General features: G+C 67.0%; 90 protein-coding genes and 1 pseudogene. 50 read left to right on the top strand and 41 right to left on the bottom strand.

The genetic code is table 11. The annotated features are described in order from the left end of the window. Positions 1-52 precede the first annotated feature (52 nt). On the top strand, positions 53-886 hold the full coding sequence (locus tag J2W68_RS02890; protein ID WP_310232643.1) for a DUF6159 family protein: 834 nt from the start codon (positions 53-55) through the stop codon (positions 884-886). A 117-nt stretch (positions 887-1,003) separates the two neighbouring features. On the opposite strand, the gene J2W68_RS02885 is transcribed toward J2W68_RS02890, so the two are convergent. Continuing rightward, positions 1,004-1,741 carry a pteridine reductase gene (locus tag J2W68_RS02885; RefSeq protein ID WP_310232641.1) on the bottom strand — a complete coding sequence of 246 codons (738 nt, stop codon included), beginning with the start codon at positions 1,739-1,741 and terminating at the stop codon, positions 1,004-1,006. A 154-nt stretch (positions 1,742-1,895) separates the two neighbouring features. Between J2W68_RS02885 and J2W68_RS02880 the strand changes: the two genes are divergently transcribed. The 8 genes from J2W68_RS02880 (at position 1,896) to J2W68_RS02845 (ending at position 6,972) form a co-directional block, all read left to right on the top strand. Next, entirely contained in the window at positions 1,896-2,153 is a 258-nt protein-coding gene (locus J2W68_RS02880) for a hypothetical protein (RefSeq protein ID WP_310232639.1), read from the top strand. Between the two features lie 58 nt (positions 2,154-2,211). Beyond that, positions 2,212-3,396 carry a class I SAM-dependent methyltransferase gene (locus J2W68_RS02875; protein WP_310232638.1) on the top strand — a complete coding sequence of 395 codons (1,185 nt, stop codon included), beginning with the start codon at positions 2,212-2,214 and terminating at the stop codon, positions 3,394-3,396. Then, a complete protein-coding gene (locus J2W68_RS02870) occupies positions 3,393-3,815 on the top strand; it encodes a VanZ family protein (RefSeq protein WP_310232636.1) in 423 nt (140 codons plus the stop codon). Before J2W68_RS02875 ends, J2W68_RS02870 begins: the two co-directional genes overlap by 4 nt. Before the next feature lie 44 nt (positions 3,816-3,859). After that, complete coding sequence (locus J2W68_RS02865) at positions 3,860-4,888, top strand: aminoglycoside phosphotransferase family protein (protein WP_310232634.1); 1,029 nt, start codon at positions 3,860-3,862, stop codon at positions 4,886-4,888. 18 nt (positions 4,889-4,906) lie between these two features. Then, on the top strand, positions 4,907-5,260 hold the full coding sequence (locus tag J2W68_RS02860; protein ID WP_310232631.1) for a bleomycin resistance protein: 354 nt from the start codon (positions 4,907-4,909) through the stop codon (positions 5,258-5,260). Positions 5,261-5,288: 28 nt separating this feature from the next. Next, a complete protein-coding gene (locus tag J2W68_RS02855; protein WP_310232629.1) occupies positions 5,289-6,137 on the top strand; it encodes a DUF72 domain-containing protein in 849 nt (282 codons plus the stop codon). Between the two features lie 77 nt (positions 6,138-6,214). Then, positions 6,215-6,799: a peroxiredoxin family protein gene (locus J2W68_RS02850; RefSeq protein WP_310232627.1), complete on the top strand. Its 585-nt coding sequence runs from the start codon at positions 6,215-6,217 to the stop codon at positions 6,797-6,799. Then, positions 6,799-6,972 (top strand): hypothetical protein, encoded by a 174-nt coding sequence (locus J2W68_RS02845; RefSeq protein ID WP_310232625.1) that lies wholly within the window; start codon positions 6,799-6,801, stop codon positions 6,970-6,972. The genes J2W68_RS02850 and J2W68_RS02845 overlap by 1 nt, the downstream gene beginning before the upstream one ends. 39 nt (positions 6,973-7,011) lie before the next feature. On the opposite strand, the gene J2W68_RS02840 is transcribed toward J2W68_RS02845, so the two are convergent. Both J2W68_RS02840 and J2W68_RS02835 read right to left on the bottom strand, forming a co-directional pair. After that, a complete protein-coding gene (locus J2W68_RS02840; RefSeq protein WP_310232991.1) occupies positions 7,012-8,229 on the bottom strand; it encodes a multifunctional CCA addition/repair protein in 1,218 nt (405 codons plus the stop codon). A gap of 48 nt (positions 8,230-8,277) precedes the next feature. After that, a complete protein-coding gene (locus J2W68_RS02835) occupies positions 8,278-9,975 on the bottom strand; it encodes a hypothetical protein (protein WP_310232624.1) in 1,698 nt (565 codons plus the stop codon). Between the two features lie 215 nt (positions 9,976-10,190). On the opposite strand from J2W68_RS02835, the gene J2W68_RS02830 reads away from it, so the two are divergent. Next, positions 10,191-11,381, top strand: a complete 1,191-nt coding sequence (locus J2W68_RS02830; protein WP_310232621.1) for a hemolysin family protein — start codon at positions 10,191-10,193, stop codon at positions 11,379-11,381. Positions 11,382-11,402: 21 nt separating this feature from the next. Here J2W68_RS02830 and J2W68_RS02825 read toward each other — a convergent pair whose 3' ends face one another. Then, positions 11,403-12,989 (bottom strand): hypothetical protein, encoded by a 1,587-nt coding sequence (locus J2W68_RS02825; RefSeq protein ID WP_310232620.1) that lies wholly within the window; start codon positions 12,987-12,989, stop codon positions 11,403-11,405. Between the two features lie 80 nt (positions 12,990-13,069). Continuing rightward, entirely contained in the window at positions 13,070-15,001 is a 1,932-nt protein-coding gene (locus J2W68_RS02820) for a lytic transglycosylase domain-containing protein (protein WP_310232989.1), read from the bottom strand. Positions 15,002-15,223: 222 nt separating this feature from the next. On the opposite strand from J2W68_RS02820, the gene purT reads away from it, so the two are divergent. From purT to J2W68_RS02795, 5 genes are all read left to right on the top strand, one after another. Beyond that, positions 15,224-16,417 (top strand): formate-dependent phosphoribosylglycinamide formyltransferase, encoded by a 1,194-nt coding sequence (gene purT, locus J2W68_RS02815; RefSeq protein ID WP_310232619.1) that lies wholly within the window; start codon positions 15,224-15,226, stop codon positions 16,415-16,417. A gap of 332 nt (positions 16,418-16,749) precedes the next feature. Further along, positions 16,750-17,547 carry a sulfite exporter TauE/SafE family protein gene (locus J2W68_RS02810; protein ID WP_310232617.1) on the top strand — a complete coding sequence of 266 codons (798 nt, stop codon included), beginning with the start codon at positions 16,750-16,752 and terminating at the stop codon, positions 17,545-17,547. 28 nt (positions 17,548-17,575) lie between these two features. Further along, the gene (locus J2W68_RS02805) at positions 17,576-18,754 is read left to right on the top strand and encodes an amidohydrolase (protein ID WP_310232616.1); all 1,179 of its coding nucleotides are present in this window, start codon (positions 17,576-17,578) and stop codon (positions 18,752-18,754) included. A gap of 160 nt (positions 18,755-18,914) precedes the next feature. Then, on the top strand, positions 18,915-20,030 hold the full coding sequence (locus tag J2W68_RS02800; protein ID WP_310232613.1) for a PLP-dependent cysteine synthase family protein: 1,116 nt from the start codon (positions 18,915-18,917) through the stop codon (positions 20,028-20,030). 116 nt (positions 20,031-20,146) lie between these two features. Further along, the gene (locus tag J2W68_RS02795) at positions 20,147-23,023 is read left to right on the top strand and encodes a TonB-dependent receptor plug domain-containing protein (RefSeq protein ID WP_310232611.1); all 2,877 of its coding nucleotides are present in this window, start codon (positions 20,147-20,149) and stop codon (positions 23,021-23,023) included. Between the two features lie 293 nt (positions 23,024-23,316). On the opposite strand, the gene J2W68_RS02790 is transcribed toward J2W68_RS02795, so the two are convergent. The 4 genes from J2W68_RS02790 to J2W68_RS02775 all read right to left on the bottom strand — a co-directional run bounded on the left by J2W68_RS02790 (position 23,317) and on the right by J2W68_RS02775 (position 26,680). Then, positions 23,317-24,102: an endonuclease/exonuclease/phosphatase family protein gene (locus tag J2W68_RS02790; RefSeq protein WP_310232609.1), complete on the bottom strand. Its 786-nt coding sequence runs from the start codon at positions 24,100-24,102 to the stop codon at positions 23,317-23,319. A gap of 12 nt (positions 24,103-24,114) precedes the next feature. Then, positions 24,115-24,909 (bottom strand): thiol:disulfide interchange protein DsbA/DsbL, encoded by a 795-nt coding sequence (locus J2W68_RS02785; RefSeq protein WP_310232607.1) that lies wholly within the window; start codon positions 24,907-24,909, stop codon positions 24,115-24,117. A 41-nt stretch (positions 24,910-24,950) separates the two neighbouring features. Continuing rightward, positions 24,951-25,604, bottom strand: a complete 654-nt coding sequence (locus J2W68_RS02780) for a thiol:disulfide interchange protein DsbA/DsbL (RefSeq protein WP_310232605.1) — start codon at positions 25,602-25,604, stop codon at positions 24,951-24,953. A 143-nt stretch (positions 25,605-25,747) separates the two neighbouring features. Continuing rightward, complete coding sequence (locus J2W68_RS02775) at positions 25,748-26,680, bottom strand: c-type cytochrome (RefSeq protein WP_310232604.1); 933 nt, start codon at positions 26,678-26,680, stop codon at positions 25,748-25,750. A 129-nt stretch (positions 26,681-26,809) separates the two neighbouring features. Here J2W68_RS02775 and yihA point away from each other — a divergent pair, with 129 nt between their 5' ends. The 10 genes from yihA (at position 26,810) to fghA (ending at position 36,243) form a co-directional block, all read left to right on the top strand. After that, complete coding sequence (yihA, locus tag J2W68_RS02770; RefSeq protein WP_310232602.1) at positions 26,810-27,442, top strand: ribosome biogenesis GTP-binding protein YihA/YsxC; 633 nt, start codon at positions 26,810-26,812, stop codon at positions 27,440-27,442. A gap of 129 nt (positions 27,443-27,571) precedes the next feature. Beyond that, positions 27,572-28,936, top strand: a complete 1,365-nt coding sequence (locus tag J2W68_RS02765) for a glutamate--cysteine ligase (protein WP_310232600.1) — start codon at positions 27,572-27,574, stop codon at positions 28,934-28,936. Between the two features lie 47 nt (positions 28,937-28,983). Beyond that, positions 28,984-31,707, top strand: a complete 2,724-nt coding sequence (ppc, locus tag J2W68_RS02760; protein WP_310232598.1) for a phosphoenolpyruvate carboxylase — start codon at positions 28,984-28,986, stop codon at positions 31,705-31,707. 73 nt (positions 31,708-31,780) lie between these two features. After that, positions 31,781-32,329 (top strand): NUDIX domain-containing protein, encoded by a 549-nt coding sequence (locus J2W68_RS02755; protein ID WP_310232596.1) that lies wholly within the window; start codon positions 31,781-31,783, stop codon positions 32,327-32,329. A 59-nt stretch (positions 32,330-32,388) separates the two neighbouring features. Beyond that, entirely contained in the window at positions 32,389-33,021 is a 633-nt protein-coding gene (locus tag J2W68_RS02750) for a glutathione S-transferase family protein (protein ID WP_310232593.1), read from the top strand. 347 nt (positions 33,022-33,368) lie between these two features. Next, entirely contained in the window at positions 33,369-33,593 is a 225-nt protein-coding gene (locus J2W68_RS02745) for a hypothetical protein (protein ID WP_310232590.1), read from the top strand. A gap of 61 nt (positions 33,594-33,654) precedes the next feature. Beyond that, positions 33,655-33,930 (top strand): formaldehyde-responsive transcriptional repressor FrmR, encoded by a 276-nt coding sequence (gene frmR / locus J2W68_RS02740; protein WP_310232588.1) that lies wholly within the window; start codon positions 33,655-33,657, stop codon positions 33,928-33,930. Positions 33,931-33,951: 21 nt separating this feature from the next. Then, positions 33,952-35,061 carry an S-(hydroxymethyl)glutathione dehydrogenase/class III alcohol dehydrogenase gene (locus tag J2W68_RS02735; protein ID WP_310232587.1) on the top strand — a complete coding sequence of 370 codons (1,110 nt, stop codon included), beginning with the start codon at positions 33,952-33,954 and terminating at the stop codon, positions 35,059-35,061. Continuing rightward, entirely contained in the window at positions 35,061-35,399 is a 339-nt protein-coding gene (locus J2W68_RS02730; protein ID WP_310232586.1) for a DUF3658 domain-containing protein, read from the top strand. The genes J2W68_RS02735 and J2W68_RS02730 overlap by 1 nt, the downstream gene beginning before the upstream one ends. A 1-nt stretch (position 35,400) precedes the next feature. Further along, positions 35,401-36,243, top strand: coding sequence for an S-formylglutathione hydrolase (gene fghA, locus J2W68_RS02725; protein WP_310232584.1), 843 nt, complete (start codon positions 35,401-35,403; stop codon positions 36,241-36,243). Between the two features lie 257 nt (positions 36,244-36,500). Here fghA and J2W68_RS02720 read toward each other — a convergent pair whose 3' ends face one another. The 6 genes from J2W68_RS02720 to grxD all read right to left on the bottom strand — a co-directional run bounded on the left by J2W68_RS02720 (position 36,501) and on the right by grxD (position 45,346). Beyond that, positions 36,501-37,187 (bottom strand): ATP-binding protein, encoded by a 687-nt coding sequence (locus J2W68_RS02720; protein WP_310232581.1) that lies wholly within the window; start codon positions 37,185-37,187, stop codon positions 36,501-36,503. Between the two features lies 1 nt (position 37,188). Continuing rightward, the gene (locus J2W68_RS02715; RefSeq protein WP_310232579.1) at positions 37,189-37,530 is read right to left on the bottom strand and encodes a hypothetical protein; all 342 of its coding nucleotides are present in this window, start codon (positions 37,528-37,530) and stop codon (positions 37,189-37,191) included. Positions 37,531-37,891: 361 nt separating this feature from the next. After that, entirely contained in the window at positions 37,892-38,830 is a 939-nt protein-coding gene (locus J2W68_RS02710; RefSeq protein ID WP_310232578.1) for a DegV family protein, read from the bottom strand. 171 nt (positions 38,831-39,001) lie between these two features. Next, positions 39,002-42,460 (bottom strand): hybrid sensor histidine kinase/response regulator, encoded by a 3,459-nt coding sequence (locus J2W68_RS02705; protein ID WP_310232576.1) that lies wholly within the window; start codon positions 42,458-42,460, stop codon positions 39,002-39,004. Positions 42,461-42,545: 85 nt separating this feature from the next. Then, positions 42,546-43,961, bottom strand: a complete 1,416-nt coding sequence (locus tag J2W68_RS02700) for a GGDEF domain-containing protein (protein ID WP_310232574.1) — start codon at positions 43,959-43,961, stop codon at positions 42,546-42,548. A gap of 455 nt (positions 43,962-44,416) precedes the next feature. Next, complete coding sequence (grxD, locus tag J2W68_RS02695; protein WP_310232572.1) at positions 44,417-45,346, bottom strand: Grx4 family monothiol glutaredoxin; 930 nt, start codon at positions 45,344-45,346, stop codon at positions 44,417-44,419. Positions 45,347-45,463: 117 nt separating this feature from the next. Here grxD and J2W68_RS02690 point away from each other — a divergent pair, with 117 nt between their 5' ends. Further along, on the top strand, positions 45,464-46,237 hold the full coding sequence (locus J2W68_RS02690; protein WP_310232571.1) for a polysaccharide deacetylase family protein: 774 nt from the start codon (positions 45,464-45,466) through the stop codon (positions 46,235-46,237). 226 nt (positions 46,238-46,463) lie between these two features. On the opposite strand, the gene J2W68_RS02685 is transcribed toward J2W68_RS02690, so the two are convergent. Genes J2W68_RS02685 through J2W68_RS02670 form a run of 4 tightly spaced genes read right to left on the bottom strand, consistent with a single transcriptional unit; the run spans position 46,464 to position 49,595 of the window. Then, positions 46,464-47,000 carry a hypothetical protein gene (locus J2W68_RS02685; protein WP_310232570.1) on the bottom strand — a complete coding sequence of 179 codons (537 nt, stop codon included), beginning with the start codon at positions 46,998-47,000 and terminating at the stop codon, positions 46,464-46,466. Next, complete coding sequence (locus tag J2W68_RS02680) at positions 46,997-47,713, bottom strand: class I SAM-dependent methyltransferase (RefSeq protein ID WP_310232569.1); 717 nt, start codon at positions 47,711-47,713, stop codon at positions 46,997-46,999. Before J2W68_RS02680 ends, J2W68_RS02685 begins: the two co-directional genes overlap by 4 nt. Beyond that, on the bottom strand, positions 47,710-48,330 hold the full coding sequence (locus tag J2W68_RS02675; protein ID WP_310232567.1) for an SGNH/GDSL hydrolase family protein: 621 nt from the start codon (positions 48,328-48,330) through the stop codon (positions 47,710-47,712). Before J2W68_RS02675 ends, J2W68_RS02680 begins: the two co-directional genes overlap by 4 nt. Continuing rightward, entirely contained in the window at positions 48,327-49,595 is a 1,269-nt protein-coding gene (locus J2W68_RS02670; RefSeq protein ID WP_310232566.1) for an aminotransferase class I/II-fold pyridoxal phosphate-dependent enzyme, read from the bottom strand. The genes J2W68_RS02675 and J2W68_RS02670 overlap by 4 nt, the downstream gene beginning before the upstream one ends. Before the next feature lie 150 nt (positions 49,596-49,745). Here J2W68_RS02670 and rsgA point away from each other — a divergent pair, with 150 nt between their 5' ends. Both rsgA and J2W68_RS02660 read left to right on the top strand, forming a co-directional pair. Further along, complete coding sequence (gene rsgA / locus J2W68_RS02665) at positions 49,746-50,900, top strand: ribosome small subunit-dependent GTPase A (protein ID WP_310232565.1); 1,155 nt, start codon at positions 49,746-49,748, stop codon at positions 50,898-50,900. 268 nt (positions 50,901-51,168) lie between these two features. Continuing rightward, the gene (locus tag J2W68_RS02660) at positions 51,169-52,395 is read left to right on the top strand and encodes a flavohemoglobin expression-modulating QEGLA motif protein (protein ID WP_310232564.1); all 1,227 of its coding nucleotides are present in this window, start codon (positions 51,169-51,171) and stop codon (positions 52,393-52,395) included. Between the two features lie 134 nt (positions 52,396-52,529). Here the strand turns inward: J2W68_RS02660 and J2W68_RS02655 are convergent, their stop codons facing one another. Beyond that, on the bottom strand, positions 52,530-55,709 hold the full coding sequence (locus J2W68_RS02655) for a diguanylate cyclase domain-containing protein (protein ID WP_310232563.1): 3,180 nt from the start codon (positions 55,707-55,709) through the stop codon (positions 52,530-52,532). 88 nt (positions 55,710-55,797) lie between these two features. Here J2W68_RS02655 and J2W68_RS02650 point away from each other — a divergent pair, with 88 nt between their 5' ends. The 3 genes and pseudogenes from J2W68_RS02650 to J2W68_RS02640 form a co-directional block, all read left to right on the top strand. After that, a complete protein-coding gene (locus J2W68_RS02650) occupies positions 55,798-56,439 on the top strand; it encodes a response regulator transcription factor (protein ID WP_310232560.1) in 642 nt (213 codons plus the stop codon). Between the two features lie 30 nt (positions 56,440-56,469). Continuing rightward, complete coding sequence (locus J2W68_RS02645) at positions 56,470-56,631, top strand: LuxR C-terminal-related transcriptional regulator (protein ID WP_430539659.1); 162 nt, start codon at positions 56,470-56,472, stop codon at positions 56,629-56,631. Positions 56,632-57,125: 494 nt separating this feature from the next. Further along, positions 57,126-57,254: pseudogene (locus J2W68_RS02640) on the top strand (LuxR C-terminal-related transcriptional regulator); the annotation flags it as partial. 225 nt (positions 57,255-57,479) lie between these two features. Here J2W68_RS02640 and J2W68_RS02635 read toward each other — a convergent pair. The 4 genes from J2W68_RS02635 to J2W68_RS02620 all read right to left on the bottom strand — a co-directional run bounded on the left by J2W68_RS02635 (position 57,480) and on the right by J2W68_RS02620 (position 64,888). Next, positions 57,480-60,122: a hybrid sensor histidine kinase/response regulator gene (locus tag J2W68_RS02635; RefSeq protein ID WP_310232559.1), complete on the bottom strand. Its 2,643-nt coding sequence runs from the start codon at positions 60,120-60,122 to the stop codon at positions 57,480-57,482. Positions 60,123-60,156: 34 nt separating this feature from the next. Then, positions 60,157-61,320, bottom strand: a complete 1,164-nt coding sequence (locus J2W68_RS02630; protein ID WP_310232557.1) for an OprO/OprP family phosphate-selective porin — start codon at positions 61,318-61,320, stop codon at positions 60,157-60,159. Between the two features lie 32 nt (positions 61,321-61,352). Next, complete coding sequence (locus tag J2W68_RS02625) at positions 61,353-63,491, bottom strand: methyl-accepting chemotaxis protein (protein ID WP_310232555.1); 2,139 nt, start codon at positions 63,489-63,491, stop codon at positions 61,353-61,355. Positions 63,492-63,712: 221 nt separating this feature from the next. Next, positions 63,713-64,888 carry an OprO/OprP family phosphate-selective porin gene (locus J2W68_RS02620; RefSeq protein ID WP_310232553.1) on the bottom strand — a complete coding sequence of 392 codons (1,176 nt, stop codon included), beginning with the start codon at positions 64,886-64,888 and terminating at the stop codon, positions 63,713-63,715. Between the two features lie 244 nt (positions 64,889-65,132). On the opposite strand from J2W68_RS02620, the gene J2W68_RS02615 reads away from it, so the two are divergent. The 4 genes from J2W68_RS02615 (at position 65,133) to J2W68_RS02600 (ending at position 71,804) form a co-directional block, all read left to right on the top strand. Next, positions 65,133-66,488 (top strand): dicarboxylate/amino acid:cation symporter, encoded by a 1,356-nt coding sequence (locus J2W68_RS02615; protein WP_310232550.1) that lies wholly within the window; start codon positions 65,133-65,135, stop codon positions 66,486-66,488. A gap of 54 nt (positions 66,489-66,542) precedes the next feature. Next, entirely contained in the window at positions 66,543-67,562 is a 1,020-nt protein-coding gene (locus J2W68_RS02610; RefSeq protein ID WP_310232547.1) for an alpha/beta hydrolase, read from the top strand. A gap of 43 nt (positions 67,563-67,605) precedes the next feature. Continuing rightward, on the top strand, positions 67,606-69,084 hold the full coding sequence (locus J2W68_RS02605) for an OprO/OprP family phosphate-selective porin (protein WP_310232544.1): 1,479 nt from the start codon (positions 67,606-67,608) through the stop codon (positions 69,082-69,084). Between the two features lie 428 nt (positions 69,085-69,512). Further along, positions 69,513-71,804, top strand: a complete 2,292-nt coding sequence (locus tag J2W68_RS02600) for an NADP-dependent malic enzyme (RefSeq protein WP_310232542.1) — start codon at positions 69,513-69,515, stop codon at positions 71,802-71,804. A 249-nt stretch (positions 71,805-72,053) separates the two neighbouring features. On the opposite strand, the gene J2W68_RS02595 is transcribed toward J2W68_RS02600, so the two are convergent. The 3 genes from J2W68_RS02595 to J2W68_RS02585 are packed head-to-tail and all read right to left on the bottom strand — an operon-like array spanning position 72,054 to position 74,685. Continuing rightward, entirely contained in the window at positions 72,054-72,398 is a 345-nt protein-coding gene (locus J2W68_RS02595) for a response regulator (RefSeq protein ID WP_310232539.1), read from the bottom strand. Between the two features lie 26 nt (positions 72,399-72,424). Further along, a complete protein-coding gene (locus tag J2W68_RS02590) occupies positions 72,425-72,865 on the bottom strand; it encodes a response regulator (protein ID WP_310232537.1) in 441 nt (146 codons plus the stop codon). Further along, positions 72,862-74,685 (bottom strand): sensor histidine kinase, encoded by a 1,824-nt coding sequence (locus J2W68_RS02585; RefSeq protein WP_310232534.1) that lies wholly within the window; start codon positions 74,683-74,685, stop codon positions 72,862-72,864. The genes J2W68_RS02590 and J2W68_RS02585 overlap by 4 nt, the downstream gene beginning before the upstream one ends. Before the next feature lie 201 nt (positions 74,686-74,886). Between J2W68_RS02585 and aceE the strand changes: the two genes are divergently transcribed. Then, positions 74,887-77,577: a pyruvate dehydrogenase (acetyl-transferring), homodimeric type gene (aceE, locus tag J2W68_RS02580; protein ID WP_310232531.1), complete on the top strand. Its 2,691-nt coding sequence runs from the start codon at positions 74,887-74,889 to the stop codon at positions 77,575-77,577. Between the two features lie 55 nt (positions 77,578-77,632). Here aceE and J2W68_RS02575 read toward each other — a convergent pair whose 3' ends face one another. From J2W68_RS02575 to J2W68_RS02550, 6 genes are all read right to left on the bottom strand, one after another. Continuing rightward, on the bottom strand, positions 77,633-79,573 hold the full coding sequence (locus tag J2W68_RS02575) for an AAA family ATPase (RefSeq protein WP_310232529.1): 1,941 nt from the start codon (positions 79,571-79,573) through the stop codon (positions 77,633-77,635). 514 nt (positions 79,574-80,087) lie between these two features. Then, positions 80,088-81,311, bottom strand: coding sequence for a hypothetical protein (locus J2W68_RS02570; protein ID WP_310232526.1), 1,224 nt, complete (start codon positions 81,309-81,311; stop codon positions 80,088-80,090). A 163-nt stretch (positions 81,312-81,474) separates the two neighbouring features. Beyond that, complete coding sequence (locus J2W68_RS02565; protein WP_310232524.1) at positions 81,475-82,095, bottom strand: hypothetical protein; 621 nt, start codon at positions 82,093-82,095, stop codon at positions 81,475-81,477. 33 nt (positions 82,096-82,128) lie between these two features. Continuing rightward, entirely contained in the window at positions 82,129-83,004 is an 876-nt protein-coding gene (locus J2W68_RS02560) for a DUF3883 domain-containing protein (protein ID WP_310232523.1), read from the bottom strand. 413 nt (positions 83,005-83,417) lie between these two features. Beyond that, positions 83,418-83,660, bottom strand: a complete 243-nt coding sequence (locus J2W68_RS02555; protein WP_310232520.1) for a helix-turn-helix domain-containing protein — start codon at positions 83,658-83,660, stop codon at positions 83,418-83,420. A 109-nt stretch (positions 83,661-83,769) separates the two neighbouring features. Then, entirely contained in the window at positions 83,770-83,970 is a 201-nt protein-coding gene (locus tag J2W68_RS02550; RefSeq protein ID WP_310232518.1) for a helix-turn-helix domain-containing protein, read from the bottom strand. Between the two features lie 294 nt (positions 83,971-84,264). Between J2W68_RS02550 and J2W68_RS02545 the strand changes: the two genes are divergently transcribed. Then, complete coding sequence (locus J2W68_RS02545) at positions 84,265-86,967, top strand: TonB-dependent receptor (protein WP_310232516.1); 2,703 nt, start codon at positions 84,265-84,267, stop codon at positions 86,965-86,967. A gap of 13 nt (positions 86,968-86,980) precedes the next feature. Then, complete coding sequence (locus J2W68_RS02540; RefSeq protein ID WP_430539656.1) at positions 86,981-89,113, top strand: Atxe2 family lasso peptide isopeptidase; 2,133 nt, start codon at positions 86,981-86,983, stop codon at positions 89,111-89,113. 8 nt (positions 89,114-89,121) lie between these two features. Here the strand turns inward: J2W68_RS02540 and J2W68_RS02535 are convergent, their stop codons facing one another. The 4 genes from J2W68_RS02535 to J2W68_RS02520 form a co-directional block, all read right to left on the bottom strand. Then, the gene (locus tag J2W68_RS02535; RefSeq protein WP_310232512.1) at positions 89,122-90,843 is read right to left on the bottom strand and encodes an asparagine synthase-related protein; all 1,722 of its coding nucleotides are present in this window, start codon (positions 90,841-90,843) and stop codon (positions 89,122-89,124) included. After that, positions 90,843-91,577: a lasso peptide biosynthesis B2 protein gene (locus J2W68_RS02530; RefSeq protein ID WP_310232510.1), complete on the bottom strand. Its 735-nt coding sequence runs from the start codon at positions 91,575-91,577 to the stop codon at positions 90,843-90,845. Before J2W68_RS02530 ends, J2W68_RS02535 begins: the two co-directional genes overlap by 1 nt. Continuing rightward, positions 91,574-91,714 carry a benenodin family lasso peptide gene (locus J2W68_RS02525; protein ID WP_310232508.1) on the bottom strand — a complete coding sequence of 47 codons (141 nt, stop codon included), beginning with the start codon at positions 91,712-91,714 and terminating at the stop codon, positions 91,574-91,576. Before J2W68_RS02525 ends, J2W68_RS02530 begins: the two co-directional genes overlap by 4 nt. A gap of 170 nt (positions 91,715-91,884) precedes the next feature. Next, the gene (locus J2W68_RS02520; protein ID WP_310232505.1) at positions 91,885-92,514 is read right to left on the bottom strand and encodes a GntR family transcriptional regulator; all 630 of its coding nucleotides are present in this window, start codon (positions 92,512-92,514) and stop codon (positions 91,885-91,887) included. Between the two features lie 255 nt (positions 92,515-92,769). Here J2W68_RS02520 and J2W68_RS02515 point away from each other — a divergent pair, with 255 nt between their 5' ends. From J2W68_RS02515 to J2W68_RS02505, 3 genes are read left to right on the top strand one after another with little or no spacing between them, the layout of a single operon-like run. Continuing rightward, positions 92,770-92,973 (top strand): hypothetical protein, encoded by a 204-nt coding sequence (locus J2W68_RS02515; protein WP_310232503.1) that lies wholly within the window; start codon positions 92,770-92,772, stop codon positions 92,971-92,973. A 4-nt stretch (positions 92,974-92,977) separates the two neighbouring features. Beyond that, entirely contained in the window at positions 92,978-93,424 is a 447-nt protein-coding gene (locus J2W68_RS02510) for a hypothetical protein (protein WP_310232501.1), read from the top strand. Between the two features lie 31 nt (positions 93,425-93,455). Then, positions 93,456-93,935 carry a hypothetical protein gene (locus J2W68_RS02505; RefSeq protein WP_310232499.1) on the top strand — a complete coding sequence of 160 codons (480 nt, stop codon included), beginning with the start codon at positions 93,456-93,458 and terminating at the stop codon, positions 93,933-93,935. 285 nt (positions 93,936-94,220) lie between these two features. Here J2W68_RS02505 and J2W68_RS02500 read toward each other — a convergent pair whose 3' ends face one another. Then, on the bottom strand, positions 94,221-95,561 hold the full coding sequence (locus tag J2W68_RS02500) for a putative bifunctional diguanylate cyclase/phosphodiesterase (protein WP_310232496.1): 1,341 nt from the start codon (positions 95,559-95,561) through the stop codon (positions 94,221-94,223). Between the two features lie 405 nt (positions 95,562-95,966). Here J2W68_RS02500 and J2W68_RS02495 point away from each other — a divergent pair, with 405 nt between their 5' ends. The 4 genes from J2W68_RS02495 (at position 95,967) to J2W68_RS02480 (ending at position 100,532) form a co-directional block, all read left to right on the top strand. Next, on the top strand, positions 95,967-97,508 hold the full coding sequence (locus J2W68_RS02495; protein ID WP_310232493.1) for a serine hydrolase domain-containing protein: 1,542 nt from the start codon (positions 95,967-95,969) through the stop codon (positions 97,506-97,508). Between the two features lie 104 nt (positions 97,509-97,612). Continuing rightward, entirely contained in the window at positions 97,613-98,950 is a 1,338-nt protein-coding gene (locus J2W68_RS02490; RefSeq protein WP_310232490.1) for a Fic family protein, read from the top strand. A gap of 466 nt (positions 98,951-99,416) precedes the next feature. After that, the gene (locus tag J2W68_RS02485; RefSeq protein WP_310232488.1) at positions 99,417-99,827 is read left to right on the top strand and encodes a hypothetical protein; all 411 of its coding nucleotides are present in this window, start codon (positions 99,417-99,419) and stop codon (positions 99,825-99,827) included. Between the two features lie 540 nt (positions 99,828-100,367). Beyond that, entirely contained in the window at positions 100,368-100,532 is a 165-nt protein-coding gene (locus J2W68_RS02480) for a hypothetical protein (protein ID WP_310232487.1), read from the top strand. A gap of 127 nt (positions 100,533-100,659) precedes the next feature. Here the strand turns inward: J2W68_RS02480 and J2W68_RS02475 are convergent, their stop codons facing one another. Beyond that, the gene (locus tag J2W68_RS02475; RefSeq protein WP_310232484.1) at positions 100,660-101,550 is read right to left on the bottom strand and encodes a LysR family transcriptional regulator; all 891 of its coding nucleotides are present in this window, start codon (positions 101,548-101,550) and stop codon (positions 100,660-100,662) included. 112 nt (positions 101,551-101,662) lie between these two features. Here J2W68_RS02475 and J2W68_RS02470 point away from each other — a divergent pair, with 112 nt between their 5' ends. Together J2W68_RS02470 and J2W68_RS02465 are read left to right on the top strand one after the other, a co-directional pair. Then, positions 101,663-102,772: an aldo/keto reductase gene (locus J2W68_RS02470; RefSeq protein WP_310232482.1), complete on the top strand. Its 1,110-nt coding sequence runs from the start codon at positions 101,663-101,665 to the stop codon at positions 102,770-102,772. A 184-nt stretch (positions 102,773-102,956) separates the two neighbouring features. Further along, positions 102,957-104,063, top strand: coding sequence for an LBF_2804 family protein (locus J2W68_RS02465; protein WP_310232480.1), 1,107 nt, complete (start codon positions 102,957-102,959; stop codon positions 104,061-104,063). Between the two features lie 86 nt (positions 104,064-104,149). Here J2W68_RS02465 and J2W68_RS02460 read toward each other — a convergent pair whose 3' ends face one another. Further along, complete coding sequence (locus J2W68_RS02460) at positions 104,150-104,848, bottom strand: class I SAM-dependent methyltransferase (RefSeq protein WP_310232477.1); 699 nt, start codon at positions 104,846-104,848, stop codon at positions 104,150-104,152. Positions 104,849-105,467: 619 nt separating this feature from the next. Between J2W68_RS02460 and J2W68_RS02455 the strand changes: the two genes are divergently transcribed. Then, positions 105,468-107,687 (top strand): TonB-dependent receptor domain-containing protein, encoded by a 2,220-nt coding sequence (locus J2W68_RS02455; protein ID WP_310232474.1) that lies wholly within the window; start codon positions 105,468-105,470, stop codon positions 107,685-107,687. Between the two features lie 286 nt (positions 107,688-107,973). Here the strand turns inward: J2W68_RS02455 and J2W68_RS02450 are convergent, their stop codons facing one another. Continuing rightward, positions 107,974-109,239, bottom strand: coding sequence for an alpha/beta fold hydrolase (locus J2W68_RS02450; RefSeq protein WP_310232472.1), 1,266 nt, complete (start codon positions 109,237-109,239; stop codon positions 107,974-107,976). A 365-nt stretch (positions 109,240-109,604) separates the two neighbouring features. On the opposite strand from J2W68_RS02450, the gene J2W68_RS02445 reads away from it, so the two are divergent. Together J2W68_RS02445 and J2W68_RS02440 are read left to right on the top strand one after the other, a co-directional pair. Then, positions 109,605-110,303, top strand: coding sequence for a response regulator transcription factor (locus J2W68_RS02445; RefSeq protein ID WP_310232470.1), 699 nt, complete (start codon positions 109,605-109,607; stop codon positions 110,301-110,303). A 404-nt stretch (positions 110,304-110,707) separates the two neighbouring features. Then, positions 110,708-115,343 (top strand): DUF7507 domain-containing protein (locus J2W68_RS02440; protein ID WP_310232467.1); only part of this gene is annotated, 4,636 nt, incomplete at its 3' end.

Genomic DNA, 115,343 nt, shown 5'->3' with positions numbered 1-115,343 from the left:
ATCCAGTCGACGCCCGTGTGCCGGGCGTCGCGTATCGAAAGGGGAGAAGATCATGTTCGACAAGCTGTCGCGAAGCTGGGGTCTGGTGAAGGCGAGTGCGGCCGTGCTGCGCTCGGACAAGGAACTGATGTTGTTCCCGGTGCTGTCGGGCCTGGCCACGCTGGCAGTGCTGGCGACCTTCGTGCTGCCGCTGTTCGCGCTGCGCGTCTTCGAGCACGGCATCGGCCTGGCCGGCCTGCTGCTCGCATTCGTCTTCTACTTCTGCCAGTACACGGTGATCGTGTTCTTCAACTGCGCGCTGGTCGGCGCGGCGATGATCCGCCTGGGCGGCGGCGATCCGACGCTGTCCGACGGACTGGCCGCGGCGAAGCGCCGCTTGCCGGCGATTCTCGGCTATGCGGCCATCGCCGCGACCGTCGGCGTGCTGCTGCAGTCGCTCAAGCACAAGGAGAACAATTTCCTGGTGCGGCTGCTCGGCAGCGGTCTCGGTGCAGCCTGGACACTGGCGACCTTCCTCGTCGTGCCGGTGCTGGTCAGCCGCGATGTCGGGCCGATCGATGCGCTCAAGCAGAGTGTCACCCTGCTCAAGCGCACCTGGGGCGAGAACGCGATCGGCAATGTCGGCATCGGTGCGGCCTTCGGCCTGTTGACGACGCTGGTCGCGATGATCGGCGTCGGCCTGACGTTCATCGCGCTGCAGAGCTCGGTCGTGCTCGGCATCGCCGTCGGCGTGGTCTGCGCGCTGGGCGTGCTGTTGCTGGCTGTCTACCAGGCCGCGTTGACCGGCATCTACTCGGCTGCGCTGTACCGCTACGCGGTGTCGCACGACGTGCCGGACGGATTCTCCGGTGCGCAGCTCGCGCATGCGTTCGAGCCGAAGCGCTAGACGCATGCCGCAGCCGACCTGTAGGAGCGCGCTTGCGCGCGATGGGCGTCGCGGGAGAGCCTGTTCGCGCGCAAGCGCGCTCCTACAGGAGGCGCCCACGACGCAGATCGGGCGGGCCTACAGCGAACGCCCGCCGTCGAGCCGCAGCACTTCGCCGGTGATGAAGCCGCCGCGCAGCAGCCAGGCGACGGCATTGGCGATCTCCTCGGCGCTGCCGAGCCGGGCCAGCGGCGTCGCATCGAGAATGCGCGTCTGCTGCGCGGCATCCGCGCCGTCTTCCGGCCACAGAATCGCGCCGGGCGACACCGCGTTGACCCGCACCTCCGGTGCCAGCGCGACCGCGAGGCCACGGGTCAGGCCGAGCAGGGCGGCCTTCGACGCCGCATAGGCGACCAGATCGGCGCGTGGGCGTTCGGCGTACAGATCGCCGATGTTGACGATCGCCCCGCGCGCCGCGCGCAGATGCGGCGCCGCGGCCTGCGCCAGCAGGAACGGCGCACGTGCATTGGTCGCCATCAGCGCATCGAAGGCGGCGGCACCGGTGGCGTCAAACGCGGTCGGTGCGAATGCCGCGGCGTTGTTGACCAGCGCATCGAGCCTGCCGAAACGCGCGACGGTGTGCTCGACCAATGCCGGCAGCACGGCGGCGTCGACCAGATCACCTTGCAGCACGCATGTACTGCCCGGTCGCTGTGCATCGAGTTCGGCGGCCAGTGCATCGGCGTCGTCGCGCGAGCGATGGCAATGCAACGCGACCGCGAACCCATCGGCATGCAGGCGACGCACGATCGCCGCGCCGATGCGACGGGCAGCGCCGGTGACCAAGACAACGGGAGCGGGTGCGGACGCGGACATGCCGTAACGTGATGTGGCGGTGGGACGCCACCTTACGCCACCTGCCAGGAACCGTCGTGCGGATGGCCAGACCGGCTCTTCATCAGTGCGGCCGGGTCGTAGACCACGCGTGCAGCGGTCCGAGCAGGTGAGCCCCTCTCCTCGAGGGAGAGGGGTGAGGGCAGGCCGTCCGCGACCCATCGTCATCGCGCATCCACGGCGCCGCAGGAAGTCTTCCACGCCACTCCCACGTGGACCACGTCTGCCTGCTTATCGCCCGCTCGACGAGGCCGCGCTGGTCGCCCATCTCACCGCACACGGCGTCGCGCCGCATGGACCGGTCGAATCCAACTTGGGCGCGCAGGGCGATGGCGATTCACTGTGTTTCACCGATGTCGAAGGCAACGTCGTGGAGCTGAAAGCACGCGTGTGACGGCAGGCCGTCAGGTGGGCTCGCGTATCCTGATACACGCCTGTTCCGGAACCCCCATATGTCGAGCCAGATCCCTACACCGAGCGACGATGCGCTCGCCCACAGCGAGCGCCTGCGTGCCCTGATCCACGCCCAGATCGCCGAGGCCGGCGGGGCGATTCCGTTCTGGAAGTTCATGGAACTGGCGCTGTATGCGCCGGGCCTGGGCTACTACAGCGCGGGTGCGGCGAAGTTCGGTGCGGCCGGGGATTTCGTCACTGCGCCCGAGCTGGGGCCGCTGTTCGCCGAGTGTGTGGCCGAGGCGTTCGCGCCGGTGCTGCGCGAGCTCGGCGCGGAGGCGCAGTTCTTCGAGATCGGCGGCGGCAGCGGCGTCTTCGCAGGCGATGCGCTGGCCCATCTGGCGGCCCTCGACGCGACGCCGGCGCGCTACGCGATCCTCGAACCCAGTGCGGATCTGCGCGAGCGCCAGCGCCAGCATCTGCAGCAGCGCCTGTCGACGGATCTGTTCGCGCGCGTCGACTGGGTCGACGGCCCGATGCCCGGCGACTGGCAGGGCGTGCTGTTCGCCAACGAAGTCGTCGATGCGTTGCCCACACCGCGTTTCGTGATCGGCGAAGGCGAGGTGTTCGAGGAATACGTGACCCGCGACGGCGATGGCTTCGGCCGCACCGTACATCCGGCTGATGCGTTGCTCGGTTCGGCGGTACGCCACGTCGAGCGTCAACGTGGTGGACCGTTGCCGGATGGCTACCGCTCCGAATTGCTGCCGCAGCTGCCGTATTGGGTGCAGGCGGTCGCCGGCGGTCTGACCCGCGGCGCGATGCTGTTCGTCGACTACGGCTACGCGCGGCGCGAGTTCTACCGTGACGATCGCGACGCCGGCACGCTGCGCGCGTTCCATCGCCACCAGGTCACCGGCGACGTGTTCGCGCTGCCGGGCCTGCAGGATCTGACTGCGTCGGTCGATTTCACCGCGCTGGCCGAGGCCGGCACGCATGCCGGGTTCGAGTTCGCCGGTTACTGCAACCAGACCTCGCTACTGCTCGGCAACCGTCTCGAGCAGCGCCTGGCCGCGCACGAGGCATTGGCGCCCGACGAGGCCGCGCGCTACGCGCTGCGTCAGCAGGCCAAACGGCTCACATTGCCGGGCGAGATGGGCGAGGCCTTCCAGGCGATCGGCTTCGCGAAGGACGCCGACTTCGAACACGCCTTCTTGATCGGCGACATGAGCCACCGTCTGTGAGCCGGCGCCCGCGTTTCGGACGCGCGTTCAAGCCGCTGCGCCGCCCGGTGTTGTGGGGCGGGCTGTGGATCGCGGCGATCGCAATCGTCGTCGTGCTGTCGCTGGCGCCGTCGGTGCCTGTGCCGGACGTCCCCAACAGCGACAAGCTGCACCACTTTCTCGCCTACTTCGCGCTGGCCGCCGCCGCAGTGCAGCTCTACGCGCGCTGGCCTGCACTGTTGGGAGCGGGGATCGGCCTGGTGCTGCTGGGCATCGGCCTCGAGTACGCACAGGGCGCGTTGACGGACACCCGCATGCAAGATCCCGCCGACGCGCTCGCGAACACGCTGGGCGTGATCGTGGGCCTGTCCACGCGGCTCACGCCCTTCCGCGATCTGCTGCTGTGGTTCGACACGCGGCCCGATCGACCCCGGCGCTGAGCCGCTTGCCCGATACTCCTTCCATTCCCGACCCGGTCCACCGCATGTCCGCCGTCCTGCCTTCCCACCTGTCCACCGCACCTGCCGACGATGCAGTCCGCGCCGACGCGCGCCTGGCCTGGGCCCGCGAAGCGAGCGGCGATGCCACGCTGACGCTCGTGCGCGCGTCGATGGATGCGGGCTTCCGCAGCTACTGGCGCGGCGAGGCGCATGGCCTGTCGCGCATCGTCATGGATTCGCCGCCGGGCCTGGAGGACGTGCGCCCGTGGCTGCGCATCCGCGATCTGCTGGAAATGCACGGCGTGCGCGTGCCGCACGTGCGGGCGCGCGATGTCGAATTGGGCTTCCTGCTGCTCGAGGATCTTGGTGGCGCGACCTGCCTGCAGACCTTGGAAACGCTCGATGCCGACGCGCTGATGGACGCGGCCTTCGAACAGCTGCTGCGTCTGCAGGCGATCGCGCCACCGGACGATCTGCCGGCCTTCGATAGCGCCATGCTGCTGCGCGAACTCGCCCTGTTCGACGACTGGTTCCTCGGCCGCCACCTCGGCGTCACGCTGTCGTTTGATGAGCGCGCCGGTTGGGAATCGGTGCAGGCGCATCTGATCGACGCGATGCTCGCGCAGCACCAGGTACTGGTGCATCGCGACTACATGCTGCGCAATCTGATGCCGGTCGAAGGCGGCGTTGCGGTGCTGGACTTCCAGGACGCTGTCACCGGGCCGATTGCCTACGACGTGGCCTGCCTGCTGCGCGATGCCTTCCACAGCTGGCCCGCCGCGCAGGCCGACGCCTGGCTGGCGCGCTACCACGCCCGTGCGCAGGCGGTCGGCCTGCCGGCGCCGGCGCTCGCGCAGTTCTTCCGCGATGTCGCGCTGACCGGCGTGCAGCGGCATCTCAAGGTCATGGGCATCTTCGCGCGTCTGCATCACCGCGACAGCAAGCCCAAGTATCTCGCCGATGCGCCGCGGTTCCTCGCCTATCTCGATGCGGTCGTGCCGCTCGATCCCGCGCTCGCGCCGCTGGGCGTGCTGCTCGACCGCCATGTGCGCCCGCGGTTCACCGCGGACTGATCCGAAGGACGCATCGCCATGCAGACCGTGATCCCGCAGCTGCGCATGACCCACGCCGAACGGAGCCTGGCGTTCTATGCCGCGCTCGGCTTCGTCGTCGACTGGGAGCATCGTTTCGATACCGGCATGCCGCTGTTCGCGCAGCTCACCCGCGACGGGCAGACGCTGTTCCTGACCGCCCACGCCGGCGACTGTGCGCCGGGCGGCGCGGTGTATTTCAAGGTGTGCGACGTCGATGCCTGCGCGCGTGCGTTCGCCGCCGCCGGTGTGCCGATCGTGCAGCCGCCATGGGATACGGACTGGGGCACGCGTGAGATGGTGCTCGTCGATCCCGACCACAATCGCCTGCGGTTCGCGCAGCACCCTGACTGATCGCGCCGCACGGCCCGAGGAGATTCCGATGGACGACCTGTTCGCAGACGCACCCGTGCCCGTCCACGGCATCCGTACCGGCATCGGTGGCTGGACGTATCCGGAGTGGCGCGACAACTTCTATCCCAAGGGCCTGGTGCAGAAGCGCGAGCTCGAATACGCCAGCCGCCGGCTGACCGCGATCGAGATCAACGGCACCTTCTACGGCGCGCAGAAGCCGGCGACCTATGCGAAGTGGGGCAGCGAGACACCGGACGGCTTCGTGTTCTCCCTGAAAGCGCCGCGTCACATCGTCGGCGCCCGCGCGCTGGCGGGTACCTCGAAGCAGATCGCGGGCTTCGTAGAAGGCGGCATCGCCGAGCTCGGCGACCATCTCGGCCCATTGCTGTGGCAGTTCGCGCCGCAGCGGCGTTTCGATGCCGAGGATGTCGAAGCCTTCCTCGACCTGCTGCCCGATGCCGTCGATGGCCTGCCGTTGCGCCACGCCATCGAAGTGCGGCATCCCTCGTTCCAGAGCGAGGCCTGGCTGCGCCTCGCGCGTGCGCGCGGCGTGGCGACGGTGTTCACCGATTCCACCGACTACCCGTCCTTTGCCGACATCACCGGCGGTTTCGTCTACGCCAGGCTGATGGCCAGTCGTGAGACCAGTACCACCGGCTATCCCGGCCTGCAGCTCGACGCCTGGGCCAAGCGCGCGCTGCAATGGGCAGCGGGCGAAGCGCCGACCGACCTGCCGTATGCAGGTGCCCGCGATGCCGCAGCGGTCACCCCGCGCGACACGTTCGTGTTTTTCATCTCGTCGGCGAAAGCCCGCAATCCGGCCGCGGCGATGGCGCTGCAGCAGCGCTTGGAGGTCACACAGAACGCTATCCGCTAGGTTGCGACGCGGATCACGGACGATCAGGATGAGGAGGCGCAGACTCGGCTGCAACTCGCGCAAGTTGGGTGCCAAGGATGGGCGCAAGAATTGTCTGCTTCCTGTTCGCTGCGGCCTGCGGCGTGACTCTGCTTCTTACATTCAAGAATCGGGAGTTGTCGGCTGAGAACGCTGAACTGCATCAGCGTCTCGTCACTCCGGTTCTGGGCAGCTGGCTGCCCGATACGACATTGCGCGACATTGACGATTTGACGATCGACCTGCATGGGGATGTCAGGGCACATCGGGTGATCCATGTCATGGATCCCGCATGCGGGGTCTGCGAGGCTTCGCTGCCGGGCGTCAGGTCGCTGCAGAATGAGCTGAAGGCAGAGTCTCAAGGCGCGCTGCTCATAGTCTCTGCAAGCCCTGAAGAGGCCTTACGCACATATCGCGATGATCACGAACTGGGCGGCGTCCGGTTTGTCCAATCGGATTCCAAGCTGCATAGCCAGATGGGCGTGCGTGTTGTTCCCACGACGATGGTTTCGGATTCCGATGGGCGCGTTCTAGCGGCGCACGTTGGCCTACTCGATACCAATGCCGTCAATCGAATCCTGACCGAGACTCGCTCCGAACGTCGGCGCGGGGCGGTCGAGATGCCAAGAGAGGAGGGGTTATGATGAAAACTGCAAAGAAGCTGGGGCTCGGCGTCTGTCTGGTTCTGTCGCTCGCCATCATGGGAGCCGGTGCAGCACAGGCGCTGACTTCCAACAGTCCATCGCGGGTCGCCTGTCCGGACTATCCCGGCTGTGATTTTGGCGGCACCCAGTACTACTGCTGTAATCCGGTTTGACCGGAAAGGGGTGCGTCGACTCCGGCGCACCTCTTACTGTTATCTGCTCTGCGCAATCGCCGCGATCCGCGCCTTGCGCAGCGCCTCCCCGACGGCCGGCCCGGTGATCCCCTCGGCGGCGATGTCGCGTGCATTGACCGCGAGCGCGGCGGCATGCGTGCGGCGGAGGGTGTCGCCCTGCGGATAGGCGTCCTCGGCGCTGCCCAGGCGGCCGCGCTTGTCGCACTCGCACACCAGCGCCAGCTGGGCGATGCGTTCGGGCTTGCGGAAGCCGTCGCAGCGCGCGATCAGGTCGTGCAGGGTCTCGTCGCGCAGCTCGGCGATCCGGTGCACGTTGAGATGCTCGCGACAGGCAACGACTGCGAGTTCGCGATGCGCCGCCGGCACCTTCAGCCGCGCGCACAGCCCCTCCAGTGGTTTCAGGCCGGCATGCTCGTGGCCGATGTGGCGGGGCAGCTTGTCTTTCGGCGTCAGTGCCTTGCCGAGGTCGTGGGTCAATGCGGCGAAGCCGATCAGCGCATCGCCGGGTGCAAGCCGCGCGGCCATGTCGCTGACCAGCTCCTGGTGCACGCCGGTGTCGACCTCGGGATGGTATTCGGCGCGCTGCGGCACGCCGTAGAGCGCGTCGACCTCGGGCAGCACGACCGCCAACGCACCGCAGTCATGCAGCGTGCGCAGGAACGCCGACGGCTGCTTCGATGCCAGCGCGCGCGACAGTTCCTGCCACACACGTTCGGGCGTCAGCGCCTCGAGTTCGCCGGCCGCGACCATGCCGCGCATCAGCGCCATCGTCTCGTCGGCGACGGTGAAACCGAACGGGGCGAAGCGGGCCATGAAGCGCGCGGCCCGGAGCACACGTAGCGGGTCTTCGGAGAATGCGTCACCGACATGACGCAGCACGCGCGCCTCGATGTCGCGCACGCCGCCGTAGGGATCGATGAGGGTGCCGTCCGGCGCTTCGGCAATCGCGTTGATGGTGAAGTCGCGACGGCCGAGGTCCTGCTCCAGCGTCACCGACGGATCGGCGTCGACGACGAAGCCACGATAGCCGCGCCCGGATTTGCGCTCGGTCCGCGCGAGCGCGTGCTCGTCCTGCGTTTCGGGATGCAGGAACACCGGGAAATCCAGGCCGATCGCACGGAAACCGACCGCTTCCATCGAGGCCTGGGTCTCACCGACAACGACGTAATCGCGGTCGCCGGGTGTCAGGCCCAGCAGCCGGTCGCGGACCGCGCCGCCGACGAGATAGATGCGCATGGACATGGGACCGAGGCCTGATAACGAGAGAAACGACGCCGCTCTAGCCTAACGGGCTGTGGCCCCGGACGGGCCGAACTCGCGTTCGTATGTCGCGCGATCGGCATCGTTCATTCGCGAGCGGACGTCGTGGAAGGTCCAGGTCCGGGGTTCGGTGTGCCAGCGGTAATGGCGCAGGCGCAGCCCTGCAATCGGCTCGGCCGTCGCGATCTCCAGCCGATGCGGCACGCGGCCGGCTTCAAGGACCAGCGCAGGTATCGCAGCAGGCGTGCGCCAGTCGCCGGGGATGTCGAGCGAACGCCAGACCATGACCAGCGCGGACGGGATCTCGCGGCCGGCCGCGTCGACCGGCACCGCCGTCGTCCAGCGGCCCTGTCGATCCGCCGGCTGCGAATAGGGCTGGATGAGCGCCGCCCGGTGGGGTGATGTCCATTCGATCCGCGTGTCGCCTGCGTGCATCGTCTGCGCCGTGCGGGCGACGGTTTCCGCGCGGTCCCAGCGGTAGACGTTCCCGTCGCCCGTCATCCGGATCGTGTGCGCCGCCACGAGGGTCTCTGCCGCCACATCATGCGGCAGGTGGAACGGGAACATCAGTTGGGTCTCGTCGACGCGCTGGCGGTCCTGCATCGACACGGTCGGCTGCACCAGCGTGGCCTCGGCGCCGGTCAGCGGACGCCCGGCGTGGTCGAGCAACGCGACGTCGCGCACGCGCAGGGTGGAGAATTCGGACAGCGCCGGGCCGGCCTTGCCGATCGCACGTCCATCGGCTCCGATCGTGATGATGAGGCGGGGATTGTGCGGCTGGCGTTTGAGGCCGAAGACCAGCATCGCGTCGGTTGCGGGCACCTGCCCGGCCGGCATCCAGGGTTCGAGTGCACCCTCGGGCGTGGGGTGCAGTTTGAAAAGTGCTGGATCGTCGGTTCTGGCAGAGAACGGCGGATTAGCCAGCGTTGCCTCGACGGATTCGACATACGCCTGCGCCTGCCCTGGGTCGAGTTCGAGATCGAGCGTGGGCTCGGTCGCCATGTCCACCACGTGCAGCCGATGCACTTGTGGCGCATCGGCGCCCGCGGGGGTGCGCTCGAGATAGAGGCGCGCCTCGAGCGGCTGACCGTCGTGGAGGCGGACCGCCTGCCGGCCGTGGCCCCGCAGGCCGGCGCCGCTGAACTCGAGATCCAGCACCGCGATCGCGTGGTCGATCGTGCGCACCTGCATGCGGGTCTCGAGGGCGGCGAAGTCGCCGGTGCGGTCATGGCGGACGATGGCGTGCCCCGCCTGCGGCGCGGTCGGCAGCATGACCGGGCGCAGTGCGAGCGCCGCAAGGCGGGTGGAGACCAGCAGGCGCTCGTCCGGTTGCGACGCGGCCAGCGTTTGCCAGGCCTTGGCGTCGACCGGTCGCACCACAGCGCCATCGGGCCGCGCCTGCACATCGAAGCCGCTGGCGAGCACTGCCCGCATGGCCCGGTCCTCGGCGTGCCGATCGTCGAGCGAGAGCGAGTCGATACCGGGCATGTCGGGCGCGCGCGCCCACACCGGGCGCAGACGCAGCTGCAGGCCGTCTCCGGTGTCCGCGGAGGATGAGACGGTGGCATAGGTCCACTGCCGCAGGGGCAGTGCGGTCGATACGTCGCGGGTGACCGCATGGGCGATGAAGACCACCCGGGCGCCGGCGTCACCCGCTGCCTGCGCCAGGCCGGCCAACATCCACAGGCATGCGCCTGTCATCACACCACGCCACCACATCATCGATCGATTCCCTTCCTGTAGGCGACGTCGACCGGCGCGGGGTGCGCGGTTCGTCACGGGCAGCTGCACATTGTTCCAGACATGTCCATTGCCGAACAGCGCGCGCCGTCTGTCGCCTACGTGCGCGCGTCACGCGTCGGGAGATCGCAGCGAACCCGGTTGCGCACGGTCTGTACGGCGCGCGCATTAGACTGGCCCGCCCTCGGAGCGCTGCTGTGCCACGTCTTACGATCCCGCGCATCGGTCTTGCGTTGCTGACAAGTCTGCCCGTCATCGCATTCGCCGCGCCGGTGTCGGTTCCAGGCAGCGGGGATGCCGGCGACATCACGCTGATGCTGGTCTACCTCGGGCTGGCGATCGTGCTGTCGTTCCTGTGCTCGGTCGCCGAGTCGGTGCTGCTGAGCATCACGCCCTCGTTCATCGCCGGCCTGAAGGCTGAGCGTCCCGGGCTCGCCGCGCGGCTGCAGCGGCTCCGCCACGACAGCATCGACCAGTCGCTCGCCGGTATCCTCACGCTCAATACGATCGCCCATACCGCCGGTGCAGTCGGCGCAGGCGCGAAGGCCTCCGATGCGTTCGGCAGCGCATGGGTGGGGGTGTTCTCGGCAGTGGCGACGCTGCTGATCCTGTTTCTGTCGGAGATCGTGCCCAAGACGCTGGGCGCGCAGTACTGGCGCCAGCTGGCCGCGCCGACCGCGGTCTTCGTGCGCATGCTGATCGTCGTGCTCTATCCGCTGATCCGCGTGTCCGAAATGCTGACCAGGCTGATCTCGGGCGGCAAACAGGCGCATGTGTTCAACCGCGAGGAATTCATCGCAATGGCCAGCGTCGGCGAGGAAAGTGGCGGCATCCTGCCGCGCGAGTCGCACATCCTGCGCAACCTGTTCCGCATGTCGGAATTGCGCGCGCACGACGTGATGACGCCGCGCACCGTGGTCGCCGCGCTGCGCGACACCACGCCGGTGTCCCAGGCACTGCAGGACGCGCGCACGGCTCCGTTCTCGCGGGTGCCGATCTATACCGACGACATCGACGATGCGACGACATTCGTACTGCGCTCGGAAATGCTGCAGGCCGAAGCCCGCGGCCAGGGTGACGTGGCGCTGCGCACGCTGGCCCGCCCGATGCGCAGCGTGCCCGAAAGCATGCCGCTGACCGGCCTGCTGGAGTTCCTGCTCAACCGCCGCCAGCAGATCGCCCTGGTCGTCGACGAGTACGGCTCGACCAGTGGCGTGGTGACGATGGAGGACGTTGTCGAGACGCTGCTGGGCCAGGAGATCATCGACGAGAGCGATCGCGTTTCCGACATGCAGCGGCTGGCGCGCCGGCGCTGGAAAGAACGCGCAGCGGCGCACGGTCTGCCTGTCGATGCGCGCGACGAGCGCGGCGGGCCAGCCGCCCGCTGAATCGCGCGCCGGCGTGAGCGGTCACTCGATGGATTCGATCCGTTTGAACGACAGGACGTGCGGCAGCATGCGCCAGCGGTAGCGTCGCAGCTCCACGGCCGCGATCGGCGCCGACGTGGCGATCTCGGTGCGCTGCGGCGTGTGCCGCCATTCCCAATCGAGTGCCTCTGCGTTACGCCCACGGCGCATCAGCGAGGCCTGCGGCAGCGGACGGCCGTCGGCGTCCAGCGGCACCGCGATGCTCCACAGCGCGTCCGTTTCGTCGGGGCGGGCGCGTGCCTGCTCGAAGCCGATGTGACGCGGTGAGCGCCAGTCGAAGCGCGCACCGGGCTGCGATTGCGGCTGTTCGCCATAGGCAACGGTTTCCACGCCGTCCCAGGCGTAGGTTTCGACCTCCATCTCGAGGTCGATCGTCGCCAGCGCGGCGAGCGCCTCGTCGCGCACGCCCGGCGGCAGACGGAACGGGAAGTCGGCCTCGCCCTCGTCACTGTGCCACTGACCCACCAGCGCGAGCATCGGCCGCACCGGCACCGCCTCCAGGCCGGACAGCGGCCGGTCGGCGGCATCGCGCAGCGTGACCGAGCGCAGACGCCCGAACAGCGGCGGCGGGCCGTCGTCTGTGCCGCTGGCGTCGGACTTGATCTCGGCGCCCATCACCAGGCGCGCACGTCCCATCCTGCGCGGTTCGACGCCGAACGCCAGCTGCGCTGCGATCGTCTCCAGGCGCTCCGGAGCGAGCATGTCCTGCAGCAGCACGCCGCGTGGCGGCGGATCGTTGCGATACAGCGTCGGGTCGTCCGATGGCCCGGAGAACGGCGGCGCCGCCAGCCGTTCGGCTTCGTAACCGGCCATTGCGGTGTTCGAATCGGACAGGTCGAGCGTGGGAATCGTGTCGAGCGCGACCATGCGCAGGCGTTGCTCGGTGACCGGTAGCCCGTCGGCGGCGTCCATGTCCAGACGCAGGGACACATCGAGCGGCATGCCGTCGGCCAGGCGCACCGCCTGCCGGCCGCTGCCGGTCAGCGTGTCGCCCTCGATGTGCATCGCCAGCACCGCGACCGCGTCGTCGACCGCGACGACCTCGAGGCGCGTGTCGATCCGGCCGATCGCCGGCGAGCGGGCGTGCTGGCGGATGATCTGGCCCGCCTTCAGCCCGTCGGGCAGCGCGCGGACCTGCAGGCCGAGCGTCTGCGGTGCATCCACCAGCGCCTGGGCCGCGCGCGGGCGTTGCTTCAACACCCGGGCCCAAGCGATCTCGTCGACGGCGCGCATCGGACCGGGCTTGCCATCGGCCGAAATCCGCACCTCGAACCCGGCATCGAGCAGCTGGATCAGCGCCGCGTCGATGGCGTCGTCGGGATCGAGATCGTCGGTGGACCGCCACTGCCCGCCGCCGCGCAGTTGCGACCACAGGGGCTGCGTGTGCAGCCGTTGCTCGCCGGCCGAACCGGCCTCGAGCGCGAGCCGGTTGAAGCCCAGGGTGCGCATCGTGCCGGCATGGCCGGGGGCGCGGATCGTGTGGTCGACGAAGTACACGGCCGGTTCGGCCTGTACGCCCGTACAGAGCGACAGGCCCAGAGCGAGCATCAAGGTGCGCAGTGCGCGCATGGCAGCCTCCATGGCAGTTGGGACGCGAGTGCACGACGCCCGCTGTCGGCGCGGCGCGGCTACAGGGCGAGGGACCGGGCTCAGCCGGTCGGGCAGGCGAAGCGTTTGTTGCGCTGGGCGGGCGCGCCGCGCATCCGGGGTTCCAGCGGCGCGGCCTGACCGTACATGCGCCAGTCGTAGAGCACGCTGAAGGCCAGCACGCGCGCGACGTACTCGCGCGTCTCGCGATAGCTGATCGTCTCGATCCAGATGTCGGGATCCAGGTCCGGGCGCTGCGCCAGCCAGCGACCGGTCGGCGTCGGGCCGGCGTTGTACGCCGCGATCGCCACATAGGGCAGCGTGTACATGTCCTTCTTCTCGCGCAGGTACGCGGTGCCGATGGCGACGTTGGTCGCCGGATCGAACAGGCTGTCGGGGCCGCTCCAGCCCAGGCCCAGACGTCGCGCGACGGCGGCGCCGGTGGCCGGCATGACCTGCATCAGGCCGCGCGCATCGGCCGGCGAACGCGCATTCGGATTGAACGTGCTCTCGGCGCGGATCTCGGCCGCGACCCAGGCCGGATCGAGGCCGTGGCGCTGCGATTCGCGCTCGATCAGCGCCTGCTGGGTCAGCGGGAAGCGCAGCGTGTACAGCCGCGTCTCTTCCGGCTGGCGGCCGAGGCCGAACACGCCGCGGTCGTACCAGCCGTTCTCCTGCGCGACCTGCACCGCGATGCGGCGCTGGGTGTCGTCGAAGTTGCGCAGCGCGGCGGTCCATTCGCGCGTGGCCCAGCCCGGACGGTCGATGCGGTACAGCGCCAGCGCGCGCGTCAGACCCGGATCGGCGGCGACCTTTGCGCGTGCATCGGTCGACGGCGAGAAATCGAGCGGGCATAGCGCGTAGGGCTGGTCGACGCGGTCGGCGGCGAGAAAGCCGTGGAAATCGGGGTTCTTCGCCGCTGCGCGGAACAGCGGCTGCGCGGCGTTGCGATCGCCGGCGAGTTCGGTCGTGCGCGCCTGGAACCAGGTCCAGCGTGACTGGCTGCGCTGGCTGTCGCCCATTTTGCGGATCGCGGTCAGCGCGGCGCTCCAGTCCTTGCGCGCGAGTGCTTCGCGCACACGCCATTCGTGCAGACGCTCGTCGTAGGCGCTCTCGGGCACGCGGCCCAGCAGGCGCGCCGAATCGGGCAGGTAGGACGCCACCGTCCACAGCGCGGCCTGGTACAGCACGCGGCCGTTTTCGGTCTCGCCGAAGCCGAGCGCATCGGCCAGCGCCGGCAACTGGCGCTCGGCAGCCAGCGGATCGGCCTTGGCGAACTTCGCCAGGCCATGCGAAGCGACGAGGCGGCTGCGCGCGGTCTTCGGCCATTGCAGCGCGCGCGCATGCGGCGCGGTCATGTAGGCGGCGTAGTCTTCGGCGAGCGCTTGCTGGCCGGCCGACAGACCGCGCGCGATGGTGCGCATCACGCCGACGTCCTGCTCGGCGACCGCGAGATCGAAACGTTCCCAGCGCAGGTCGTCGCCGAGGCTGCCGCGCGCGGCCAGTGTGGCGAACGGCGCATCGCATTCGTTCGGCAACGAGCTGCCGCTGCTGCGCCACAATGCCTGCGCGTCGCGGGTCCACTGCGCATCGGTGGCGCCGGTGCGGGCACGGGCGTCGAGTTCGATGCAGCGCAGCGTGGCGTTGGTGATGCCCGGCGCCCAGGCCTCGCGCACCGCCGCCCACTCCTGGCGTTTGGCCAGTGCGCGCAGCCAGCCTTCGCGGAACACCTCGGCGACCGGCTGGCCCTGGTGACGGGTGATGAAGTCGCGACCCTGCGTCACCGGCAACGTGTCCAGATTGCGGCGCAGCGCGGCCAGTTCCAGCCACGCGCTCGCGGGATGCGACTGCATCGCCGGTGCAACCGGCTGGCCGCGTTCGGCAGCCTGCATCGCAACGCGGAATGCCGAATCGTCGAGGGCCTGCGCAAGGGCCGCGCCGGGCAGTGCCAAAGCGAGCGCGGGCAGCAGGACGCGCAGTGCGCGGGCGCGCATCGGACGGCGGGCGGGCGGGGTGTCGCGGCAGGTCTGCGGCATCGGCATGGGCATGTCGAGAGCGGCGGTCGACTATAGCGGAGGCGGGCTGAAGCGCCCCTCGCAGGCGTGCTGCGCGGGGCCACTGACCGCCGTCATCCCGGCCTGCGCCGGCATGGCGCGCCGGAGGCGTCGGCGCCGACGCTTTAGAATTGGCGTCCCCATCGCTCACGGTCCGCGCACATGATCACTCTCGGCACGCCGCTGTCTCCCTCCGCCACCCGCGTGCTGCTGCTCGGCTCGGGCGAACTGGGCAAGGAAGTGGCGATCGAGTTGCAGCGCTTCGGCGTCGAGGTGATCGCCGCCGACCGTTACGCCGATGCGCCGGCGATGCAGGTCGCGCATCGCAGCCACGTGCTCGACATGCTCGACCCGGCCGCGCTGCGCGCGCTGATCGCGCAGGAGCAGCCGCATCTGGTCGTGCCCGAGATCGAGGCGATCCACACCGACACCCTGGTCGCGCTCGAACAGGAAGGCCTCAAGGTCGTGCCGACCGCGCGCGCGACGCGCCTGACGATGGACCGCGAAGGCATCCGCCGCCTCGCCGCCGAGACGCTGGGCCTGCCGACCTCGCCGTACCGCTTCGTCGATACGCGCGAGGCGTACCGCGAAGCGATCACTGCCGTCGGCCTGCCGTGCGTGGTCAAGCCGGTGATGTCGTCGTCGGGCAAGGGCCAGAGCACGGTGCGCTCCGATGCCGACATCGACGCCGCGTGGGATTACGCGCAGACCGGCGGCCGCGCCGGTGCGGGCCGCTGCATCGTGGAAGGCTTCATCGACTTCGATTACGAGATCACCCTGCTGACCGTGCGCCACGCCGGCGGCACCGCGTTCTGCGCGCCGATCGGCCATGTGCAGATCGCCGGCGACTACCGCGAAAGCTGGCAGCCGCAGCCGATGTCGCCGGCCGCGCTGCAGCGTGCGCGCGACGTGGCGCGTGCGGTGACCGACGATCTCGGCGGCCGCGGCGTGTTCGGCGTCGAACTGTTCGTCAAGGGCGACGACGTCTGGTTCAGCGAAGTCTCGCCGCGTCCGCACGACACCGGTCTGGTGACACTGGCCTCGCAGGATCTGAGCGAGTTCGCGCTGCATGCGCGCGCGATTCTCGGCCTGCCGATTCCGGTCGACGCGGACGATGTCGTGCAGCACGGTGTTGCCGCATCCTGCGCGCTGCTGGCGCAGGGCACGGGCGTGCCGGTGTTCTCGAACATTGATGGCGCGTTGCAGTCGCCCGACAGCGCGCTGCGCCTGTTCGGCAAGCCGAGCGTCGAAGGCCAGCGCCGCGTTGGCGTGACGCTGGCGCGTGGCGCCGATGTGGCGTCGGCGCGGGCGACGGCGCGTGAGGCGGCGGCTGCGATTGCGATCGAGTGGACTTGATCGGATTCGTGGCGTTTTATTCACCACTACGACCGAGCGAAGCTCAGCGCCTTCCCCCGTATACGGGGGAAGGTTGGGATGGGGGCGAACGGTCTGTGTGCAGAGATGCGTGATTCCCGGAGCGTCATTCCGCTCAAGTCGAACGTTCCATTCGACCTGACGGTTTGCCCCCACCCGACCCGTCCGGCCCGGCGCAGCGCGCCGGTCGCTCGCTCGATCCGCGCGGCAGTGCCGCGCAAGCGGATCGCGCTCACCCTCCGCGCGCGGGGGAGGGATTCAGTTCGCTGCGTGCGTCGCACACCGCGTTCCGCTGCACAACGCGTCTTCGAAACATGCTGACCTGGTCGATGCTCTGTTTCCCGCTGCTCGGTGCGGTCGCCGGCGTGCTCGCCGGTCTGCTCGGCATCGGCGGTGGGCTGGTGCTGGTGACGGCGCTGGTCTGGTTGCTGCCGCTCTACGGCGTGCCGCAGGACGGGGCGATGCACACCGCGCTCGCGACGGCGCTGGCGAGCATCATCCTGACCGGGCTGTCGTCGGCGCGTGCGCATCACCTGCGGCGCAGCGTGTTGTGGCCCACGGTCGCGTGGATGGTGCCGGGCGTATTGCTCGGTGGTTGGATCGGCAGCTGGCTCGCCGTGCGGCTCGACGGCGACGTGCTGCGCTACTGCGTGGTGGCGTATTGCGCCGTCGTCGGCACCCAGTTGCTGCTGTCGCGCACGCCGCCGGCCGGTGGCGATGCGGTGGCGCCGGCCGGCCTCGGGCTGTCGGGCGCAGGTGTCGGCATCGGCGTGCTGTCTTCGATCGTCGGCATCGGAGGTGGCAGCATGACCGTGCCGCTGCTGGTGTGGCGGGGCGTGTCGCCGGTGCGCGCGGTCGGCACCTCGTCGGCCTGCGGCGTCTTCATCGCCTTCGCCGCTGCTGCGGGTTACGCGCTGCAGGCGCCGGCGGATGTGCTTCCGGGCGTGTCCTGGGGGTATGTGTATCTACCGGGCGCGATCGGCATCGCACTCGCCTCGGTGATCGCCGCGCCGTATGGCACGCGGCTGGCGCATGCGATCAGCGGCGCCGCGCTCAAGCGCGTGTTCGCGGTGTTCCTCTACTGCGTCGGTGCGAGCCTGTTGTTGCTGTGATTCTTTCCCTTTTTTCGTTGGACCCTCCATGACCACTGCCGCCCCCGCCATTCCCGATTCCATCGCCGCACTGGCGCCGCACATGACCGCGTGGCGCCACGAGATCCATGCGTGGCCCGAACTCGGCTTCGAGGAAGAAAGGACCTCGGCACTGGTCATCCGCGAGCTGCGCGCGCTCGGTCTCGACGTGCACACGGGCCTCGGCGGCACGGGCGTGGTCGCGGTGATCGACAGCGGCAAACCGGGCCTGTCGATCGGCCTGCGCGCCGACATGGACGCGCTGCCGATGGACGAGGTCGCCGACGAGCGGGGCGAACTGCCGTATCGCTCGCAGCGGCCGGGTGTGGCGCATACCTGCGGGCATGACGGCCACACGTCCGCACTGCTCGGCACCGCGCGGCACTTGGTCGCGCATCCGCCGACCAGCGGCCGCGTGGTGCTGATCTTCCAGCCGGCCGAAGAGGGCGGACGCGGCGCGATCCGCATGATCGAGGACGGCCTGTTCGCGCGCTGGCCCTGCGACGAGGTCTACGCCTTCCACAACATGCCGGCGCTGCCGACCGGCGAGGCCAGCGTGCGCAGCGGCGCCACATTGCAGTCGCTGGCGGTGTTCGAGATCGCGATCGAGGGCGTCGGCGGTCACGCCGCCGCGCCGCATCGCGCGAACGATCCGCTGCAGGTCGCGGCCCGCTTGGCCGTGGATATCGGCGCGATCGTCGGCCGCCACATCGATCCGATGGAAGCGGCACTGATCAACGTCGGCTCACTGCAGGCCGGCACCACGCACAACATCATTCCCTCGACCGCCACGCTCAGCGGCACGATCCGGTCGCTGTCGAAAGACGTGCACGACGAACTGCTCAAGCGCCTGCGCGCGCTGTGCGAGGGGCATGCGCAGATCTCCGGCTGCAGCATCGCGCTCGAGATTCCGCATTCGTGCCCGCCCTGCGTCAATGCGCCCGAGCAAGCGGCGCTGGCCGCGGACGCGATCGCCGACGTGCTCGGCGCCGAGCACGTGAAGACCGACCTGCGCGCGTACCCGTTCTCCGACGATTTCTCCTACATGCTCGAACAGTGGCCCGGCGCCTACCTGTTCCTCGGCATGGACAGCGCGATGTGCCACCACCCGACGTTCCGCTTCGACGACGGCCTGCTGCCGGTCGCGGCCGCCGTGTTCGACCGCATCGTGCGGCGTCGCCTGGGTTGACGGGCGATCTTTCGCATTTTGTAGGAGCGCGCTTGCGCGCGATGGCGCTGTCCCGGCCCGGCCCGGCCCCATCGCGCGCAAGCGCGCTCCTACAGGGCGCAGGGCGTCGTAAGCTGTGCGCCGCCCACCACGGCGCGTCGACGTCTTCCGCGAGTGCCCCATGTCCCAGCGCGACTGGGTGGCCCAGGCCATCCGCAAGATCGAAGCCGATTTCAACCGCTCGGCCGACACCCATCTGATTCCGCTGGCGCTGCCGGGCTTTCCCGGCATCGACGTCTATCTCAAGGACGAATCCAGTCATCCGACCGGCAGCCTCAAGCACCGGCTCGCGCGCTCGCTGTTTCTCTATGCGCTGGCCAATGGCTGGCTGCATGCAGGCAGCACGGTGGTCGAGGCGTCGAGCGGTTCGACCGCGGTGTCGGAAGCGTACTTCGCGCGTCTGCTGGGCCTGCCCTTCGTCGCGGTGATGCCGGCCTCGACCTCACCGGAGAAGATCGCAGCGATCGAGTTCCACGGTGGCCGCTGCCATCTGGTGCCGAGCGCCTGCGGCATCGGCGAGGCCTCGGTGCAGCTGGCGCGCGAGACCGGCGGCCACTTTATGGACCAGTTCACCTACGCCGAGCGCGCGACCGACTGGCGCGCGAACAACAACATCGCCGAGTCGATCTTCAAACAGATGGCGCAGGAAGCGCATCCGGTGCCCCGCTGGATCGTCTGCAGCGCCGGCACCGGCGGCACCAGCGCGACGATCGGCCGTTACGCGAGCTATCGCGGCTATGACACGCGTGTGCTGTGCGCCGATCCTGAGCATTCCGCGTTCTTCGCCCATTACACGCGCTGCATCGATGGCGACACCTCCGGCGATGCCGACGCCGTCGCGCCCTCGTCGCGCATCGAGGGCATCGGTCGACCGCGCGCGGAAGCGAGCTTCATTCCCGGCTGCGTCGACGCGATGCTCAAAGTCCCCGACGCCTTGAGCCTCGCGGCGATGCGCTGGACCAATACGCGCCTGGGCCGGCGCGTCGGCGGGTCCACCGGGACCAATGTCATCGGCGTGCTGCATGTCGCCCACGCGATGCGCGCTGCGGGGCGCAGCGGTTCGATCGTCAGCATCCTGTGCGATGGCGGCGAGCGCTACGCGCACAGTTACTACAACCCGGACTGGTACGCGGCCCAAGGGTTCGACATGGATGCCGCGGACACGCTGGTTCGTGCCGTCGCCGAGCAGGCCACACCGTTGCCCGATCTGCAGATCGCCGGCGACCCGACAGGCTGAGAGGTATCGGTCAAGCTGGGGTTGACCCCAGGTGCGGTCAGGTTAACGATTCGTTACAAGGAAGCGTCGGCGGCACGGGGGCGCCGACAGACCATCCGCATCACTGGAGCTCATACATGACGTCGATCCCCCGCCACCGGCTGGCCGCCGCGGTCCAGCTGTCTCTGCTCTTGGTCCTGCCCGCTGCCGCCAGCGCCCAGACGCCGGGCCCGCAGCCCGAAGCGCGCACGCTCGATACGGTCCAGGTCACCGGCTCGCGCATCCGCAAGGCGGAACTGGAAACCGCGGTGCCGGTGCAGGTGCTCACGCGCGAGGACATCGACCGCAGCGGTTTCACCTCGGTCGCCGACATCGTGCAGAACCTCACCGCCAGCGGCGCGGCGCTCAACACCAAGTTCAATTCCAGCGGCAACTTCGGTTTCCCGCCCGATGGCGGCGGCGTGGGCGCGGGGGCGGCGACGGTCGACCTGCGGCATCTGGGCGCCAAGCGTGTGCTGGTGCTGGTCGACGGCATCCGCTGGGTCAACGAATCCTCGGGATCGGGCGTCGGCTCGGCGGTCGATCTCAATACGATCCCGCTCGCGCTGATCGACCGCATTGAAGTGCTGGAAGATGGCGCCTCGTCGATCTACGGCTCCGACGCGATCGCCGGCGTGGTCAACATCATCACCAAGCGTGATGCGGAGGGCGGCACGCTCGACCTGCACTACGGCGAGTACGACGATCTCGGCGGCGCGACCTGGGGCGCGGACCTGGGCTGGGGCGGCAGTAGCGAACGCGCGCAGTGGTTCTTCGGCGCGTCGTATTACAAGCAGCGCGAGATCGCCTCGACGAAGTTCGCCAATGCCAGCGTGCCGGTGCCTGGTACCGGGCTCGCGAACGGTAGCTCGGCGACGCCCGAGGGCCGCTTCATCTTCCAGGATCCGAACACCGGCGAGACCTTCGACCTGACGCCCAACGACGGCGCCACGTCGCCGGTCTACGACCCGACCCAGATCGACTGCGCGCGCAGCGACGACTTCCATTGTTTCGGCACCGCGGACCGCTACAACTTCGCGCCGAACAACCTGCTGCTGACGCCGTCGGAGCGCAAGTCGGTGTTCGGCCAGGTGCGGTTCGAGTTCACGCCGCAGGTCTCGGCCTATGCGCGCGTGCTCTACAACGAGCGCACGTCGGCCAACCAGGCCGCGCCCGAGCCGATCTTCCTCGGCACCGATGCCGGCGTGTACAACCCCTACGCCGAAAGCACGCTCACGATCTCCGCGCTCAACCCGTTCAATCCGTTCGGCTTCGACCTCACCACCGAGGGCGACAATCCGAACCTGTTCCTGCTCGCGCGCCGTCCGGTCGAAGGCGGCCCGCGTCGCTACCAGCAGGACGTCGAGACCTGGTACGCAGCCGGTGGCCTCGAAGGCACCTTCGGCGTCGGCGTGCGCACCTGGAACTGGGACGTGAATCTGGTGCGCAGCCAGAGCCGCGCCGAGCAGACCAACACGGGCAGCTACAACATCCGCCGCATCAACGAAGCGCTGGGCGATCCGGCCGCGTGCGCGGCGATCGCCGGCTGCACGCCGCTCGATCTGTTCGGTGGCCCGGGCACGATCACGCCGCAGATGCTCGCCTTCATCCAGCCGGTCGTCCGCGACGAGAGCAGCAACACGCTGACCCTGGCCTCGGCCAACGTCACCGGCGATCTGTTCGAGATGTGGGCCGGCCCGCTGGCCTTCGCGGCCGGCGTCGAGTACCGCAAGTACGAAGGCAGCTACACGCCGGATCCGATCACCGTCGCCGGCGAATACAACGGCGTGCCCTCGGGCATCACCCGCGGCGACTACGACGTCAACGAGGCCTACGCGGAGTTTAGCGTGCCGTTGATGCGCGACACCGTGTTCGGCGAGACGCTCGACCTCAGCATCGCCGGTCGGTATTCCGACTATTCGACCTTCGGTGGCGAGACCACCGGCAAGGTCGGCCTGCGCTGGCAGCCGGTCGATGAACTGCTGCTGCGCATGAGCTACGCGGAGGGTTTCCGTGCGCCGTCGATCGGCGAGCTCTACGGCACGCTGAGCCGCTTCGACGCGACCCTGGTCGATCCGTGCTCGGGCGCCGCGGTGCCGTCGCCTGCCTGCGCCGCGGACGGCGTGCCGGCCGGCTACACACAGACCAATTCGCAGATCTCGGTGGTGACCTCGGGCAACGCCGAGCTCGAACCCGAGCGCAGCCGCAGCCTGATGATCGGCTCGGTGTGGAGCCCGTCGTTCGCCGATGAAGTGTGGTGGTCGGACCGCGTCGATCTCGGCGTGACCTTCTACCGCCACCACATCGACGACGCGATCCAGGCGCCCGATGCGCAGGCGATTCTCGAGCGCTGCATCGCCACGCGCGATCCGTTCTCCTGCGATTCCTACGACCGCAGCGACCGCGGCCAGATCATCCGCTTCGACGACATCCTCGCCAACCTCGGCACGATCAAGACCGACGGCTGGGATTTCACCGCCGCCTGGACCCTGCCCGAGCGCGACTGGGGCCGCCTGCGCTTCGACGCCAAGACCACGTGGGTCACGCGCTACGAACTGGCGAACGAGACCGGCGAACTCGAGCCGCGTCGCCCGGGCATCGAGGTCAACAACAGCGCGATTCCCGAGTGGAGCGGCACCCTGGTCACCGACTGGACCCGCGGTCCGTGGTCGCTGGCGTGGACGGTGCGCTACATCGACAGCCTCGTCGAATCCTGCGGCGGCGCCAACGGCTTCCCGATCTGCGACGACAGCGACAACGATCTCAACGGCCTGGGTTCGACGACCTACCACGACCTGCAGCTGTCCTGGCGCAACACCGCCTGGCTCAAGGGCACGCGTCTGGCGCTCGGCGTCAACAACGTCACCGGCAAGGAACCGCCGGTGTGCCTGAGCTGCAGCCTCAACGGCTACGACGCCTCGACCTACGACCTGCCGGGCCGCTTCATCTACGCGCGGCTGGGCATCGATTTCTGATCGGGGTCAGGCATCACTGAAGCCGGCGATTGAAGCGCGATGCAATCTGCCGGTTCGCCCCCACCCAACCCTCCCCCGCAGGCGGGGGAGGGCCTCCTCCGATCAAGCCCTGCGTGGTCTCACCGCGCGGGGCCGCGCTGAGCGGCGTTCCGATGGAAGTATGGAAAGGCCGCAGCACCGTTCGTTGGCAAGCGCGGATTCAAGCCCTTCCCCGCGTGCGGGGGAGGGTTGGGTGGGGGCGTACGATCCGTCTTGCGCATTCCCGTTTCGGGCGGCATCTAAAAAGTATCTGCCTATCGCCGCAGCGCAGCTCCGGGCACCTGCAGCTCCGTCGACAGCGCCAGATGGTCTGAGAACGCGGCCGGCAGCGCCTTCATGTCGGCGCATTTGAGATTGCCGGTGACCAGGATGTGGTCGATCGCGCGCTGCGGGCGCCAGCTGGGGAAGGTGTGCACCGCGCAGGCTGGGGGCTGCAGGCCGGTCTGGCGGTAGAGCACCGACATCTCCGGCCGGTCCGAGGTGCAGTTGAAGTCGCCCATCAGCACCGCGTGCGGGTGATCGGCCAGTACCTCGGCGATGAACGACAGTTGCGACAGCCGCGACTGCGCGCCCAGGGACAGATGCGCCACCGCGACCACCAGCCCCTCGTCGCCCTCGCCGAAACGGCTCAGCAGCACGCCGCGCCCGGAAATACGGCCGGGCAGGGCGTGGTTGACGACTTCGATCGGCTCCAGTCTGCTCAGCAGGCCGTTGGCGCTGGAGGCGACCGCGCCCACGCGCCGGTTTGGCTGGTGGGTCCAGTACTCGAAGCCACCGCGTTCGGCGAGGTAGTGCGTCTGGTTGGTGAAGCCGGAGCGCCAACTGCCCGGGTCGGCTTCCTGCAGCCCCACGATGTCGTGCGTGCCGGCGAGCATGGCGATGGCGTCGAGCGCCGTGCGCTTGCCAGCCGGCAGCACGTGGGACCAGCTGCGCGTCGCGTAGTCGCTGTAGCGACGCGTGCTGGAGCCGGCCTGGATGTTCGCGCTCAGCAGCTTGAGCGTGCGCGACGCCTGGGCGGCCTGCGGATCGGAATGTTTCACAACGTCGGGCGCTTACTGCGCCGCGCGCTCCATCGCAACCAGGTGATCGGTGACGCGCAGGATGTCCTCGAGCGACCGGCCACTGACCACGCGGTACTTGCCGTTGACGATGATCGTCGGTGTGGCGTCGACGCCGCTGCGCGTCGCGAACTGGCGGGCGCGGCCCAGGTTGGCGTTGACCGCGAAGCTCTGCATCGTGCTGGTGAAGCGCTGCTGGTCGATGCCCAGCGTGCCGTAGAAGGCGGCGATCGCGGCGGCATCGGCGTTCGGCCGCAGCTTCTTCTCGATGTGGATGGCGTTGAACGTGGCGTCGTGGGTCCGGGCCAGCGTGCCCATCGTCTCGGACGCGAAGAAAGCGCGCGGGAAGTTGTCCCGCTCGTCGAACACGGCCGGCAGGGCGACGAAGTTCACGTCACCGGGCAGGCGCGCCTTCCATGCATTGATCAGCGGCTCGAACGAGGCGCAGTGGCCGCACCAGTAGGCGAACACCTCGGCGACTTCGATCTGCCCCGATGCGTTGGCGAACGGCTGGCCGCCCTGGATCTCGACGTAGTCGGTGCCGGCGACCGGGGCCGGTCCCTGCGGGGCGACGACAGGATTGCTGTTGGCGGCGGGCGATTCGGCTTGTGGGTCGGTCGGCGCGGCAGCGTCGCCAACCGGCGCGGCATCGGCAGGCGCTGCAGGCGCGGTCTGCGCCGGCGTCGCGGACGCGGCGGCGTCGGGCGCAGCCGCAGGATCGGGCTGCTGGCTGCAGGCCATGAGCAGGACGGGCGCAAGCATCAGGAGCAGGGTGTGGCGGATCTTCATGTTCACTCTCTCGAAGGAAATCGTTCGACGGGCGGCGCGCCTCAACGCTCGGCGCGTTCGCGTGCGATCAGCTGGTCGGCCACCACGAGGAGGTCCTCCAGCCGCCGGCCCATCACCCGGTAACGGCCGTTGATGATGAGCGTGGGCGTGCCTTCCACGCCACTGCGCACCGCGAACGCCCGCGCGGCGTTCAGCTTTTCGTCGGTTGCCGGACTCGCCATCGCCTTGGCGAACCGCGCCTGCGAACGCGCGCCCTGGGTGGCGTAGAACGCCGCGATCGCGTCGATGCTCGCTCCGCTGCGCGGCAGCACGGATGTTTCGTGAACGGCCGAGAACACCGCGTGATGGCTGCGTGCGTCGATCCGCTGGTCCTGGGCGACGAAGAAGCCGCGGGCGAAGTTGTCGCCGGCCGAGAACGCCGCTGGCAGATAGGTGAAGCGCACATCGCGTGGCGCTTTCGCGCGCCAGGTGTCGATCAGCTTCTGGAAGTGGAAGCAGTGCACGCAGCCGTAGGAGAAGACTTCGACGACCTCGATCTTGCCGTCGAGCGGCCGCCACGGCTGGCCGTCGGCGATCACCGCGTAGTCGACACCCTCGACCGGCGCGGCCGTCTGGGCGGCAGCGGGCAGCCAGGCGGAAGCAGCGAGCGCGACGATTGCGAGCAGGCGGCGCCAGGCGCGGGGATGTGGGGGCATTGTCAGGTCACTCCGGAATGCGGACGCCGCGCACGCGTCGGCCACTGCGCGCGGACGCGCGAGGGCCGCCATCGGCACGGCGAAGAACATGGATGTACAGATTCAAGTCGACAGGGTGCCGGACGCCGGCACCGTGGAGCGGGTCACGGCGTTTCGGGCGCCGGGGCGGGCGCGGATTCCGCAGCAGGCGCGGGCTCTGCGGCGTCGAGCGCCTCGTCGGCGGTCGCATCGGTCGCCGGCACGGCCTGTGCTTCTGCCGGCACCGCCGGCGCCGGCATCGATGCGGCCTGAGCCTCGATCGCGGCCAGCATCGTCGGGTCGGGGCGCGCATGCAGGCCCTGCATGTAGCTCGACACCGCTTCGATCTCTTCGTCGGTCAGCGACTTGGCGACTGCGGCCATGACGTTGAACAGGTGCTTGTCGTCCTCGCTGGTCTGGCCTTCGCGGTAGGCGTAGAGCCGGCCGGAGCTGTACCAGGCCTGCTGGCCGCCGACATGCGGATAGGCCGGCCCCGGATTGCCGCTGCCCGCCGGGCCGTGGCAGGCCATGCAGGCCGGGATGCCGCGGTCGGTGTCGCCGCTGCGGAACAGCTTCTGGCCCACCTCGAAGAACTTCATGCCCTCGTAGGGGCCGGCCTCGACCACTGCGTCGTCGGCGATACCGGCGCCGCTGGTCTGCTGCGCGTAGTGCGCGCCGAGGTCGCGCATGTCCTGCGCACTGAGCGGCATCGCGAAGGGCTGCATGATCGCGTTGACGCGCTCGCCGCTCTTGAACAGCGCGAGCTGGCGGGCCATGTAGCGCTCGCTCTGGCCGGCGATGCGCGGATACAGGCTGGGATCGGCGTCGGCATTGCCGTCGAGGCCGTGGCACGCGGCGCAGGCGCCGGCGAGCTGGGCGCCCTTTTGCGGATCCCCGTGCGTCGTCTTGGCGAGCTCGGCGACGGCGTTGTCGTCCAGATCCCGCGTTTCCACTGCCGGCGCGTCCGGCAACGGCTGCACGGTGGACTGCGCGAACGCGACTGCGCCCACGGCAATGACAACAAGACCGGCGATACCAATGACGCGAGCGTGGCGCATTGCTGGGCTCCGAGATCTTTCAACGCCGGTCCGACAGGTGCCGACCGCGAGTCTACGGATTATGTTGGCCCGCACCGGGCGGGTCAAACCGCGCGGGCAAGCCGGCGCGGGTCGTGCCAAGCTATTGCGATGTCCAATCCCTTCGCACGCGCCAAATACCTGTTGGCCGCCCACACCCCGCAGCAGCTTCCGCCCGATGGCGGATTCGAGGTTGCATTCGCGGGTCGCTCCAACGCCGGCAAGTCCAGCGCGCTCAATGCGCTGTGCCAGCAGAACGCGCTCGCGCGCGTGTCCAAGACCCCGGGCCGCACCCAGCAGCTGGTGTTCTTCGACTTCCCGCCGCACGACAACCGCTTCCTGGTCGATCTGCCCGGCTACGGCTACGCCAAGGTGCCGCGCGACCTCAAGGCCCACTGGCAGGCGTTCCTGGCGCAGTACTTCCGCGAACGCGAGGCGCTCAAGGGGCTGGTGGTGGTGATGGACATCCGCCATCCGCTGAAGGAATACGACCGCCAGATGATCGCCTTCGCGGTCGAACACGGCATGCCGGCGCACGTGCTGTTGACCAAGGCCGACAAGCTGGGCCGCGGCGCAGCCGGCAACACCCTGCAGGCGGTGCGCAAGGAACTGCTGGCCCTGCATGGCGACAAGGTCAGCGTGCAGACGTTCTCCGGCGAGACCAACATCGGCATCGACGAGGCGCGTGGGGTCATCGCGCGCTGGCTGGAGATCGGGCGTCCGGCACCCAAGCCCGCGTCCTGACGCGCGCATCGTCGCTGGAACACTGGCGACGCATTGCCACAACGCCGCCGCTGGCGCGGCACGCTTATAGTGCCGCCTTGCGATTCCGGGTCCGGCCCGCATCTCGCCCTTTCCGATCGAGCGGCCCGCATGTCCAGCCCCAGCCACGTCAGCGATACCCCCATCACCGACCGCAACACCCTGGTCGAGGTTCTGGCCTCGGGCGAGAAGCCGATCGAGGCTTGGCGCATCGGCACCGAGCACGAGAAGTTCGGCTTCCGGCTCGACGACCTGCACCCGCCCACCTTCGAAGGCGAGCGCGGTATCGAGGCGTTGCTGCGCGGATTGACCCGCTTCGGCTGGGAGGCGGTCGACGAGGGCGGTCACACGATCGCCCTGCTCAAGGACGGGGCCTCGGTGACGCTGGAACCGGCCGGCCAGCTGGAGCTGTCGGGCGCGCCGCTGGAAACCATCCATCAGACCTGCAGCGAAGTCGGCGCACACCTGTTCGAGGTCAAGAGCGTCGCCGACGAACTGCGCCTGGGGTTCCTCGGCATGGGATTCCAGCCCAAGTGGCGCCGCGACGACATGCCGTGGATGCCCAAGGGCCGCTACCGGATCATGCGCGACTACATGCCCAAGGTCGGCGACCTCGGCCTCGACATGATGACGCGCACCTGCACGGTCCAAGTCAACCTCGATTACGCGTCCGAAGCCGACATGGTGAAGAAGTTCCGCGTGTCGCTGGCGCTGCAGCCGATCGCGACCGCGCTGTTCGCCGATTCGCCGTTCACCGAAGGCAAACCCAACGGATATCTGAGCTACCGCTCGCACATCTGGACCGACACCGACGCCGACCGCACCGGCATGCTCGACTTCGTGTTCGAGGACGGCTTCGGCTACGAGCGTTACGTCGACTACCTGCTCGACGTGCCGATGTACTTCTCCTACCGCGACGGCATCTACCACGATGCCGCCGGCATGAGCTTCCGCGATTTCATGCGCGGCGAGCTGCCGGTGCTGCCGGGCCAGTTGCCCACCCTGCGCGACTGGAACGATCACATGACCACCGCCTTCCCCGAAGTGCGGCTGAAGAAATATCTGGAAATGCGCGGCGCCGATGGCGGTCCGTGGAACCGGCTGTGCGCACTGCCCGCGTTCTGGACCGGGCTGCTGTACGACGACGCGGCGCTCGATGCCGCGTGGGATCTGGTGCGCGACTTCACCATGGTCGAGCGCAACGCGCTGCGCGACGACGTGCCGCGCTACGCGCTCAAGACCCCGTTCCGCGACGGCACCCTGCGCGATCTGGCGATCGAGGCGTTGAAAATCGCCGCGGCCGGCCTGCAGCGGCGCGCCCGCCTCAATCCGCGCGGCCAGGACGAGCGCGTGTTCCTCGACACGCTGATCGAGATCGTGGAATCCGGCGAAACGCCTGCCGAGCGCAAGCTCGCCCTGTACCAAGGGCCGTGGCAGGGCGACATCGATCGCGTGTTCCGCGAGTTCGCGTACTGACGCACGCCTTGCACGACAGTCACGCGGGGCTTGTGTAACGTGGCCGGATGAACGCCCACGACGACCAGCCCACCTCCTTGCGCGAAGTCGGTTTCGCGAAGACCGACACCCTGCTCCGCGACGACGTCCGCCGCCTCGGCGCGATGGTCGGCGACATGCTGTCCGAGCAGGTGTCGCCTGCCTTGCTCGACCAGGTCGAAGCTGTGCGCCGCGCCGCGATCGCCCGCCGCGAAACCGGCGCGCCGGTCGACACGCTCGCCGACGGCCTAGCCGATGTCTCGCTCGACGATGCCGACGCGCTGGTACGTGCGTTCGCGGCATATTTCGGCGCGATCAATCTCGCCGAGCGCGTGCACCGGATCCGCCGCCGCCGCGACTACCAGCGCACCGGCGATGCGCCGCAGCCCGGTGGATTGGAGTCGGTGCTGCACGAGCTGAAGGCCGCTGGCGTCGATCTGCCGCAGCTTGAGGCCGCGCTCGCGCGCCTGCACATCGAGCCGGTGTTCACCGCGCACCCGACCGAAGCGGTGCGCCGCGTGCTGCTGGAGAAGGAACGCACGATCGTCGAGCGCCTGATCGCCGACATCGACCGCGAGCGCACGCCGACCGAACGCCGCGCCGACGATGCGCGCATCGTGCTGGCGTTGACCTCGGCGTGGCAGACCTCCGAATCCCCCGCGCGCAAGCCGACCGTCGCCGACGAGGTCGAGCACGTCGGCTACTACCTGTCGAACGTGCTCTACCGCGTGCTGCCGGTGTTCTACGAGGCGCTCGGCGACGCGATCGAATCGGTCTACGGCGCACGGCCCGTGCTGCCGCAGGTGCTGCGCTTCGGCACGTGGGTCGGCGGCGACATGGACGGCAATCCGAACGTCAATGGCGACACCATGCGCGCCGCCCTCGGTGCGCAACGCAGCCAGGCACTGGCGCAGTACCGCCGCGATCTGCGCGGACTCGGCAACGTGCTGACCCAAACCCTGGGCCGCGCGACGATTGACGAGGCGATCACCGCGCGCGTCGACGATTACCGGCGCCGGCTTCCCGACGCCGATGCGGCGCTCAACCCGCGCCATGCCGACATGCCGTACCGACGCCTGCTCGACCTGATGCAGCTGCGCCTGCGCCTGACCGATGCCGACCATCGCGCGGGCTACGCGGACGCCGACGCGTTCCTGGCCGACCTCGACCTGATGGACGCCAGCCTGCGCGACAACCGCGGCGCGCATGCCGGCCAGTTCGCGCTCGATCGCCTGCTGTGGCGTGCGCGCACGTTCGGGTTCCATCTTGCCGCGCTGGACCTGCGCCAGGATTCGGCGGTGCACGACGACGTGCTCGGCCAGATCGACGGCAGCGACTGGGCGGGGCTCGATGTCGAGGCACGTGTCGAACGCCTGCACGCAATGCTCGATGCACCGCCCAAGGCGAATGGCGCGCTCTCGCACGACAGCGTCGCCTCGACGCTGGGTGTGTTCGACGCGGTGACCGACCTGCGCCGCAGTCATGGCGCCTCCGCCACCGGCCTGTACATCATCTCGATGGCGCGCAGCGCTGCCGATGCGCTCGCGGTGCTCGCGCTGGCGCGTATCGCCGGCTGCGTCGAGGATGGCCAGGTGCCGCTCGACGTGGCGCCGCTGTTCGAGACCGTCGATGATCTGGAGGCCGCGCCTGCGGTGATGCGCGCGCTGTTCGATGACCCGCGTTACCGCGCGCATCTGGCCGCGCGCGGTGAACGCCAGACGGTGATGCTCGGCTACTCCGACAGCGCGAAGGACGGCGGCCTGCTGGCCTCGCGCTGGGCGCTGCAGCGCACCCAGGTCGAACTGACCGCGCTGGCCCGCGACGCCGGCGTGCGCATCGTGTTCTTCCACGGCCGCGGCGGCTCGGTGAGCCGCGGTGGCGGCAAGACCGGACGCGCGATCAATGCCGCCCCGCGCGGCTCGGTCGACGGCAGCCTGCGCGTGACCGAGCAGGGCGAAGTGATCCACCGCAAGTACGGCATCCGCGCCCTGGCACTGCGCAATCTCGAGCAGTCGACCGCGGCCGTGCTGCAGGCGACGCTGCGTCCGCGCGCGCCCGATCCGCGCGAGGACACCTGGCGCGCGATCGCGACCGATCTGGCCGACGTCTCGCGCGCGCACTATCGCGCGCTGGTGCACGAACGCGCCGACTTCCCCGACTACTTCCGCGCGGCGACCCCGATCGACGTCATCGAGCGCCTGCAGATCGGCTCGCGTCCGTCGCGCCGGCGCGATGGCGGCATCTCCAACCTGCGTGCGATTCCGTGGGTATTCGCTTGGGCGCAGAACCGTTCCGGCCTGACCGGCTGGTACGGCCTCGGCACGGCGCTGCAGCACGGCATCCAGACCTACGGCCAGCAGGCGATGACCGAGCTGGCGCGCGACTGGCCGTTCTTCAGCGCCGCGCTCGATGACGTGGAAATGTTGCTGGCCAAGACCGACATCGCGATCTTCGAGCGCTACTCGCGCCTTGCCGGCGACGCGCACGACGCGTTCTTTCCCGGCATCCTCGACGAGTGCCTGCGCACGCGCGATGCGATCCTGCTGCTCAAGGAACAGGACGTGCTGCTGGCCGACGACTATCGCCTGCAGCTGTCGATCCGGCTGCGCAATCCCTATGTCGATCCGATCAGCCTGCTGCAGGTCGAACTGCTGCGCCGCTGGCGCGCGACCGGTCGCGAGGACGAAGCACTGCTCAGCGCGCTGGTGTCGACCGTCAACGGCATTGCGGCGGGCATCCAGAACACCGGCTGAGGTTCGCGCGCATATCGGCGCCCGGCCGGCGGCGCCTGGGTCACACTGCGCTCCGTTCCGCCGGAGTCCGCCGATGCGATTGATCACCGAACTGGTCCACCCCGCGCTCGCCACGCGCGAGGGGCGCGTGCTGCGCCGCCATGCCGCGCGCGCCATCGTGCAGCGCGAGACGTCGATCCTGCTGCTGTACACCGAGCGCTACGACGATTTCAGCTTTCCCGGCGGCGGCATTGCCGACGGCGAGGCGCCGGTGGCGGCCCTGCATCGCGAACTGGCGGAGGAAACGGGTGCCATGCATATCCACGTATTACGCGATTACGGCGTCGTCGAGGAATACCGGCCCGAGCGGTCGCCGGCGTACGACCTCATGCACATGACCTCGCATTTCTATGTCTGCGCCATCGATGCGACGCTCGGCGATGTCCGGATGGAGCCCTACGAGCAGGCCAACGGCATGCGCCCGGTCTGGGTGGATCTGCAGGCCGCGATTGCCCACAACCGGGCGGTGCTGCAGCGCGCGGATCCACGCATGGGCCTGTCGATCCACCGCGAGACGTTCATGCTCGAACACGTCGCGGCCGATGCCGGATCGACAGTCGTGCACGAGGCAGCCGGCGCCTAGGGTGCCGCCAGCGGTGGCAGACGTGCACACTCGCATCGTCTCCAAGCCCGGCGTGCGCCATGACCACTGACGATCTCGTGCTCTACACCAACCCGATGTCGCGCGGACGCATTGCGCGCTGGATGCTGGAGGAAAGCGGGCAGCCCTATCGCACCGAGATGCTGGACTACGGCAATGGGATGAAAGCGCCCGCGTTCCTGGCGATCAATCCGATGGGCAAGGTGCCCACCCTGGTGCACGGCGACGCGGTGGTGACCGAGGCCGCGGCGATCTGCGCGTATCTGGCGCAGACGTTCCCGGGCGCGGGACTGCAGCCGGAGGACACGCCACGTGCACGCGCGGCCTATCACCGCTGGCTGTTCTTCGCCGCGGGTCCGCTGGAAGCGGCCGTGACCGCGAAATCGCTCGGCCTGCTGGCACCGGCCGAGCGGGCACAGATGGTCGGCTACGGCAGCTTCGATCGAACCGTCGAAGCGCTGGCGGGCGCCGTCTCCGACGCTGCGCCGTGGATTGCCGGCGCACGCTTCAGCGCGGCCGATGTCTATGTCGGCAGCCAGATCGCATGGGGCCTGATGTTCAAGTCGCTACCGGCGCATCCGGCATTCGTCGCATACGTCGAGCGGCTGCAGGCGCGGCCCGCGTGGCAGCGCGCCAGTGCGCTCGACGATGCGGCGATGCCGAACCAGGCTTGAGCGGCCGCGGCACCGGGAAAACCGGTCGCACCGTGGGCCGGCATCCGGACTGGCGCGCGTGTGTCCGCGTCTCAGGTCAGGGCGCCCAGAGCGGCGATACGCGCGCCGAAGCGTCGCACTGCATCCGACGACAGGGCGCTGACGCCGGTCCTGGTGGGTGATGTTCGTCCGAGCCATCACGCGCGCGCAGGCGACGTCAGGGTGTTCGCAGGCGCTCCACCGGTGCCTGAAGAAAAGAGCCATCACGCGCGCGCAGGCGACGTCAGGGGCAGGCCGCGTCCGCCTGCAGATGAACGCCGGTCTGCGGGTCCACGTTGCGGACACGGTCGCGGGTGCAGGCTGTGCCCATGAAGACCCAGCACGACATCGATATCGAGCTCGAACGCTTGGCCGGCCAACTTGCCGAGCTGCGCCGCACATTGCCGCAGGACGAGGTGTTGGAAGCATTCGGAGAGGCGGCGCGTCCCTTGACCGAGCGTGTGCCGCCGGAACTCGACGCCTATGTCCAGGATCGCGTGAATATGCTGCTGACCGACGCCGGTCTGATTCAGGACGATCCCGCGTCAGGCTGAGCGCTGCAGTCCGGTGGCGACTGGCGTATACTCCCCTGGAGTATCAACCGAGGCATCGCCAGTGCCGCATTCGCCCGAGGAAAAAAAGCGGGTCATGACCCGTGTGCGCCGCATGCGCGGGCAGCTTGACGCGTTGGAACGTGCACTCGAAGCCGGCGCCGACTGCGGTCCCGTGCTGCAGCAGCTCGCCGCGTTGCGCGGCGCGGTCAACGGCTTGATGTCCGGCGTGCTTGAAAGTCACCTGCGCGAGGAGCTCGGCCAGCGGGCCGACTCGCCCGAACACCGCCGCGCCAGCGTCGACGATGCCGTCGCGCTGGTGCGCACCTATCTCAAGTAACCATCGTTTCAGGGAGTTTCTATGAAGTCACGTGCCGCCGTTGCGTTCGCCGCTGGCGAACCGCTGAAGATCGTCGAGATCGACGTCGCGCCGCCGCAAGCCGGCGAGGTGCTGGTCAAGATCACCCACACCGGCGTCTGCCACACCGATGCGTTCACGCTGTCGGGCGACGATCCGGAAGGCATCTTCCCGAGCGTGCTCGGCCACGAGGGTGCGGGCATCGTGGTCGAAGTGGGCGAGGGCGTGACCTCGCTCGCGCCCGGTGATCACGTCATCCCGCTGTACACGGCCGAATGCCGCGAGTGCAAGTTCTGCCTGTCGGGCAAGACCAACCTGTGCCAGAAGGTGCGCGCCACCCAGGGCAAGGGCCTGATGCCGGACGGCACCACGCGCTTCTCCTACAACGGCGAGCCGATCTACCACTACATGGGCTGCAGCACCTTCAGCGAATACACCGTGGTCAACGAGATCTCGCTGGCGAAGATCAATCCGGAGGCGAACCCGGAGCAGGTGTGCCTGCTCGGCTGCGGCGTCACCACCGGCATCGGCGCGGTGCACAACACTGCGAAGGTCAAGGCCGGCGACACGGTCGCGGTGTTCGGACTCGGCGGCATTGGCCTCGCGGTGATCCAGGGCGCGGTGCAGGCCGGTGCGAGCCGGATCCTCGCGATCGACACCAATGCCGGCAAGTTCGACCTCGCGACCTCGATGGGCGCGACCGACTGCATCAACCCCAAGGATCACGACAAGCCGATCCAGGACGTCATCGTCGACCTGACCGACGGCGGCGTCGATTTCTCGTTCGAGTGCATCGGCAACGTCAACGTGATGCGCGCCGCGCTCGAGTGCTGCCACAAGGGCTGGGGCGAGAGCGTCATCATCGGCGTCGCCGGCGCCGGCCAGGAGATCAGCACGCGGCCGTTCCAGCTGGTGACCGGGCGCGTGTGGCGCGGCTCGGCCTTCGGCGGGGTCAAGGGCCGCACCCAATTGCCGGGCATGGTCGAGGACGCGATGGCGGGGCGCATCGATCTCGAACCCTTCGTCACCCACACGATGGGGCTGGAGCAAATCAACGAGGCCTTTGAGCTGATGCATGCCGGCAAGTCGATCCGCACCGTGGTGCACTTCTGATGGCCGCCTTCATGGACAAGTCCGCACTCGAAGCCGCTGTCGCGCATCTTGATCTCGACGAGGACGCACGCGACGCGATCGCGAACCTCGACGATGGCGATCTGATGCAGATCGACCAGGCGATCCTGTCCGCGCTCGACCGCAGCTGGAAGAAGGCCGGGTTCATCGCCTCGGGGGTGATGATCGCCGCGCCCGACGCCTACGAGGATCTGCCCGAAGAGGTCTACGTGCTGCGAATCCGCGCGCTCGCGCAGGCGGGTCGCATCGAAGGCAAGGGCGATCCGCAGGTGCTCAAGACCTACGAGATCCGTCTCTCCGACAATCAGCAGGTCCACTGACATGACCCTCGCGCGCATCGAACACCGCGCCTGCTTCGGCGGCTGGCAGGACGTCTACGAACATGCATCGAAGACGCTCGGCTGCACGATGCGCTTCGCGGTCTACCTGCCGCCGCAGGCCGACACCGCGAAGCTGCCGGTGCTGTACTGGCTCTCGGGCCTGACCTGCAACGAGCAGAACTTCATCACCAAGGCCGGCGCGCAGCGTTACGCGGCCGAGCACGGCGTGATCCTCGTCGCGCCCGACACCAGCCCGCGTGGCGACGACGTGCCTGATGCCGAGGGCTACGACCTCGGCAAGGGCGCGGGCTTCTATGTCGACGCGACGCAGGCGCCATGGTCCACGCACTACCGCATGTACGACTACGTCGTAAACGAGTTGCCGGCACTGGTCGAGGCCGAATTGCCGGCCAATGGTGCGCGCGCAATCAGTGGTCATTCGATGGGGGGGCATGGTGCGCTGGTGATCGCGCTGAAGAATCCCGGCCGCTATCGCAGCGTGTCCGCCTTCTCGCCGATCGTCGCGCCGAGCCAGGTGCCGTGGGGCGAGAAGGCGCTGGGCGCCTATCTCGGCGACGACCGCGCGGCGTGGCGTGCCTTTGATGCGACCGCGCTGGTGGAACACGCGGCCGAGCGCCTGCCGCTGCTGATCGACCAGGGCGACGCCGACGAGTTCCTCGACGGCCAGCTGAAGCCGCAACTGCTCCAGGCCGCGTGCGAGGCCGCGGGCCATCCGATCGAGCTGCGCCTGCAGCCCGGTTACGACCACAGCTACTACTTCATCGCCAGCTTCATCGGCGCGCACATCGCGCATCACGCCAAGGCGCTGCACGCCCAAGGCTGATTCGGACGCGCTGTGCACGGCCGCGTCGTGGACAACGGCGCGGCGGCGTCCATGGAGTGGGGTGCCGATGCCCGATACCGCGCTGCTGTCCGGCGTGCGGAAGCCGACCGGCTTCGTCGCGCATGTGCTTGCCACTCGCGCCACGACCCCGCGCCGTGCGGGTGGCCGCCGACGCGCATGTGTTGCTTGAAATCCCCCAGCGCGTGCTGACTACGCCGCCGCGGAAACACGGGTCGGCGCGCCTGCGGTCTCGTCGATCATGGATGCAGGCGAAAGTCGGTATAGGCGAAGCGGGCGTCGCGCAGCACGGTCTCCCCCTGCGCAAGGTGCAGTGGCGCGGCGAACATCGGTCCGTCGTAGACGCAGGTATGGAATTCGCCGTGCTCACCGCAGGGGTCGATCTGCGGGGGCAAGGCCTCGAGTAGCACGTCGTCGAAGATGCGCCCGGCGAAGCGGGCATCGAGTTGCGTGGTGTCGACGCAGCACAGCGCCGCGCACAGGCCTTGTTGCTGCATCTCGCGGGCGAGCGCCAACGTGTCACGGCCGAACAGCGGGAACAGCGCCTCCCAGTCCAGCTTCGCGCATTGCGCCTGCCGCCAGGCGCGGATGTCGTTGAGGAACAGGTCGCCGAAAGCAATCGTGCGCAGGCCGGGCCAGCGCAATCGCGCCGTCTGCAGGGCATCGGCGAAGACGGCTTCGTAGATCGCATTGTCCGCGGCCTGCGGCATCCGCGCTTCGATCACCGGCAGGCCTGTGGCGCGTGCCTGTGCGTGCAGCACCTCGACGCGGATGCCCTGCATCGAAATGCGCTCGAAGCCTTCGGTGATCGTCGTGACGAGTCCGACGACCTCGACATCGTCGCGCTGGCGCAGCACATGCAGCGCCCAGGCCGCGTCCTTGCCGCCGCTCCAGGACAGCAGCACCGGCGTGGGCGCCTCGGCCATCTCAGCCGGCGCGGACGTCGCGCAGTTCCCACGCGCTGCCGGCGAGCAGGCGCAGGCGGTGCTTGAGCACGGTGCTGGAAATCGAGGTGGTCACAACCAGATCCACGCCGAGATCGCGATCCTCGCCGCTGACCTGCGCGTCGGGATCGGTGATGCCGAGCGCCGGGTCGACCTCGTCCGGATCCGGTTGCTGGTCGCGCCAGCGCGCGAACAGGGCGTCACCGCGCAGGGCGTCCTGCAGTTCGGCGGCAATCCCGGCCGCACCCTGCGAGCGCAAGGCGTGCTCACCGGACGCACGGGCCTGCTCGGGTTCGGGCAATCGGATCAGATAGCGGGTACTCATGCGGCGTCCATCCGGCGATACGAAGGCCGCCAGCCTAGCAACCGGGCGCGTTAGAAATCCGTCATGTGGAGACCGTCGGGCGGTGAGACATGGTCGATCAGACGGAACCACCCATGGAAACTGGGAGCGACCTCCGCTGTCGCCCCAGCAAAAGCGGGGGCCCATGTTGCGCTTCGGAACTACCCGCGAAAATCGGTTCCAGCTTGACCAGACATGCGTCTGTCAGGAGCCGCCGGGGCGACGATTGAGTGATCGCAGGCGCCTCTGCTGCAACGTGACAGTCGCGGGCGCGCAGATTTTTGCTCCGTCCGCGCCCTGTTCCCGACCTCATCGCGCGGATCGCGATCAGGTCAGAACGTGGTCACGCAAACGCATGCGGCGCTGCCGCGAAACCCAGCGTCAGCGAACCGGAGCCCACGTTGACCATGCCGGTCAGGCTCATTACCGTTTCGAACCGTTCGACGTGATGCTCCTCGCACGCGGCGACCAGCGCGGCGTAGCCGGGCAGGGCGTGCATCTGTTCGAGTTCGCCGCCGTAGCTCAGGCACAGCGTCGGCGTGAGCAGGCCGGCGCGGACGCGTTCGACGGCGAAGGCGAAGAGTTTCTCCGCGGCCGGCTCGAAGCCGCGGATCTTGCCGACCGGGCCGGTGTCGCCGCGGTGGCAGTACAGCACCGGTTTGATGTCGAGCGCGCTGCCGATCATTGCCGCGAGCAGGCTGACGCTGCGGTCACCACGGTGCTTGATGCGTGCGCGCAGGTAGCCCAGGTCGCGCGGCACCATGTATGCGTAGCTGCGTTCGGCGAGGAATTCGAGCCGGCTGCGGATCTCCGGCGCGCTCGCACCGGCATCGCGCAGCCGCACCGCTTCCACCGGCAGGATGCCCTGGCCGGCGAAGACCTGTTGCGAATCGACGATGCGCAGCGCGAACGGTGTCGTGTGTCCGGCCTGGGCACGGATCGGCTTGTATTCGTTGAGGATCGCGAAGCTGGCGTGGGTGGCGTTGTCGTGGATCTGACTGCGATGCCGCGTGACCGTCAGGCAGAACACGTAGTCGTAGTCGATGACCAGTTGGTCGAGGAACAGCGCCTTGATCTTGTCGGCGGGATACGCCGCGGTCTCGGCGGTGTGGCGGCCGGTCACATGGCTCTCGATGAAATCCAGCGTCGCGCGCTCGTCGCGCAGATCCACGAATTCGGACTGGCCGATCTTCACCGTCACCGGCAGCAGCTTGACGTTGTGGGCGGTCAACCAGTCGGGCGGCAGATCACAGGCCGAGTCGACGACGATTCCAATGCGCATGAATCCTCCCGTTCTTCGTGGTCGGCGCCCGTCTGTGCCCGCGGGTCGCAAGGCGGGCGCGTGGCGTCCGGATCACTCTACGCCAAGCGCCGGAGCATCGGCGCGCCGGCGGGCCAACCCGCGCGTGCAATGTCCCGCCCGATCGTCACGCCGGAGACGACGGCAACGCCGTCAGTCGCCGCGGGCGCGGCGCGCGGTGGCGGCCATGCGCTGGGCACCGAGGAAGGCGCGCATCGAGGCCGGCTTCACTGGCTTGGTCAGCACGCGATAGCCGCGGATGCGCGCGGTCTGCTTGAGCGTGTCGCTGCCGTCGGCGGTCAGCAGCGCGCCTGGGACGTCGGGCGAGATCCCACGCAGTGCATCGAGGGTGTCGAGCCCGTCGAGACGGTCGTGCAGGTGATAGTCGACCAGCATCACGTCGGGCGATTCGTCCATGCAGGCGATCGCCTCGTCGATGGTCTTGGCGCACAGCGGCTCCACGCCCCAGCGGCGCAGCAGGGCGCGCATGCCGGCGAGGATGTCGTCGTCGTTGTCGACGCAGAGCACGCGCAGGCCCTGCAGGGATTCGTCGTGCAGCGGCGCGGGCGTTGCAGTGGGCGGCAACGTCGCCATGACGCTGCGCGGCACGGTGATCGAAAACATGCTGCCGCGGCCGACGCTCGAGCGCGCGTCGAGCGTGTGGCCGAGCAGGCGCGAGATGCGCTGGCAGATCGACAGGCCCAGACCCAGGCCGCGGCCGTCCCAGTCGAAGTTCTGTTCGTAGCGGTGGAACTCGTCGTAGATCTGGCTCATGTGGTGCTCGGGAATGCCTGGCCCCGTGTCCCAGACCTGCAGCGCGACCTGGTCGCCGCGGCGGCGCGCCGACAGCACGATGCGCCCGCTGCGGGTGTAGCGCAGCGCGTTGGCGAGAAAATTCTGCAGCACGCGGCGCAGCAGGCGGCGATCGCTGCGCACCGCGATCGGCAATGCGTGCAGGCGAATGTCGAGCTTGCGCGCCTTGGCCATCGGCGCGTACTGGCCGGCGAGCTGGCGCATCAGTTCGGACACGTCGAGATCGACGATCTCGGGTTTGAGCGCGCCGGCATCGAGGCGCGAGACGTCGAGCAGACCGTCGAGCAGTTCCTCGGCCGCGCGCAGCGAGGTGTCGACGCGCTCGGCAAGGTGCTTCTGCTCCGCGCCGTCCTGGGTTTCACGCAGCGCCGAGGTGAACAGTCGCGCGGCGTTGAGCGGCTGCAGCACGTCGTGGCTGACCGCGGTGAGGAAGCGCGAACGCGACTCCTGCGCAGCCTCGGCCTCGCGCGTGCGATCGGCGACGCGCTGCTCCAGCGTTTCGTTGATGTCGCGCAGCTCGCGTTCCACGCGCTTGTAGTCGGTGACGTCGCTGTAGCTGGTCGCATAACCGCCGCCGGGCAGCGGCTGGCCACGCAGTTCGATGACCTGGCCGTTGCCGAGCACCCGCTCGGACACATGCGGCGAACCGGCGCGCATGTAGGCGATGCGCTTGTCGATCTCGGTATCGATGTCGATCACATCGCGCGGGCCGAGTTCGCCGCGTTCGGCGTTGTAGCGGATCAGGTCGGCGACCGGCCGGCCGACGTAGAGCATGTTGTCGGGATAGCCGAACAGCCGCTGGTAGCTGCGGTTCCACGCGACCAGCCGCATCGTGCGGTCGACCACGCTCACCCCATGGTCGATGTTCTCCAGCGTCGACGACAGCACCTCGCGGTTGAAGCGCAGCTCCTGGCCGGCCTCGTCGAGCATCGCGACGACCTCGTCGACCTCCATGCCCGAACCCTTCAGCGCGCTGGTCATCAGCAGGCGCGCCGACGACGCACCCACCGCGGCCGCCAGCTGGCGCTCGGTGAACTGCAGCCAGGTGCGGTCGGCAGGCGCATTGAGCGCGAGCGGCTTGCCCTGCACCTGCGCATGTTCGTCAAACGCCGCGCGGGCGGTGCGCTCGCCGACGATGCGGCCGGTCAGCGTCAGCAGATCGGGAATGCCGACGGTGCCGCTCCAGTCCTCGGACGCGAACGTACGGCGTTCGGCATAGGGATCGAGGAACGGCGCTGCGCGCAGGCGCTCGTCGAGGGTGGGGCGCCAGCGCGCCGACACCAGCAGCAGCGCGCCGACGTTGAGCAGCAGCGACCAGAACGTGCCGTGGGTCAGCGGGTCCCAGCCGGCGAGGCCGAACAGTGCATGCGGTCGCAGCCAGTCGATGCCGAATGGCCCGCTCGTCAGCCATTGCGGATCGAGCCAGCCCGACTGCGTGAGCGTCGGCAGCAGCAGCGTGTAGGTCCACACGCCAAAGCCGATCAGCAGACCCACCTCGACGCCGCGCCGGCTCGCGCCGCGCCAGTACAGGCCCCCGATCAACGCAGGCGCGAACTGCGCGACCGCGACGAAGGCCATCAGCCCGAACGATGCGAGCGTGGTGTCGGTGCCGCTGACGCGGTAGTAGCCGTAGGCGAGCGCGGCCAGGCAGACGATCGCGATCCGGCGGATCCACAACACCGTGCGTGCGACGTTGCCGCCATGGCGTTCTGCGTAGCCGCGGCGCAGCAGCAGCGGCATCACCAGATCGTTGCTGACCATCGTCGCCAGCGCGACCGAGGACACGATGACCATGCCGGTCGCCGCCGAGAAGCCACCGATGTAGGCGAACAGCGCCAGCGAATCGGCGTTCATCGCCATCGGCAGCGCCAGCACGAAGCTGTCCGGCGCCACCGGCCCGTCTCGGCCGAACAGCGCCACGCCGGCGCTGGCAATCGGCAGCACCATCACGCAGATGATCACCAGGTAGCCGCCGAACAGCCAGCGCGCGCGACGGATGTCGCGCACGTCGCCGCACTCGACAATCGCCACATGGAACTGGCGCGGCAGGCAGATCAGGGCCGCGAACGCGAGCAGGCACTGGGCGACGAAGCTGCTGGGCGGCGCATCCTTGACCAGCGCCTGCGTCGCCTCGACCAGCTTGAGGTCGCTGCCGTCGAACCACGCGATCGCGAATACACCCACCGCGACCAGGGCGACCAGCTTGACCAGCGATTCCAGCGCGACGGCCAGCATCATGCCGGGACGATGCTCGGTGGCATCGACCTGGCGCGTGCCGAACAGGATCGCGAACAGCGCCATCAGCGCGGCGACGTAGAACGCCGGATCGCCGAACGGGGTGACCGGATCGTCCGGGCCACCGAGCACACCGAGGCTGATCGCGACCGCCTTGTACTGCAGCGCCAGATACGGCACCGCCGCGACCAGCGCGATCAGCGCGACCATCGCCGCCAGCCGCTGTGAGCGTCCGTAGCGCGAGGCGATGAAGTCGGCGATGGAGACCGTGTTCTGCGACTGCGCGATCAGCGCCAGTCGCTCGAGAATGCGCCAGCCGAACAGCAGCAACAGCAGCGGGCCGAGATAGATCGGCAGATAGCCCAGGCCCTGCCGGGCCGCACTGCCGACCGCGCCGTAGAACGTCCACGACGAGCAGTACACCGCCATGCCCAGGCTGTAGACCGCCGTGCGCAGCCAGGGCCGGTCGGGGGACAGCGGACGCCGGTCGCCGTACCAGGCCACCGCGAACAGCAATGCGGCATAGCCCAGCGACACCAGCAGCAGTACCCAGCCCGGCAGCATGCGGTTCCCTTCGTTGCGGACGCCGGAGTGTAGCGGGTCGCGCGCACGGCACGATCCGACCGCCGCCGGACCGAAGCACGCCTGCCTAGGTCATGGCCGCCATGGTGCGATCCTTGCCTGCGCGCTTGGCCTGGTACATGGCCTGGTCGGCGCGCTTGAGCAGCGACTCGAAGGATTCGGAAGCACGCCGCAAGGCGACGCCGGCACTGAACGAGACCGCGATCCGCGTCGTTTCGTGGACGAGCGGGCGGTGGGAGAGCACGGCGCGCAGACGCACCATTGCGGCGACGGCGTGCGGCAGTGTCGTGGCCGGCATCAGGATCACGAACTCCTCGCCCCCGAAGCGCCCGATGATGTCGTCGTCGCGCAGGGTCAGGCGGGTGACGTCCACGAAGTGGCGCAGCGCCGCGTCCCCGCCGAGATGACCGTGGACCGCATTGAGGCGGCGGAAATCGTCGAGGTCGACGAGGGTCATGCACAAGGGCCGGTCCGCGCGCGCGCGCGCGGCCTCGCGTTCGAAGGCCTCGTCGAAGCCACGGCGATTCAGGCAGCCGGTCAGCTCGTCCTCGCGGGCGAGCCCGGCGGCGTCGCTGAGCTTCTGCTCCATCTGGGCGAGACGGCGCTCGCTTTCCTCGAGCTCGCGTCGCGCGGCCACCAGGTCATCGCGTGCGCGGAGCGCGCGCGCCTGGATGCGGCCGGTGTCTTCGAGCACGGTATCGAGCAGTCCGTTGAGTTCGGCGATGCTGCGCGCCTCGCGGATCCGGCTTGCATGGCCGGCCAGGCGGTCCTGGTACTCGCCGGTCTGGGCGGCCATGCCGTCGAGTTTCTCGACGAAGCTGCCCATCATGGTGCGCAACGCGGTCCGCGATTCGTCGATACCGCTTTTGAGCAGCGTCTGCCGGTAGAGCATCTGACGCAGTTCGTTGCGCGCATCCTCGATCGCCGAGCGGCTCATCGGCCCGGAGAGCAGGCTGCGGATCTGTCCGATCTGGCCGTGCAGCCAGCTCTTCTCGTCCAGCAGCTCGCCGACGTTCTCCAGCAGCAGATCGAACAGGCCCAGCAGCAGCGAGACCTGCTCTTCGGCATCTTCGGCGTGCTCGCCGATGCGGGTGCACAGGTCGGTCAGCGTCCAGGAAAGCGGGCCGAGGTCCTGGTCGGGCGTCCATTCGCGCAACGCCGCCGCCAGCGCGGTCGCTTCGTTCGCCAGCGCGGGCTCGTTGCGCAGCAACGCGGCCAGTCCGCTACCCACGGCGTGTTGCAGCAAACCGCGCAGCCGCAGGAGCCGGGCATCGGCAGAAGGTGGCGCGTCCAGTTCGACGGTGCGGATGTACTTGTCGATGAGCTGGCGCATCGCCCGCCCATACGCCGGCCAGTCCTCCGCGCGGCGGGCCGACTGCAGGTAGCGGCCAAGCCCGCCGAGCTCGTCATGCAGACCCGCGACGCCGTCGGCGAAGGCGGTGAGCAGTTGCAGTGGATCGTGTGCGCCGGAGAACAATGTCACAAGCGCCTCCGAACCGATTGCGCCCAAGGCGCCGCCCGGCGTGTCACGCACGCGCGTAGTGGCGTCTGAAGCGGTCGGTGATGGCATGCATTTCACGTGGATGGCGGCGGCGCAGGCGCGACGCCGGAGCCTGGAAGCGGACTCTGTCCTATCGGCAGTTCCGCCCATGACTTGAGGACGCGCACCCGCTGTTCGCGATTCTGCACCGGTTTGCACTCGGATCAGCCAACCGTGCGATGCAAGTTGCATCGGGCCTCCAGCGGCCCTTCGGACATCGCGCGGCTCCCGTCGTGTCGCGCGCATCACGCGCACCGGGAGGGCTGCCCTGTCTTGTCCCCCGACGAGCCGGCAGGCGTGATCGCCGACCGTGGTCGAGAGGTGGCCGGCCATTCCACACAGACGTGGGTGGCCGTGTGCGCTGCGGGCGACGCGGGGTGACCGCGTCGCAGGGCGACTCAGTACTTCGGCACGCCGCCGTCCACGCTGTCGCTCCAGGCATCGATGCCGCCGACGACGTTGTAGACCTGCGTGAAACCCTGATTGCGGAAATGCTCGGCGGCCTGCTGGCTGCGGCCACCGTGGTGGCACAGGAACGCCAGCGGCGTGTCCTTGGGCAGCTGCTGCAGGCGGGTGATCGCATCGCCGTCGAGAACTTCGAACGGGCGCGCGACGCTGGCGGTGGCGCGCTCGTCCGGCGGGCGCACGTCGACGAGGGTCAGCGTGCCGGCGGCGAGGCGGTCGTTGGCGTCGGCCGGGCTGATGTCCTGCACGGGCTTGGGCGCGTTCGGGTTGTCGATCACTAGGCCACGACCGCGGATGTCGTCGGCGAAGTCGATCGTCATGCCGTCCGCGCGGCGTGCGCCGGCGAGGTCGAACTGCACATCGATGCCGTCGGCCTGGGCGATGATCGCCGACGGGCTGCGCGGGGCGAGCTGCAGACGGGTGCGGAAGTTGCCGTCGATGTCGACCTGCAACACGTAGTCACCACCGGCATCGCCGACGGCCTTGGCGATCATCTCGCGCGCGGCCGGGGTGATCGAGATCGACGGCGGGGTGCGGTCGGGCGGGGCGACGCCGAACAGGCCGTGCAACTCACCGCTGCCGACCATCTGCTCGATGATGTCGCTGCCGCCGACGAGCTCGCCGTCGACATAGAGCTGCGGAATCGTCGGCCAGTCGCCATAGACCTTGATGCCTTCGCGGATCTCGCCGTCCTCGAGCACGTTGACGGTCGTGTACTCAATGCCCACCGCTTCCAGCGCGGAGATCGCCTTGGCGGAGAAGCCGCATTGCGGGGTCGTCGGCGAGCCCTTCATGAACAACACGGCCCGGTTGCCCTGCAGCAGGGTGTCGATGCGTGTGCGGAGGGCGGGGTCGAGGGACATGGCAGGAATCCGGGGTGCGGGAACGATCCACATGGTACCGCGCGGTCGCTGATGCAAGCCTGATGCGACGGTGCGCGCGCCCGGAACGCCGCGTTGCGCGCCGGCGGCGGTGGCATCATGCGCGCCATGTCCGTGCACCGTCCGCCCCGTCGTCCGCAGCTGTGGCTGCCGCTGCTGATCGCCTCGCAGGTGCTGATCGCGCTGGTGTGGTGGCGGCTGGGCTCGACGATCGGCCTGCCGATGCTGCTGGCCAGCCACGCGGTGTGCCTGTGGGGCGTGCTGGCGCCCGCCTCACGGCTGTACGGCCCGGTGCTGACGCGGTTGCCGGGTGATGGCGTGTGGCTGACGATCGACGATGGGCCCTCGGATGACACCCGGGCGCTGCTCGATCTGCTCGATGCGCACGACGCGAAGGCGACGTTCTTCCTGGTGGGCGAACGTGCAGCCGCGCGGCCGCAGCTCGTGCGCGAGATTGCCGCGCGCGGCCACGGCATCGGCAACCACAGCCAGACCCATCCGCAGGCGGTGTTCTGGGCCTTGGGCCCGGCGCGGATGCGGCGCGAGATTCTCGACTGCCAGCGGACGCTGGCCGGGATCACCGGGCATGCACCGGTGTGGTTCCGCTCGGTCGTCGGTCATACGAACCCGTTCGTGCATGCGCCGCTGCATGCAGCAGGACTGGCGCGGGTCGGTTGGACCGCGCGCGGCTTCGATGCGGTGAAGGCGGATGTCGATGACGTGGTCGCGCGGATCGATGCCGATCTCGCACCCGGCGCGATCGTGCTGCTGCACGAAGACGCGAAGCACGGCCGCAATGTCGCGATGGTCGAGGGCGTGCTCGCGCGGATGCGGGCGAAGGGATTGCGCGCGGTGTTGCCGGATCATCTCTGACGATCAGGCGAAGCAGGCTGCAATGCCTGATGGGTTTCGCTGCGCTCTACCCATCCTACGAAATGCCGCATCGTGCGGATCGAGCCCCTCTCCCTCAGGGAGAGGGTTGGGGTGAGGGCAGCACGCACACGGCCGCCGGATCGAAGATGGCTGCGCAGGATGGGTAGAGCGCAGCGACACCCCTCGTGTGGCGTTCGCACACGCCTCTGACCAGTGCGAAACCGGCTTAGTCCGCGCGCAACCACGCGAGCACCGCGCCGACGTCATCGGCTTCGAGCAGCAGTTCGGCGACCGCATGCTGACCGGTCGCCGCCGCAGTCGCGGCCAGCGCGGTGCTGCACATCAGCTCGCTCCAGTCGGGCGCTGCGACGAGGCCCGCCAGCAGCGGCAGGCGCGACAGCGCCGTGACATAGCCGTCGATCAGATGCTCCGGAATTTCCGCGTCATGTGCGGCGCGGGCGAGTTCGATGCGCGCGGGCAGCAGGAAGTGACTCGACGTCGCGCGCTCCGGGGCTTCGGCCAGCATTGCGACGACGTGCGGCACGGCCGCGAACGAAGCGCTGTACACATCGCCCTGATGGCACAGCGCGGACCACAGCGAATACCAAGGCTCGCTCTGACAGTCGTCCTCACCCGCGCCATCAAGTTGCGCGAGCAGCGCGGGAATGCCGCGCGCATCCCCATACGCGCATTGCAACGTGGTCCACGACGGATCGTCGAGCGCCAGCATCGGCGCGTGCGGCAGGCCGTCGCGGGCGGTCACGTGCGGGTGCCGGTGATCAGCCAGTTGTTGAAGGGCGTGTCGCCGTAGAGCGGGCGCAACGTGGTCTGCAGGCCCGCGCCCTCGAGCTGGCCGCGCAGGCCGTCGGCGGTCGGGTAACTTTTCGCGCGCTCCTGCATCCAGCCGGCGAAGTTCGCGAGGCGATCGGTGATGCGCGTGGTGCGGCTGCGCGGCGTGTCGTCGGCGAGACCGCTGCGGATCACAAGACGCGCGCCGGGCACCAGCATCGCGATCACGTTGTCGAGCAGCTCGCGCTGGCGATCGGGCGACAGGTACTGCAGTACGTCGAGGATCGCGACGCTGCCCTGGTGCGCGGGCAGGCCGACGCCGAGATCGAGTACGTCGAGCTGCACGTCGGCCAGCCCTGCGCGCGCGGCGACTTCGCGGCCGCGGCGGATCTTGGCGGCGTCGATGTCGACACCGGTGAACGGCAGCGCCTGGCCGTCTGCACGCAGTGCGTGCGCAAGCAGGCCGAGGCCGCAGCCCAGATCGAGCACCGGTGCGGAGGTCGGACGCAGCGCCTGCAGCACGCCCGGATACAGCGGATCGGTGCGCAGCTTGGTCAGCGTGTAGTAGTAGTCGTAGCGGTTGCCCAGCACGTGCTTCGGCAGGAACGCACGCGCGATGTTGCGGGCGTCCTCGCGCGGATACGGGGCAGTGGAGAGCGGCGTGGTGTCGGAAGTGGTCGCAGTCATGCCCGCGACAATAAGCCGCGCGCGACCGGCAGCGCCAGCTGCATCCATTCGGTATGCAGTGCAGCCGACGGATGCAGGCCGTCGTCGGCGAGCATCTCCGCTTCGCCGCCATGCGCACGACTGACCGCTGCGATATCGACGAACGCGACACCGCGTGCGGCGCAGATCGCCGCGGCCGCGGCGTTGTAGGCATCGAGCTCGCGCGCGATCGCGGCCACGTCGCGGCCGGAATGCGCGCCGAACGGGGTCACGCCCCAATCGGGAATCGCGAGTACGAAAACGCGCGCTGCATCGCCGCCGGCGAAGCCGATCGCGCGCTGCAGCAAGGCCTCGAACGCGGGCGTGTACTCCGACACGTCGCGGCCGCGGTACTGGTCGTTGACGCCGATCAGCAGGCTCACCAGATCGAAGGGGCCGACCGGCGCCGCGGCGTCGATCGCCGCGTCGAGTTCGTCGGTCGTCCAGCCGGTGGTCGCGATGATTTCGGGTGCGTCGAGCGCGGTGCCCTCGCTACGTAAGGCATCGGCCAGCTGCACCGGCCAGCGGTCTTCAGCGCCGATACCTTCGCCGATCGTGTAGCTGTCGCCCAGCGCGAGATAGCGGCGCGGCGCGGTCATCCGGCCACGCGCATCTGGCGCTTGGCCAGCGGCACGACCTTGCGGGCGTCGGTGATCTGCCGCTCCAGCACCCGATGGATGCGCGCGAACACCTCGCACAGCTGCGCGGGTTCGGGCAGGAGGGTCACGCGGAAATGGTTACGGTAGGGCACGTTGAAGCTGTTGCCCGGCACCACCAGCACGCCTTCGGCTTCCATCAGTTCCAGCGCGAACGCGTGGTCGTCGAAGCCCTGGGTGAATTCTTCCGCGATGCCGGGGAACGCGTACAGCGCACCGGCCGGCGCGACCAGTTGCAGGTAAGGGCTCGCGTCGCAGGCTTCGATCACCGCGCGACGCGCCTCGTGCAGACGGCCGCCAGGCGCGCACAGGGCGCTGATCGTGTCGACGCCGGTCAGGGCGGCCTCGATCGCGAACTGCCCCGGCACGTTCGCGCACAGACGCAGCGCACCGAGCAGATCCATCGCATTGCGGAAATCTCGGCTGCGCGCCTCATCTCCCGACAGCACCGCCCAGCCCACGCGCCAGCCACAGGCGCGGTGCACCTTGGACAGGCCGCCGAAGGACACGCAGGGCACGTCGCCTGCGATCGGCGCGATCGGTTCGAACGGCGCGTCGTCGTAGGTGATGCCGTCGTAGATCTCGTCGCACAGCAGCAGCAGGTCGTGCTTGGCGGCGATCGCCACGATGCGCTCGAGCAGCGCGCGCGGATACACCGCGCCGGTCGGATTGTTCGGATTGATCAGCACGATCGCGCGCGTGCGCGGCGAGACCAGCGCTTCGAGTTCGTCGGGATCGGGAAGGAAGCCGTTGTCCGCCTTGCACTGGTAGAACACCGGGCGACCGTCGTTGAGGATCGTCGCCGCCGACCACAACGGATAGTCGGGCGAGGGCACCAGCACTTCGTCGCCGGGATTGAGCAGCGCGCGCAAGGCGATGTCGATCAGCTCGCTCACGCCATTGCCGACGAACACGCGCTCGGCCGACACATCCTGCGTGCCGCGCGCGGCATGGAAGGCGGCAATCGTCTCGCGCGCGGCCGGCAGGCCCTGCTGGTGGGTATAGGGATCGGTGTCCTGGATGCGCTCGGCGATCGCGCGCTGCAGATGATCCGGCGCGCGGAACCCGAACGCGCCGGGGTTGCCGATGTTGAGCTTGATCAGCGTGCGGCCCTGGCCTTCGAGCTCCCGCGCGCGCCGCGCGAGCTCGCCACGGATTTCGTAACGGACTTCGGTCAGGCGTTCACGGGTCTTCAAAGGAGCTGACATCAGCGGCGCTCGGCGCGGGAATGTCGCCCGATGCTAGCGGAAACACCGGGTGAATGCGGCCCGGGCCGACGAGTGGCGCAGATGTCCGGCTCACGCGCGCGGGGCCGGCGCCCGTAGAATCCGCGGCATGACGACCCTCCGACGCAGCGCTTGAACCCCGCCGACCCGACCGCCGCCGACCTCGCGCTGCGCGCGATCGGCTGGCCCTTCGACAGCGCCCCCTCGGGCGCCTGGGGCGACACGATGGCCGAACATCCGCAGGCGCTGCCGATGCGGGTGGTCGAGCAGCACCGCTCCGGGTACCTCGTGGCCAGCGCACCGGGCGAGGCGATCGCGGTCGAATCCCTGCCCGACTGGCTGCGCCGCAGCGGCTACCGCAAGGGCACGATCGCACCGGAGGACCGCGCCGCGGTCGGCGACTGGGTGCTGGTCGAGGACGGCAAGCGCATCGTCGCGATGCTGCCCCGGCGCAGTGCGATCAAGCGCGCCGCAGCCGGCGAGCACTACAAGCAGCAGCTGATCGCGGCGAACATCGACACCGTGCTGGTGGTCTGCGGGCTGGATGCCGACTTCAATCCGCGCCGCATCGAGCGCTACCTGCTGCTGGTGCAGGGCGGTGGCACGCCGGTGATCGTGCTGACCAAGGCCGACAAGCCCGAGGCCGACATCGCCGCCGCCGTGGCCGCGCTGACCGAGATCGCCGGGCTCGGTGTCGCCGTGGTGCCGGTGAACGCGCGTGACCCGGGCAGCGCCGCGGTGCTGCACCGATGGCTCGGGCCGGGCATGACCGCGGTGCTGGTCGGCAGTTCGGGCGCGGGCAAATCCACGCTGACCAACAGCCTGCTCGGCACCGAGCGCATGAAGACCGCCGCGGTGCGCGAGACCGACGACCGCGGCCGCCACACCACCACGCATCGCGCGCTGATTCCGTTGCCGTCGGGCGCCTGCCTGATCGACACGCCCGGCATGCGCGAACTCAAGCCGACCGGCGAGGAGGATCTGTCGGGCGGCGGGTTCGCCGATGTCGAAGCCATCGCCGCGCAATGCCGGTTCCGCGATTGCACGCACGGCGACGAGCCGGGCTGCGCGGTGTGGGAGGCGGTCGATGCGGGCACGCTCGATCCGGGACGCCTGGGCAGCTATCTGAAACTGCGCGACGAACTCGCCGGCGCGGCGGGTCAGCTCGCGACGCGTATGGCGCAGAAGGTGGAGAGTCGGCCGTCGGGCAAGCCTGCGCCGAAGACGGGTGGACGTCCGGGGGTGAAGCCGGCGAAGCGCGGGTCGGATTGGACGCGGGAAGAGTAGGGGGGCGATCCGGGGCGGTTGAGTCGCGCTTTCAAATATCGCGGCTTCGTCATCCCTCACCCCAACCCCTCTCCCGGAGGGAGAGGGGCTTGGATCGCGCGAGCGCCTGCTTTTGAGCCCCTCTCCCTTTGGGAGAGGGGTTGGGGTGAGGGCGAACGGTCGCGTAAAACATATCGGAGGCCCGCGCGATCAGCGGTTCTACCCGGTGACACTTTGAGTCCCCCACACCAATCCGCTAGCGTGACCGCACCGCCCGCCGGAGCCGTCGATGCCCGACGCCATCGCCCATCACGCTGCGCTCGACGCGCGCATGGTCGCCGCCGCGCGCGGGCTCCGTGTACTGAGTCTCGCGAGCTGGCCACCCGAGTCGCAGCACCGGTTCCTGTCCGCGTTCGCGGCGGGGCGGCGCGAGATGCCTGAGATCGCGTATCCCGTTCTGGATTTCACCGAAGCCCGCCGCGCACTCGCTTCCATCGCAAGCGATGCCGATCACGACCATCCGCTCGGCGTCTACCTCATCGAATCCGCACGCGCCTGGGACGCGACCGCGCAGCTGCTCGAATCGCTCGGCACCGCGGCGGCCAGCGAACACGCGATCACGCTCTACGGCCGACCGGATGCGGCCCTGCCCGGTGGCGCGCTGACGACCTGCGACGCCGCGCGTCACTTCATCCACATCGCCGACGAACTCGATCCCGGTCTGCTCGCCGATATCGAACATCCGACGATCGACGCACCCAAGCTGCAGGCGCAGTTGCAGGGCGATCTGGACGCGTACTTCGGCACGCGCGTGGTCGCGGTCGAACTCGATCCAGGCATGATCGCCAAGGCCGCGGCCGGCGCGTACCGGGTGCGTCTGCGCAGCGATGCGCGGTATTCGATCCACGACCGCGAGCAGCTGCTGCAGCACGAAGCCTTCGTGCATTCGCTAACTGCGCTCAACGGCCGCGAGCAAGCGGTGCTGCCGAGTCTGGCGATGTCGTCGCCGCGGACCACCTGTACGCAGGAGGGGCTGGCGGTGTTCGCCGAGCAGATCACCGGCAGCATCGACATCGGCCGGATGAAACGCGTGAGCCTTCGCATCGAAGCGATCGCGCGTGCGCTGGACGGTGCGGATTTCCTGCAAGTGTTCGAATACTTCCATGACGCCGGACAACCGGCCGCGGAAAGCTTCGCCTCCGCGCAGCGCGTGTTCCGTGGTGTGCCGCTGGGCGGCGGCCATGCGTTCACCAAGGATGCGGTGTATCTGCGCGGGCTGATCGACGTGCACACCTTCTTCCGCCAGACCCTGGCCGCGCAACGCCTGCCGCTGTGCCGGCACCTGTTCGCCGGCAAGATGACGCTCGACGATGTGCGGCGGCTGGCGCCGCTGTTCGACGACGGCACGCTCGCAGCCCCGCGCTGGTTGCCACCGTGGATGGAGCGCACCGGCGGGCTCGCCGGGATGCTGGCGTTCTCGCTGTTTGCGAACCGCATCCGGATCGATCAGCTGTAGGGGTCGGGCGGCGCATCCCATGTAGGAGCGCGCTTGCGCGCGAAGAGGCGTTCCCGCAGACGCCCATCGCGCACAAGCGCGCTCCTACATGGGCAATCGGACAACGCAACGCGCAACCCATCAAGGCGTTTGCATCACCGTTCGAAACGCGGCGGCATGGCGGTCGAATGCAGCAGACGCACCGCATCGCCGAGCGTCACCGGGTCCGCGCCCGATAGCAGGGCCTGCAGTCGCGGACGATCTGCATCCAGACCGGGCACCAGGCCCACCCACGCATCGCGGCCGGCGTCCTTTGCGGCGTAGAGGCAGCGGTCCGCAAGGGCGATGGTCTGCTGCCAGTCGCCGAGCGTCGGCCACGCGATCGACAGCGGCCATGGCGCGAACCCGATCGAACAGGTCATGCGCAGGCTGGCGCCATGGGCGAGGGCGATCGGCGTATCGGCGATGGTGCTGCGCATGCGCTCGGCCAGGCCGGCTGCGGCATCGGCATCGTCGAGGCGCGCGACCAGCATGAATTCCTCGCCGCCCCAGCGCAGCAGCAGGTCGCCGTCGCGGGTCAGCGCCCGCATGCGCCCGGCGAACTGCACCAGCGCTTCGTCGCCGGCCTGATGACCGTGCCCGTCGTTGATGCGTTTGAAGGCATCGATGTCGAGCATGAAGAAAAACAGCGCGTCGGCGCCGCGCCGGCCCGGTGCACGCACCGCTTCGCGGGCCAGCCATGCCTGCAGTTCGCGGCGGTTGGGAACCTGGGTCAGTGGATCAAGGCGTGTGGCCGCATCCAGTTGCGCATTGCTCTGCTGCAGCTGGCGGTTGGCATGTTCCAGCTGCGCGGTACGCTCGGCGACGGTACGGTCGAGCAACTCCGCGCGTTCGCGTGCACGTTGCACGGCGCGCCGCGTGCGGTGCACGTAATAGGCCACCAGCAGCGCGGCAATCAGCGCATAGAGCACGTAGGCCAGTGGATGCCGCCACGGCGGCGGGGGCATCACGATCTTCAGCACGCGTGATTCGCCGAACTGGCCGTCGCGTCCCGCGGCCTGCACGTCCAGCCGGTAGCGGCCCGCGGGCAGATGGTTGAGTGAGAACTCGGTGTGCGCCCGATGCGGATAGATCCAGCCGGTGTGCAGCCCCTCGACGCGATAACGCAGCTGCGCGGCTGCCGGCGCGAGGAAATCGATCGCCGTCATGCCGATCGTGAACACGCTGTTCTCGTCATGCAGGGTGATCTCGGGCGTGTAGACGATATCGGTCGTGGTACTGCTGCGCGCGTCCGTGTCGGATTGGCGGCTGAGCAGTTGCAGGCTGGTCAGCACCGGACGCGCGGGCGCGCTGCGCCGTGGTAACTGCATCGGCGCGATGACGTCCACGCCCATCGTGCCGCCGAAGTACAGCAGGCCATCGCTGGCCGTAAAGGCCGATCCGCTGTTGAACTCCTGGTTGCGTAGACCATCGCGCCGTCCCAGGTTCTGCACGATGCCGCTGTCCGGGTCGTAGACACTCAGGCCGAGATTGGTGCTCAACCACAGGCGGCCGCCGCTGTCGGACAGGATCCGGTAGACCACGTTGTTGGTGAGGCCGTCGCGTTCGGTCAGCACCGACGACTCGCCGGTCGCGCGGTCGATGCGGTACAGCCCGGCGGCGAATGCGCCGACCCAGATCGCGTCCGCATCGCCATGGATCGCCCACACCGAACGGTGCATGCCCGCGCCGGCCGGTTCGACCTGCGCGAGCACGCCGTCGTGCAGGCGCCACAGCCCGCGCGTATTGGTACCGACCCAGAGGCTGTCGTCGCTGTCGCGGTAGAGCACCGTGATCATGTCGCCCGTCAGCGGCGCGAAACGCGGATCGGGGTCGAAGCGGCCGCCGCGCAAACGCTGCACGCCACTACGCGTGCCGATCCACAGGATGTCGTCTTCGGCGAGCAGTGCATCGATTCGCGCATCGCGCAGGCCGTCGAAGGTGTCGACACTGCCATCGGCATGCAGTCTGTAAAGGCCCACCTGGGTGCCGATCCACCAGCCCCCATCGCGCGCCGGCTCGATCGCGCGTACCGACATGTCCGCCAGCCCGGTGACCGTGTGCCAGTCAGCGCGCGTGCCGTCGCGCATCCGCAGACCGCTGTCGGTGCCGATCAGCATCGATGTGCCGTCGCGACGGATCGACCGGACGCTGTGGCTGGCCCAGTCCTCCATCGTCCCCACGCCAGCGCCGTCGTAGCGGATCACCGACGCCAGCGGCCGCACACGGTACAGGCCCGAGGTGTAGGTGCCGATCCACCATGCGCCCGTCGCCCCCTGGTGGAACCCGGTAATCGCACTGCCCGGCGGATTGTCGAACCGCAGGCGTCGCGGCCGGTCGCTGCCGGGCGCGAGTTGCACCACCGCGCCATTGCCGTAGCCGGTCAGCACCCGCCCGTCGTCGAGCCGGATCATCGCGGTGGCCTCCGTCGCGGGCATGCCCAGATCGGCAGGCGGCCAGTGCTGCTGCAGTTGCGCCGCCGTGTCCAGACGAAACAGGCCGGCATCGGCAGCGAGCACCCACAGGCCTTCGCGCCCGGCCTGCAACGACACGCAGCGCCGGGCGCCGGGGAGGGCAGGCAGCGCCACCAGCCCGTTTGCTTCGACCGACCAGAGCCGGCACGCGGTATCCAGCGCGACCGGCGTGCCGCGCGCGGCCGACCAGACCAGGCCGACGATCTCGCCGGTCGCGCCCAGATTGCGCACGCTGCGGATGTCCGCATCGACCTGGTCCACGCCGGCCTCGGTGCCCAGCCAGGCGCCGCCGGCGGGATCGAGCAGGATGCGCCCCACGCGGGCGTGCGACAGCCCGTCGGCGACCCCGAGACGCCGCTCCGTCCACGTCGGCAGGTGCACGACTTCCAGGCCGGCATCGTTGGTGCCCAGCCACATGCGGGTGCGTTGCGGCTCGAAGGCGATGCTTTCCAAGCTGCTGCTGACGAGATTGGCGCCGCCGACCGGCTGGTCGGGCGTGTTGCGGTAGGCGCGGAAGCGGTGGCCGTCGAAGCGGTTGAGCCCGTCCTGCGTGGCGACCCACAGGAAGCACTGGTCGTCGCCGGTCATCGCCGAGACCGTCAGTTGCGACAGGCCCTCGTCGAGCCCGTACACCTCCAGGCTCAGCGGCGGATCTTCAACCGGATCGGTGTGCTGCGCGAATACGGTGAAAGACGCGCACCCCAGCAGCGCCGCCGTGAGCAGGCGCGCCGTGCTGCGCATACGGCCAGGCACGACGCCATCGGCATCGACACGCACTGGCTCGCACGCGACGCGCGCGCTGGCGACGGTTGTTGTACGCAATTGGTGATCTCCCTTTGCATAGTGTGCCTGCAAGGCCAGTACCAGCGCGATGACCGTCACGTTTCCAGTCCATGCCAGACTGTTCGCCATGGATCCTGTGCCCACCATCCTCGTTGCCGACGACCACCCTTTGCTGCGCGCCGCCGTACTGCATGCGCTGCGCGACAGCCTCGGCCAGATCCGCGTGATCGAAGCCGCGACGGCATCGGCCCTCGAGCCCGCGCTCGATGCGCATCCGGAGGTCGAACTGGTGCTGCTGGACCTGACCATGCCCGGCGCGCGCGGGCTCTCGTCTCTGGTCTGGCTGCGCGGCGAACGTCCGGAGCTGCCGGTCGTGGTGATCTCGTCCAACGACCACCCGCGCACCGTGCGCCGCGTGCAGCAGTTCGGCGCCGCGGGCTTCATCTCGAAATCGGCGCCTGCCGAATCCATCGGCCAGGCGGTGCAGAACGTGCTCGACGGCGGCAGCTGGTTCCCGCCGCTGACCGCCGAGCGCTCGGAAGAGGACGCCCAACTCGCCGCGCGCCTCGCCCAGCTCACCCCGCAGCAGTTCCGCGTGCTGCTGGGCATCGCCGACGGCCTGCTCAACAAACAAATCGCGCATCAGCTCGGGCTGGCGGAAAACACCGTCAAGGTGCACGTGACCGCGATCCTCAAGAAGCTCGAGTGCCATAGCCGCACACAGGCAGCGGTGCTGGTGAAGGCCTTGGAGCGCGAAGACGAGGCGTAGTTTCTAAGCCCACCACCCGTGAAGGGCGCAATGCCCCGCGTGCGGGGGAGGGGGCAGATATGCCTGCAGATCGGCCTGGCGGAGAGCGCAGTCAAGGTACATGTGGCCGAGATCCTCAAGAAGCTCGAACGCCACAGCCGCACGCAGGCGGCGGTGCTGGTGAAGGCGTTGGAGCATGGAGACGAGGCGTAGTTTCCAAGCCCTCCTCCGCGTGCGGGGGAGGGTTGGGTGGGGGCAATCCGTCAGTGCGCGGGCGTGACGACTCGCGCGCGTAGGTCACGGCGAGAGACTGGCTACTCCGTCATCGGAGGGTTCGCCCCCACCCCGGCCCTCCCCCGCGCGTGCGGGGGAGGGAGCAGATCTGCCTGCAGATCGGCCTGGCGGAGAGCGCAGTCAAGGTACATGGGGCCGAGATCCTCAAGAAGCTCGAGTGCCACACGCAGGCGGCGGTGCTGGTGAAGGCGCTGGAGCGTGGAGACGAGACGTAGGTTCCAAGCCCTCCACCCGTGAAGGGCGCAATGCCCCGCGTGCGGGGGAGGGGTGGGTGGGGGCAATCCATTAGCGCGCAGGCGTGACGACTCGCGCGCGTAGGTCACAGCGAGAGATTGGCAACTCCTCATCGGACGGTTCGCCCCCACCCCAGCCCTCCCCCGCACGGGCGGGGGAGGAAGCTGATCTGCTTGCCCATCACGCATCAAATCGGCTTGGCGAAGAACACCGTCAAGGTGCCCGTGACCGCGATCCTGAAGAAGCTCGAATGCCACAGTCGCACGCAAGCGGCGGTGCTGGTGAAGGCCTTGGAGCGCGAGGATGAGGCGTTGTCGCCTCAGGGGGTCAGACTTCGTCGCCCCAGCGGCTTTCAACAGACGCATGCCTGGTCAAGCTGGGGCCCATTTGATCTTCGCTGGAAAAGCCAGATCAAGATGGATGACCAGCCATTCGGCTGTTGAAAAGCGTTTCCAGCTTTCGCTGGGATGACGTTCGGAGGCACTCGGTGTTGTCGGTCAGTTTCCAAAGGTCCGTCGTACGGACAGCGCGCCTCAGTAGCCCCGCAACCGCATCTGCATCATCAGCGCACGCAATGCCGGCGGCCGCACCGGTTTCGGCAGGAATCCCTGGCCCGCATCGCGCGCTTGCGCGCGCAACGCGGGATCGGATTCGGCGGTGACCAGGATCGCCAGTGGCACCGCGCTCCAGCGGTCGCACAGGGTGTCGAACAGGGTCGGGCCGTGATGTTCGCCCATGCGCACGTCGAGCAGCACGATGTCCGGGGCTTCGCCGCGCACGGCGGCAGCGAGCGCGGCGTGCGGGCCGTCGGCGAGCGGGACGTCGCAGTCCCAGCGCTCGAGCAGCTGGCGCGTGGCGGCGCAGGCCTGCGCATCGTCGTCGATCACCCACACGCGGCAGCCGCGCAACGGCGCATCGTCTTCGGCCGGCACGCTCGGCGCCACGGGTTCAATGGACGGTTCCGCCGGTGCATCGATCAGCGGCACCGAGACGCGGAACACGCTGCCGGTGCCGGGTCGCGAACGCAGGTCGATGCGGTGGCCCAGCAGGCGCGCGATGCGGTCGACGATCGCAAGCCCGAGTCCCGCACCGCGATCACCGGTGTTGCCGTCGTCGAGGCGGCGGAATTCCTCGAAAATCTCGCGCTGTCGGTTCGGCGGAATGCCCGGGCCGGTGTCGTGCACTTCGATCCACAGCCGCGCACCGTCGCGGCGCACGCCGAGCACGATGCGGCCGCGCGCGGTGTAGCGCACCGCGTTCGACAGGAAGTTCTGCACCAGACGCCGCAGCAGGGTCGCATCGCTGCGCACCCAGGCGCGCGTGTGCACGTGATCGAAGCGCAGACCGCGCGCCTGCGCGAGCACGCCGGTCTCGCGCGCCAGGCCGTCGAGCAGCGGACCCAGCGCTACTTCGCGAATGTCGGTGCGCAGCGTGCCGGTCTCCAGCCGCGAGATGTCGAGCAGGCTGGCGAGGATGCCGTCCTGCGCCGACAGCGCGCCGTCGATGTTGTCGGCGATGCGCCGCGTCTCGTCGTCGCGCAGCCGCGCGCGCAGGCCGGCGGCGAACATGCGCGCGGCGTTGAGTGGCTGCAGCAGGTCGTGTACCGCGGCGGCGGCGAAACGGCCTTTGTAGCGGTTCGCGGCTTCGGCCTCGGCGCGCGCCTGTTCGAGGTCGGCGGTGCGCTCTGCGATACGCCGTTCCAGCGCGTCGGCCAGCGTGCGCAATTCGCGCGCGGTGGTCTTGTAGGTGGTGATGTCGGCGTAGCTGGTCACGAAGCCGCCATCGGGCAGCGGATTGCCGCGGATTTCCAGCACCGTGCCGTCGGTCTTCTCGCTCTCGCGCATGTGCGGCTTGCCGCTGCGCAGGTGTTCGAGCCGGCGTTCGATTGCGTCTTCCACCGGTCCCGGGCCGAGCAGGCCGCGGCGCGCGTTGTAGCGGAACACCTCTTCGATGGGTGTGCCCACACGCACCAGGTCCGGCGGAAACCGGAACAGTTCGATGTAACGCGCATTCCACGCGACGATGCGCAGGTCCGCATCGATGATCACCACGCCCTGCGGCAGATGCGCCAGTCGCCGGCTCAGGCCGGTATCGGCCTCCTGCGCCGCGTCGATCAGTCCGTCGCGCGCGCTGCGCAGTTCCTCGGCGTGGTGGCGCACCAGGGTTTCGAGTTCGTCGCGGCTGCGCCGGCGCAGTGCGCCCAGGCGCACGCGTTGCTGCAGAAACAGCGCGAGAAATACCAGCGCCGCCCACGACGCACCGGCGATCGTCGCCCATTCGCGACTCGCGGCTGCGATCGGCGCCGCGTCGTGCAGCAGATGCAGGGTCCAGTCGGTATCGGCCACCGGCGCGCGCTGCCACAGCCAGGTGCCCGGCATCGCCGGCATGTCGACCCGCACCACCGCGCCGTGCGGGCCGGCGTTGCGCAGCACCTGGCCGGCATAGGCGCGCAGCTGCTCGCCCTCGTACTGGCGCGTGGCGGCCAGCTCGCGGCGTGCGTCGGCGTCCAGCGGCGCGAGCACGCGATAGCGCCAGGCCGGCCTGCTGGCGAGAAACACCACGTCGTGCGCATCGCTGGCCAGAACCAGATCGCCGTCGTCGGGCCAGGTGCGTTCGATCGCCGCCAGTTCGATCTTGATCACGATGACGCCGACCGCGCGGCCGGCGTCATCGCGCAGGGCTTCGGACAGGAAATAACCGGGCACCGACGTGGTCACACCGATGCCGTAGAAACGCCCGCGCCCGTCGCGCAGCGCCTGCTGCACGTAGGGACGGAACGCGTAGTCCTCACCGACATTGCTGCCGGCATCGCGCCAGTTGCTTGCGGCGATCGCGACGCCGCGCGCATCGATCAGGGTCAGCGTCGACGCACGCGTGGTGCGGTTGGCTTCTTCCATCCGGTGGTTGAGGCGCGCCTGGGTGGCGGCGTCGACCGGTGCGGCCACGGCGGCGCGCAGGTCGGGATCCAGCGCCAGCACCTGCGGCAGGGCCCGGTAACGTTCGATGCGCTGGTTGAGCGCCTGCGCCTGCAGGTCGAGCTGTTGCGCGGCCTGCGCCGATTGCGCGTCGAGCGCACGCCGCCCGCCTTCGCGATAGCCCAGCGCCGCAACGAGCACGAGCCCGCCGCAGGCGATCAGCAGGGTCAGCAGCCAGCGGCGGCGCGGGGTGGAACGCATCGCGCCGAGTGTAGGCGCGATGCGTCCGGGTGGATCAGAATTGGACCTGCGCCCGCAGTTCGACCGCGTCCGGGCGCGTGGTCGCGCCGTTGCGGGTCGCGTTCACGCGGACGTAGTTGGCCTGCAGCTTGAAGTGCGAGGTCAGGTACCAGTTGGCGCCGAAGGTCCAGTCGTGCTGGCGGCCGCCGCCCACCGGGCCGTCGTCGAGATCGAGCGTGCTGTAGCGCGCCGCCACTTCCACCGCACCGTAGCCGTTCGCCGGTTTCGGGTTGGCGACGTTGCCGGCCGAGTACGGTCGGCTTTCGCCCGTCAGCAGCCAGTTGGCGGCGAGATAACCGCCGTCAGCGCTGTAGTCGGGGCGGCCGCCCTCGCGGGCGATGTCGGCGCGCAGCAGCTCGCCCTGCAACGACACCGGGCCCTGGATCCAGATGCCTTCCAGACCCGTGCGGCGGATGTGGTCGACCGGGGCCAGGCTGCCGGAATCGATCAGACGCACGGGCGTGAGTCCGGCGCCGGGACGCGCACGCAGGCGCGCGGTCGGCGCGAAGTCGACGCCGCGGCCATCGGTCCAGCCCTGCGGGTGTTCCTGCGACAGCGCCAGGCCCAGGTGCAGCACGTCGCCTGCAGCCTTGCGCGGCGTCCACACGCCACGCGCGGCCCAGGTCTGGCCGGGGTTGTCACCCTGCAGGTCCTGGCCGCCGTAGCCGCCCACCTGGACCAGACCGCGCGGTCGCTCCAGCGTCCATTCCGCACCGGTACGGCGTCCCTGGTAGATCGCCTGGATCGGCGCGGCCAGTTCCATGAACGTGCCGGCGCGCGAGCTGGTCACGCCTTCAAGACCGACCGGCACCTTGATGTAGCCCACGCGCAGCTTGCCGACATCGGTGCCGAGAAAATGCTTGCTGTCCAAGCGCACGAAGACGTCGAGCCAGGCTTTGGACTCGAAGTCGAAATAGACCATCGCGTCCCAGATGCCGGCCTTCTTCACCGTGGCGCCGAATTCGCGGCGGCGCATGCCCTCGTCGTCGACCAGACGTGGATCGCCGCTGAAATCCACGGTGTCCCAGGCGAAGTTGCCGGTGAGCGCCAGCTCGGTGCCACCGGACAGCGTGGTCTTGGTGGGCCACTGTTCGATGTCGTAGGCCAGGGCGGGCGACGCCGCGGCGCAGAGTGCGAAACAACCGGTGATCAGACGCATGGGGCTGGAATCCTGGGTGGAGCGGCGCGCGGTCATGCCGGCACGGCGAAGGCGTGGGCGGCCGTGGCGGGTGCCAGGCGGAAGGTGGCGACGGCGCGGGTGAGCTGCTGGGCCTGGTCGGCGAGGCTGCGCGCCGCGGCGGTGGCTTCTTCCACCAGGGCAGCGTTCTGCTGCGTGGTTTCGTCGAGCTGGATCACCGTCTGGTTCACCTGGTCGATACCCGAGGACTGCTCCTGCGAGGCGGCGCTGATTTCGGCCATGATTTCCGTCACCCGGCCCACCGACGTCAGGACCTGCGACATCGTCGAACCCGCCACGGCGACCTGGCTGGAGCCTTCGCGCACGCGGGTGACCGACTCTCCGATCAGCTGTTTGATCTCGCGCGCGGCGTCGGCCGAGCGCTGGGCCAGCGTACGTACTTCGCTGGCCACGACCGCAAAGCCGCGGCCCTGCTCACCGGCGCGTGCAGCCTCGACCGCCGCATTGAGCGCAAGGATGTTGGTCTGGAACGCGATGCCGTCGATGACGCCGATGATCGCGCCGATACGCGCCGACGAGGCATCGATCGAGGCCATCGTCGCGACGACCTCCTCGACCGCGCGGCCGCCCTGGCCGGCGACGTCGGCCGCGCTGCGTGCCAGCTCGTTGGCCTGGCGCGCGTGGTCGGCGTTCTGGCGCACGGTGGAAGTCAGCTCTTCCATCGACGCCGCGGTTTCTTCGAGGTTCGCGGCCTGGCTTTCGGTGCGGCGCGACAGGTCGTCGTTGCCGGCCGCGATCTCGCCGGCGGCGCCGTCGATGGAGACCGCCGACTGCTGGATGCCGCGCACCACGTCGGCCAGCTGCGCCGCGGTGCGGTTGGCATCGTCGGCCAGACGGCCGAACGCGCCCTGGTAGCGCGCATCGACCCGCTGCGACAGATCGCCGTCGGCGATCGCGGCCATGATCCGGCCGACGTCGGTGAGACCGGCATCGGCCTGCTGCATCAGCCGGTTCAGCGCCTCCACCATCTCGGCGAACGCGAAGCTGTAGCGGGATTCGTCACCGCGCGCGCTGAAGTCGCCGCGCGCGGCGGCTTCGGCCAGCGTGGCGATCTCGCTGTTGACCGCGCCCATGTTGCGCTTGACGGTGTCCAGCGCCTCGTGCAGCCGCGCACGCTGGCCGGGCAGGCGGCGCATGTCGCGGCTCAGGTCGCCCTGGCCGTATTCGTCCATGACCGCCATCGCATCGTTGATGGCGTCGAGGTGCTCGAACACCACCGTGTTGACGCCGCGGGCCAGCGCACCGTAATCGCCGGGGAAATCCTCCGGAATGCGGTGGGTGATGTCCTCGCCCTGCTGCAGGCGGATCATCGTGTTCATCTCGCCATTGAAGCGCTGCAGCTGATCCTGCATCTGGCGCATGCTCGCCATCAGCTGGCCGGTCTCGTCGCGCGAGGTGATGGCGATCGGGTTGTCGAAGCGGCCTGACGCAATGGCTTCGGCAGCGTGCGTCGCGGCGCGCAGCGGCGTCACGATGGCGCGGCCGATCAGCCACGACAGGCCGATTGCCGCCAGGATCACCAGGCCGCCGATCAGCGCCATCAACCGGGTGAACGCCATCGCCTGCTGCTGGATATCGTCGGCGTAGACGCCCATGACCACGATCCAGCCCCATTCGTCGAACGCCTGTGCATAGCTGATCTTCTCGAACTGGCCTTCGTTGCCGGGCTTCGGCGCGCTGTAATACGAGAAGCCGTCGCCCCGTGTCACGGTTTCGAGGATGTCGCGGTAGACGTACTCGCCCGAGTTGCTCTGGTAATCGCTCATGTCGGTCCCGGTCTCGCGACTGGGGTGCATGAGGATGCGCATCTGCGGATCGACGATGAAGTAGTAGTCGGTGCCGTCGTTGGTGCGGATCGCACCCAGCGCGCCCATGGCCAGCGCCTGCGCCTGTTCCGAGGTGATCTCACCGCTGCGGGCCCGGCTGGCGTAGTGCTCGGCCACGCTCATCGCGGTGTCGATCTGGATCTGCACGCTCTGTTTGCGCGCATCCACCAGCTCCAGGTACTGCAGCCGGGCGGCAGAGACCGCGAGCGCCAGGATGCCCAGTGCGATCACCGCACACAGCAGGATGAACTTGCGGGCGACCGGGAGGTCGGCGAGACGACGCTGGAACGGAGCGAACAGGGACATGGCAGCTGGACCGGGATGACGAGTCCCAGATATCGGCCGCCGCTCTGGGCACTGAAGCGCGTGGGGAAAATGCGCTGAGGGTATTCAGCGACACACCGCGTAGACAGCGGCATTCGGTATTCAGGCCGGACTGCGCTTGGCGGTCGGCGCATCGGCAGCCGGTCCTGACGGCGACCGGCTGCCGTGCTGCGTACGCCCGCATTCGCGGGCGCACGGGTCGATCAGAAGTGCACCTGCGCGCGCACTTCCACTGCGTCCGGGCGGGTGGTCACGCCGTTCTGCGTGGCGTTGAGGCGTACGTAGTTGGCCTGCAGCTTCACGTAGGGCGTCAGATACCAGTTCGCGCCGAAGGTCCAGTCGTGCTGGCGACCGCCGCCCACCGGGCCATCGTCGAGATCGAGCGTGCTGTAGCGCGCAGCGAGTTCGACCGCGCCGTAGGCATTCGCTGGCTTCGGATTGGCGACGTTGCCGGCCGAGTACGGACGGCTTTCACCGGTCAGCAGCCAGCTCGCGGACAGATAACCGCCGTCGGCGCGGTAATCGGCCAGACCGTCGTCGCGCGAAATGTCGGCGCGCAGCAGTTCGGACTGCAGCGAGACCGGACCCTGGATCCAGATGCCTTCCAGGCCCGTGCGGCGGATGTGGCCGACCGGCGCGAGGTTGCCCGAGTCGATCAGGCGCACATCGGTCAGGCCTGCGCCCGGACGTGCACGCAGGCGCGCGGTCGGATCGAACTGCACGCCACGGCCGTCGGTCCAGCCCTGCGGGTTCTCGCGCGAGGCGGCGATGCCCACGTGCAGCACGTCACCGGCCGCCTTGCGCGGGGTCCAGGCGGCGCGCGCGGCATAGGTCTGGCCAGGGTTGTCGCCCTGCAGATCCTGGCCGCCGTAACCGCCGAGCTGGAACAGCGCCTGGTCCTGCTCGAGCGTCCACTCCACACCGGTGCGGCGGCCCTGGTAGATCGCCTGGATCGGCGCCGCCAGTTCCATGAACGTGCCCGCGCGCGAACTGGTCACGCCTTCCAGGCCGACCGGCACCTTCATGTAGCCCACGCGCAGCTTGCCGAGGTCGCGGTCGAAGAAATGCTTGCTGTCGAAGCGCACGAAGACGTCGAGCCAGGCCTTGGATTCGAAGTCGAAATAGACCATCGCGTCCCACACGCCGGCCTTCTTGACGGTCGCGCCGAACTCGCGGCGACGCATGCCGTTGTCGCTGCCGAGGCGGGCATCACCGCTGAAATCGCTGTGATCCCAGGCGAAGTTGCCGGTGAGCGCGACTTCGGTTTCGTCGGCGAACGTGAATTTCGGCGGCCAGGCCTGCGCGCCTTCGGCGGCAAAGACGGGCGTGGCGGCGGTGCAGGCGCACAGCACCAGAAGCGGGGGGAGAATGTGGCGCATGGAGTCCTTGGGGGGGGAGGCGGCAACCGGACGCGGGGGCGGCCTGCTGCAGTGGGGGGCGTTCTCGCGCACGCGCGCGAACCGGAATTCTAGGGCGGCGGCGTCTCGCAGGCACGTGAGCTAATCCAAAGGGACTAGGAATGCGGCCCTTAACACCAATGCGCTATCGGCAGCGGCGTCGCACCTGCGTACAACGCATCGCCTGCATCCGCATTCGCCGGGTGCGCACACCCGGTACGCACCCATGCACGCCATCCCCTCCAATGTTCCGGCCGCGCCGCGGCTGCCGTGGTATCGCCAGCTCTATGCGCAGGTGCTGATCGCGATCGCGCTCGGCGCGTTGCTCGGCCACTTCGAACCGGCATTCGCCGAACAGCTCAAGCCGCTCGGCGATGCCTTCATCAAGCTGGTCAAGATGATCATCGCGCCGGTGATCTTCCTGACCATCGTCACCGGCATCGCCGGCATGACCCAGCTGCGCACGGTCGGACGGGTGTTCGCCAAGTCGATGGCCTACTTCCTGTTCTTCTCCACGCTGGCGCTGGTGATCGGCATGGTGGTGGCGCACGTCGTGCAGCCGGGCGTGGGCATGAACATCGATCCGGCCTCGCTCGACACCGCTGCGGTCGAAGGCTACGTGCAGAAGTCGCACGAGATGACGCTGACCGGTTTCCTGCTCGACATCATCCCCGGCACGCTGGTCGGTGCGTTTGTCGACGGCAACATCCTGCAGGTGCTCTTCATCGCGGTGCTGTTCGGCATCGCACTCGCGCTGGTCGGCGAGAAGGGCCGGCCGATCCAGGCGTTTCTGGAAACGCTCACCGTGCCGGTGTTCAAGCTGGTGCACATCCTGATGAAGGCCGCGCCGATCGGCGCGTTCGGTGCGATCGCGTTCACCATCGGCAAGTACGGCCTGTCGTCGCTGGCGAACCTGGCCTGGCTGGTCGGCACGTTCTACGTCAGCGCGGCCCTGTTCGTCATCGTGATCCTGGGCGCGGTGTCGCGCGCCTGCGGCTTCTCGATCTTCAAGCTGATCCGTTATCTGAAGGCCGAGCTGTTGCTGGTGCTGGGCACGTCGTCGTCGGAATCCGCGCTGCCGTCGCTGATGGAGAAGATGGAAAAGGCCGGCTGCCAGAAGTCGGTCGTCGGCCTGGTCGTGCCGACCGGTTACTCGTTCAACCTCGACGGCACCAATCTCTACATGACGCTGGCCGCGCTGTTCATCGCGCAGGCGACGAACACCGAACTCACGCTGTGGCAGCAGATCACCCTGCTGCTGGTCGCGATGCTCAGCTCCAAGGGCGCGGCCGGCGTCACCGGTGCCGGCTTCATTACGCTGGCCGCCACGCTGTCGGTGGTGCCGACGGTGCCGGTCGCGGGCATGGCGCTGATCCTCGGCATCGACCGCTTCATGAGCGAATGCCGCTCGATCACCAACTTCATCGGCAATGCGGTCGCCACCGTTGTCGTCGCGCGCTGGGAAGGCGCACTCGACCGCGACCAGCTGGCCGCCGCGCTCGACGGCAAGCCACTGCCGGTCGCCGCCGCGCCCGACCCGGCGGCAGGCCCCGGCGACCGCGGCGTGCTCGCGCTGGACTGAGGGCACGCACGCCGCTTGAAACGATCCACACGCAACGCCCTGGGAGGGGAACCCATGACGACACGACACCACTGGGCCGGCCTGATCGCCGGCCTCCTGCTCGCCTGCACCGGCCTGGCGCATGCCCAGACCGGCACGCAGACGCTCAACCTCTGGCCGGACGGCCACCTGCCGCAGACCGTCAGCGGACCGGAACAGATCGGCAACGAAGGCAGTTCGATCGGCGCGGTCACCCGCGTCTCGCAGCCGCGCATGGAGATCCACCGCCCGGCGAATCCGAACGGCACCGCAGTGCTGATCCTCGGCGGCGGTGGCTACTTCCGCATCCAGGTCGGCACCGCGGCGCGGCCGATGGCGCAGTGGCTCGCCTCGATCGGCGTGACCAGCGCGGTGCTGTACTACCGCATGCCGGTCGACGGCTGGCCGGCGTCCGCGCCGTTCGCCGACGGCCAGCGTGCGATGCGCCTGCTGCGCGCGAATGCGACCGAGCTGGGCATCGATCCGACGAAGATCGGCGTCATGGGTTCGTCGGCCGGTGCGAATCTCGCTGGCATCCTGTCGACGCGCTTCGACCACGACTTCTATCCCGCGCTCGACGCCAGCGACCGCCTGCCGTCGCGTCCTGATTTCCTGGCGATGCTCTACCCGGTGGTCACGCTGAAGCCGCCGTACGACACCACGCGCAGCCGCCGAGAACTCGCCACGCAGCCCGATGCCGTCGAGGCCTATTCGGTCGAAGGCCACGTGCGCAGCGACATGCCGCCAGTGTTCCTGGCCCACGCCGCCGATGACCGCATCGCCGACGTCAACCACAGCCTGCTGATGTTCCAGGCCGCGCGCGCGCAGAACGTGCCGGCGGAACTGCACATCTTCGATCGCGGCGGCCACAGCTGGGGCCTGGGCCGGCCCGGCACGCAGGTCGCGCAATGGCCGCGCTTGTTCACCACCTGGGCGCGCGCGAACGGCTTCATGGCCGCGCCGCCTGTGAGCCTGCAGCCGCTGACCGGCCAGACCGCACCGCTGCCGCCGCCGGTCGATACCGACGACGCCGATTTCGAAGAAGACGGCGACTGAGCCGTCCACGCCTTTGCATCTGATCCACGGGAGAGACAACCGAATGAATCGCACACACACCCGCGCGCTGGCTGCCGGCGCGCTGCTGGGCCTGGCCACGCTGCCCGCCCTCGCCGCCGATACCGCCACCGAAACCGAACTGCGTGAACTGATCCGCCTGCAGGCCGAACAGATCCAGCAGCAATCCGCGCAGTTGCAGGCGCTCAACCAGCGTCTCGACGCGATGGGCGCACCGGCCGTCGCCGCCGCGCCGGCAAGCGCGCCCGCCGATGGCGTGCAGGCGCAGATCGACGCCGCCGTCGCTGATACCCGCCAGGACGACATGGCGATCCTGCAGGCCCAGGTCGCGCAGCTCGCGGCCGGTGGTGGTGGCGGTGGCGGCGGCAACGTCAGCTGGCGTCGCGGCGGTCCCGAGTTCCGCAGCAGCGATCGCGGCTTCACCTTCAACCCGCGCGGTCGCGTGCTGGTGGACTTCTCGTCCACCCACGGCTCCAGCTTCGATACCCGCAACATCACCGGCACCAACCTGCGCCAGGCGCGTCTGGGCGCGCAGGGCAGCATGGGACCGCTGGGCTACAAGATCGACGCCGAGCTGGCCGACAACACCGTCAGCCTGTCGGATGCCTACCTGAGCTGGGACACGATGCTCGGCAGCATTCCGACCGAGTTCTACGTCGGCAACAAGCTCAAGGACCGCGCCATCGATTCCAGCACCACGCTCACCCGCACGCCCTTCATGGAGCGCAACGCGGTGGCCAGCGTGGGCATGCCGGCCAGCGGCTATTTCGGCCTCGGCGTGCAGATGAAGATGATCGGCCAGAACTGGCACACCACCTTCGGCGTCACCGGCGACGACGTCGGCAACACCGGCACCGAGACCGATTCGTTGACCTACGCCTTCCGCGGCCACGTGAACCCGATCAAGCGCCCGGCCGGCTTCCTGCATGTCGGTGGCTGGTACGTGCACGAGGACTACGGCGTCGACACCAATCGCATCAACCGCACGCCGCGCGTGGCCTCGCGTTTCAACGACAACGTGCGCGTCTCGGCCAGCGCCATCAACGACGTCACCGGCGAGAAGGTCTGGGGCGCGGAGCTCGGCGGCACCTTCCGCAACTTCTGGGCCTTCGCCGAAACCAGCGAAACCACGCTGCGCTCGACCTCGGTGGGCGAAGTCGACCAGAAGGCGCATTCGGCCTACGCCGGCTGGCTGATCACCGGCGAGAAGCCCGGCTTCAGCGCCCGCTCGGGCGTCTGGGGCACCACCCGCGTCGCGCGGCCGGTCACCGACGGCGGCATCGGCGCCTGGGAGCTGGCCACGCGCTACGACAAGTACGACTTCACCGACGCCGCGCGCGGCGGCGAGGGCGATTCGTGGACGCTGGGCCTGAACTGGTACCTCAACAACTGGTCGCGCGTGATGTTCAACGTCGTGCGCTGGAATACCGACAACCAGGTCGGCACGTACGCCGGCCAGGATTCGGGCCACACCTTCAACATCCGCACCCAGGTCGTGTTCTGACCCGATGGCCCCCGCGCCGCCCCCCGTAGGAGCGCGCTTGCGCGCGATGGGCTTCACCGGGAAACGCCCGATCGCGCGCCAGCGCGCGCCTACAGGAGTGGCATGGGGTCGCGTGGGATGGTCAACGTCGTGCGCTGGCCATCGACAACCAGGTCGGCACGTACGCCGGCCAGGATTCGGGCCGCACCTTCAACATCCGCACCCAGTTCGTGTACCCCGCACCGCCCCCCGTAGGAGCGCGCTTGCGCGCGAGGGCTTCACCGGGAAACGCCCGATCGCGCGCAAGCGCGCGCCTACAGGAGTGGCATGTTCGGGTCGCGCATCGACCGTCCGGCCACACGGTCACCATCCGCCCGCGTCCGGTCCCGGCGCGGGGCGGGGTTAGAATCCTGTCCCGCGTCATTTTTTCCAGAGCAGACTCCCCGACGATGTCCAACGACGAATTCCGCCAGGCCGCCCTCGACTATCACCGCATGTCGCCGCCGGGCAAGATCACCGTCAGCGCGACCAAGCCGATGCTGACCCAGCGCGATCTCGCCCTGGCGTATTCGCCGGGCGTGGCCTACGCCTGCGAGGAGATCGTCCGCGACCCCAACATGGCCAGCGAGCTCACCGCGCGCGGCAATCTGGTTGCAGTGATCTCCAACGGCACCGCGGTGCTGGGCCTGGGCGACATCGGCGCGCTGGCCGGCAAGCCGGTCATGGAAGGCAAGGGCGTGCTGTTCAAGAAGTTCGCCGGCATCGACGTGTTCGACATCGAGGTCGACGAGCGCGATCCCGACAAGCTGGTCGAGATCATCGCCAGCCTCGAGCCCACCTTCGGCGGCATCAACCTCGAGGACATCAAGGCGCCGGAGTGCTTCATCGTCGAGCGCAAGCTGCGCGAGCGGCTGAAGATCCCGGTGTTCCACGACGACCAGCACGGCACCGCGATCATCGTCGGCGCGGCGATCGTCAACGCGCTCGAGATCGCCGGCAAGCGCATCGAGGACGTCAAGTTCGCCACCACCGGCGCGGGCGCCGCAGGCATCGCGTGTCTGGACATGCTGGTCGCGCTGGGCCTCAAGCCCGAAAACATCCTCGCCTTCGACCGCGACGGCGTGATCCACACCGGCCGCGACAATCTCGACCCGGACAAGGCGCGCTACGCGCGTGACACGCCGGCGCGCACGCTGGCCGACATCGTCGCCGGCGCGGACGTGTTCCTGGGCCTGTCGGCCGGCGGCATCCTCAAGCCGGAAATGGTCGCCACCATGGCGCCGAACCCGGTGATCCTGGCGCTGGCCAATCCCTACCCGGAAATCATGCCGGAGGAAGCGCGCCGCGTGCGCCCGGACGCGATCATCGCCACCGGCCGCTCCGACTTCCCCAACCAGGTCAACAACGCGGTCTGTTTCCCGTACATCTTCCGCGGCGCGCTCGATGTCGGCGCGACCGGCATCAACGAAGCGATGAAGCTCGCCTGCGTGCATGCGATCGCGCAGCTGGCGAAGGAAGAAGCGAGCGATCTGGGCAGTGCCTACGGCGAAGAGATCCCGAGCTTCGGCCGCGAATACATCATCCCGCGCCCGTTCGACCCGCGCCTGCTGACTATCGTCGCCCCGGCCGTCGCCCAGGCGGCGATGGCGTCCGGCGTCGCGCTGCGTCCGATCGACGACATGCGCGCCTACCGCGAAAAGCTCGGCCAGTTCATCCACCGCACCGGCTTGGCAATGAAGCCCGCCTACGATCGCGCACGCGCCGACCGCCAGCGCATCGTCTACGCCGAGGGCGAAGAGGAAGTGGTGCTGCGCGCGGTGCAGACCGTCGTCGACGAAGGGCTCGCGTTCCCGATCCTGATCGGCCGGCCCGACGTCATCGACATGCGCATCAAGCGCCTGGGCCTGCGCCTGGTCGCCGGTCGCGATTTCGAACTGACCAACATCAACGACGATCCCCGCTTCAACGAATACTGGCAGCACTACCACGCGCTGACCGCGCGGCGCGGCGTGACCCCGGACTCGGCGAAGAACCTGCTGCGTTCGCGCCCCACGCTGATCGCCGCGATCATGGTCGACCGTGGCGAAGCCGATGCGATGATCACCGGCATCGTCGGCCGCTTCCACAAGAAGCTGGGCTACGTGCGCAGCGTGCTGGGTCTCGACCCGGGCCTGCAGAGCACCTCGGCGATGACCGGCGTGGTCAACGACCAGGGCCTGTGGTTCTTCGTCGACACCCACGTGCAGCCCGACCCGACCGCCGAGCAGATCGCCGAGAGCACCATCCAGGGCGCCTACCGCCTGAAGCTGTTCGGCATCGAGCCGAAGATCGCGCTGCTGTCGCATTCCAACTTCGGCAGCCACGACGATCCGAGCGCCCGCAAGATGCGCGAAGTCCGCGAGATTCTCGTGCGCCGCGCGCCCAAGCTGGAGTTCGACGGCGAGATGATGGGCGACACCGCATGGGACGAAACGCTACGCCGGCGCATGCTGCCCGACACCACGCTGAGCGGCCGCGCGAACCTGTTCGTGTTCCCGAACATCGACGCAGCCAACATCACCTACAACATGATCCGCGTGATGACCGGCGGCGCCGCACTCGGCCCGATCCTGATGGGCGTCAACAAGCCCGCCCACATCCTCACCCCGTCGGCCACCCCGCGCCGCGTGATCAACATGACCGCGATCGCGGCCGTGGATGCGCAGATCCGCAAGGCGCAGCTGGCGGAAGCGGAAGGCTGAGTTTTGGCGCCTTCGTCCGCGGCTTCGAGCTCCCGTTGAACGACCCCTTCCCCCGCTCGCGGGGGAAGGTTGGGGTGAGGGCAAACGCCCGCCGCCATCCCACCCGCGGCACACACCGCAGTCGCGCGTCAGGCCTTCCGCAGGATGGTCCGAGCGGAAACGAAACCATCGCCTCAACAGCGCCGCGAACACCCAGCGACGCCACTCACTTCCAAACGCGCAACACGGCGCAACAACCCCAAGCGCCGCTTACGCCGCCACCAGCCCCCGCACCACGCCCGGCAGCAATTCCAGCGCGTCCTTGAACACCAGGCCGTCGCCCACCGGCAGTTCTTCCCCCGGCGCGCCGATTTCCGAACCCGTCAGAAACACCACCGGCACCCCCGGCAGCATCGCGCGCGACAGGCCCATCGCCTCGGCGCCGGAGAACCCCGGCAGGTTGATATCCGAAAGCACCATCTGCGGTTTGAAATCACGCAGCAGATCGGTCAACCCCGCCTCGCCATAAGCGCGGCGGCAGTCGACGTCCATGCCTGCATCGCGCAGGGCCAGTTCGGTGAGCTCGGCGTCGTCGCGCGAATCGTCGACGATCAACACTCGCAGCGGTGCAGCGTCCGCCATCACTCTTCGTCGGGCGTTTCGTTGAGCACGGCCCAGAACTTGCCGAGCGTGCGCACCGCTTCGAAGAACTGGTCCACGTCCACCGGCTTGACCACATAGGCATTCACGCCGAGGTCCCAGCTGCGCGCCAGGTCGCTTTCCTCGCGCGACGACGACAGGATCACCACCGGCATGCGCTTGAGCGTTTCATGCTCGCGCAGCTGCTTGAGCACTTCCAGGCCGTCCATGCGCGGCATCTTGATGTCGAGCAGCAGCACCGCCGGGTCTCCCGGGGCGCGGTCTGCGTACTTGCCACGCTGCAGCAGGTAGTCCAGCGCCTCGACGCCGTCTTCCACATGCACGATGGGATTGGCGAGGTGGGCTTCGCGCAGCGCGTCGATGGCCATCTCGGCGTCGTGCGGGCTGTCCTCGGCGAGGAGGATCGTGCGGATTTCGCTCATGTCAGGGAGTGTCCTGGTGAAGAAGACGGACCTGCGTCGACCACCGACGCAGGCAGGGTGAAGTGGAATGTCGCGCCCTTGCCGGGCTCGGCTTCGGCCCAGATGCGACCGCCGTGGCGGCCCAGCACGCGGCGCACGCTGGCCAGGCCCACGCCGGTGCCCGGGAATTCAGTGGCCGAATGCAGGCGCTGGAACACGCCGAACAGCTTGCCCGCGTACTGCATATCGAAGCCCGCGCCATTGTCGCGCACGCTGAACTGGTAGCCGCCATCGTCGCCGCGGCGGCAGTCGACCTCGATCTGCGCCGGCTCGCTGCCGCTGCTGTACTTGACCGCGTTGCCCAGCAGGTTGAGCCACACCTGGCGCAGCATGTTCTCGTCGCCGATGACGATCGGCAGCGGCGTGACCTTCCATTCGATGCGGTGCCCAGGGTGTTCGGCGGCCGCATTCGAATCCAGCATCGCGCGGGTGTCGGCCACCATCGACTGCAGGTCCACGCTCTGCAGGCGCAGCGCGCTGCGGCCCAGGCGCGAATACACCAGCAGGTCGTCGATCAGCGCCGACATGCGCCGCGCCGAGCCGCCGATGACGCCCAGGTAATGCGTGGTCTTCTCGTCGACCTCGGTGCCCAGATGCCGGCCCAGCTTGTCGGCAAAACCGGCGATGTGGCGCAGCGGCGCGCGCAGATCGTGGGAGACCGAATAACTGAAGGCCTCCAGCTCACGATTGACGTCCGAGACCTGCTCCACCTTGCCTTCGAGCTGCTGGTTGAGCTCGCGGATCTGACGCTCGCTGATGGTCTGCGCGGTCACGTCGGATGCGGTCACCAGCACCACCGGGTCTTCGCGGTCGGGCAGCGGCATGCGCCGGGCGTTGACCAGCATGGTGCGCTCGATGCCGTCCGTCGTGCTCTGGGTGATCCGGTGGTCCCACAGCTCGCGGTCGCGGGCCAGCACGTCGTGCAGGCGGCGCAGCGTCTCCGCGTGGTCCCACGCGCCTTCGCCCACCGCGGCCAGCCGTTCGCCGCGGATCTCGACATCGCCCGCGCCATAGAGTTCGGCGAACGCGGCGTTGTACAGCACCACGCGCTGGTCGCGGTCGATCAGCACGATCGGCTCACGCACGCTGTCGAGCACCAGCGCCGAGCGGTTGCTGGCGCGCGCGGCGAGGCCTTCGGCCTGGCGGCGGCCACTCTGCTCGCGCAGCGCGAAATAGCTCGCGCCCAGCAGCAGCGCCAGCTGCACGATCATCGATGTCCAGCGGGCGAGATCGGCGTTGCGGTCGGCGCGGGCGGCGCTGTCCGCGCGATCGTCGAGCAGCTGCTGTTCTTCTTCGACGATGTCGTTGATCAGACGCTGGATGGGGTTGAGCACCACCATGTTGTCGATCTGGTCGTCGGTGGCCGCCTCGGCCGCGCGCGTCACCTCGTCGATCCGTGCCAGCCGCTGTTCGAGGTTGCTGCGCAGCGCGCCCAGCCGGGCCTGCTGTTCCGGGTTGTCGCGGGTCAGCGCCAGCACCGCGTCCACGTTCGGCAGGATGCGGGCGTTCGCATCATCAATGCGCTGGCGCAGCGCCGGGCTGTCGATGCCGCGGGCGCGGGTCATCGCTGCGGCCTCCAGGCTGCGTGCGTCGGCGGCCACCGTCTGCATCAGCGATTCCACCTCGCGGGTGTGCATCACCTTCTCGGTGGCGTAGTCGGACTCGCCGATCGCCGCCCGCATGATCAGGAACGGCCCCACCACGATTGCCACGATCGCCAGGCCCAATACGGGCAGGCGCCAGCGGCTCAATAAAGAGGGTGGGGAGGCGGTGTGCGGCATCGGGGCGGGGGTCTCGCGCGGGCGGAGCGGTCGCGCATGATGCCGCATCCACCCCTGAACCCGGGATCATCGCCGAGGGCCGCACGCGTGGCAACGCGGACCGTCCGCTGGCGTCCGGTGTCAATCGCGGCCCCCTGCTAGAATTCAGGGTCCGAACGACCCCCATGAGACGCGGGCATGCGCGCCGCGCTGGAGCACAGAATGAACTGGCTGAACGACGTCCTGCAGAACGACCCCGATCCGACCGAGACCCGCGAGTGGGTCGAGTCGCTCAAAGCGGTCATCGACGTCGGCGGCCCGGAGCGTGCCCACCAGTTGCTGGAGAACATGGTCGAGCTGACGCGCCGCGCCGGTGCGCATCTGCCGTTCGCGCCGACCACCGAATACGTCAACACCATTCCCACGCATCTCGAGCCGAAGATGCCGGGCAATTCCGAGCTGGAATGGCGCATCCGCTCCATCATCCGCTGGAACGCGATGGCGATGGTCGTGCGCGCCAACCGCAAGCCGGGTGACCTCGGCGGCCACATCGCCAGCTTCGCCTCCAGCGCCACGCTGTACGACGTGGGCTTCAACCACTTCTTCCGCGCGCCGTCGGCCGATCACCCGGGCGACGTCATCGCAACGCAGGGCCACAGCTCGCCGGGCATCTACGCGCGCTCGTTCCTCGAAGGCCGCTTCACCGCCGACCAGCTCGACCACTTCCGCATGGAAGTCGACGGCCAGGGCATCTCGTCCTATCCGCACCCCTGGCTGATGCCCGATTACTGGCAGGTGCCCACGGTTTCGATGGGCCTGGGGCCCATCGCCGCCATCTACCAGGCGCGCTACTGGAAGTACCTCGAAGCCCGCGGCCTGATGCCCAAGTCCGACCGCAAGGTGTGGTGCTTCATGGGCGACGGCGAGACCGACGAGCCGGAAAGCCTCGGCGCGATCTCGGTCGCCGGCCGCGAAGGCCTGGACAACCTGGTCTTCGTCATTAACTGCAACCTGCAGCGCCTCGACGGCCCCGTGCGCGGCAACGGCAAGATCATCCAGGAACTGGAAGGCGGCTTCCGCGGCGCCGGCTGGAACGTCGTCAAGACCATCTGGGGCAGCTACTGGGATCCGCTGCTGGCCAAGGACAAGGACGGCATGCTCAAGAAGCTGATGATGGAGACCGTCGACGGCGAGTACCAGAACTGCAAGGCGTTCGGCGGCGCGTACACGCGCGAGAACTTCTTCGGCAAGTACCCGGAAACCGCGAACCTCGTCGCCAACCTCAGCGACGACGACATCTGGCGCCTCAACCGCGGCGGCCACGATCCGCACAAGGTCTTCGCCGCCTACCAGAACGCGATGGACACCAAGGGCCAGCCCACGGTCATCCTCGCCAAGACGGTCAAGGGCTACGGCCTGGGCAGCGCCGGTGAAGCGCTCAACCCCACCCACAACACCAAGAAGCTCGACGACGAAGCCGTGCGCACCTTCCGCGACCGCTTCAAGATTCCGGTGTCCGATGCCGCGCTCAAGGACGGCGACATTCCGTTCTATCACCCGGGCAAGGATTCCGAGGAAGTGCAGTACATGCTCGAGCGCCGCCAGGCGCTGGGCGGCTTCCTGCCGCAGCGTCGCCGCAAGAGCACCGAATCGCTGAAAGCTCCAGAGCTCAAGGTGTTCGACCGCCTGATGCAGGACACCGGCGAGCGTTCCATCAGCACCACCATGGCATTCGTGCAGTCGCTGTCCATCATCCTGCGCGACAAGCAGGTGGGCCCGCGCGTGGTGCCGATCGTGGCGGATGAGGCTCGCACCTTCGGCATGGAAGGCCTGTTCCGCCAGCTGGGCATCTACGCCCCGCAGGGCCAGAAGTACAAGCCGGTCGACCGTGACCAGCTCTCGTACTACCGCGAAGACGCGGCCGGCCAGGTGCTGGAAGAAGGCATCACCGAAGCCGGCGCGTTCTCCAGCTGGATGGCGGCGGCGACCAGCTACAGCACCAACGACGTGCCGATGCTGCCGTTCTACATCTACTACTCGATGTTCGGCTTCCAGCGCATCGGCGATTCCGCCTGGCAGGCCGCCGACATGCGCGCCCGCGGCTTTCTGCTCGGCGCCACCGCCGGCCGCACCACGCTCAACGGCGAAGGCCTGCAGCACGAAGACGGCCACAGCCACCTGCTGGCCGGCGCCATCCCGAACTGCCGCGCGTATGACCCCACCTTCGCCGGCGAAGTGGCCGTGATCCTGCACTACGGCATGCAGCGCATGCTCGACCAGCAGGAAGACGAGTTCTTCTATCTCACCCTGATGAACGAGAACTACAGCCACCCGGCGCTGCCCGAAGGCGCGGCCGAGGGCGTCATCAAGGGCATGTACCTGCTCAAGGATGCAGGCAAGGCCAAGAAGGGCGAGCTGCGCGTGCAGCTGCTGGGCTCGGGCACCATCCTCAGGGAAGCCATCGCCGCCGCCGAGCTGCTGGACAAGGACTTCGGCGTCACCGCCGACATCTGGTCCTGCCCCAGCTTCACCGAGCTGCGTCGTGATGGTTGGGATGTCGAGCGCTGGAACCGCTTCAACCCCGAAGCCAAGACCCCGCGCAAGGCCTACGTCACCCAACTGCTCGAAGGCCGCCAGGGCCCGGTCATCGCCGCCACGGACTACGTCCGCGCGTTCGCCGACCAGATCCGCGCGTTCGTCCCGGCCACGTACACCGTGCTCGGCACCGACGGCTTCGGCCGCTCGGACACCCGCGCCAACCTGCGCCGCCACTTCGAAGTGGACCGTTACTACATCGCCCAGGCCGCCATCGAGGGCCTGATGAAGGACGGCAAGATGACCGGCAAGGATGTCGCAAGGGCGATCAAGCTGTACAAGATCGATCCGGAGAAGGTGAATCCGGTAACCGTCTGATAGGCAAAAAGAACTAGTAGGCAAAGAAAAAGGCGGCCTCGGCCGCCTTTTCCTTTTAAGCCTCTGTGATCGACACTCGCTTTAGAAGCTTCGCGTCCCCTCGAAGTCGCATGCGTACCAGTGGATCGAACTCTTCGGGATACTTGCCAACACCTGTGGAGAGGATGATCTGAAAGTCGCTCCTGTCTTCGCTCACTACAGAAATCTGCCGCAACATCGACCTGAGATTACCGATGTCGATACCTGCAGTTTCAGGAGTGTCGATGAGAAGTAAGCCGGGGAACGGCACTTCGCCGTCTAGAGAAATTTTCAGAAGCGTGAGGAAGTAGAGAAAGCGTTTCGGAACGTCTGCGCTTGCTTCCCGATAGTGACCATCATTGACTATCGGCAGGTAAGACTCCGAATCAATGCGCGCCGATCGACAGTCTGCGAGGACGTCCGTCATCAGCGAGTTGTAAATCTTATTGAACTGGGCGATCCGACCCTCAAGCTCAATTCTCGAGGCTGCATCCAAGCTATCAACCTCCGCTTTCGCGATCCTCGCCTGTGTATCAGCCTCCTCAAATCGAGTGCGAAGGACATCCAGCTTCTTCTCCATCCGAAGTGCTTGGCCAAGGTCGGAAATAGCAGCCTTGATCTCGAAGATTTTGTCTTCGATTGACTCTAGAAATGTGAAATCAGGCCTTGATGTGGCAGTGGCGAGTGCAACCCGCGCGGAAACAGATTCGTATTGAGCTTCAGTCTCTTCCGATCGTTGCGTGGTCGCAGCCACCTCACGGTTGACATCTGCAATCGCTGCCGTGAGCGTCTCCAACGACTTCACCTTAGATGCAAGGATCTCCAGATATTCAGCAGCGCTATAGAAGAATCGTTGATAAGATTCCTCATTAACTTTTCCGCCGCAAACACATGCTCCATGAGCGCGTTGCACTTCGGTCATACAGTATGGGCATGTGTCGGGCGAGAAGAGGTTCAGCTGCTCATGAGTGAATATGATCTTCTCGATACGTTCAATATCGGCTTGAACAACCGATATCACCTCGCCGAGCCGAGCTCGCTCGCCATAGAGTTCAACGATACGATTTCGCAATGCCGTTCGCTCTGCGCGAAGCATGTCGAACTCCTGCTGCGATGACGCGAGCTCCTCTCTTACATCACTTGGGGTCACAGAACGTCGAGACTGAAGCTCGCGAGTCTGCAAGAGCTTATCGAGCTGAGTCTGACGGTCACGAATGGATTGTTGCAGGTGCTGACTATTCGTGATCGTTCTAATGCCGTGAGATTCGAGGATCTCGTTAACTACGCTCTCGTACTCGGCAGACACCAGCCGAGCAGCTTCTCGGTCTTTTTCTAAGCGCTTCGCCCGTCCAATCGCTTCATAAAGCGCCACGAGAGTCTTGCCAACTAAGATTTGAAATACTGCGCGCCGGACTTCAAGCGAGTCGCTAACTAGGTTTCCCGCAACCTCTGCAGGTTTAAAGATCCCGTGGGGGTCCGGGCTCTGATTGTGGTAAATGAGGCGCGCAAGGTCGCGAAAACCTAATTTGAAGCTTCTGCCACCCTGGTAAATATCAACGACAGGTATATCAAGCTTGTCTAGAAGCCAGTCAGAGATTGTTAGTTGATCGCCGGCCTGCCTGTTGATCGGGAAAACCGCAGAGAATGGTCGCTCAAGGGCCGAGTCGGAGGCTCGGGCGCGGACAGCGACTATGTTCTCGCGGAAGCCGCGGGCAAGCGAATAGTCGACCCCGTTGAGAGATATCCACGCAGTCGCCACATTATTGGTGTCATGCGCGATCTCGGCATGTGACTCGTTCGACCTGGAATCAAACTCAGGTACCTTGCCTCCAAGCGCAAAATAAACTAGCTGAAAAAAAGTAGACTTTCCTGCTCCGTTTGGCCCCTCGATGATGGATAGGCCGTCAGGAAAGTAGGGCGATTCGAAGGAGTAGTTGTCGCCACTGTAGCTGATTTGCCGAATTTTCAAACTGCCCATACGCGCAACCCCTTGTCCACGTAGATGCGCTGGATGAAACTTGCGTATGTAAATGCCGCCAAGCGGGGCACGATCTTCCGAAGTCTGCTGACTCGAACTAGGTCATCTGCGAACTGTGGGGAGCGCACCATTTCCCAAAGCTTCGAATTAGACAGCGTCGCGACGTTTAGAGAATCATCGGATGGTGATCTGGATACCGTCAAGAGATCGCTGTTAGCCATAGTTATCAAGATCTTCCTTACTTCATGCTTGCGCATCTCGCCCCGCGCATATGCAGATAATAGTAGCTCTCGATCAACTGGATTATCAATTGATTTCGATGTATGCCTATCGAGGATGCTTAATAGTCTCTCGTCGGCACAGAACGCAACGAGATGCGCGATCTTGCGATGGTCTCGATAAACGGTGACAGATGATCTGGGTCTAGTGGCATGAATAAGGAGCGCGACATTGTAGGCGAGGAAATAAAAATCATCACCAACTAAGTAATTTATGCGTTTCGACGTCTCCATCATTAGTCTAGAGCCACGTAGCAGTCGTCAAATAGCGAGAGAACCAATCCGCGAACTGTTTGTTCATCTTGGATGCGGTAGTGATAGGTTTTCGACAGGCTTTCCAAGTGTTTCATGGATTTTGAAACGAGGCCCTCGATTACCGCGTCTACTTCATCAGGATTAATCATGCTTGATGGAGGTGTCAGCTTCCATGCGTCGAGATCCTCTTCACATATCAAGAGAACGCGATGTCTCAGTGCGACGTACTCGCGCTCAAACTGCAGTGCCTCGTAACGCGCAGTGCTTGTCGCTCGCTGGATGCGATCAAGCTTCTTCTTCGAATAATCAGGTGCTACGGCGAGTAGCTTTTCGACGACGGTACGCTTGTCTTCTGCTACCACAGTTCCCCAGCACGCATGCGCGGGATCAACAGGCTTCGTGGTTATGGCTATGCCGAACTGCGCGAAGACGAGTTCCACAGCGTCGGAACCCACGAGGCGTCCCATCATCGTTGTGGAATGAGACCGGCGTTCTAATAAGTCAAGAAGCTCTGACAGGATGTAACGCTCCTGCCCCTCATGGCGATAGCTGAAATACTTGCAGCTACGGATCAGGCGCAATGCATCTTCTTCCAATGATTCCATGGAAGTGGTAGAGATCGACCAAGAGATGCGTTCGACGAACCGCGCGAAGTCGGCTGGTCCCCATGCGGAGAGCTGTGTGAGGCGTCGATTCCCAGGATCGGGGTATTGCTTAGAAAATTCTCTCAGGATGAGATGGCGGGCGATCGCAGCCTCTTCAAGATCCAAGGCTCTCTCTTCCACAAGCTTTGCAAGGATTTCGAACTTTTTCTTGCTAGGTGGCAGGCCGTTCTCAGAAAGTACTTCAGGAGAAATATGCTCATTACCAATGGGGGCCGACGCGAAGACGCTTAAATCGAGTGCCCCTTCGTGCATGTAGTGGCCGTCAAGGTCTAATAATGCAACGATTGTATTTAGAATAGCAGGGCTCTGGAAAGTGAGCGCGCTTGTGTAGATCTTGTTTTCTTCTGCCTCGATCTCAAGTGTGTGCCCTGCCTCGAAGATAATGCTGTCTTCAAGGAATTCCATCGCGCAGAAAACGGGTGAGTGCGCTGATAACTCAAGCCGATGCAAAAGTCTTGTGCATGCGCGCAACTTTTGGAAACGGAACCCTTTTGTCTTATCGCCGGCCGATCGCGAAATCGGCACGTGTGCTGTGCTCACGCCTCCCCTCCCTGCGTACTGATCAACTTCGTCCGGCAAATCGAATTCTACGACTAATGGTGCCAGCTTCATCTTAGTCGTGTCGTCAGCTGCTTGCGTTGCGCTAATTCGACGTTGATATGTTTGACCAACGACAAGCCAGGGATGACGGTGCCAGGTTCACCTAAGGCGCATCGTCGACTGTATGGTGCTGTTCAGAGTCGGCGTTGATGCGTCTAATCCATGATTCGCCAACCCTTTCGGCGATCTTCAGGGCTTCGCCATGCCAAAGGCTGAGAAACGCCGCGGCGATCATGACCGTGGCGAGGGTTGCCAACGCCCACTGGTTGAAGCCACCGGCGCGCGTTGCGAGATACGCAGCAAGCGCGCCCACGCCTGCGAACAGGAAGTAGCGGAGCGTGGGCCAGTGACGGAGGAGCGCGCGAATCCGTGCGCTGCGATGTGGCTTGTACCTCCAGGCCACGGCTCGGGTCTCCGGGTCGTAATCGAAGAAGTCCCACAGCTCCGATAGGTCCATCAGGGCCTGGCTTGTATGCGGGTGCGCGAGCGCGTTGCGGATGACGTGCGCCGGCAGGTGTGTGCCGTAGAGGTGACGGATTGTCACTTCGAGCCACAGATCATCGTCGAAGCGCGTGGCGTCCCAATGCTCAAGGAATTCGCGCCGATGCTGGCTACGGCGTCCATGCAGCCCGAACAGGCCGCGCACCGCATACAGAAGCAGGGCAAACAGCACCACCGGGATGAAAAAGCCGGCGCCGCCGGCCGCAATGACGTCCCTGATCAATTCGACTCCCTCCATGGGCGAGTGGGCTGGGTATCAGCGTGCCAAGAGCGTCGCACGAAAACTGACAGGATCAAGACGGCAATGCGTGCCGACTGCACCCGGCAGCATGAACATGCGCGGTGACTGTCTGAAATCGAACACGCGGTAGAGATGGAACTGTTCGGCATGCGAATCCGAGAACGCAGCCTCGTTCGGTGAGATGAAGAAAGGGGTTTCTGCCAGGTAGGCCGTGGTCTTGACCTCGATAAAGCGCTCGCGGCCATCGGTCTCGAACGACAGCACATCGTGGCCCAGGCCATCACCGCGCGTCTGCGAGACGTGCTCGATGCGCTCGGCTAATTTTCGCGCACCCAAGGTGTGGAGGCGTCGAGCTTCGTACTCCAACACGAGGTGTTCGCCGGCAAGGCCGAGGGAGCGATTGAGCGCTTCGCGCTGCAGGTAGTCGCGCTTGACCGGTACTACGCGGGACCAATCCTTCTGCGGCTCGCGGACCTTGCGACCCGTCCGTGAGGGAGCATCCACCACGAATACGTCATAGCTATCGAGCAGCGGCGTTTCCACTACGCTCTGCACGTTTCGCAAGGCTGCTTCGTCCAGCACACGGTCGGCTGCGAGCGCGTGGCCCACAGGAATCACGAGATCGCTCTGGTAGTTGAAGCGGGGCAGGTAACCGCGCAGCGGCGGCGCGTCGTAGACCTCCATGAGCACCGCACTGATATTGGCGTGCTTGAACTCGATGGCCCCGCGACTGCGGGCCGGAATCCGCGCCTGAAGCCGGCGGTTGTGCTCCGCCTTGTTGAGCGCCTGGCCCAGCTCCTGCGTCCTGAGCATCTGGAAATAGGTGGCGACGGTTGCCTCGATCTCGGCGTCCGTCCAAGGAGATCCGGTCTCCCCGTCGACAGTCTCCATGATGGCCTCCCCCTGCGATGCGCTCTCAGGATAGCGGATCGCCGCCACCCAGCCGAAGTTGATGCAGGGTGCAAATGATGCTGCCTTGGGACGAGGCGCTTGACGCAGCGAAGCCGGGAGAGCCTCCTTCGCTAGCCGATTGAACTAGCGAGCCGTTCATGCGACGGCACTAGAGCGAAACGCTAGCAGCCGAGGTGCTCCGTCCCTCGGCCCGCGCGTTGGGCGACCCGATGCTCGGGAATCGCGCGTTGCTAGCGAGTCAACGGTGCTTTCCGAGGTAGGGGCGCGCCTATCGGAGTCCGCTCAGTTCCCCTATAGGAATTTTCTGAGCGATGAGCGAGCGCATGTACGCTCAGACGCAACGGATTCGATCAGCGACGCTCTCCAACAACGACGGGCGTAAGCGATCGCCGCTAGGTCGTAGGCTGCAGCAGATCGAGAACATCCACACCCAAGACCTCTGCCAGGCGCTCAAGCCCGTCGATCGAGATATTGGTGACGCAGCGTTCGAGCTGCGAGATGTATGTCCGATGGAACTCTGCTGCGTCGGCAAGCTGTTCCTGGCTGAGCCCCTCATCCTTACGCAGACGTCGAATGTTGTCGGCGACGCGTTGGCGTGCGCTCTGCGACGCTTTTTTTGAGGGCTTGGAGGGCATGGCTCCAAGCCTGAGCATCTACCGCCTTACGATCTACAGACTATAGATCTACTGCATATAACTCTACATGAATGCAGGGGCGGCGGCCGTCGCCGACCACTGCAAAGAGTCAGGGCGCTTCCTCGTCGGGTACCTGGAAGAGGTCGGCGATATCGACCTTGAAGATCACAGAGAACCGCTCCAAGCGATCAATCGAGATGTTGGTCTTGGCGCGCTCCAGTTGTGACACATACGTGCGGTGGCATTCGGCTAGTTCGCCGAGCTGCTCCTGGCTGACCTTCCCAGGCATGGCTTTGCGAAGACGACGCACGTTCGCCCCGATTCGTGCACGGGCGCTCAGCGCGGAGGGAGAAGGGGGCGAGGGCATACGCCCAGCCTGTCCCTCTACCGGCTCATGATCTACAGCATATAAATCTACTGGATATAACTCTCACTTTGGCTTATGGTCTCGACCGGGGCTGGAAGCCCTGGCGCGCTTGAAGGCCCGTCCAGGCAGCTACAACCCCGCGGGGGCGGGATGGGGAAATAGGCACGCGATCACTCAAGCAGTGGGGGCGAGCCGTGTTGTGCATTCCCCAGTCCCGCGTTTCAGCAGGTCAATCACATGGTTGGCGAGCGACTTCGAAGCGGCCAATCAAGCGGGAGGAATGGAATCGCCATGAAGACGCACACGTTACGCAACGCCATCTCCATCGCCCTGTTCGCCGTCACCAATGGCGCGACGAGCCTGGCAGCCGCACAGGACGCCGATCGACGCGAGACGTCGCAGGTCACGAACGAAATGCAGGACGCACAGCAGTTCGACCTGCCGCCCGGCGCACTTGGAGCCTCGCTGGAAGCCGTCGGCGCGCAGAGCGGCCTTCGCATCGCCTATTCGCCGGCGCTGGTGGCCAACCGGCAGGGGCGGGCGGTGCAGGGCCGCATGCACTGGCGCGAGGCCATGGCCCGGCTGCTGCAGGGCAGTGGGCTGGACTACCGGCAGGCCGACGACGGCACCGTGGTGATCGCGCCTGCATTCGCGGAGCCCGAGCGCCGCGTTGCACCCGCACCCGCGGATGCCCGCGCACCCCAGGGCGCCAACGCGACAGAGCTCGAAACGATCACCGTCACCGGCACCCGTATCCGCGGCGGCACCACGCCATCGCCGGTGATCACGCTCGGCAGCGAACGCATCCGCGAAGAGGGCTTCTCCGATCTGGGCGAAGTGATCCGCAGCGTGCCGCAGAACTTCACGGGAGGTCAGAACCCGGGTGCGACCAGCGGCAATCTCGCAGGGGCAGGGCTCGGCAATCAGAACGTTACCGGCGGCTCGAGCCTCAATCTCCGCGGGCTCGGGGCAGACGCCACGCTGACCCTGCTCAATGGGCGGCGACTGTCATACGGTGGGTTCCTCCAGGGCGTGGATATCAGTGCGATTCCGGTGGAAGCCGTGTCGCGCGTCGAGATCGTCGCCGACGGCGCATCCGCCATCTACGGCTCCGATGCTGTGGCAGGGGTGGGCAATGTTGTCCTCAAGCGCGAGCACGAAGGTTTCACGGTCGGCGCGCGTTACGGCGCAGCGACCGATGGCGGTCTGGCGACCCGCGAGTACACGGCAACAGGCGGCGCGGTTTGGGCGAGCGGTGGCCTGATTGCCACATACAAGGACGCCGCCGTGGACCCGATCTATGCAGCGGATCGGGACTATGCCTCGCGCCTCACACATCCGACGACGTTGTACCCGGGCAGCGAGCTCAGCAGTGCGCTGGTAAGCCTGCATCAGTCACTGGGGCCGAAGGCGGAGTTCAAATTGGACGCGTTGAGAACACAGCGCAAGCAGGCTTACGACTTCTTCTATCTCGGCTCGAATACGCACGTCACGCCCGAAACCACCACGTCCTTCGTGTCGCCGGGCGTGGACCTGTTTCTGGGCAACGACTGGACGCTGTCTGCCACGGCCGCGTTGGGGCGGGACCGTCACCGGCAGTACCAGACGCGGCAGAACCTGCAGACAATGGAGACGCTGTTGCAGCTGGACGAGTGCTACTGCAACGAAAGCCGGATCTACGAGCTGGGTGCGGAGGGGCCGTTGTTCGAACTGCCAGGCGGAAGCGTGCGGATGGCGGCAGCGGCCGGGCACCGCACCAACGAGTTCAGCCAGGTCAACCACGTGACGAACCAGCAGGTCACCCATGGCCGCGAGAGCAGCCGGTTCGTCTATGCAGAAGTGGACATTCCGCTGGTTGGAGACGGGAACCGAATGGCCGGCATTGACGGGTTCGTTCTCACTGCTGCAGTGCGCGGCGAGGACTACGACACCTTCGGCAGTGTCGCCACGCCCAAGTTCGGATTGCTCTATAGGCCTTCCGGGGACTTCACGATGAAGGCATCGCTGGGCAGGTCGTTCAAGGCGCCGACACTTTTCGATCGGAACTACGCGACCTACGTGTTTCTGGATCCGCCCGGGTACTACGGCGGTACCGGATTCCCTGCAGATGCCACTGTCATGTATTACGGCGGCGGCAATCCGGATCTGGAAGCAGAGCGTGCCCGCACATGGAGCACGTCAGTGGCATTCCATCCCCGTGCGCTGCCTGGGCTGGAAGCTGAGCTGACCTGGTTCGATATCGATTTCGAGAATCGGGTGAAGCAGCCTATCGCCAATGTGGCCGAGGCGTTGAGCAATCCGGTCTACCGCCAGTTCGTGACGTTTGCGCCATCGGCCGCCGCGCAGCAGGAGGCAATCGGGGCCGCAGACACGTTCACCAACTACACCGGCAGGCCTTATGACCCTGGCAATGTGGTCGCACTGGTCTCTGCGCGCCGGATCAATGTCAGCACCCAACGGGTGCGCGGGCTCGATCTGTCCAGTACGTACCGATTGGACGTCGGCGCAGGACGGCTGGCGCTGCGCGGCGCCGTCAGCTGGATGGAGAGTTCGGAGCAGACGGTGGCGGGGCAGGGGAGCTACGAACTGGCGGGCACCTTGTTCAATCCGCCGAAGTTCAGCGGACGGGTGGGTGCAGTTTGGGACCGGGGTGGTCTGATGGCCTCCGCCTTCGCCAACTACAGCGGTGGCGTGACCGATACCGTCAACGCGGAAAAGGGCGGGTCCTTCACGACGATGGACGCGACTCTGCGCTACGCGCCTGGCCAGCCTGGCGCTGGATTGGCCGGCCTCGAGTTCACGCTGTCGGCGCAGAACCTGCTCGACCGAGCGCCGCCGTCGTATGTTCCGGCCTTGGCCGAGTACGCGCCGCCGTATGACGCCACGAACTACTCGCCCATCGGACGCTTTGTCAGCGTCTCGGTGTCCAAGCAGTTCTGATCGGGGTGGTGTCATGTCGCTCCGATCGGTCTTGTCCAAGCTTGCCTGTCTCGCTCGCGGGGACTTCTGGTCAACCTGTGTAGCGCCGTGCACCCACGCGGCGTGGGGGCCATGGCTGGTGATCACACTCGCGGGATTGGCAGGTCCCTGTCACGCAGAGGTCATCGCTGCGGATCGCCTGTTGGAGGTGGTCGAACTCGCAAGCCCAACGCTGTCGCCGGATGGTTCTCGCGTGGCCTTTCGCGCCGAACAGGCGTCGATCGACCGCAATACGTACGACAGCGCTTGGTACATCGCAGACATCCGTACAGGTTCCACGCCCCGCATGGTGGGCAACGGGGGTGTCCCGGCACGGGGGTCTGCCGGGACATCGTTGCCCCCCAAGGTTGTCTGGTCGCCTGACGGGACATGGATTTATTACCGCGCCCAGCTCGACGGAACGATGGCGGTCTGGCGCGCGGGGGTTGGCCTTGGTGCGGAAGTCGTGACGCGGGAGGACGCAGATGTTCGCGATTTCCATCTCAGCGAAGACGGGGCACTGCTCGTCTACAGCGTAGGTGCCACGCGTGACCGCATTGCTGCGGCGGAACGATTCGAATACGAGCGCGGTGTTCGACTGGACGAGCGGCTACCCCTCGGAAGACCGTTGTTCGAACGCAGCGAGAAAAGCGGGCTGCCAGGCACGCAGCGATTCGCAGGCGCGTGGTTCGATCTGGCTCCCTTGCTGGCGGAGGAACCCGATCGTTGGCGTGTCGTCGAAATTGTGGGCGGTGTCCGTCGCGACGCCGAGGCCGACGAAATCGCCGCTTTCTTATCCGTGCGCCCATCGCACTTCGACAAATCGGTGACGTCGAAGTGGATACAGGAGTCTGAGGGCGACCGGGTCGCTTTGCTGATTCCGAATCGCAACGAACGCGGCACGATGGACGCGACGGAATCACGGCTCGCATGGATTCCTGCCTTCGATTCGCTAGATGCGATCTGGTGCGAGGCAGTAGCGTGTCGTGGTCGCGCGATCACAGGGATGCAATGGCGCAGAGGAACCGACGAGGTTGTGTTCACTGCAACCGAAGCGGGGCACGCTTACGGCCAGTCCATATTTCGATGGAACGTCGTCTCCGGCGCCGTTCTTCCCGTGGTGCAGTCTCGCGGTCTTCTAAGTGGTGGCCGCGACGCATCGAGTGATTGCGGGCTGTCCTCAACAGTCCTTGTGTGCGTGGCCGCCGCAGCCGACCTGCCCCCGAGGCTTGAGGTAATCGATCTGGATGCCGGCACCCGTCGAGTGCTGTACGACCCCAATGCGGTGCTGGCTGCAGACATTGAAGCCAATGCACCCGCACAGCTTTTGGCCTGGACGGATGCCCAAGGGCGACGGTTCACAGGCTGGCTCTTCGCAGCTCGCGTCGAGCCTGCGCCACTGTTCGTGACCTACTACCGGTGCACTGGATTCCTACGCGGCGGGGTAGGGGACGAGTGGCCGCTGGCCACATTGGCGGGGCACGGAATATCTGCGCTGTGTATCAACGCGCCTCCCCACAGTCGTGAGGCCCTCGAGCGATACGCCGGCGGTTTGTCGGCTGTGGCGGGAGCCATCGAAATGCTTGCGTCCAACGCACAGGTTCGCGCCGATCGAGTCGGAATTGGCGGTCTGAGTTTCGGCAGTGAGATTGCGCTGTGGGTCGCAACGGAATCGTCCCTGGTCTCAGCGGTCTCCATCAGTACGCCGGTGGTGTCCCCGACCTACTTCTTGATGAGCAGCATGAAGGGCGATCAGTTCCTCGATGGACTGCACGCTTATTGGGGCTTGGGCGCACCGCAGGACACGCCGGACCGTTGGGAGGCATTGTCTCCGGCCTACAAGCTCGATCGGCCGCTCGCGCCGATCCTGTTCCAGATGTCGGAGCAGGAGCATCTCTACGCCGCCGACTACGTCATTCCACTCGTTCGTGATCGGCGAGGTGACGCGTACGTATTTGCCGATGAGCCGCATCAGAAGATCCAGCCCCGTCACAAGCTGGCGGTGTATGAGCGCAATCTCGATTGGTTTCGCTTCTGGCTGCAGGGTGTGGAAGACAGCGACCCCGACAAGGCTGCGCAGTACGCCTATTGGAGGTCAATGCGGGCGGGAGGGCCGGGGATCCGATAGTGTGCCCGTCAGGATTTCTGTCGCACCCAGTTCTCGATCATGCACAGAGTTAAGATCCGCATGAAGGACTGATCGCGGATCGCGAGTTCGCGATCCATGAATTGACGTAGGGCTTTGGTGTCGAGCAGACCGCGCGCTGCCAGTTCGCCGTTGAGGAGGAAATCTCTCATTCCCTTCTGGTTCCTGCGGTAACAAGCGCCGGTGTATCCCATGAAGTTGCCTTTGCTGCGGCGCTGGATAGCGGCTGCAGGCAAATCAGCGGCGAACGCGTCTCTGGCAATCGCTCGGTTGCGACCGCCCGCCACCCACATCCAGGACGGCACTCTCAAACATGTCTCCACCACGGGCTGCGAGAGAAGGGGCATGCGTACTGCTGCCTTGCCTCCGCGCGGCAGCCCGTCTCTGAACGCTTGGGTGCCAACGAGATCGGCGACGCGGTCGCAGTCACCGGGCAGTGCTCCTCGCGGAGCTTGCGTCCAGGGATGCACTTCCATAGGCACGGCTGCTCGCTCAGCGAGAAAAGAAAGATCAGGTACCCGGGTGCGGGTCGAAGCGTAGAGGAGCTTTCGCAGCGTCAAGCGTGCGGCCTTCCAGAACGTGCATTGATGGAGTTGCGACAGATCGCGGATTGCCGAGAGACCGGCGCTAACACCAGAGCTCTTGAAGGCGTCCGCAGCGGGAGCTGCATTCATGAGGTAGCCGAACACCGTATCGCCGCCACCCCCGGAGAAATAGCTCGTGGCGCCCCTGCGTTCGCCAGCTCGCAGCATGATCTCGTCCGCCGCGTGCTGAAGCACGCCGATACGCGGCGCGCTCGAAGATCGCGGGACCGGAAACTCGTAGTGCGCCTGATCGAAGCGAAGGTCTTCCTCGACAAGCTCGATGCCCAGGTGTTGCGCAACAAGGCCTGCGTAATGACGTTCGTCCGCACCAGGAACCGGGGTGACGAGCGTACACGCGATGACCCTGAATGCTTCAGGCTGCAGGCATGCAGCGATAACTGACGAATCGAGGCCTCCCGAAAGCTCCATGAGTATCGGGCCGCTGTCCAGCCGCGCCCAAGCTGCGACCGCTTTAGCCACGGCTTGCCTGACATCTGCAGCCGCCTCCTTTGGATCTCTGTAGCGCTCGTGCGAGCCGATGTGGGCCCAGGGAGTCCAAGCGGTAGATGTGTCGCTGGTGCCGCATAACGCATCGATCGAGCATCCGGGAAGAAGTTCACGAACATGCGCGAGCGCGGTACGCGACGCTTTGACGTAGGGATACGCAAGGCAATGCGCTATGGATGTCCAGTCGATGGTGCTGACGTAGAGGCCCAGTCGCGTCGCCAGCGAAACGTCGGACGTGATGAATCCAGTGCTATCACTCAACGAGTAGACACAAGCCACGCCACCGGACGGGTCACGTGTAACCGTCAGCTTGGCGCGATCACCGTCCGTAGATGACTTGACCAGGACGTACTCGCCCCACAAGGCGCTCACGATTCTCCGCTCCACATCCGCTGCGGTCGGAGGCGCAGACACCGGAGTGCCGTCCTCTCCGAAAAGGTGACCGATGATGACGCCGTCATCGAGGGTTCCCATTACCGACGTATCCGGGGATGCAAGAATCAGCGTGGTGTCCGAACGGAAGCGGACCTGCAGATCCAGAGCTTCAAATGTGCGGGGATCGGCAAAGGAGAAGCGAGGATCCCGTGCGCTGGCACCGACGAGGATTAGATACGCGTACATCACACCACCCGGATCGGACTGTGCGCGCTTGCGTTGCCCGCAGTGTCGTTGAGCACCAGGTCTCCTGCTTGCATCCAACAGTGTGCAGAGAACGGATCGGCAGACACTCCAAAGACAAGATCCGCTTTCATTCGTCGTCTCGCCAGGTAGCGTGCCAATGCGAGGGAATCCAGAAGGCATGATCTGTCGACTGGAACATAGGGTCTGATACGGGCAAACGCCTGCGCAGCGCTGCTGATCTCCGACTCCGGATCGCCCCTCTTGCTGACGACGCCTTGTTGCGTGGTGCGCTCTTGCAGCGCAGTGAGCTCGTCGAGTACGCGCTTCAACGGTTGAAGCCGCAGACGTGCTCTCATGGCCCAAACGCTCCCGAAGACCCCACAAACATCCAGCCAGGTGATTGAGCTCAGGGCGCCGTCGCTCTCCAGAACGCTTCGTCGCGGAGGCGCGGTCACAAGGGTCAACGGTGGAGCGGAATCAGACCGCCCAGGAACCAGAATGCCTTTGTCCAGCAAGGCGGTCAGCGCAGCCACGTCTCCAGACTCTTCATTGATGACATTTCGAAACGCGCTCTCTAACGCTGCCGACAGGCGAAAGTACGCATCGTTGTCGATATCCATGAAGATCAGACGACCGTCTATTTCGCAGAACGAGAGTCGCTCAGGGATTCGGTAGACCATCTCCAACCCCACAAAAAAGAGGGCGCACCTCTCGGTGCGCCCCAGGTCGGTCACTCTTCGGAAATACCGGGCAGCATCAGCCGACCAATCGGCTCGCCGACACCTTCCGCCCCGTGGGTCTCGACACTGACTTTGCCGAGCTCGATCACTTCATCCCGCGCTTCGGCGGGGATGTTGTCGTTGGTCTTCATTGCAGTCTCCTACGGTTGCGCCACGGAGCATCCGTGGCAGCTCAACGTTAGGAACCGGATGAAGTAATTCTCAAATAATTCTTGCGTGATACCGAAGTAATACTTTCCGCTTTGTGACGCTGGTCCGGACCAGGAGGCCCCTGCGCACGGTGGCGATCGCAGTCAGCAAACTAGTGAAGCGCGTTTCGCTGCTGACTCAGATGCGAAGCGATCTTCGGCACCAGCGCGATTCGACGCCTGTGAAATGCGAACACGCCAGCCCTGAGCGACTGAAAATCCCGGGCGGCCCAGTGTGCGTATAACGCAGCCAGCTCATCATGCACATCGTCGATCAGGGACTGCTTGGCGCGCCGAACGGGCGCAAGCTGATCGTTCGTGCGCTTCACTGCTTCGTGCAGTTCTTCCTGCTCAGCAGATTCCGCAATCGCATCGAACAGCATGCAGACCGACTTGGGGATGTCGTTAGGATCGAGTACGGGTGCAGGCGCGATGGAAGCTGCAGGCGGTGCCTTTTCGCATCTGTCGATGGCCCAGAGAAGAAGGGTCTGCATCCAGTCGTAACGCGCCCGCAGCGCCGCCTCACGCGGCATTGGGACGTGGAAGCCGCCGCGGGCATGGAGTTCGATCAGGCCGGCTCCGCGTAACTGATAGAGCGCGTACCGCGCAGGCGTGACGCTGGTGCGGAACTCACGTGCCAGCGCACGCGGGTCGACATGTTGTCCGGGCAGGTACCGGCCCTCCAGGAGGGCCCGCCGAATGCGCTCGAAAAGCAGCATGCTCTTGGTCTGGATCGCGTTCATCGCGGAACTCCGTGTCGGCGTCAAGCGTCGTCCTGTGACGAAATTACTACAGCTTCTCCGTGCGCGCGATTGCACGCTTGCGGCGTCTCTAGAAACTTCCGCTTCCGGCAAAGAACGGATCTAGGCGACTAAAGTCACCTTATGCCGCTCCCGGCTGTAGGTAATTCCTGACACAGGCATCCGACTCGAACCGATAGCGCTAGGCGCCTGACACATCAATGATCGGCTCATCCACAAGCATGGATGGAGCGGGCCATGGTCGAGATCAGAGCGCTGGAAGGCGGACGGTTTGAAGTCCACGCAGAGGGGCGGCATTGCGAGGCGTTCGAAGGTCCTTTGGGGGCGATCGCCGCCGCCCATGCTCTTGCCGCGGACATCGCGCAGGAGACCCATGATCCTGTGACTATCGTTTCGCCGTGGGGCGACCGTTCGGTCTCCGAAGTTCGCAGGATGTCGTGATCGCATGCGTCTGACTTTGCTGGTTGCAGTTGTTCTCGCACCCCTCGCCTCGTTGGTGACGGCGGCAGACACCTCTGCCGGCGCGCACGCCAAGGCCGGAGCCTGGGTGGGGCGGGACGCATCCGCTCTCCTGATGGAGCTTCGGGTTGACGGCGGGCGCATCCAGATCGACGAAGACGACGCGACGCTGGAAACCCGCTACACGTGGCGCACGGTGACCCCTGCTTGGACCGAGCGCATCCACGTCTCGGGCGGCGAGCTGATAGGAGTGACGGTTCGAAACAACGTTCATATGCCGCACTACACCCCGATCATTTACGACGAAGTCGACCATCCCGAGAAGCACCGCTGCGACATCACCTATGTGGCCGATCGCGAAGGTGTCGTGCGTCGGTTCGAATTGAAGGGTCCCGATTGCGACGAAGACGTGGTTGGACCCAAAGGCTCGTGACTCGGCGCCCTATCTTTCAGAAGGAAGTGGCATGAAAGCGATCAGCTTAAAATTTGTAGGCGTTGTAGCAGCCTGCCTCACCGGCGCGGTGGTGTTGTCGTCGCCAGTGCTTGCCCAGTCGCGGCCCGGCGTGGTTGAGGAAATCCAGCCCATCGAGAACCGCGGCGACGACACATCAGAGCGCAAACGCCGTGGGCGGTCTTGGGGAGAGAAGTTGGGAAGCTTCGGCGGTGTGGCAGCCGGGGTGGGCTTGAGCCGAGCGGGACACACTGGGGCAGGGTTGGCAGTCACGAGCGTGGCCGCAACCAGCGGCGACGCAATCGGCGGCGCCGTAGGTGAGCGCATTGCGGGTGAAGGCCCCACCACTCGTTTCATGATCAAAGTGCGCTTGGACGAAGGACGCGTGCTGACGCTTACGCAACTGCGCGAACAGATCGACGGCCTGGGCGTGGGTAGCCGAGTGGTGGTCGACGGAAGCGGCGACGAGGCGACGCTGAGCGCTGTACCGTAATCCTTATGCGTCGTGCGCGCCCACGCGCGCCAGTGACCTCTCCCTCTTCGTGGACGGACTCCAAAGCAGCCCGCTACTTAATTGCGGGGGGGGCGTCGCTGCGACAGCACTCACCCGCCATGAAAAGATTCGATAACAACAGCTCTGACCGCGCAACAACGCTACTGGCAATCTGAAGTACTCATACACGCAAAGGCGCAAAGGGGACGGAGGAAATTAATCAATCCCCGGAACTAACGCTGCCAGGTTCACCTACTTTGCGGGCTGATGCCTCTGGCCGTGTCTTTACTGTGCCTTGAGCCAATCCTCCAGCATCGATTCGGACATGGGGCGTGCGAACAAATAGCCCTGGAAATGATCGCAGCCCATCCCGATCAGCAAGTCGCGTTGGGCAACGGATTCGACGCCCTCGGCCAGCGCACTCATGTGCATCACTTGCGAGATCTCGATGATTTTGCCCAGCAGGCGTTGTGCGCTGTCCTGGGCGGCGGCTTCCTGCACGAACTGGCGATCGATCTTCAGCTTGCGCACCGGCAGCTGGCGCAGCGTGGCCAGGGACGAATAGCCGGTGCCGAAGTCGTCCAGCGCCCAGGTGATGCCCAGCGCTTCGATCGCCCGCATCTTGTCGACGATCACCGAAGCGTTGGTGGACAACGCCGATTCCGTGAGCTCCAATTCCAGCAAAGCCGGGTCGATGCCCGCTTGGCGGATGACGGTGGTCAAGGATGGTGTGAAGTCCTCTTCCATCAGCTGCATCGGACTGACGTTGACGGCGATGCGGAGATGACGGGTCTTCGTGCTTTGCGACCATCGCTTGAGCGTCTCGCAGGCCTGTCGCAACACCTCCAGACCGATCTCGTTGATCAGCGTGCTTTCTTCGGCCAACGGGATGAACACATCCGGTGACAGCAGCGTGCCTGACGGGTGCCGCCAGCGCGCCAGCGCTTCAACGCCCGTGACCGTGCCGTCACCCCGCACCTGCGGCTGATAGTGCAGTTCGATCTGGCCGTTGCGCACGGCCCGTCCCAGTTCGCGTTCGAGTTGCAGGCGCTTGCCGATATCCGCCCGGTAGATCTTGAAGATGGTGGCCAGCAGCGCGATGGCGAAGATGATGTTGGAGCGTGCGCCCCATTCCCGCACCTCGACAGGCGGCGAAATCCCCGGCGCCAACGGGTCCAGCGCGCCGGTTGCGAACGCAGCGAACGCGGCCAGGCAGATCATGGGAAAGACCAAGGAGCCGTAGCGCTCGCGTGCGTCGAAGATGAAGGCCGCGGCGGCCGCCAGCGGAAGCAGGAACATGTGCGCCGATCGTGGCACCCATGCAATGGGCGCGTCGATCAACGCGATGCCGCACACCGCGACCAGGATGCCGTGTGCGACCAGCAGGACCGACTGGCCATCGCCTCGCCTTCTGCGGGCCAGTGCCAGCACGCCGACCACCGCAACGGCGAAGAACAGCCCCGCCAGTTCCGCGCGATCGAAATACCAGTAGCACACTGTCCACGCCAGCCCGAGTGTGATGGATGCCACGCCGGTCAACGTCAGGATGGCTGCCACCTTCTCGCGCCGCGCCGTGGTCTGGAACTTCAGCATTCCATGCTGATCGCGCCTGTTGATGGTCGTCATTCTGTTGATCGTTCTTCAGCGCTAGCGCGACGTGGCTCCATCAGTTCGTCTTCCCGTAAGAAGGCTGATTGGGCAAGGTCAATTGAGGGGGAAGTTCTGGCGCAACAGATGCGGCTTCGAGGCAGCGCCACTCCGTTCCGGATGATGCCGGTTCCGTGTTCATCTTTGGTCCGCAACGTGCGACTGACGTCATCAACTGCGAACGCTGTCACAGCGCTTGGCGTCGATGCACTGCCGCGTGAGCAGCGCATGCCGTCACCTCCCTGCATGTCGCCGCCGAGTGGCGGGGCAACCTAGCAACTGAAGGGTACGAAGGGGGCGGAGGTAATTGAGCTTTCGCGTGAAAGCCAACGGCGCGAGGTTTCCGTTCGGGGCAGCGGTCTCGGCTTCGACCCTGTGTAGGCGGTGCTGAATCTGTTTGATCAACGCGTTGCCCAACGTTGCTGGGACCTTCTCGGCCTTGCCATGCCGCAGAGAACAAGGCTGACGCTGCCAGCTTCACTTTCTTGCCCTGGTTGCCGGCACAATCGCGTTGCTCACAGGGAGCGTGGACAAGGAATTCAGATGCGTGTACGTGTCTCGATGTTGGTGATGCTGTTTCTTACCGCATCCGCCACAGCCAAGCCGCCTGCTGAGACAGCCTTCGATGAGTGGCTGGACGCGTTCAATCGCAACGATCGCGCAGTCCTGACCGAGTTCAATGCACGCCGCTTCGGCGAGCCCGATCACAACATCGAGTACCTGCTCGACAGTGGTGAAGAGACCGGCGGCCTCGACGTCATCCATGTCGAGCGCAGCGAGCCATTGGAGTTCGTCGCGTTGACGCGGGAACGCAATTTTCCTGTCGAACGACGGATCACGGTGAAGCTCGAGGAAGCAGGATCTCTGCGTTTGGAACACATCACACAAGATCCGCTGCAGATTCCGCAGGCCAAAGCGCTGGAAGCATTCGACGCGTTCGCCACGCAGTTGGCAGCGGCGGACCGCTTCTCGGGTGTATTGGTGATTGAACAGAACGGTCAGCGCCTTTACGCCAAAGCGTTCGGACGCGCCAATCGCGAAGACGACATACCGGTGCAGTTGGACACGCCGTTCCTCTTCGCGTCGCAGGGCAAGATGTTCACCGCCGTGGCGGTGCTGCAACTGGTCGATGCCGGAAAAGTTGGCCTGGACGATCCCATCGGCAAGTTCTTGGCCGACTATCCCAATAGGGAGATGGCAGCGGTCACGATCCGGCAGCTGCTGTCGCATCAGGGCGGCACCGGTGACATCGGCGTCCTGCAGCCGGACGAAGGGCGCAACCGCGCGTGGGTGCGCTCCATCGACGATCTGATCAAGCTCAACGGCGACCGCGCACCGCAATTTCCGCCGGGATCGCAGTTCGAGTATTCGAACTACGGCTTCCTGCTGCTCGGCGCCGTGGTCGAGGCGGTCAGCGGACAGAGCTATTACGACTACGTGGCCGAACACATCTTCGCGCCGGCCGGCATGACGGCCACACGCTTCCCGACCCTGGAGCAGATGGGCGACGTCGCACGCGGCTACACGCAGACCGACGACGGCACGCTGGCGCCGAGCGTCGACCAGTTGCCATGGCGCGGCACGCCTGCAGGCGGCGGCGTCACCACGGCCGATGACGAAGTGCGATTCGTCGATGCGCTCAGGGCCGGCAAGCTGATCCCGCTGCCGCTGCTGGAAGAGGCGATCAAGCAGCAGACCGACTGGTACGGCTACGGCTTCATCGCCTCAGGCCCGGACGAGTTCCCGCACTGGGGCCACGGCGGCAGCGCGCCCGGCAACAGCGCCGCGCTGTCGATCTATCCAAGCAACGACATGACCATGGTGTGCCTCAGCAACCGCGACCCGCCGGTCTGCGATCGCCTGCTGACGCGGCTGCATTGGCACCTGTCGCCGCCGCCTGCACCGGGTGACGCCTTGGAGCGGTAATGCTGCGGCCCGTTCATCCCGAGCCGCGCCACGACCGGCAGTTTGCGCACCAAGAAAGTTTGATATAAATATCTATCAAATTTATAGAAAACTGATAGTTCGTCATGAAGCTACCGGTCAAGGCGCCGCAACTCAATGATTTTTTTGAAAAAAGCGGCGCTGGCGTTGCGGCGCTGCTGCGCCACGGGATCGGTCCAGAGGTCAACGGTGTCTATGACCATTGGGACCATGTCAGGCATCTGACGCCACCTGCTGCGCTGAGTGCCGAGAGCTGGTGGGCCGGCATCAAGTTGGCCCGCGCAGGTCTGGAGCGGCGCGTCGCCTTGGTCGACAAGGCGGGGCTGCCTTTCACCGTGTCGCTGACCAGCAACATGCAGCGGCAATTGCATTTTCTGGACCGCGAGGCAGCCGGTGCGATCCAGGCCAGCGGTCTGGTGGATGAAGACACGACCAGAAAGCACTATCTGATGCGTTCGCTGATCGAGGAAGCGATGACTTCATCGCAACTGGAAGGCGCCTCCACCACGCGGCAGATCGCCAAGGAGATGCTCAGCACCGGGCGTGCGCCCCGCGATCGCAGCGAACGGATGATCCACAACAATTACGCGATGATGCAGTCGCTGCGGCGGCGGCAGGCGCATCCGCTCACCATCGATTCCATTCTCGAGATCCATCGCGAGTTGATGGATGACGCAATGGATGATCCATCGCAGGCGGGCCGTCTGCGCAGTGCCGAAGACAATGTCGTCGTCCAGGACCGGCTGGACCCGGAGGTCGTCTTGCACGTGCCGCCGCGCGCTGCGGAACTTCCGCAACGGCTGCAGGCGCTCTGTGACTTCGCCAATGCCAAGGACGAGGGCGAGTTCCTGCATCCGATCGTCCGTGCGATCGCGATCCATTTCCAGATCGGCTACGACCACCCGTTCTGCGATGGCAACGGCCGCACCGCACGCGCCTTGTTTTACTGGTCAATGCTGCGGTCGGGCTACTGGCTGAGCGAGTACATCTCCATCTCGAGCGTGCTGAAGAAGGCGCCGGCGCCTTATATCCGCGCCTACCTCTACACCGAGAGCGATGGCACCGACCTGACCTACTTCGTCGCGCACCAGTTGAACGTCATCATCGATGCCGTCGAGGGCTTGCGTGGCTACCTCGCGAGGAAAGGACGGGAACGCAGCCAGGCCGAGACACTGCTGCGCCCCGGTTCTCCGTTGGGCGCGCAGCTGAACCATCGCCAGCGTGCGCTGTTGCTGCACGCCATCCGCAACCCTGAAAGCGCTTATGAGATCGCCGGTCACCAGGCGGCCCATCGGGTCACCTATCCAACCGCTCGCGCGGATCTGCTGGGCCTGGTCAAGCTGGGACTGCTCGATCAGGGGCGCAGCGGAAAAGCGTTCGTGTTCACGCCTGCGCAAGACATGTCCAAGCGTCTAAAGCGTTGAGGCAGCGACCATGCGAGGCAGCACGCAAGCAAATCCTGGCAGGTACGCCGGCAGCGACGATCGTTTCACGGCATGCAGGCTCGACGGCACGTAATTTGTCCATCAACCCTGCGAAGTGAAAAGGTGATCGACATGCTGAAGTTTCTGGCCTCTACTGCTGGCGTTATTTTTCTGATCGGCCTGATCGTTGTGATCGGTTTGTTGATGTTGATTTTCTAAACGCTCGGCGTCGCCATCAGTTGAATGCAGCGATCAGAAGGGCTCCGCGGCAACGCCGGGAGCCCTTTTTGATGGGGCGCGTATCGGGGCCGGGGCACTTGTCTGGAAGCGGGGCAGGCAAGTAACGGCGCCAGGTTCACTTACGCGGTGCGGTTCCAAGGCCCGGCGGCCGGTTTTCTGCGCCATGCGCGTTGTTGTCCCGAGGAGCGGCGAATGGACGCCGGTTCCACATCCAGGGAGATCCCGCATGACGCACGTCAACCGAGTCATCGCTGCCATGGCAGTCGCTGGCGCACTGCTGGCCGCAGGCTGCGCGAGCACCGGGAGTGGCAGCACGCCATCCGCGTTCCAGCCAGGCAAATACCAGAATGGAGAGACGGTCGCGATCTTCAACGCCGATGGCACGTTCGTCGGCACGACGACGACGGGCGACGACTGGGTGAGGGGTACCTATGCGGTGACCGGGAGCGAGGTCGTCATGCAGGACACCTGGGAGAGCGAGTCGCTGCGCCAACAGATGGGCAAGGACTGTATCGGCGTCGAGGGGCGCTACAGCTGGACGCTGGTCAGCGACGTGCTGACCGCGACGGCGATTGATGATCCCTGCGAAGGGCGCCGGCAGGGCACCAGTGGCGTGCCGTGGACGCGTATGCGGTAGACGGGTGCACGTGCCAACGTGTGGCAGTGCGGGCCGTGCGGCCCGTGCTGCGCTGAGACAACGCGGCCAGGTCTCGCGCTAATCCGCACGGCTCTGGGGCGATCGAGCGGGGCAACAGGTTTCTGCTCTCGGCCAGAGATGAAGCACTGTCCTGAGCGCTGCGATACCGGTTGCGGGTTCGACGCCACGCTGCGCATCGTCTTTGGCGAATGGACGTGCCGAGAGCGCTGGCAAGTGCAGCGCTCGTACATGCGAAGCGGACTGAGGCCCGGACTCGAGTGCACCGATTTCGGCGCGACACATTGATGGGCGCTGCCAGTCAGACGTGTGCGTTCCGCCATTCGGACTGCGGCCCTTGGGAGCGAGTGCACGCTAGAGCAGGCAAGTGCGACAAAGTGTCGCGTGGAGGCGCTGGGCGACAGGCCTAAGATGTCACTCGACGATCGCTTGCACACAATAAAGCTGCCGAAGCCGTGTTGTGCGGGAGTGCGCGCATCTCACCACACGCAGGGCCGAGTGACGGCCTGGAAGCAAGCAGACATGTACGACTGGTTCCCCATTGTCTTCATCGTGTTCAAGGTCGTCGTGCTCGGCACGGGCATGTTCTTCGCCATCAAGTGGCACCACGATCAAGCGAAGAAAGACGCGCAAGAGAAGAAAGACGCGCAAGAGACAAAGGAAAAGAACGAGCCCAGCGGAACGTAAGTGCCTGCCGACGTGCGGCCCGCGGCCGGCTCACCTCCCTGGGCAGCGAGCGTGCGCCCGTCGTGGCTGGGACAGGGCGCGGGCGGCGCGTGATTCCGTTGCTCCGCGCTTGTCCGGAATTCCACGCTCAGCCATATCGCAGCGCATCGATCAGTGCCCGCAGTGCAGGCGGTGTCTGCCGCCGGCTCGGGTGATACAGGTGGCAGCCCGCGAATGGCATGCACCATGCGTCCAGCACCTGCACCAGGCGCCCGGTGGCGATGTCGTCGGCCACGTCCTGTTCCATCTGGTAGCCGAGCACGGCGCCGCCGCGCACCGCGGCCAGGGCAACCTCCACATCGTCGACGACCAGCGGACCGCGGGTGCGGATGCGGATCTCTCGGCCTTCGTGCGTGAACTCCCACGGCAGCAGGCCGCCCGAGGTGCGCAGGCGGTAGCCGATGCAGGCGTGGTCCTTCAGATCGTCCGGGGTTTGCGGTGCGGGGTGGCGGGCGAAGTAGTCCGGCGTGCCGACGACAATCGTGCGCAGGTCCGGGCCGACGCGCACCGCGATCATGTCCTGCTCGACGGTGTCGCCGAAGCGAATGCCGGCATCGAACCCGTCCGCGACGATGTCGGTCAGGCCGTTGTCCACCACCACTTCCACCTGGATGCCCGGGTGGGCGAGCAGAAACGCCGGGAGCCTCGGCGCCAGCACGCGCTGCGCGGCGTAGCTGAAGGTGGTGATGCGCAACGCACCCAGCGGCTGATCGCGCCAGGCATCCAGTGCGGCCAGGCCGTCCTCGATGCCGGCGAGCGCGGGGCCGAGCGACTGCAGCAGGCGCTGGCCGGCTTCGGTCGGGGCCACGCTGCGGGTGGTGCGCGCCAGCAGGCGCACGCCCAGCCGCGCCTCCAGGGCGCGCATCGCGTGGCTCAGGGCCGAGGGCGAAATCCCCAGCCCGGCGGCGGCGCGGGTGAAGCTGCGCTCGCGGGCCACGGCGGCGAAGGCGAACAGATCGTTGAGCTGGCTGCGCTGCATTGCTGCAGTGTGCTCACAAGCCCATGCGCCCGGCAACGGCTAATCGCGCGCGGCCTCCGGCCCTAGGCTGGTCGTCCGGCCCGCACCGCGGGCAATGACACAGGGCATCCCCATGGATCTCACCCATTACCGCACCCTCGGCCGTTCCGGCCTGCTGGTGAGTCCGCTGGCGCTGGGCACGATGACCTTCGGCGCGCAGCGCTGGGGCACGGATGCCGCGGCGTCGCGGGCGGTGTTCGACGCCTACGTCGATGCGGGCGGCAACTTCGTCGACACCGCCGATCTCTACAGCGACGGGCGCAGCGAGGCGATGCTCGGCGACTTCATTGCCGAGGCAGGCGGCCGTGAGCGCCTGGTGGTGGCCACCAAGTCCGGCTTCCCGCGCATGCAGGGCAATGCCCACGGCGGCGGCAACGGCGCCAAGAACATCCGCGCCGCGCTCGACGGCTCGCTGGCCCGGCTGCGCACCGATTACATCGATCTGTACTGGATGCACGTCTGGGACCGCATCACCCCGCCCGAGGAAGTGCTGCAGACGCTCACCGACGCGGTGCGTGCCGGGCGCATCCTGCATTACGGGTTCTCCAACACGCCGGCCTGGTACGTGGCGCGGGTGGCGACGCTTGCACAGGCGCACGGGCTGCCGGCGCCGATCGGGCTGCAGTACCAGTACTCGCTGCTCGATCGCGGCGTGGAACTGGAACTGCTGCCCGCCGGTGACGCGCTCGGTCTTGGCCTGGTGCCGTGGAGCCCGCTGGGCGGGGGCCTGCTGACCGGCAAGTACGACCGCTCCAAGCTCGCCGATGCCGCGCGCAGCTCGCGACTGCCCGGCGAGGCGTCGGGCGACGACACGGCGCGCGCCGACGACGACGGCCGGCTCGATGGCGACAATCCCTTCGGCGGCATGCTGTTCACCGAGCGCAATTTCGACATCGTCGACGTGGTGCGCGACGTGGCGTCCGAGCAGGCGCGCTCGATGGCGGAGGTGGCCCTGGCGTGGGTCGTCGGGCGGCCGGGCGTGTCGTCGGTGCTGGTGGGCGCCAGCCGGGTCGCGCAGTTGCAGCAGAACATCGCCTCGCTCGATATCGCGCTGACCGCGGACCAGCAGCAACGCCTGGACGACGTGAGCCAACCGCCATCGCTCAACCCGTACTTCATCTTCCAGCTGCGGCCGCGGATGCGTTTTGGTGTGGACCATGCGACGGGATGGGGGCAGCACTAGCGGCGCCGGTTGTATGCATGGTCGATCGCCGCAGTGCTCCATCCGCCCCACCGTGAAGCCGAGGCGCGAAGCGAGCGGAGGGTGCGGAAGGATTCTTTCCGGCGATGGCTGGGACGGCGCTGCGTGCATCCGGTCTTGCAAGAGCGATCGCTAGACTCGGGCGCCCTGTTTGCCCTGGAGCATCGTGGAGACCGAAGCAGACGTCGAACGGCTGAACGTCGTGGAGCGCACTGGCCTGGCGTTCCTGCGCCGAGGCTGCCGGCGCGACGACAGCGAGATCCGGACGTGGCGGGACGAAGACCGGGCGCGGATCCGTCGATTGCAGGTGTTTGCAGTCGTGCTGTGCGGGCTGTCCGGTGCCGTGTCTGCCGCGCTGATCGGTGCAGCGGACCTGTGGCTGCGCGAGGTACTGGTCACCGGCGCGGAACCGTCGCTGTTCTCGCCGGGCAGTGATCCCGCGTATTGGGCGTCGTACGGCGGTATCGCGGTGCTGATGAGCCTGCTGGAAATTCTGGCGATGTACTGGGTACTGCTGCGCAGCGTTGCCGGCATTGCCGATGCGGCCGGCTTGTCGTTCTCCCAGGGCGACGCCGCAGACGTGCTGACGACGGGCCTGTCCCGCGCGGCGCTGGACATCCCCAACCCGCGTCGCGCGCTGCACGGCATCGATCCCTACGTGCGGGCCTCGCCGCTCAAGCTGCTGGCCTACACCGCGCTGTACCGCGTAAAAGTCGGCGCGACCAGTTTCGTCGTACGCATCCTCGCCCGGCGCGTGCTCGCGCGCAGCAGCCTGCGTGTGCTGCTGCCTTTCGCGGCGGTGCCCGTATTCGCGGGCTGGAATGCGTTGATCGCGTGGTGGGTGATCCGCGAGGCGCGCGTGCGGGCCGCGGGTCCGTTGGCGGTGCGCGAGGCCGTTGCGGCGCTCGAGCGGGCAGGGCTGGACAACGACGGCAAGCGCCTGGCCCTGGATGCCGTCGCCGAACTCGTCGTCGCGGCCCAGGACGCGCATCCCAACTACGACCTGCTGCTCGCGCGTCTGTGCGAGGCCTTCGACATCGACGCGCGCGTTCCCGAGTGGGCCGATGTGCGCGCCCGTCTCGACGATGCCGATGCGCCTACGCGGCACGCGGTACTGGCACTGATGACGACGACCACGGCCCTGCGCGGGCGCAGCTGCCGCCGGCAGCGACGCGTGCTCGAAGACGCCTGCGCCGCGTGCGACCTCCCGCTCGGCGACGCGCTGGACGTGGCGCAGCGACGGATTGCTGAAGGACGCTGCGAATCCGAGTGAGGCGTCGCGCTGGATTGGTCAGCAGGGACGACGGGATCCGGCGCACCGGGGTGTCAGCGGTGCAGGCGCGCTGTGCAGCGAGGGGCTCACGCGGGTACCCGGCTCACCCAGCCGTGGATGAGCCCGGCCTGGAAGAACGGTACCGGGCGCTCGAAGCCACCGTCTTCGAGAATCGCGGCGACCTCGCGCGGCGGGAGCACGGCGACATCGCGGCCGTAGGCCTCGCGGATGCGCTGCAGGGCTTCTGGCGAAACGTCGGCCATCGACATCATCCGCATCCATGCGGGTAGCAGCACGTCGTAGCCGGGTGATGCGGTGTCGAAGGCGAGATCGGAACTCGCCAGCAGTCCGTCCGGGCGCAGGCGCGCGGCAATGCCGGCGAAGAAGCGCACGCGGGCAGCACGGTCCACGAGAAACTGCGAAACCAGAAAGCAGGTGGCGGCATCGAACGGCGCCTCGGTGGGCAACGATTCGAGAAACCCGTGGTGGAAGCGGCATCGCCCGGCGAAGCCCTCGGCTTCGGCGCGCGTGCGGCAGGCGTCGATCATCGCGCCCGATGGGTCCACCGCGACGAACTGCCAGCGCGGAAAGGTCTTCGCCAGATGGGCCAGTTCCTGGCCTGTGCCCACGCCGACGCACAGTACGTGTGCATCTTCCGGCAACCCGGCCAGCAAGGGTTCGAGCAGCAGATACATGCAGTCGCGGATTGCAGCGGTCTTCGCCCATTGCCGGTCGTAGCCAGGCGCCTGCTGGTCGAAGAGGGCGACGAGTGCATTGGGCTGCATTGCGGACACCTGGGAGAAGTGGGCTCACCTTCGATGCTAGCGAACGCGTCAAGTGTCGAAGACGCGGCACATCGGTGCCGGCAGGTCATGCGCAAACATGCCGGCCGCGTCGGCTTGAGGGTTTGTGAGTCGATGCGACTCGACGCGTAGAGACAGAGTGCATGCCGGACGGACAGGCAAGCCGACTGCAGCAAGTCGAGCAGGCGATAGATATGAGACTGCTCGGCGCGCGCGTCGGAGCACTTGGCGTGGCTCAACGAGCTTGTCCGCGAATCACGGGAACGTCGGCGATACGTGCTTTGTCGCGCTCGCGCGCAGACAGCACTGGCGGTCGCGCGTGGGGCGCAAGAACGCGTCGAGTGCGGAGTGCGGAGCGCGGTGCCGACACGCGCGGCCTGTTTTTCTAAGCGTAGCTACGACTGGATCGTCCGGGATTGACGGTGGAATCAGGAGGCCGGAAGCACGCGTCCAAAGGCCACAAGCGTTCAATTCGTTACATTATTACATTACAATTCTGGCTCGAGATCTTCGGATCCCAGATCGCATTTCGATGGTGCGCGCTCATTCGCCGGTGCGTGCGCAGCGTGCGGTCAACGGCCTTCCTCACACGAGACCCAGAATGAAAACCCGTTTGTTGTCCTCCGCAGTCGCCAGCATCCTGCTCGCGCCACTGGGTGCGTTTGCCCAAGACACGTCATCCTCCACCCCCGTCGAACTCGACGAACTGGTTGTGGTCGGCGAGCGCGCGCAATCGCCGCTTGCGGCCCTGCCCATGTCGGTCCTGAGGGGCGATGAGCTGGCGCGCCGCCGTCAGGGCGGCCTGGGCGAGACACTGGCAGGCCTGCCGGGCGTCCATCTGGACAGCTTCGGTGGCGGAGCGTCGCGGCCGGTCATCCGTGGCCAGACGCTGCCGCGCATCGAGATTCTCTCCGATGGCGCGACTCTCTTCGATGCGGCCTCGGTGTCGCCCGACCATGCGATCACGACCGACCCGCTGTTGCTGGACGCGATCGAAGTCATCCGTGGCCCGGCGGCGGTGATCTATGGCGGCAATGCCATGAACGGCGCGGTCAACCTGATCGACAGCCGGATCCCGAAGGAGATTCCGCGCAACGGATTGAGCGGCGGCGCCGAAGTCCGTCTGGGGTCGGGCAACCGGGAGAAGGCCGGCGTGGGCCGGGTGACGGCCGGGTCGGGGCAGTTCGCCGTGCACGCCGAAGTCGCGCGGCATCACAGCGACGACTACGACATTCCGGGCGGGCAGCTGCAGGATTCCTTCGCGGATGGAAGCACCGGGTCGCTGGGCGCGTCCTGGATCACGGACAGGGGTTACATCGGCATCGCCCACACCCGCCAGGAAAGCGAGTACGGCCTGCCGGGGCATTCGCATACAAACGGTGTGTGCCACACCCACGGGATCGACCTGCATTGCGAAGCCCACGATTCCTACGAGGATCCGTTCGGCTCTTCAGACGAGCACACCGCACGCATCCAGCTGCGCAACGCGCGCACGGACGTGCGTGCCGACTACACCGATCCGTTCCCGGGCTTCCGACATCTCCGGTTGCGCCTGTCGTCGACCGATTACCGGCACGACGAGATCGACGGGCCGGCGCTCTTCAGCCGCTACACCAACGATGTTGAAGATGGCCGGATCGATCTGACCCACAAGCCTCTATGGGGCTTCACGGGGACCTTCGGCGTGCAATACACCGACGGCACCTTCAGCGGACTCAACGTCAACAACCTGCACGTGGAATTTCCCGCCAATGGCTACGCGCTGGTCCCGCCCTATACGCACGTCACCAGGAGTCGTGGCGTTTTCCTGAGCGAGCACCGGGCCTTCGGCGCATTTGCTCTCGATATTGCGCTGCGCAAGGACTGGCGCACCATCAACGCCCCCGCGCCCGGGTTCCGGCATTCGCTGACGCCCGCCTACCAGGCGCTGTTCGAAGGGTGGTACGGCCCGGACTGGGAGCAGGTGCTCAGGGACGAAGTGACCTCGACCTATACCGCCCGCAACCCGGAAGCCCGGCAGAATCCCTTCTCTGCATCTGTCGGCGGCACCTGGAACCTCGACGATGGCTACGCCATCGCGCTTTCGCTCGGGCGCACGCAGCGCGCGCCCAGCGTGCGCGAGCTCTACGCCTACGGGAACAACCTGGCCACCAACAGCTACGAGGTCGGGCTGGTGCGCTCGCGTGGCGCCTCGCCGACCTTCCCGGCGAATCGCCCCGATCTTCTGGAAACCACGCGGTCGGCCGATCTGACGTTCCGCCGCGCCGGAGGGCCTGTCGAGTTCGAGGTGGGCCTGTTCCATCAGGACGTTGACGACTATGTCTTCGCACGCCTGATCGAGACCGAATTCGAAACCGGTGTTCCGCACAACTACCTGCTCTATACGGCAGCCGATGCGAAGTTCACAGGTGTCGATGGCCAGGTCAGCGTCCGGTTGAATGACGATCACCGGTTGACCCTGCTCGGCGACTACGTGCGTGCCGATCTCAGAAGCGAGGACGACAACCTGCCGCGGATTCCCCCGGGCCGATGGGGTGTGCGCCACGAATGGTCGAGCGGTCCGTACACCTTGGACGCCGAGTACTTCCGGACGTCCTCACAGAACCGCATTGCGTCGTACGAAACGAAGACCGGTGGCTACGACATGCTCAATGCGACATTTGCCTACCGCCTGGAGCTGACGGCACGGCATTCGGCGGAGTTCTACATCCGCGCGACCAACCTGCTCAACGAGACCGCCTATGTGCATACCTCGTTCGTCAAGGAACAGTCGCCGATGCGCGGCCGCAGCATGGTCGTCGGGGCCCGCTACACCTTCTGATCTGGCAAAGCGTCGACGGCGCCGGGTTCGCTTGGCCGAACGCCGGCGCCGCGTCGTCCTTGGAGCGAAGAGCGCGCGCGTTGCAGCGAGCGGGGGCGTGAAGCCGACGGCGCGCATTGCATGCTGTGCGCCGATTCGTTCGCATCGGCATTGGCGTTCCGAGCCCATGTCAGGTTGCAATCCCGACGCGGAAACCGGACTTGGACTTCAGCATCAGGATGCGCAGCAGATCCGTCGGCGGTCTCCGGCATCTGAAGATCCGGATTCGCGGAGCGCGCCCTTCGTCTTACTGCGTATCAGCTTCCCGGCATCGCACGGGCGCCTCTTCGCCGGCGACGAACGCTCTCGTCGCCCCCGCGAAACAGTCGGGTGCGACGAATGCCAGCAAATGCGCGCCCGCATCCACGGTGCTCAGCTGCACCGGACCGATCGTGCGTAGTGCGTCCACATGCGCCAGCGCGCCCGCGTATGGCGTGTTGGGATCCAGTGTGCCGTGGACGACAAGGGTCGGCGGTATCGCCGCGGGCAGACCGCCGAAGAATCGGTCACGCGGATACAGCGGCAGCGGCGTGTCTACGAGGAATCCGGGGATGGGACTCGTGAACAGCGCGTCTCGCGCTTCTGCTTCCACCGTCGTGGGGTCGAGGTCTCGACGGTCGTTGTTCTCCGAGGCCGAGATCAACATCACCAGAGGCAAGGATGGCGGCGAGAACGGATCGGTGGTCAACGTGGTGTGGATGGCCTGCAGATCGTCGAGGGCGGTCTGCAATGGCGCTGCGTCATCGCGAACCAGGGCGTCGACGATTTGGGGAATGCGTGCGCGCAGGCTGGGAAAATTGAGCAGCATGCCGAGTGTGCGGCGCAGGTCACCGCCAGGCACGTGCGCGCGCCACGGCGCGTCTGCGTCCGTCGCAAGCAGGGTGCGATACGTCACGACGTCATCGGGACCGAGCAGCTCGCGCCCGACGGCATCCACGACTGCGGTGCGATGGCCGAGATCCCATTGCGCGGCCGACTCGGGTGGCACCAGCCCATCCAGCACTAGGCCGTCGAGCGGCTGCGGCGCGACCTGCAGCATGCGCAACGCGAGCTGGGTGCCGTAGGACACCGCATACAGACGTACCTCGCCGTCGCGCCGATGGCGGGCAATCAGCGTCGAGAGATCCTGCGCCGCCTCGGTGATATTGAAGGCGGCGGTACGCGCAGCATTCGCGTGCAGCGAACCGATGCACGGCCCCCATTCCTCGCCGGCAAGCGCCACACCCTCGGCGCTCTCGGGTGATTCCTGCTCGGGGCACAGCCGCGTCGAACGGCCCGTGCCTCGGTGATCGGGCACGATGAGATCATGATCGGGGAACGCGGCGCGGAACGTTGCCAGCAGCGGATGGAACGATGCGCCCGGCTCACCCGGTCCACCGGCAATCAGCCAGACTTCGCCCCGCCGCGTTTCCGGCGAGGCCGCCGGAACGCGCCGCACGAACACCTCGATTGAACCGTCCGCCGGTGCCTCGTGCCGCAGGGGCAGTGCGGCGGTGAGGCATTCGCTGTCCACCAGGGCATCTGCAGATGGCGCAGCGCAGCCACCGAAGCGCTCCGCCGCCGAACCAGGGCTGGTTGCGCAGGTGGCCAGCATGAGAAGCGCTAGAAGTGGAAGGCGCATCAGCAGGGCTCCAGAGTCGGGAGTCGAACCTATCACTCGGACACGCGCCGGCACGCGCGCCGAAGTCATGCGTGTGCGCCGCGTGCGGAAGTGTTGCCTACGCACCCGGTCCGCCAACGACATCGTGCGCGGGGCCGGCGAGTGCCTGAGCGTGTGCGCGCCTCCCGAAAGAGCGGTGTCTGTGTCAACGTTCCGGCGCTGCATTCATCCTTTGGTATCGTTCCGCCGCACCTGAAGATCTGTAGAGGCCCAAACGTGTGAACAACGCTGATGCGGTTCGGACCCGGGTTGCGGTGGTCGAAGACGACGACGAGTTGCGGGAAGAGATACTGCTTCCGCTTCTGCGCCGCGAAGGATTCGAAGCCATCGGCATGCCGAGCGCCTTGTCCCTCTATCGGGACTTGGTGGCGACGCCTTTCGATCTGATCCTGCTCGACGTCGGCTTGCCCGACGACGATGGCTTCGCGATCGCACGTCATCTTCGCAAGGCGGCATCGAAGGTCGGGCTGGTCATGCTGACCGGCTACGCATCCGCGCCCAGTCGTCTGAGGGGACTGGAGGCCGGGGTCGACGCGTATCTGACCAAACCTATCGATTCCGCCGAACTCGTCGCCACCTTGCGGAATCTCGAGCGCCGCCTGGATTCCCGAGACGCAGCGCTGCCCCGGATCGGCTGGAAGCTCGACGAACTCGGCTGGAAGATCCTGCTGCCCGATGGCCGTTCCATCGAACTGAGCCTGCCGGAGCGACGCCTCATGGCGCAACTCGCCGCGACGCCGAGAGAGCCGGTGACACGTGAAGCACTGATGGCCGTGCTTGCGGAGGACGCCGACGATTTCGATCCGCATCGGCTCGAAATGCTGATCCATCGGCTACGCAAGAAGTGCCTGCAGGCGACGGGGCAGGAGCTGCCTGTTCGTACCGTTCGCGGCGTTGGTTACGTGCTGGCGTGGTAACGGATTGACGGCTCGATAGTCTTCAAACCGCTTGTGCGGGTCCGCACAAGCGCGGACGAATGTCAGCTCGGCGTGCCTCTGAACGCCACTTTCTGAAAGATTTTCCGTTGCAAGATTTGGTGAGGAAGCGTGCGTGCCTCACCGCACCGCCTCCTGTCTAATTCCGCCCGTTGTTAGGGGTGCGCCGCGCTGTCGGCGCCAGTCAAGAACTCGCATACCGCTTCAGGCGGAAGGTCTTCGGCCTTCCGCGGAGCGTGTAGGCGTCTGCGTGCGTGGGCAAAGCGTACGTCAGTCAGGTCGGGGATGAAGGAATGGGCATGAGCCAGCACAACAGTCAGAGAAAACGCCGCATTGCAGCGGGTCGCACAGGTGCGCTGCCAGAGGCGGGGCGCAACCTCCTCAGATTGCTTGCACTGATCTTCATGCTCGGGTTGTTCCTGCCTGCGCAGGCACAGACCGCACGCACCGCTGATTGCATTCTGTCGGATCCGAATTCGAACGGTGAGCATGTCGACGAGATCTGCTGGCTGCAGTTCGGCGCTTCGGGCACATCGCTCGCGACGCCGTATAGCCAGCAGCGGACCTTCACTCTGCCCGACGGCTCCACGATCCAGATGACGGTGGAACTGGCGGGGGGCGTCAACGGCGGCAATGGTGTCTACCAGATCAGGCAGGCACCGGTCTGGAGTGGTTCGAATTTCAGCGGCACCAGCGGCTATTACCGCCTGCTCACGCCGAACGGAGTGGGCTTGCTCAGCGAAAACGGGGGCGGCAACGGCACGGTGTTGACCCTGCGCGATGTCAAGCTGTTTCGCCCCAATGGGACCGAGGTCACCAATGTCCCCTTCGAGCTGATCGTCGCGGACGCCGAGCGCCTGAACTCGAATCCCGAGCACATCGATTTTGGTGTCGTGTCGGGTGGATCGCCCTGGGAACTCGTGGAGTGGCTAGGTACTGCCCCGGCCTCGGCCATCGCGATCGGATCGAGCAGCGGCACCTCCATCCCTGCGCCGGGCGGCGGCAACTACCAGAATCTCGGCTTCCCGTTTGCATCGGGGAATCCGGCCGGCACGATCGCCTGCAATCCGGCCACATTCATCGATTGCCTGCGCGTCCGCGGCGAAACACAGAGCTCTGGCGCGAACGCACCTGTGCTTGCAAGCCGTCGTGACATCAACGCCGCCGCCACACCCTTCACCGTCATTGCGCAGGTACATTCGGGTGCGGGCCAGGCGTTCGCGGTTGGCGTGCGCTGGGGCGGTGTCCGACTGCGAAAGGCGCTGCCGCAGGGACGTTTGAACACGGCGGACCAGTTCGTCTACGAAGTGACGAATGTGCTGGATCAAAGCGTCATTTCCGCAGAAACGGCGGGCGCTTCCGCCATCTCGGATTACATCAGCGCCCAGGCGACGATGCCGGGCAATACGCTGACCCTGACGGAGCGGATGACGTCGGGGAGCGTGTCGACCCTGCAGCAATACGATCGCTCCATCAGCTGCGCCAACCCCGGCAATCCCGGATCCAGCACGGTATTGCCTGACGGCCCCTACGATCCGGACGCGCCACCGGCTGTCGATGTCCTGGAGTTGGGCGACGCCATCGAATGCACGCTCACGAACATTCCGAGAATCATCGACCTTGTGCTCGAGAAGTCCGCACCTGCAACGGCGTCGGCTGGAGCCGAGATCGAGTACCAGCTCGCGATCCGCAACGACGGCACCCACACGGCGACCGCGGCGACCTTCACCGACACACTGCCCGTCGGTCTGGGCGGCGTGTCGACGGCCGGCGTGACCTGCAGTGACGAGGAGGGTGGCGCAATCTGCGGCGATATCGCCGCCGCGGTCAGCGGAAGCGACGCCGCCGGGTACGTCATTACTGGTTCCGTCGAGTCGCTGCCTGCGGGCGCGAGCGTTGTCGTCACGGTTCGCGCCACACCGTTGGCAAGCGCGGTCGGCACGGATCTCGTCAACTCGGCGCGGGTCGACCGCGCGGCCACGGATCTCACCGTTGGCGAACAGGACGAAACCAACAACGCATCGTCTGCGACGGTGAGCGTCACCGCGCCTGCAGTAGCAGACGTCAATTTCTGTCCTGTCGACGGCGGCTTCTTCAACATCGTCAATGGCGTGGGCATCTACCAGTACGCGCCGGCCTCGGCGACGGACAGCCGCGTGGTTGGTCTGGACGCTGCGATCGGGAACAACCTCAACGGCCTGATGGTGGACCCGACCGGTCGGACCCGCCTGCTGTTCCACCAGTCCCCCAGCGGCGACGTGTGGGCCTACGATCCGACGCACCCGACCAGCCCCGGCTGGTATCGCACGGGCGCGACGATCAACGCACAGAACCTGCCGCGCGCTGGCATGACGGCTGACGGCGTGGGTTATCTCATCACTTCGGCGACGGGTGCCGGCACCGGCGCGACCGCGCAGATGTATCGACTTGTGCGTGATGGCGACTACGCCTATCGCGTCGACGGTCAAAGCACGCTCACCTACGATGTGGCACCGAGCGACTTCAATTCCGGCGATATCGCGTTCGACAGCACCGGTACGGGCTGGCTTGTCGCCGGCAACGATCTGTTCCGCGTCGACGTCGACGCGGGCACCGCCACCCGCCAGCAGAACTTCACCGGGGCCCCGGTCGGCGTGGACTACGCCGGCGCGGCGTTCGGCGGTGATGGCCGCCTGTACGTGGTCAACAACAGCGGTGGCACCTACTACGCGATGGATCTGGCGCAGGGCACGATGGTCGCCGTCGGCACCTCGACCAGTGGCGCGGGCCGCGATCTGGCCTCGTGCAGCTTCCCGGCGATCACGCCGGCGCAGCTGCAGGTCTCCAAGACACTCGCGTCGATCATCCGCGACGGTGCCGCCGTTCCGGCGGGCGAGCCGGCTGCGCCGGGGGATCTGCTCACCTACAACATTGAGATCCGCCACGTCGGCGGCAGCCAGGCTGCCACCGTGTTCGCCGGCGACGTCGTGGAAACCACGCCGATCAACACCACCCACGGCGCAGCCGCGGATGATTTCACCTGCGCCTCTGGCACCTGCACGAACACCGAGGCCCGCAACATCCGGCCCGGCGAAAGCACCGCGTTCTCGTTCGTCGTGCAGATCGACGCCATACTGCCCGCGACGGTCAGCCAGATCGCCAATACGGTCGCAGTCAACGGCATCGATTGCACCGCGGCCGGCAACGATTGCGACGAGACGACGCCGGTCGAAGGTGAGCCTGCGCTCAGCTCGTCCAAGGCGCTGACCGCGGTCAACGGCGCTGCACCCGCAGGCGCGGTCGCGCTCGGCGATGTACTCACCTACACGGTGGTGGCTGCCAACACCGGCAACGTCGCCCTGCCCACGGTGACCGTCACCGATACACGCATCACGCCGGACGCGATCACCTGTGCGCCGCTGGCGGCAGGCGCAAGCTGCACCCTGGTCGGCACGTATACGGTGACCCAGGCTGACGTCGATGCCGGCACCATCGCCAATACCGCGGTCATCACGACGCCCGATACGCCCGAGCTCTGTCCGGCCGGTGCGACCTCGGCGATCTGCCGTCCGACTGTCGAGATCCCGACGCAGACGCCTGCGCCTGCGCTGACGGTCGTCAAGACCGCCGGTACGCCGAGCGGCAACATCGCGGGCAGCACGATCGCCTACACCTTCCTGGTCACCAACACCGGCAACGTCACGATCACGGACATCGCGATCGACGACGCCCAGCTCGATGCCGCGGCCGTGTGTCCGGCGACGACGCTGGCGCCTGGCGCCAGCACCACCTGCACCGGTGTCCACACGATCACCCAGGCGGAAGTCGATGCGGGTGAGGTGCTCAACACCGCAACCGCGACCGGCACCCCGCCGGGTGGTGGCACGACGACGAGCCCGCCGGACGAAGAAGACGTGACGCTCGACTTCGAGCCCTCGCTGACCATCGTCAAGACCGCCGGTACGCCGAGCGGCAACATCGCGGGCAGCACGATCGCCTACACCTTCCTGGTCACCAACACCGGCAACGTCACGATCACGGACATCGCGATCGACGACGCCCAGCTCGATACCGCGGCCGTGTGTCCGGCGACGACGCTGGCGCCTGGCGCCAGCACCACCTGCACCGGTGTCCACACGATCACGCAGGCCGAAGTCGACGCCGGCGAAGTGCGCAACACCGCAACCGCGACCGGCACCCCGCCGGGTGGCGGCACGACGACGAGTCCGCCGGACGACGAAGACGTGACGCTTGATGTCGAGCCTGCGCTGACGGTCGTCAAGACCGCCGGTACGCCGAGCGGCAACATCGCGGGCAGCACGATCGCCTACACCTTCCTGGTGACCAACACCGGCAACGTCACGATCACGGACATCGCGATCGACGACGCCCAGCTCGATGCCGCGGCCGTGTGTCCGGCGACGACGCTGGCGCCTGGCGCCAGCACCACCTGCACCGGTGTCCACACGATCACGCAGGCCGAAGTCGACGCCGGCGAAGTGCGCAACACCGCAACCGCGACCGGCACCCCGCCGGGTGGCGGCACGACGACGAGTCCGCCGGACGACGAAGACGTGACGCTTGAGCGCAATCCCAGCCTGGCGACCAACAAGATGCTGGCCGGCAATGCGGACGAGGATGGCAGCGGCACCGTCACCCTCGGCGACACCCTTTCCTACACGGTCACCGCGACCAATACCGGCACCGTGACCCTGCCGAACGTCGAGGTGCGCGACGACCGCATCACCCCCGCGAGCATCGTCTGCGCCAGCCTGGCGCCGGGTGCGAGCTGTGTGCTGACCGGGACCTATGTGGTGGCCCAGGCCGACGTGAATGCCGGCCAGATCATCAACACTGCGACGATCAGCACCGATGATCCGTCGGTGTGTCCGGCCGGCAACACGTCCGCGGCCTGCCAGCCGACGGTCACCACGGGCGTGACCCCCTACGAGATCGAAGCCAACGACGACAACTACGGCCCGGTCAATGGTGCCGAGGGTGATCCGTCGGTCGGCAACATGCTCGACAACGACACGGTCAACG

It is taken from the genome of Luteimonas terrae (assembly GCF_031457535.1).
GTDB lineage: Bacteria > Pseudomonadota > Gammaproteobacteria > Xanthomonadales > Xanthomonadaceae > Luteimonas > Luteimonas terrae_A.
Note: the sequence above shows the minus strand (reverse complement) of the source record. Positions and strands in the feature narration are given on the sequence as shown.

Coding starts and splice junctions, on each gene's coding strand:
- J2W68_RS02890 (WP_310232643.1), top strand. CDS start 53: ATGTTCGACAAGCTGTCGCGAAGCTGGGGTCTGGTGAAGGCGAGTGCG.
- J2W68_RS02885 (WP_310232641.1), bottom strand. CDS start 1,741: ATGTCCGCGTCCGCACCCGCTCCCGTTGTCTTGGTCACCGGCGCTGCC.
- J2W68_RS02875 (WP_310232638.1), top strand. CDS start 2,212: ATGTCGAGCCAGATCCCTACACCGAGCGACGATGCGCTCGCCCACAGC.
- J2W68_RS02865 (WP_310232634.1), top strand. CDS start 3,860: ATGTCCGCCGTCCTGCCTTCCCACCTGTCCACCGCACCTGCCGACGAT.
- J2W68_RS02860 (WP_310232631.1), top strand. CDS start 4,907: ATGCAGACCGTGATCCCGCAGCTGCGCATGACCCACGCCGAACGGAGC.
- J2W68_RS02855 (WP_310232629.1), top strand. CDS start 5,289: ATGGACGACCTGTTCGCAGACGCACCCGTGCCCGTCCACGGCATCCGT.
- J2W68_RS02850 (WP_310232627.1), top strand. CDS start 6,215: ATGGGCGCAAGAATTGTCTGCTTCCTGTTCGCTGCGGCCTGCGGCGTG.
- J2W68_RS02845 (WP_310232625.1), top strand. CDS start 6,799: ATGAAAACTGCAAAGAAGCTGGGGCTCGGCGTCTGTCTGGTTCTGTCG.
- J2W68_RS02840 (WP_310232991.1), bottom strand. CDS start 8,229: ATGCGCATCTATCTCGTCGGCGGCGCGGTCCGCGACCGGCTGCTGGGC.
- J2W68_RS02835 (WP_310232624.1), bottom strand. CDS start 9,975: ATGATGTGGTGGCGTGGTGTGATGACAGGCGCATGCCTGTGGATGTTG.
- J2W68_RS02825 (WP_310232620.1), bottom strand. CDS start 12,989: ATGCGCGCACTGCGCACCTTGATGCTCGCTCTGGGCCTGTCGCTCTGT.
- J2W68_RS02820 (WP_310232989.1), bottom strand. CDS start 15,001: ATGCGCGCCCGCGCACTGCGCGTCCTGCTGCCCGCGCTCGCTTTGGCA.
- purT (WP_310232619.1), top strand. CDS start 15,224: ATGATCACTCTCGGCACGCCGCTGTCTCCCTCCGCCACCCGCGTGCTG.
- J2W68_RS02810 (WP_310232617.1), top strand. CDS start 16,750: ATGCTGACCTGGTCGATGCTCTGTTTCCCGCTGCTCGGTGCGGTCGCC.
- J2W68_RS02805 (WP_310232616.1), top strand. CDS start 17,576: ATGACCACTGCCGCCCCCGCCATTCCCGATTCCATCGCCGCACTGGCG.
- J2W68_RS02800 (WP_310232613.1), top strand. CDS start 18,915: ATGTCCCAGCGCGACTGGGTGGCCCAGGCCATCCGCAAGATCGAAGCC.
- J2W68_RS02795 (WP_310232611.1), top strand. CDS start 20,147: ATGACGTCGATCCCCCGCCACCGGCTGGCCGCCGCGGTCCAGCTGTCT.
- J2W68_RS02785 (WP_310232607.1), bottom strand. CDS start 24,909: ATGAAGATCCGCCACACCCTGCTCCTGATGCTTGCGCCCGTCCTGCTC.
- J2W68_RS02780 (WP_310232605.1), bottom strand. CDS start 25,604: ATGCCCCCACATCCCCGCGCCTGGCGCCGCCTGCTCGCAATCGTCGCG.
- J2W68_RS02775 (WP_310232604.1), bottom strand. CDS start 26,680: ATGCGCCACGCTCGCGTCATTGGTATCGCCGGTCTTGTTGTCATTGCC.
- yihA (WP_310232602.1), top strand. CDS start 26,810: ATGTCCAATCCCTTCGCACGCGCCAAATACCTGTTGGCCGCCCACACC.
- J2W68_RS02765 (WP_310232600.1), top strand. CDS start 27,572: ATGTCCAGCCCCAGCCACGTCAGCGATACCCCCATCACCGACCGCAAC.
- ppc (WP_310232598.1), top strand. CDS start 28,984: ATGAACGCCCACGACGACCAGCCCACCTCCTTGCGCGAAGTCGGTTTC.
- J2W68_RS02755 (WP_310232596.1), top strand. CDS start 31,781: ATGCGATTGATCACCGAACTGGTCCACCCCGCGCTCGCCACGCGCGAG.
- J2W68_RS02750 (WP_310232593.1), top strand. CDS start 32,389: ATGACCACTGACGATCTCGTGCTCTACACCAACCCGATGTCGCGCGGA.
- J2W68_RS02745 (WP_310232590.1), top strand. CDS start 33,369: ATGAAGACCCAGCACGACATCGATATCGAGCTCGAACGCTTGGCCGGC.
- J2W68_RS02735 (WP_310232587.1), top strand. CDS start 33,952: ATGAAGTCACGTGCCGCCGTTGCGTTCGCCGCTGGCGAACCGCTGAAG.
- J2W68_RS02730 (WP_310232586.1), top strand. CDS start 35,061: ATGGCCGCCTTCATGGACAAGTCCGCACTCGAAGCCGCTGTCGCGCAT.
- fghA (WP_310232584.1), top strand. CDS start 35,401: ATGACCCTCGCGCGCATCGAACACCGCGCCTGCTTCGGCGGCTGGCAG.
- J2W68_RS02720 (WP_310232581.1), bottom strand. CDS start 37,187: ATGGCCGAGGCGCCCACGCCGGTGCTGCTGTCCTGGAGCGGCGGCAAG.
- J2W68_RS02715 (WP_310232579.1), bottom strand. CDS start 37,530: ATGAGTACCCGCTATCTGATCCGATTGCCCGAACCCGAGCAGGCCCGT.
- J2W68_RS02710 (WP_310232578.1), bottom strand. CDS start 38,830: ATGCGCATTGGAATCGTCGTCGACTCGGCCTGTGATCTGCCGCCCGAC.
- J2W68_RS02705 (WP_310232576.1), bottom strand. CDS start 42,460: ATGCTGCCGGGCTGGGTACTGCTGCTGGTGTCGCTGGGCTATGCCGCA.
- grxD (WP_310232572.1), bottom strand. CDS start 45,346: ATGTCCCTCGACCCCGCCCTCCGCACACGCATCGACACCCTGCTGCAG.
- J2W68_RS02690 (WP_310232571.1), top strand. CDS start 45,464: ATGCGCGCCATGTCCGTGCACCGTCCGCCCCGTCGTCCGCAGCTGTGG.
- J2W68_RS02680 (WP_310232569.1), bottom strand. CDS start 47,713: ATGACTGCGACCACTTCCGACACCACGCCGCTCTCCACTGCCCCGTAT.
- J2W68_RS02675 (WP_310232567.1), bottom strand. CDS start 48,330: ATGACCGCGCCGCGCCGCTATCTCGCGCTGGGCGACAGCTACACGATC.
- J2W68_RS02670 (WP_310232566.1), bottom strand. CDS start 49,595: ATGTCAGCTCCTTTGAAGACCCGTGAACGCCTGACCGAAGTCCGTTAC.
- J2W68_RS02660 (WP_310232564.1), top strand. CDS start 51,169: ATGCCCGACGCCATCGCCCATCACGCTGCGCTCGACGCGCGCATGGTC.
- J2W68_RS02650 (WP_310232560.1), top strand. CDS start 55,798: ATGGATCCTGTGCCCACCATCCTCGTTGCCGACGACCACCCTTTGCTG.
- J2W68_RS02645 (WP_430539659.1), top strand. CDS start 56,470: ATGCCCCGCGTGCGGGGGAGGGGGCAGATATGCCTGCAGATCGGCCTG.
- J2W68_RS02635 (WP_310232559.1), bottom strand. CDS start 60,122: ATGCGTTCCACCCCGCGCCGCCGCTGGCTGCTGACCCTGCTGATCGCC.
- J2W68_RS02630 (WP_310232557.1), bottom strand. CDS start 61,320: ATGCGTCTGATCACCGGTTGTTTCGCACTCTGCGCCGCGGCGTCGCCC.
- J2W68_RS02625 (WP_310232555.1), bottom strand. CDS start 63,491: ATGTCCCTGTTCGCTCCGTTCCAGCGTCGTCTCGCCGACCTCCCGGTC.
- J2W68_RS02620 (WP_310232553.1), bottom strand. CDS start 64,888: ATGCGCCACATTCTCCCCCCGCTTCTGGTGCTGTGCGCCTGCACCGCC.
- J2W68_RS02615 (WP_310232550.1), top strand. CDS start 65,133: ATGCACGCCATCCCCTCCAATGTTCCGGCCGCGCCGCGGCTGCCGTGG.
- J2W68_RS02610 (WP_310232547.1), top strand. CDS start 66,543: ATGACGACACGACACCACTGGGCCGGCCTGATCGCCGGCCTCCTGCTC.
- J2W68_RS02605 (WP_310232544.1), top strand. CDS start 67,606: ATGAATCGCACACACACCCGCGCGCTGGCTGCCGGCGCGCTGCTGGGC.
- J2W68_RS02600 (WP_310232542.1), top strand. CDS start 69,513: ATGTCCAACGACGAATTCCGCCAGGCCGCCCTCGACTATCACCGCATG.
- J2W68_RS02590 (WP_310232537.1), bottom strand. CDS start 72,865: ATGAGCGAAATCCGCACGATCCTCCTCGCCGAGGACAGCCCGCACGAC.
- J2W68_RS02585 (WP_310232534.1), bottom strand. CDS start 74,685: ATGCCGCACACCGCCTCCCCACCCTCTTTATTGAGCCGCTGGCGCCTG.
- aceE (WP_310232531.1), top strand. CDS start 74,887: ATGAACTGGCTGAACGACGTCCTGCAGAACGACCCCGATCCGACCGAG.
- J2W68_RS02575 (WP_310232529.1), bottom strand. CDS start 79,573: ATGGGCAGTTTGAAAATTCGGCAAATCAGCTACAGTGGCGACAACTAC.
- J2W68_RS02560 (WP_310232523.1), bottom strand. CDS start 83,004: ATGGAGACTGTCGACGGGGAGACCGGATCTCCTTGGACGGACGCCGAG.
- J2W68_RS02555 (WP_310232520.1), bottom strand. CDS start 83,660: ATGCCCTCCAAGCCCTCAAAAAAAGCGTCGCAGAGCGCACGCCAACGC.
- J2W68_RS02545 (WP_310232516.1), top strand. CDS start 84,265: ATGGTTGGCGAGCGACTTCGAAGCGGCCAATCAAGCGGGAGGAATGGA.
- J2W68_RS02540 (WP_430539656.1), top strand. CDS start 86,981: ATGTCGCTCCGATCGGTCTTGTCCAAGCTTGCCTGTCTCGCTCGCGGG.
- J2W68_RS02535 (WP_310232512.1), bottom strand. CDS start 90,843: ATGTACGCGTATCTAATCCTCGTCGGTGCCAGCGCACGGGATCCTCGC.
- J2W68_RS02525 (WP_310232508.1), bottom strand. CDS start 91,714: ATGAAGACCAACGACAACATCCCCGCCGAAGCGCGGGATGAAGTGATC.
- J2W68_RS02520 (WP_310232505.1), bottom strand. CDS start 92,514: ATGAACGCGATCCAGACCAAGAGCATGCTGCTTTTCGAGCGCATTCGG.
- J2W68_RS02515 (WP_310232503.1), top strand. CDS start 92,770: ATGGTCGAGATCAGAGCGCTGGAAGGCGGACGGTTTGAAGTCCACGCA.
- J2W68_RS02510 (WP_310232501.1), top strand. CDS start 92,978: ATGCGTCTGACTTTGCTGGTTGCAGTTGTTCTCGCACCCCTCGCCTCG.
- J2W68_RS02505 (WP_310232499.1), top strand. CDS start 93,456: ATGAAAGCGATCAGCTTAAAATTTGTAGGCGTTGTAGCAGCCTGCCTC.
- J2W68_RS02500 (WP_310232496.1), bottom strand. CDS start 95,561: ATGACGACCATCAACAGGCGCGATCAGCATGGAATGCTGAAGTTCCAG.
- J2W68_RS02490 (WP_310232490.1), top strand. CDS start 97,613: ATGAAGCTACCGGTCAAGGCGCCGCAACTCAATGATTTTTTTGAAAAA.
- J2W68_RS02485 (WP_310232488.1), top strand. CDS start 99,417: ATGACGCACGTCAACCGAGTCATCGCTGCCATGGCAGTCGCTGGCGCA.
- J2W68_RS02480 (WP_310232487.1), top strand. CDS start 100,368: ATGTACGACTGGTTCCCCATTGTCTTCATCGTGTTCAAGGTCGTCGTG.
- J2W68_RS02475 (WP_310232484.1), bottom strand. CDS start 101,550: ATGCAGCGCAGCCAGCTCAACGATCTGTTCGCCTTCGCCGCCGTGGCC.
- J2W68_RS02470 (WP_310232482.1), top strand. CDS start 101,663: ATGGATCTCACCCATTACCGCACCCTCGGCCGTTCCGGCCTGCTGGTG.
- J2W68_RS02460 (WP_310232477.1), bottom strand. CDS start 104,848: ATGCAGCCCAATGCACTCGTCGCCCTCTTCGACCAGCAGGCGCCTGGC.
- J2W68_RS02455 (WP_310232474.1), top strand. CDS start 105,468: ATGAAAACCCGTTTGTTGTCCTCCGCAGTCGCCAGCATCCTGCTCGCG.